This window comes from Chryseobacterium jejuense (assembly GCF_017877355.1).
Lineage (GTDB): Bacteria > Bacteroidota > Bacteroidia > Flavobacteriales > Weeksellaceae > Chryseobacterium > Chryseobacterium jejuense_A.
This window is the reverse complement of sequence record NZ_JAGIPR010000009.1, coordinates 115,343-203,293: the sequence shown is the minus strand read 5'-3', so window position 1 is coordinate 203,293 and position 87,951 is coordinate 115,343. Positions and strand designations below refer to the sequence as shown.

The window sequence follows — 87,951 nt, the reverse complement described above, 5'->3', positions numbered from 1 at the left end:
ACTCCTGCGCTCCCTTAATTGGGACTGCAAAGATAAGAACTTTATTCTAACTCACAAATTTTATCTGATAAAATTAAAAGCTTTTTTTTTCGTCCTTTTCTTTAGTAGAATAAATCTTTATGCTTATCTAAAAGCTCTTCTGCGCTTACCGAATCTCTTTCGTTTTTCAGTGGGGCAAAGATAGAGACTTATACCATATCACACAAATCTATTTAACATAAAATTTACAGCAGCATAGAAATTGTGGGTAAGTTTTATATTTAACTTACTGATAGTTTTATATTTATGTAGTTATTAACACTTATCAACAATAGTGGAATTGTTTTTTAAAAGGTATGGAATGTCGTTTTGAGGGGGATATAAAGGGGTTTTATACATATAATAAGATGGGCTACTTTTTATATACTACTATTATATGTAGAATATGCGAGCTTGGGCTTTTGTAAATTTTAGCCAAAGCCAATAGAAGAAGATATATTTTTATTTGAGCGGACTCCCTTCGACTAGGCTCAGGATTATAGCCCACTCCTAGTGATGGACTTCTTTGGATGATATGATGGATTTTCTTTCGAGTTGATAAAAGATGAATATCTAAAGTATACATATATATTATATTACTAAACATAGATTGGATTCTCTTGGGTATTGAATTGATGAAGGGAATAACATTCTTTACATTCTTACTGGATAACAAAGATTGCGCAAAACAGAATGGGAAATAAAGAGACCAAATGATATAATGCTTATTACAAAGGGGCTGTTATAAGAAATGGTTAGAGATCAGTGTTTCTTATCTTCCCACTGATCGCACGGATTTGCACGGATTTTCATAGAGAACCGGAGATAACTGGATAACCACCCCGTCAAAAATTCTTTGAATTTTTGACACCCCTCCAAAGGATGGGAATGATAGAGGACATTCCTTATGGATAATGGTTAATATTACTAATTAATGACACCTATTCTCTATTCCCCACCACTCATTACTCATTACTCATTACTCATTACTCATTACTCATTACTCATTACTCATTACTCATTACTCTGGTCCCCTACCCTAGCCCCGATAGCAACGGTTACCCCGCAGCACGCGTAAGCCTTAGCTTTGGCGCGAGGAGTATGAGTGGATAGCGGGATCAAGCTCCTGATAAATTTCGAGAGTTTGAGAGCCTGGGTGCTGGAAAGTAAGAAAAAGTAAAAGAAGGTAAGGAAAGGGGAAGAGAGGAGAGAAAAGGAGAAGAGTAGAAAATGCATACACAGATCACAGAATACCTATTTGAATTAGGCTTTTCTCAAAGGTGGACAAAAAAAATTCCGTAAGAAATCCTAATTGATGGGACTCTTACGGAATGATTGTAAAACCGAAGTTTATATTTTTAGTTCAGAACGTAGGATGTTCCGTCTCTTCCGTCTTTTAACTCAATGCCTTCAGCAAGCAGTTTATCTCTGATCTGGTCTGAAAGTTCAAAGTTTTTGGATTTTCTTGCCTGATTTCTCAGTTCGATTAAGACTTTAAGGGTCTGATCTAGTTTTTCATTATTGTTCTCCTCTATGGTCTGCAATCCTAAAACATCGAAGATAAAGGCATTCAATGTTGACTTTAAATCTTCAAGATCTGCTGTTGAGATTGTTTCTTTACCATCATTTAAAGCGAAAATGTATTTTACGGCTTCAAATAAATGAGCAATCAGGATTGGAGAGTTGAAATCATCTGTTAATGCATCATAACATTTGTTCTTCCATTCTGTAAGGCTGAATTCTGACTGTTTGTTATCATCAGGTGTAATGGAATTCAATACTTTCACAGCTTCCATCAATCTGATAAATCCTTTTTCGCTGGCAATCATGGCGTCATTGGAAATGTCTAACACACTTCTGTAATGTGCCTGCAGGAAGCAGAAACGTACAATTGACGGGTGGAAAGATTTTTCAAAGAAATCATTATCTCCTGTTACCAACTGCATTGGAAGGATATAGTTCCCTGTAGACTTACTCATACGCTGAGAATTCATCGTCAACATATTGGCGTGCATCCAGTAGTGTACCGGAGCGGCTCCATTGCAAGCTTTTCCCTGAGCAATTTCACATTCGTGGTGAGGGAATTTCAAATCCATTCCTCCTCCGTGGATGTCAAAAGTTTCACCCAGATATTTTGTGCTCATTGCAGTACATTCAAGGTGCCATCCCGGGAAACCTTCTCCCCAAGGAGAGTTCCATCTCATGATGTGAGCCGGAGATGCTTTTTTCCAAAGCGCGAAATCCTGTGGATTCTTCTTCTCCCCTTGTCCGTCAAGATCACGGGTATTCGCAAAAAGCTCTTCTATATTACGTTTTGAAAGTTCACCGTAGTTCAGTCCTCTTTTGTTGTATTCCAAGACATCGAAGTATACGGAACCGTTGCTTTCGTACGCAAAGCCTGTATCTATTAATTTCTGAGTAAGTTCAATCTGTTCTACAATATGCCCTGTAGCTGTGGGTTCGATATTGGGAGGAAGCAGATTAAACATCTCAAGAACTTTGTGGAAATCAACTGTGTACTTTTGTACGATCTCCATTGGTTCCAGCTTTTCTAATCTGGTTTGTTTTACGAATCTGTCGTTATCTACATTTCCGTCATCAGTAAGGTGTCCGGCATCCGTGATGTTTCTTACATATCTCACTTTATATCCTAAATGCATTAGGGTACGGTAGATAAAATCGAAAGAAAGGAAAGTTCTTACATTTCCCAGATGCACATTGCTGTACACTGTAGGTCCGCAGACATACATTCCTACATTTCCTTCTAAGATGGGTTTGAATATTTCTTTTTCCGCTGTAAGCGAGTTATATATTTTTAGTTGCATTTATTTTTTATTAAAAGATTCAATAGTTTTAAGATTCAAAAATTAGTTAAAATAAAAATCTGTCACAACAAATAATTGTTGTGATAAAAATTTTATGTGAAACTTTTTTAAATTTTATCATAATTAAATCGCTTTTAAATGATGCTGCAAATGATCTACGTAATCCTTAATGATAAACTCCAGTGTAAACCTTTGGAGTTCGGTTTTAGTAGTATCGCAAGTTCTTTGCAGTGCTTCATCGGGAATATTTTCTACAACATGAACAATCTGCTCATTCAATGCTTTCCAAAGATTAATTAATTCGGAAACTGGAACATTCTGATAGTTTTGGGCTTTCACCCAAATATTTTGATCGTATACGATATTCTCGTTCTCTTTATATTGAGTAACTACAAATCTACGGATATTTGTAAAAGCACTGTCACAAAGATGACCAATTATTTCTTTTTTGGACCATTTTTCCGGTACAGCCTTGTGATTCCATTCTTCATCAGAAATTGCCTGGAATCTCTGAAGTTCTGCATCTATAATATTCTTAAGTATCTGGTAGTTCATTGATATTAGTCTAATTTTGCATGGCTTCCCACATAATGTAAGAATTCCTGTCTTGTAATTGGATTTGTTCTGAAGATTCCGCTCAATTCTGCTGTAATGGTAGAACTTGCTGTGTCTTTAATTCCTCTACAGTTTACACAAAGGTGTTTTGCATCTATGATACAGGCAACATTTTTTGTTCCTAAAGCTTCTTTCAGAGCTTCTACAATCTGCATTGTCAGTCTTTCCTGAACCTGTGGTCTTTTTGCATAGTAATCCACAATTCTGTTAATTTTTGAAAGACCGATTACTTCTCCATTTGAAATATAAGCAACGTGTGCTCTTCCTATAATCGGTAAAAAGTGGTGTTCACAAAAAGAATATACGGTGATATCTTTTTCCACCAGCATCTGACGGTATTTATATTTGTTGGAAAATGTAGAGATACCCGGTTTATTTTCCGGAAGAAGTCCACCGAAAATTTCGTTCACATACATTTTGGCAACACGCTTTGGTGAGTCTTTCAGGGAATCATCAGTCATATCCAGACCTAATGTTTCCATAATCTCTCCAAAAAGCTCAGTGATTTTTTCAATTTTTTCCTGTGGCGATTTATCAAAAGCATCTTCCCTTATAGGCGTATGTTCTTTTCCAGTGAAAATATCATCGTCGTTATCAGTAAAATCAACCATTTTTATTTAATTTGCAGCAAAAATACGGATAATATTGTTTCATCTATTTTTTCCGAAAAGTTTTTATTCATTTTTTGGATTAACAGAACCTCTATGATTTCTATGGTTATTGAATACTTTTAAATCACAGAGATTTCAGCTAGATGAAATCATTATCTTTTATAACCTACTCTGATTAAAAACTATATGATTATTGTTGAAGAAGTACAAAACAAATACCACAAAAGGGAATTTCTGGAATTTCCCGCGCAACTTTATCAACACGACAAAAATTATATCCGCCCTTTAGATAAACATATTGAGGAGATCTTTAATCCTGAAAAGAATAAGTTCTTCAGAAATGGAGAATGTAAAAGATTTCTATTTAAAAAAGACAATAAGACGGTTGGAAAAGTAGCTGTTTTTATCAATAATTATTATGAACAGAAACAACCTACCGGAGGTTTTGGTTTTTTTGACTGTATTAATCATCAGGGGACAGCAAATTTTATTTTTGATCATTGTAAAAACTGGCTTCAGGAAAGAGGTATGGAAGCAATGGATGGGCCTATCAATTTCGGAGAGAGAGATAAGTTCTGGGGGCTTTTGATTGAAGGATTCATTGAACCATTGTATGGAATGAACTATAATTTCCCTTACTATAAAAATCTTTTTGAAAATTATGGGTTGAAGATCTATTTTGAACAGCTTTGTTTTACCAGACCTGTGTTTGCCGAAGTTTCGCGCATTTTCACCATTGCTCATGAGAAAAACAGAAGGAATCCTGCTATTTCTGCTCAACCTATGAAAAAGAATAACCTGCCTAAGTTTGCGAAGGATTTTACAGAGGTTTATAATAAGGCATGGGCTGCTCACGGAGAAGGAAAGCAACTGGAAGAAGGTAAAGTGCTGAAAATGTTCAAGACCATGAAACCTATTATGAATGAACATATCTCATGGTTTGTGTATGAAAATGATAAACCTATCGCCATGTGGATCAATCTTCCGGATCTCAACCAATGGTTTAAATACCTCAACGGAAAGTTTGGAGTTTTTGAAAAGCTTAAGTTCTTGTTTTTAAAACGATTTAAAAAGAATGAAAAGATGGTTGGGCTTGTTTTCGGTGTAGTTCCGGAATGGCAGAGGAAAGGGATTGATGGGTATATGATCTGGGAAGGTACACAGCATTTGAGAAAGCATACGGATTTTACGATTACGGAGCTTCAATGGATTGGTGATTTTAATCCAAAGATGATTAAGATTGCCGAGACTCTTGATACTACTGTAACCCGAAAACTGGCTACTTACCGTTATTTATTTGATAGAAATAAAGAGTTTGAGAGACATCCAATTCTTTAGTTAGGAAGATAGAGGCTGGAAGATGGAAGTTATTGATATTTTTTCATTAACTAAAGATTCAGTTTGCTTTTTTCTGGAGGCTGTATATTATTTGACGCAAAGTTTTTATTAGCTTGCTGTTGTATCTTTGAGGGAGCAAAGGCGGAATCAATTTCATTGATTCTTTCTAAGCGAATGTATGGCCTACGGCTTTTTTATCCTTGTTTTATCTTTAATAAAAATTCTGTACAGATTATTAAAATAAAAACCCTGCCGATTAAGACAGGATTCCTTCATTTTTGGTACTTTTATTAGAATAGCTCACCGGCTACTTTTTTAATATTATCACTTTTACCCATTGAGTAGAAGTGTAAAACAGGAACTCCAAAATCGAGAAGCTCTTTACACTGGGCAATGGCCCATTCTACTCCGATTTGCTTTACGGCTTCATTATTTTTTGCGTTCTCCACTTCATTGATAAGCTCTTCCGGAAGATCTATTTTGAATACCTGAGGCAGGATTTTCAAATGTTTCTTGGTCGCAATTGGTTTAATTCCCGGAATGATTGGAACGGTAATTCCCATTTCTCTTGCTTTCTGAACGAATTCAATATACTTTTTATTGTCAAAAAACATTTGGGTTACAATATAATCTGCTCCGGCATCTACTTTTTGCTTCAGCCATTTCAGGTCATAATTCATGGAAGGGGCTTCCATATGTTTTTCAGGATAGCCTGCTACTCCGATGCAGAATTTATTAAGTTCATCACAAGCCTGTTCTTCATTGTGAAGGTATTTCCCTCTTCCCAGGTTGTTAATCTGATTCACAAGATCCATCGCGCTGGCATGTCCGCCCTGAGTGGGTTCAAAATACTGATGCCCTTTCATGGCATCTCCTCTTAAAGCCATCACATTATCGATACCAAGGTACATACAGTCTACCAGAAGATATTCTGTTTCTTCTTTGGTAAACCCTCCGCACAATAGGTGTGGAACGGTATCTACATTATATTTATGCTGAATGGCTGCACAAATTCCCAATGTTCCGGGGCGCATTCTTGTGATACGACGCTCCATCAATCCATTTCCTTTATCTAAATAAATATATTCTTCTCTTGAAGTAGTAACATCAATGAATGGAGGTTTGAATTCCATCAACGGATCGATATTCGTATATAAGTCTTCAATACCGATTCCCTTTTGTGGTGGAACCACTTCTAAGGAGAATAAAGTTTTTCCGTTTGCGTTTTTTATATGTTCTGTTATCTTCATATCAATTTTAATCTGCTAAATTTGGTGACAACCATTTTCTAGCTTCCTGGATGCTACAACTTCTTCTGTCAGCATAATCCTTAAGCTGGTCTTCTGTAATTTTTCCTAATCCGAAATACTTGGCATGCGGGCTTCCGAAATAATATCCTGAAACGGCTGCAGTCGGGAACATGGCTAAGCTTTCTGTAAGGTATACTCCTATATTTTCTTTTACTTTTAAAAGATCCCAAATGGTACTCTTTTCCAAGTGGTCTGGGCAAGCGGGATATCCCGGTGCCGGACGGATTCCTTTATATTTTTCTGCAATTAATTCTTCATTGCTTAATTCTTCCTGAACGGCATAGCCCCAATATTCTGTTCTTACTTTTTTATGTAAAAATTCGGCGTAAGCTTCTGCAAAACGGTCTGCCAGAGCTTTTACCATGATGGCATTGTAATCATCATTGGCTTTTTCATACTCTTCTGCTAATTCATCAGTTCCGAAACCTGTAGTTACACAGAAAGCCCCCATATAATCAGTTTTTTCTGAACTTTGTGGAGCGATAAAGTCGCTTAATGCCAGATAATCTTTTCCTTTTGATCTTTGAGCTTGCTGTCTTAGGGTTAAAAACTTAACCTGTTCGTTATTGTTTTCATCAAAAATTAAGATATCATCCGTTTCGTTGGAATTGGCTTTGAAGATTCCAAAGATCGCTTTTGCAGTTAATAGCTTTTCATCCAGAATTCTATTTAAAATAACCTGAGCATCTTTGAACAGTTCCTTCGCCTGTGCACCTACAACCTCATCTTCTAAGATATCCGGGTATTTCCCATGAAGATCCCAGCTCCTGAAGAAAGGAGACCAATCGACGAATGGTAATAATTCTCTTAAATCCTGATTTTCGACTACGGTTATCCCTAAATTGTTCGGTGTGAAAATATCTTCGTTTTCCCAATCTATTTTGAAACGGTTTTTTCTTGCTTCTTCAATGGAAACATAATCTTTATCAACTTGTCTGTTCAGGAATTTCTCTCTGAAGTCTGAATAGTCGTTCTTCAAATCTGAAACATATTCTTTATTTCTGTCTCCCAATAATGAACTTACCACGTTTACGGCTCTTGAGGCATCATTAACGTGAACAACAGCATTTTTATATTTTAAATCGATTTTCACTGCTGTATGTGCTTTCGAAGTAGTTGCACCACCAATTAATAAAGGAAAATCAAGATTTTGTCTTTCTAATTCTGAAGCGATATACACCATTTCGTCCAAACTTGGGGTAATCAATCCGCTTAATCCGATCACATCTACTTTCTCTGCAATAGCTGTCTGGATAATTTTTTCGGCAGGAACCATTACTCCAAGATCTACAATCTCATAGTTGTTACAGCCCAGTACAACGCTTACAATATTTTTTCCAATATCATGAACGTCTCCTTTTACGGTTGCCATTAAAATTTTTCCATTAGCAGGTCTCGATCCATCTTTTTCAGCTTCAATATACGGTTGTAGGTAAGCAACAGCTTTTTTCATTACTCTTGCCGATTTTACTACTTGTGGCAGGAACATTTTTCCGCTTCCGAATAAATCTCCTACGACTCCCATTCCGGTCATCAGATTAATTTCTATGACATGAAGTGGTCTTTCTGCCAATTGTCTGGCTTCTTCTACATCTTCTTCGATAAAACGGTCAATTCCTTTTACTAAAGCATAGGTAATTCTTTCCTGTAATGGATTGTTTCTCCATTCCAGATCTTCAGTCTTTTCTTTTTTGACTGATTTATGTTTTTCGGAATAATCAAGAAGTCTTTCTGTAGCATCTTCTCTCTTATCAAGGATTACATCTTCTACAAGCTCCAGCAATTCTTTATTAATCTCATCATAAACCTCCAGCATGGCAGGGTTTACAATACCGATATTCATTCCGGCCTGAATGGCATGGTAAAGAAATACGGAGTGCATGGCTTCTCTTACCGTGTCATTTCCACGAAATGAAAAGGAAACATTGCTCACTCCTCCACTTACAGATGCATAAGGCAGATTTTGTCTTACCCAACGTGTAGCTTCAATAAAATCGATGGCATTTTTTCTGTGCTCATCCATTCCTGTAGCTACCGGGAAGATATTTAAATCGAAAATGATATCTTCTGCCGGAAATCCGATCTGATTCACCAAAATGTCATAAGATCGTTTCGAAATTTCAATTCTTCGTTCAAGATTGTCAGCCTGCCCTACCTCATCAAATGCCATTACAATAACTGCAGCTCCATATCTTTTGATCGCTTTGGCGTGTTTGATAAATTCTTCTTCTCCTTCTTTTAAACTGATGGAGTTTACCACACATTTCCCTTGGGCAACCTGAAGACCTGCTTCCAGAATTTCCCATTTGGAAGAATCTACCATGATAGGGATTCTTGCAATATCCGGTTCTGATGCAATAAGGTTGAGAAATTTAATCATTGATGCTTTTCCATCAATCAAACCATCATCAAAGTTAACATCCAGAATCTGGGCACCTCCTTCTACCTGATGGCGGGCAATGTCTAATGCTTCAGAGAATTTCTCCTCTTTGATCAGTCTTAAAAATTTTTTGGAACCGGCAACATTAGTCCTTTCACCAACGTTGATGAAATTACTTTCCGGCGTTATGATAAGAGGCTCAAGGCCTGATAATCTTAAATATTTCATCTATTTTATTCTTCTAAAATATAGTAGGCATTATTTGCATTCTGCCTTAATAAATCCCTGTGCTTGCCTAAAGCGGTGAACAGTGGAAATCTTTTATATGCCAAGCCATGTTCTTTAGCAAATTCTTCTATCTCTTCCGTGATCTCATTGTAATACATATAACTGTAATTGGGGAAAAGATGATGAGCTACATGAAAATTAAAATTCCCTAATACATTTCTTACCAACCAGTTATTTTCTTTCAAATCATTGGTCACTTCCAATTGATGACGAAGCCAGCTAAACGGAAGTCCGTTATCTTTATTCAATCTTGGAAAAGCATTATCAGGAAGCGGATGCAGAGGCAACAAAACAAACAGTGCAAAAATGCTTGCTGCAATTACCTGTAGAAACCAAGCTCCTAAAGCCAAACCGATTGATACTTTAAAGAACACGACAGGAACTACAATCTGATAAAAAAAGTAAAACAGCTTATAACTCACCATTTTTACTTTTTCTACAACAGGTATTCTTCCCTGGGTTTTCAAAATCACTCTTTCTTTATCAAAGAAGTCTCTGAAATCTCTTATGAACATCCAATTGAACAAATACAACGGATATACTAAAAAGAAAAACCTATGCTGATACTTCTGTAATCCTTTAGCCTTAATCCAAGGCACTATTAACAGCAAACCACTCTGCTCAATATCGGTATCCCATCCATCCACATTCGGATAGGCATGGTGACTTGCGATATGTCTTTTCTTCCAGATATAGGAATTGGCTCCTATAAAATCAAAAATGTGAAGTACCACTCCATTCAGTCTTTTACTTTTAAATATGTTGTTATGGGCGGCTTCATGGATCAGATTTAAATAAATTAAAACCAAAGAAATTCCCATTAAAACAAAACTCAATATATAAACCCAATGTTTTTCGGCATTCAATACGGCGAAAAAATATAAACCTACATAGATCAATGGTAGTACCACCGCTTTAATCTTAATATAAACATCCCTGTTTTCAGAAATAGTTTCTACCCGTTGGTTCACTTTCTTTCTCAGCTCATTAAACAATTTGGTATCATCTGAATCTTTTAAGTAACTCGGCTTTTCCATTATAATTAAATTTTGCAACCTACTTAAAGATAATATTTATAACCGAGTCTTTATTCTTGATTTTAATTAAAAAAATCTATCAAATCATACAAATTCCTTCAATTTTCTTGGTTGATATTTTTCTACCAGCTCAGCAATGGCCTTAATATGTTCGGGAGTAGTACCGCAGCATCCTCCGATAATATTAATCAATCCTTTTTCTACGTATTCCTTGATCTGCCTCGCCATATCTTCCGGTGTCTCATCATATTTTCCAAAGGCATTTGGTAACCCTGCATTCGGATACGCTGAAATATAAAATTCTGAATTATGGGCCAGTGTTTCCAGATAAGGTGTCAACTGATCTGCTCCTAATGCGCAGTTAAAGCCAACACTTAATAAATTCAGATGAGAAACAGAGATCAAAAAGGCTTCAGCTGTCTGCCCGCTCAGTGTTCTTCCTGATGCATCGGTAATGGTTCCTGAAACCATGATCGGAATTTTTATTCCTCTTTCGTCCTGAAGTTCATCAATAGCAAAAAGAGCTGCTTTGGCATTCAGTGTATCAAAGATGGTTTCTACCAATAGAATATCCGAACCTCCATCTAATAAAGCTTCACATTGCTGCTTGTAAGCGACTCTCAGTTCTTCAAAAGTAATGGCTCTGTATCCCGGATCATTTACATCTGGGCTTAAACTTGCCGTTCTGTTGGTTGGTCCGATAGATCCGGCTACAAATCTCGGTTTATCCGGATTTTTCACGGTGTATTCATCACATGCTTTTCTGGCAATTTTTGCAGACTCATAGTTCAGCTCGTACACCAATTCTTCCATATGATAATCTGCCATTGCAATGGTAGTTCCAGAGAATGTATTGGTTTCAATAATATCAGCTCCTGCTTCCAGATATTTCTTATGCACTTCTTCAATGGCCTGAGGCTGCGTAAGGGAAAGCAGGTCATTATTTCCTTTTACAGGATGTTCCCAGTCTTTGAAACGCTCGCCACGGTAATCTTCTTCTTCGAATTTGTAACGTTGAAGCATAGTTCCCATCGCACCGTCCAGTACTAGGATACGTTCTTTGAGGGCTTTGTTTAGTGATTCTATATTTGTCATGTCTCTTATGTTGATAGGATGACAGGACCTCGTCCTATCTTGGGGTTAAATCGCCCCGTTGGGGCTCATTGTGATTAATCTAAGGCTTGTTTTAAGTCTGCGATGATGTCGTCTACGTTTTCTAAACCTACTGAACAACGAACTAATCCTGCTGTGATTCCTACTTCGTTTCTTTCTTCATCAGAAAGCTTAGAGTGTGTGGTAGATGCCGGATGGGTAACAATAGTTCTTGTATCGCCTAAGTTGGCAGAGAGTGAACACATTTGGATCTTATCTAAAAAGCTTCTTCCTCCTTCTATTCCACCTTTTATTTCAAAAGCAACAATGTTTCCACCAAGTTTCATCTGTTTTTTGGCTACTTCATAGCTTGGATGGGATTTCAGGAATGGATATTTTACCAGTTCTACATTAGGATGACTTTCTAAAAACTCTGCTACCTTCAATGCATTTTCACAGTGCTTTTCTACACGGATTGCCAATGTCTCAAGGCTTTTTGACAATACCCATGCATTAAAAGGAGACAAAGCAGGTCCTGTATTTCTTGCAAAAAGATAGATTTCTCTGATCAAGTCTGCTTTACCTACTGCGATTCCGCCTAATACTCTTCCTTGTCCGTCAATCAACTTCGTTGCAGAATGTACAACAACATCTGCTCCATATTTAATTGGCTGCTGAAGATAAGGCGTTGCAAAACAGTTATCTACAATAAAGATCAGGTTGTGCTTTTTAGCAATCTGTCCGAAAAACTCCAAATCCAGTATTTCAATTGCAGGATTGGTAGGCGTTTCCAGGTATAATATCTTTGTATTGGGTTGAATGTATTGTTCAACATTCTCTGCATCTTCTGCTTTGAAATAAGTAGTTTCAATATTCCATTTCGGAAAATACTTTGTGAATAAAGTGTGAGTAGATCCGAAAACCGACTGACAGCTTACAATATGATCTCCTGCACTTAACAAAGCTGCAAATGTAGAATAGATGGCTGCCATTCCTGTTGCAAAGGCATATCCTGCTTCTGCACCTTCCATTTTAGCAATCTTTTCAGTAAACTCAGACACATTCGGGTTGGAGAAACGGCTGTACAGGTTTTTAGGTTTTTCTTCAGCAAAGCTTGCTCTCATATCTTCAGCATCCTGAAAAATAAAGCTGGAGGTAAGATATAATGGTGTGGAGTGTTCATCAAACTGAGATCTTTCAGTTTGGGTTCTTATTGCTGATGTTTCGAAATTTTCCATATAGTTTTAATTTGTCAATTTACCAATGTATCAATCTAACAGTTTAACAACGAGACTCTTCTATTTGCTCAGAATGACAATAACCATCATCGGTAAACTGTTACATTGTTAGATTGCTACATTAATTTTATTTTGTTTCGCTTAGTCTTAAGATATCTCCGAACACGCCTCTTGCTGTTACCTGTGCTCCGGCTCCGGCTCCCATAATTACAATTGGATTTTCACCATAACTTTCTGTATAAATCTCAAAGATTGAATCTGAACCTTTCAGTTGTCCTAATGCTGAACTTCCCGGTACTGAAACCAGTTTTACATCAAGCTGTCCTTTTTCTTCCTGTAAATTTCCATGCAGATCTCCTACATAACGCAATACATGACCAGGCTCCTGATTCTCCTTGATCTTCTGATATTCTTCATCCAATTCTTCTAATCTTGAAAGAAACTCTGATTTTGAAACTGATAATAGGTTTTCCGGAACCAGATTTTGAATATTGATATCTTCAAATTCATTGATTAGGTCTAATTCTCTTGCCAGAATCAAGAGTTTTCTTGCTACATCATTTCCGGATAGGTCTTCTCTTGGATCCGGTTCTGTATATCCTTTTTCCAAAGCTTCATTCACAATTGTTGAGAATTTATCATCTCTCAAAGAAAAATTGTTGAAAACATAACTTAATGTCCCGGAGAAAACTCCTTTAATTCTTGTGATATTTTCTCCCGAAAGGTGTAATAATTTGATCGTATCAATTAACGGAAGACCTGCTCCCACATTAGTTTCATACAGATAACGCCTGTTGTTTTTATTCAACGTATATCTTAGTTTACGGTATTCTTCAATGGGAAGGGTGTTGAAAATTTTATTGGAAGAAACCAGATCGAATCCGTTTTCTGCTAATGCATGATAGTTCTTAACAAAATCCTTGCTTGCGGTGTTGTCTACCACAATCAGATTCTCCAACTGATTTTCATTGGAGAAGTTAATTAGCTCCTCAACGTTGGATGGCTGCTCTGCTGTTAAAACCTCATCAGTCCAGTTGGTATCGAAGCCTTTTTTATTGAACGCTATTTTCTTTGAATTGGCTACAGCAACAACTTTAAGGTCTATTTTTTTACGTCTTTTAATCTCTTCTGAAGATTCCAGAACCTGCTCAATTAATGTTTTTCCAACATTTCCATGGCCAATGATGGCCAGATGAACAGTCTTTGGCTTTTTGAAGATCTCAGATTCTATAATGTTTCTTGTTTTCTCATCCTGCGAAGACGTTACTACGATGTTTACTCTGTTTTCACCGGCAACCTTATTTAAAAGCAATGGGAAAACATTGTTTCTCGCTAATTCAGCAAAGACTTTATTGGAATCTTCTGCTACAAAACCGATCACAGAAACATTGTTGATACTATATATTTGGGATACTTTCCCTGATTTTCTTTCTGCTTCAAATTCATCAATAAGACAAGCTACGGCTTTCTCAGCATCATTTTCGTGAACTAAAATAGAAATTCCATTTTCTATGGCTTGCTGAGAGATTACTCCTACACTGATACGCGCTAAAGTAAGCGCTTTGAAAATTCGTCCGTCAATCCCGATTTCTCCTAAGAAATCTTCTCCTTCAAATTTGACAATTGATCTGTTCTTTAAAAATTTTATTTCGTTAGCATTTTTCATGACTCTATAAAATGTTTTTTATGATATTATTTAATTGTTGATATTCCATTAGGAAGGCATCATGCCCGTGTATAGATTGGATCTCGTGATAAGAAACATTCTCCTTTTTCTTTTTCAGACTCTCAAAACACATTCGGATTTCAGAAGCTGGGAAGAATAAATCTGTATCTACGGAGATCATATGCATTCGTGCTTCTATGTGCTCCAGATATGTTTCATCAGTATTTATATTCATCAGCAGATGATTCATCAGTTTGTACGCTTGTAAACTAAACCTTTCGTTTAATGCATTACCATGATAAATCAGCCAATCTTCTGATTCCAGGCGTTGTTTTTCCTGATTGTATTTATTTTGAAATCTGTCGTTAAGTGATTCCGGAGTTCTATAGCACAACATGGCATGAATTCTTGCTTTTTGTAATGGCTCATCTTTATCATTCAATAAAAATTTCTGAACCAGACATTGTGCATGCAGCCAATCATGAGTTCTATAATCACAGGCAATGGGAATAAAAATTTCTGCCAGCTTGGGTTGCTTAGCTAACATTTCCCAAGCAATTCCTCCTCCAAGGGAGCCTCCAATAATGGCGTATAGGTTTGTAATATGTAAAGCTTCCAACCCTTTCAGAAATATATTGGCTATATCTGAAGGGGTGAAGTCTTCATAATCTTCAATTAAAAAATGATCGTATCCGTTTCCGGGAATGTTGAAACACAGAACAGTGTACTTATTGGTATCAACCACCTGATTTTCGCCAATCAATTGCTTCCACCAGCCTTTTTCTCCGGATACGTTTGAATTCCCGGTAAGGGCATGATTGATTAAAATGATAGGGGCTGTAAACAGGTCCTTCCCGAAAAGCTCATAGCTTAACGAGATAGGGTATTCCTTTTGGGAATTGGTTTGATACGAAAGATTAATATAGTTTAGTTCTGTTTTCAATTCTATTATATATTTTAATACAATTGAAAATGCCACAGGAAATGGCTGAAAAGAACTTCAGTGAGTTATCTGTCCAAAATTATTTTGGTAGAACGTAGCACCTTCTTTGCTTGCGCAAAGGGTTGCTAAGGTTTCATAGGGTCTAATCCCTCAACCTTTCTTGATAACATTTTCAATATTTGAATGAACGAATGGTGCAAAGGTAGTTCTTTTCTTTTAAAATCAAAAAAAAATTAATTTAATATTAAAAAAAGCCCTTAAACACTAGTCTTCCAAACCTATATTAATTATTCTTCAGATAAAAGGAATTGGAATTATTTTACAAAAAAACTAACTTCGTATTGAAAAATGATGAAATATGATCGCCGAAAAAGAAAGATTACAAGATACCAAATGGAAAAACTGGGGACCTTATGTAAGCAACCGGCAATGGGGAAATGTACGGGAAGATTATAGCCCGAACGGAAATGCATGGAACTACACCAATCATAATAATGCGGAAAGCTATACCTACCGTTGGGGTGAAGAAGGTATCGCAGGAATTTCTGATGTAAAGCAATTGTTCTGCTTTGCTCTTTCATTCTGGAATAAAAGGGATAAAATCGTTAAGGAGCGTTTCTTTGGATTGAGTAATCCACAGGGAAACCACGGTGAAGACATCAAGGAAATTTTCTATTATTTGGATAATACACCTACTCATAGCTATATGAAGATGGTTTATAAATATCCGATCAATGAATTCCCTTATGATGAACTTGTTGCTGAAAACGGCAGACGCAGCAAACAGGAACCGGAGTATGAGATCTTTGATACAGGAATTTTTGATAATGATGCCTATTTTGATATTTTTATTGAATACTGTAAAGCCGATCATAATGATATTCTGGTAAGGGTAACCGTTTGTAACCGAAGCCAGCAGGATGCACCGATCGTAGTAGCACCCACAGCATGGTTTCGAAATAACTGGAAATGGGGCTACAATAGCTATAAAGGAGAAATGAATGCTTCACATGACGGAAGTATCAATATTGGGCACGACAGTATTTCCATCAAAAAGTTTTATTCAAGAAATAGAAATGCTCAAAGTGTATTTTGCGAGAATGAGACCAATACTCCAAAGCTTTATGGAGCTCCACAGGCAGAAAACACTTATTTTAAAGATGGAATCAATGATTTTATCATCCATCACAGCAATACGGTAAATCCTGAGAACAAGGGAACCAAAGCCTCTTTCTTAATTGATGAACTCATTGGAGCCGGGCAATCCCATATTTTTGAATTCAGGTTATGTCCTGATGAAAGCGATGAGCCTTTTGAACGTTTTGATGAGATTTTTATAACAAGACAGGCTGAAGCAGAAGAGTTTTATAATGAAGTCCAAAACGATACCACCAATGAAGATGAAAGGAATGTTCAAAGGCAGGCTTTTGCCGGACTTTTGTGGAATAAGCAGTTCTATCACTACAATATTGGAAAATGGCTGAAAGGTGATCCCAACTTTGAGGCTCCAAGAAACTTTAATGATTATGTAAGAAATACAGAATGGAACCATCTTCACAATAAGGATATTATTTCAATGCCTGATAAATGGGAATACCCGTGGTATGCGACCTGGGATCTTGCTTTTCATTGTGTTCCTTTATCCATCATTGATGCGGAGTTTGCTAAAGGACAACTTTTACTCCTCACCAAGGAATGGTATATGCATCCTAACGGACAGCTGCCAGCCTATGAGTGGAATATGAGTGATGTGAATCCGCCTGTACATGCCTGGTCTTGCTTCAGAGTTTTTAAGATTGATGAAAAAAATAATGGTAAACCCGACTTATTATTCCTTGAGAAAGTCTTCCAAAAACTTCTTTTGAATTTCACCTGGTGGGTCAACCGAAAGGATAAAAACGGAAAGAATATTTTCGGAGGCGGGTTCCTTGGATTGGATAATATCGGAGCCTTTGACCGAAATATGGTTTTAGAGGATGGACAGCATCTGGAACAGGCAGACGGAACAAGCTGGATGGCTATGTATGCGCTGAACATGATGCGAATTGCCATGGAACTTGCCCAATATTACCAGGTATATGAAGATATGACCATCAAATTCTTTGAACATTATCTTTATATCGCGGAAGCCATGGAAAATCTGGGTGAAGGAACAAAAGGTTTATGGAATGAAGAAGATGGATTTTTCTATGATGTTCTCCAACTAGGAAACGGAAATAGTGTTTCTTTACGATTGAGAAGTATTGTTGGATTAATTCCTTTGTTTGCCGTGGAAATCGTAGATCACAGACTCCTGGAAAAAATGCCGAATTTCAAAACCAGAATGGAATGGATCTTAAAGAATAAACCGGAACTCACCAAACTGGTTTCTCACTGGGATGAGGAAGGACAAGGCAGAAAACACTTAATGAGCATTCTCCGTAAAAACCGACTAACCAAAGTATTAACAAGAATGCTTGATGAGAAGGAATTTTTAAGTTCTTACGGAATCCGGGCTATGTCTAAGGTATATGAAGAGAATCCTTTTGTGTTCTCTGTTCATGGTCATGAAAATGTTGTGTATTATACTCCTGCAGAAAGTGACAGCAGAATGTTTGGTGGAAACAGTAACTGGCGCGGGCCTATCTGGTTTCCTATTAATTTTCTGATTGTAGAAAGTTTACAACGCTTCCATTATTATTACGGAAACAGCCTGAAAGTAGAGTTCCCTACCGGAAGTGGTGATAAGAAAAATCTGGATGAAGTGGCTCAAAATATCAGTAAAAGACTTTGCTCTATCTTCTTAAAAGATGAACATGGACAACGCGCCTTCAATGGTGGAAATCCAAAGTTCAACTATGATGAGCATTTTAGAGATTATATCACATTCTTTGAATACTTCCATGGAGATAATGGACGTGGTGTAGGTGCTTCTCATCAAACAGGATGGACAGCTACTGTGGCGAAATTGATAAAACCAAGACTTACCTTCTAATGAGCAATCAGTAATAGGTAGTGAGTCATAAAAAAGAGGCTGTCTCAAAAGTGAGACAGCCTCATCTATAGATTTAAATTTTTTCTCCGTTCACAAATACTTCGTAACCAATTTCTACGTTGGGTTCCAATGTCTTTGATACGGAACAGTATTTTTCGAAAGATAATTCTGCTGCCTTTAAAGCTTTCTTAGGATCAATTTCTCCTTCTAAAAGGAATTTCACCTTAATGGATTTGAAAGGTTTTGCATCATCTACCTGAACTCTCTCCCCTTCTACTTCTGCCTGAAAACTTTTAATTTCCTGGCGCTGCTTCTTTAAAATAGAAACTACGTCTATTCCACTGCATCCTGCTACTGCCATCAGTACACTTTCCATTGGAGAAACTCCTTTAGCTCCCGGCTGTGAAGTATTGTCTAAAAGGATAGAATTTCCCTGTCCATTTGTACATTCAAATAAAAAGTCGTCGTTGATTCTATTAAGTGTTATTTTCATTGTTTCTTATTATTCTTACAAAATTATAAAATTCCTCTGGCTTTTATCTCCAAATATTTATTGATAACGTCGATGTTCAAATTCTCAGGAAGTGTATATACTGTATAAATTCCGTATTTGCGGAGTTCCTGAATAATCAGCTTCTTTTCAAATTCGAATTTTTCAGCAACAATTTCATCATAGATCTCCTGCATACTTTCAGGATTCTTATTAATGAGCGTCTGTAGTTCCGAGTTTTTGAAGAAAACTACTACTAACAGGTGGTTTTTAGCAATTCCGCGAAGATATTTTAACTGACGGTTTAGCCCATCCAGCGTTTCAAAATTAGTAAATAACAGAATCAGGCTTCTTTGATTAATGGAATATTTTACATCCTGATACAATCGGTTGAAATCACTTTCATAGAAATCTGTTTTAATATTATAAAGCGACTCTGATATTTTCTTAAGCTGTCCGGATTTATTCTCAGCAGCAATTTTATTTTCCGCTTTTTTGGAGAAAGTCATCATCCCTGCCCGGTCTCCTTTCCTCAGAATAATATGAGACAAAGCCATAGTTGCATTGATGGAATAATCCAAAAGACTCAATCCTTTGAAAGGCATCTTCATCGTTCTTCCTTTATCAATCAGCATAAAAATACGCTGTGATTTCTCATCCTGAAATTGGTTTACCATCAGACGATTCGCTTTGGAAGTCGCTTTCCAGTTAATCGTTCTGATGTCATCCCCCGGAACGTATTCCTTGATCTGTTCAAATTCCATGGTATGTCCCAGCTTTCTTACCTTTTTGATACCTCCCAACAGGAATTCACTCTGCAAAGCCATCAGCTCATATTTTCTGAGGTGGATAAAAGACGGATAAGCCGGCAGCATCGCATCTTTCTGGAAACTGAATCTTTTCGAAACAAATCCTAAAGGTGATGAAACATAAATATTCAGACTTCCGAAATGATATTCTCCTCTTTCCTTTGGTTCTAAACTATACTGAAAGAAAGTATTTGCTCCGGAATTAATCGTCTTTTCAATCAAAAAGTTTCTTTTCTGAAACTGAAACGGAATCTCATCAATAACTCTGGTGGTGATCTTAAAGTTGTAATTATTTTTGATATCAATCTTTACAAAGTTTTCGTCACCATTGGAAAGCTTTTCTGGTAATATTCTTTGTGCCTGTACAGCATTTTTTTGATTAAAAATCAGCAAATAATCCACCATGGCAGCAAGAAAACTTATCAACAGTGCAATATGGCTCACCCACATCAACACCGGAAAGAAAAATGCCAGAACATACAGTATCCCCACTCCAATGAGCGTGAAGAAGAAACGGGTATTGATGTATAAGTTTTTCATTGTTTAGGTTGCAGGTCGCTGATTATAGGTTTTAGGTAGGTGCTCATTCACTTTATGTAAATCATTATTATTGTGGTGAGCTAATTAAGCCATTCAACATTTTCATTATTTCAATAATTTCTTGATTTAATTTTAAATAATCTTCTTCATTTAAAAATTTGAGATTTTTTGAAATTATTAATTGTGTTTCCACTTCTGCGCAGCTCCCTCTTGATATTTTTAAAAACTGTAGATAATCCAGTTTACTTCTTCTTGAATTTCCCTCAGCAATATTGGAGGGTATAGAAACTGCAGTCCTTCTGATCTGTGATATTAATCCATAGACTTCATTCTTAGGAAAGACTTCTGTAATTCTATAAATTTCAGTAACAAAATCAATAGACTTCTGCCAAACTAAAAGATCTTTAAAATTTGCCATATGTAATATTTTGTACTTTAATTAAACTATATACTTTATCTACTGCCACCTTCTACCTATTATCTACTACCTATCTCGGAATTTCTATTCCCTCTAAGATTTGACGGATAATTTCATCTGCAGTAAGCCCTTCCATCTCTCTTTCCGGAGAAACAATCACTCTGTGTCTTAAAACAGCATAACTTGCCTCCTTGATATCTTCAGGAGTCACAAAATCTCTGCCCCTTAATGCTGCAAAAGCTTTGGAAGCAGTAAGAAGTGCCAGCGAGGCTCTAGGTGAAGCCCCCAGATACAAGAATTGGTTTTCCCTTGTGTTAATGATAATCTTAGCGATATACTCCATCAGTTGAGACTCTACAATGATTTCCTTTACCAAATGCTGGTAGCCCTTCAGCTGTTCAGCTGTTATAACATGGTTTATGCCTTCTGTTTTATCTTCTTTTTTGCTTTCGTGCTGATTTTTAATGATCGCGATTTCCTGCTCAAGGTTCGGATAGCCAACATTAATTTTGAACAAAAATCGGTCTAGCTGTGCTTCAGGAAGTCTGTATGTTCCTTCATGTTCTATTGGGTTTTGGGTAGCTACCACCAGGAATGGTTCCTCCATAATGTAACGGGTTCCATCCATTGTGATCTGTCTTTCCTCCATGACTTCAAATAATGCAGCCTGAGTTTTTGCAGGCGACCTGTTGATCTCATCAATCAATATAAAGTTGGAAAAAATAGGTCCTTTTTTGAATTCAAATTCAGAGTTCTTTACACTGAAAACTGAAGTTCCCAGAATATCTGAAGGCATCAGATCCGGTGTAAACTGAATTCTGCTGAAACCTACATCAATGGTTTTGGCCAATAGTTTTGCTGTAATTGTTTTTGCTACTCCCGGAACACCTTCAATCAGAACATGTCCGTTTGAAAGTAATGCTGCCAGAAGGTGTTCTATCATGTTCTCCTGTCCTACAATTACTTTTCCAATTTCTGCTTTTACCTTATCCAGGCTTGCACGAAGTTCTATCATATCAATTCTCGACTGAAATTGATCTTCGTTTTTATTTAGATTGATAGAAGATTGATTTTCTATGTTTGGGTTATCAAGATTTTCCATAATAAAATTTAATTTACCAATCTAACAATATAGCAATGTAACAATTATCTCTATTCATTAGGAGTAGCCTTTATTATCATTGGTAAACTGTTATATTGTTATATTGTTACATTATTTAAGTATTTCGTCTAGTAATTTATTGATTCTTGCCAGATCTTCTTTCATGACACTGGCATATGGATCCTGTGCTCTTTTGATAAGACTGATTGCCTCATTAATCATCTCCATTGGTTTTCCTGTTTTCAACTGTAGCTTCTTGGCAAATTCTTCATCTATGTTCTGAGTATCAATCAGAAGATCCATTCTTACTTTATTCAGAAAATATTGGGCTTTTTTCGCCATCATATCATGAAAATCGCCTTCCTGAAGATAGAGATTTCCAATGCTTTTCACAAAATCCAGTGATGTATTTCTTAATGGCTCTATAACAGGTACAATTCTCTGTTTTCTTTTCGCATTAAAGAAAATAAAGAGGACCAGTCCCCCCAGGAATACCCACCATGCATATTTCAGCGCCGGATTTCCCAGTACGAATCTCATGAAGAAACGTGAAGCCTTCGTATTACTCTCCACAAACCAAACCGTTTCCCGATCCTGAAGATAAGAGAATACATCTTGAGCATATTTTACATTTCCTGGTTTCAACAGATAATAATTGGTAAGGAAAAGCGGCTCGCTATGAACATAGAAGTTACCTTTTCCGAATTTTACTTTGATAAAGTTAGCCTGATCTGTATTTTTCTTCTCTACCGTTTTTCCAAGTACTTCCACTCCAGGTTTAATAAATGAAAAGCCTCTTCCTGATGGAAATTTATCCAACTGAATGAAATCATTCTTGTATTTTTTATCCGTAAGCTTAAGAACATTCTCTTCTTCAAAAGAAATCTCCGAATCATAAAATCCTATACTGTCTGAAACTTCTTTAGGCATCTGACTTATCACCAGCATGGCATCCGATCCTTTTGAAACCTGATCCATCACTTTTTTCCAGGATTCTGTGTCAATATCAGTTTCAATAATGACAATATTATGAGCTCCTTTTTTATGTTGATTATAATATTCGTAGGGTGCCTGATTGATCTTCTTCAGGTTATTTTTAAAAAGATCTTTAGCTTCGTTATCAAAAACAAAAAGGCCAAATGGTGATTTCTCGTTGACGTCAAAATTTTTACGCCAGTCTGTGGTCTCTTTTTTATTCACTTCAAGCAATGCCAAAATAACCATCACAACGATGAAGATCACAGCATATATTCTGAAAGTCTTATTCATGGTTAATGGAGTTATGGTTTGAATGCCTGATATTGATTTTTAAATTTCTGATAACTTTGCTCATCTATATTGAATTCACCATACCATACATAATCGAAGATATAAGACAGGTCGAAGAATTCATTTTTAAGATGGGGCGCTTTTAGTTCTGCCACATAATCTTTATTGGTCTTTTCAGGATTCCAGTTAATCAGTTTTTTATCATTTAGTTTTTTAAGAATGAATAAGAACTGATAACGTACTGCAGAACGATAATCTCCTGTAAGCTCAAATTTTGCAATACTTTCAGGGAAATTAATTTCATGGATATTTTCATGGAGTTCCTCTACATTCAGATTTAGCTTTTTATTCTTTTTACCGAAAATAAAGTTCCCATCTTTTCCAAGGATATATTTAATGATAAAATATAAAAGAAATCCTACCAGAATAATCGCAAAAAGACGCACAAGTGCTACCGTTACTTTGGATGATTTTTCGAAAACCGTTTCTCCGAAAATACTCCTGAAAATACGGTCAACTTTTCTCAGCAGTTTCTGCCAGAAAGATTCTCTGGGTTTTGATACGGTATAATCAAATTCATTTCCTTTATATCTTGATGGAACATTCTTCTTAAATTCTTTAGGATACAGCTGATTTTCTGAAACCGGATTCTTCATCAGTACAGAATCTGCCCGCAGCATATTATGATAATGCCCCGTTGTATACAATGAATCTGCCATATAATCATCATCCTGAGCTTTAACTAAGCTTAGGGGGAAGACTAATAATATGAAAAAAAGAATCTTATTCATTAATTCCAATAGTGTCTATTTCTTCCAATTCCACTTTCTGATGAAGATCTGTTCTGCTGTCATAATACATCAATCCCGCATTCACATACAACAGATTGGAAAGGAAGAATGAAAGCAGCATCGAAATCCCATAAAACACAAAAAATGCTATTCCAAAAGCACCTGTGAAAGGGTTTTGTTCAAAATTTCCATCGGGTGTATTTGTGAGTACCGAACCATAGAAAAAGATCATCGGAATATAGGTAAATACAGAACTGACTAGTGACATTATAATAAACATCACAAATGATGCTCCCCAATATTTCCAAAAAGGTGATTTTTCACTTCCGTTAGGATAAGAAAACTGTGAACGGATAGAACGGCTCAGGCTTTCCATAAAACCTCTGTCTGAATTAAAATAATCATACATCAGAAATGTAATCACATTAAATAATGTAGGATACACAATCATAACAAGAAAAAATCCGATAAGTACAAAGATCAGAAGATAAGAGAATCCTACCACAAATAATGATAAAGGAATTACAATAAATGTCATCCCAAGGCATAACTTGGCAATTCTACCTATATTCTCTTTAAAGTCACCTAAAATCTCATCCGTCTTTATACTCTTTGCTCCGTTAGCAACCCTTTTCAGATAAAAAACCGGATAAAGATAATTGATAATCGCCAGGATCATAAAAAGCAAAAATGTAAGAACCCCTACCCCAATTAACATTCCGGCATTCTCTGAGAAATACCGTTCAAAATAATAGGTATCTCCACCCAGATTGGAGCCGAAAATTTGAGAAAAAAGTTCTTTATATCCGAAAATAAAAACAGTTACCATTAAAATCAACAGCAGGCCATTGATAAGAATGTAGTTTTTAAAATAATTTTTTCCGTATAATTTGAAAAAGTTGATACTGTCACTGATGAAAGTTCCAAAATCTCTTTTTTTATAAAATTGTATCATTGATGTGTTTATTAGTTTTTTTATTGACAATAGCTGGATATACAAAATAGTAGAATCCTATCACTGCCAGAGATCCCAGAATAATAATCAGATTCAGGATGATAGGCATTTTTAAGGCATGCCTTGTAACATACCCTTCGATAATTCCTGCACAAATAGTGAAAGGAACAGTGCTTAAAAATATTTTAAAAGAGTCTTTAAATCCTTTTTTAAAAGAATTAAATCTTGAAAAAGTTCTTGGAAACAAAATGGATGCTCCTAAAATCAATCCACACATAGCTTCCACAACCATGGCGAATATTTCAAAGACCCCGTGAAGCCAGATTCCTCTTGCACTATCTTTTAATGCTCCATAATCATAGAAAAAGTACTGGAAAGATCCTAACATTACACTGTTGGAAAGCAAAGCAAATAGAGTTCCCACTCCGCCAGCAATCCCATAAATATATAATTTAGCACCTACCTGGATATTGTTGAAAATAATTCCAATGGTTGTTCCCCAGGTTGTTCCACTCTGATAAACTCCAACTGCATTATTCTTTTTAATATTTTCGATGGTTTCATTTACATAACTTTCCCCAAGAATGATATTCACAAAATCTTTATCATACATCGCAGAAAGCACTCCTATGGAAGTAAAAAGAACAAAAAACAGAAAAGCATACAGTAAATATCTCCGATACTGATACACCAGCAACGGCACCTCTGTTTTAAAGAAATACACCAGTCTGTTTTCCTCTACTCTCTTGGTTTTATAAATCTTTTGAAAGATTTGGGAAGATAGGTGATTCAGATAAACAGTAGTATTACTTTTAGGATAGTAAGTCTGAGCAAAAGAAAGATCATTGATCAGGTTTATATACAATGAAGACAGGTCATCAGGATTTTTTTTTATTTTCCCATCAATAACCTGTTCTATTCCCAACCATTTTTCTTTATTTTGTTTAATGAAATAAACTTCTCTCATAATTGTAAGGCTAAAATAATAAAAAATATGTCTCAGATCGCGATAAATACCTCACAAAATGTAAATATTAACTTCAATACAGCAAGTGTTGGAGAAAGAATGCTTGCATTTATCATTGATCTTCTGATTAGGGTTGCCTATATTGTTATCGTCCTGTATTTATTTTTCAACATTCTGGACCTGGGCTATTTACTTAATGGCCTTGATAGTTGGTCTGTAATGGCCGTTTATATTATCCTTACTTTTCCTACTTACATTTATCCTCTTGTTTTGGAGAGCTTAATGGAAGGACAGACTCCTGGAAAAAAACTTATGAAAATCAGAGTGGTAAAGATTGATGGATACCAGGCCAGTTTTGGAGATTATATGATTCGTTGGGTATTCAGGCTGGTTGATGTATCTTTTGCCGGAGTGGTAGGTTTAATTTCAATGATTGTTTCCAAAAACAATCAGCGTTTGGGAGATATCGCTTCCGGAACCGCTGTGATTTCTTTAAAAAATAACATCAATATTTCTCATACTATTCTTGAGAACATCAACGAAGATTATGTCCCTTCATTTCCTCAGGTGATTGCTTTGAGTGATAATGATATGAGAATCATCAAGGATAATTATACTAAAGCTGTGAAAGCAGATGACCGTCAGATCATCAGCAAACTTTCCGATAAGATTAAAAGCATTCTGAAACTGGAAATAGATCCTACTAAAATGACGGAAAGGCAGTTTATCAATGTTATTATTAAAGACTATAACTATTATACTGGAAAGGATAATTAATGCACTTGTCAATAGTCAATTTTGCTTCGCAAATGAAATGGTGAATAAGAAACTCTTGAAACGAATACATTTTATCAGTCCTCATAATTTTTGTATCTTTAATAACAATAAAGCCCTTTATCATGAAATTTGAAAACAACAGATCCGGAAACGGCGGAGTTCTTACCCTGAATAACGAAATAAAAGAAGTAGGAAGATTAACCTATACCATCTTCCCGGAAGATCAAAAACTGATTATTTCTTTTGTTTTGGTACATCCTGAATTTGAAGGAAGAGGAATGGGAAAATATTTAGTGGAAGAAGCCATCAAATTTGCCAGGGAAAATAATTGGAATGTTTACCCTCACTGCTCCTATGCCAGAGCCGTCATGATGAGAATGAATGGTGTGGAGGATATTTTCTTAAAGAGCTAAGACATCCTTTACAAGGATCTCTTCAATATTATCCGGATAATCTACTGTCAGATGGTAATCTGATGCAACCCACTCCATAATCTCCTGCAGATTTAAAACCTTAGAATTAGGAATGCCCATCTTATCAAGAGCACAGGCGTTACATTCCTGTTCATACTGGTTATGAATAGGTATCACAAATAATTTTTTATCCATGAAAAGTGCTTCGGCAGGAGTTTCGAAGCCGGCATTGCACAGAATACCTTCACAGCCTTCAAAATATTTCAGGTATTGAGTTTCATCAATAGGAAATACTTCAACATTTTTCACTTTAACCTGTACTTTACTGTATTTTGAAAACACTTTCCACTCTACCGGAATTTTCCGCAGAACTTTAATTATATTTTCATCTGCAAAACTTGGAAGATAGACAAGATAATAGCCTTGCTTGTAAGGGTTAAGATTTCTGATCTTTCTTCGAATGACCGGTTTTTTAATCTGTGGATGATAATTTTCAAAATGAAATCCAATCTTTCTTTCGCTGGGAACATAATATTTTAAAATCATTTCACCCAGAAAATCCTTTTTTTCAGGTTTAGGGGTTTCCGGAAAACTCATGGATGCCTGATGACTCAATTCGATCATTGGCAGTTTCTTCAATTTTGAGGCCCAGCCTGTCAAAGGTTCGTAATCATTGATGATAAGGTCATATTGGAAAAGTTCTAAATTTCTTATTGTTTTTGCTGCATCAATGAATTTATTATCGGTAAACGTTTTTCGGTATGATAAACCGCCCGTTTTGTTATAAAGAAGGGAAATACCCCTATATTGAAAATCAATGGAAAAATCAGCCTTTAATTGCGATTGATGCCCACTGATGAGTGTATCCACCGAAGCGTACTTTTTGAGTATCGGAATAATCTCCTGTGCTCTGGCCACATGACCGTTTCCGGTACCCTGAAATGCATACAAAATTTTCATTAAGTAAAATTGGTTACGATTTTTAAAAGCTCAGAATTATCCATCTCCTGTATTTCTTCTGCTTCATCATCTTTTAGTAAATGTTTATGATCGTCATAGTAAAAGATCTTCCATTCTTTATCATGATATTCCAATGCAGACAGATTTTCAATCCAATCCCCGGAATTCAGATAAGTACAGGATCCTTTTTTATTAACAACCTCCCGAATCTGCGGCTGATGAATGTGTCCGCAAACCACATAGTCATATTGATTATCAATGGCCAGTTCAGAAGCTGTAAGTTCAAAGTCTCCAATGTACTTTACCGCTTTCTTTACATTATTTTTAATTTTCTTCGAAAATGAATATTTTTCTTTACCCATTTTCTCTAAAAACCAATTCACTACATTATTGATGATAATTAAAAGGTCATATCCCTTTCCACCGAGTTTGGCGATCCATTTGGAATGCTGGACTGATGCATCGAAAACATCACCATGAAAGATCCAGGTTTTCTTCTGGTCAATAGTCAGACAGATTTTATTACAGACTTTAAGTTTTCCCAGTTCAAAGTCGGTAAACTTACGGAACATTTCATCATGATTGCCTGTGATATAATAAACATCCGTATTCTTGGTCGCAAATGAAAGGATCTTTCTGATCACTTTCAAATGAGGTTTAGGGAAGTAAGACTTTTTGAATTGCCAGATATCAATGATATCACCATTCAAAACCAAAGTTTTAGGCTGTATAGAATTGAGGTATCTCAGCAATTCTTTAGCCTTACATCCATAAGTTCCCAAATGAACATCCGATATGACAACTAACTCAACGTTTCTTTTCATCCGTATATTTTTCAGCTTTTAAATTTGCTGGACGGAACGCCTGTTATTTTCATTATCGAAAACATGGTAAGGCGTTTCATAGTTTTTTACAAAGAAACTAATTGAAAGTTAACTGTATATGAATGCTATATTATTTTTTATAAAGAGTTCATTAGCTCTTCAGTAATTTCCATATTATGGTAAACGTTTTGTACATCATCATCATCCTCGAAACGCTCAAGCATTTTCATATTTGCTTTAAATTGTTCTTCGTTTACTTCTTTGGTATTGTTTGGAATTCTTTGTAATTCTGCACTCTTCGCTTCAATTCCAAGCTCATCTAATTTGTGAGATAAAGACCCGAAATCTTCAAAAGCAGTTGTAATCATTACTTCTTCTTCATCTTTTTCTACATCTTCAGCTCCACCATCAATCATTTCCATTTCGAAGTCATCCCACTCCATTTTCACTTGAGCTAAATCGATTGTAAAAATTCCTTTTCTGTCGAAGATAAATGCAAGCTCACCATTTTTACCAAGATTTCCGTCAAACTTATTGAAAATAGCTCTTACGTTAGCTACCGTTCTTGTAGTGTTGTTTGTAGTACACTCTACAAAGAAAGCAACACCTCCCTGTCCGTATCCTTCATAAGTAATTTCTTCATAGTTTTCAGCATCTGCACCACTTGCTTTTTTAATTGCTCTTTCTACGTTATCCTTAGGCATGTTTGCCCCTTTAGCGTTTTGGATACATCTTCTCAATGCCGGGTTAGCTTCTGGATCCGTTCCCCCTGCTTTTACTGCCAATGCAATATCCTTACCTATTTTAGAGAATGTTTTGGCCATTTTATCCCATCTGGCCATTTTAGAAGCTTTTCTATATTCAAATGCTCTTCCCATTTTTAAATTTTAAATTTTCAACAAAATTACTTAAAAGTCAACAAAAAAAAAATACCTCCAAAAAAATTGGAGGTATTCATTATTTAGAAAAATTAATTATTTTTTCTTTTTAGCAGCAGCTTTTTTCTTAGCTGGAGCTTTTCCTTTTTTCACTACAGTCTTCTTCACTACTACGTCTAGATCAGATTTCTTAAGTGCATCCCAAGCAGCACCGTTGATAGCCTCAACAACTACTTTTCTGTCAATCATTCTGTCAGCGTCAGAAGCTTTTGCAGAAACTTGAGCATCTCTAGAACCAACACCAGTAGATTTCAACTGATTACCGTTAACACCTCTAGCTTCAAGAGCACCTACTACAGCAGCAGCTCTTTCTCTTGAAAGTTTCAAGTTGTAAGCAGCAGCACCTTTAGCATCTGTGTGACCAGTTACTAGGAATGTTCCGTCGTTAGATTCTTTAATAATCTTAGCAGCCTCATCTAATTTACCGTTAGATTCTGGTCTAATTGTAGCTTTGTTAAAGTTAAACAAGATACCTTTAAGAGCACCTGTAGCATCTTTAGCAATTACATCTTTTGGTTTAGGACATCCGTTGTATTCTGGAAGACCTGGAACAGTAGGACAAGCATCATCTTTATCTAAGATACCGTCACCGTCTGTATCTGGCCAAGGACAACCTTTGTTTTCAGCAGGACCTGCAACTGTAGGACAAGCATCATCTTTGTCGATAACACCATCACCGTCTGTATCTGGCCAAGGACAACCGTTGTTTTCAACTGGACCAGCTACATCTGGACATTGATCGTCTTTATCTGGAACTCCGTCACCGTCAGTATCAGGACATCCCTGGAATTCTGGTAAACCTGGAGTATCTGGACAAAGATCGTCTTTATCTAGGATACCATCCTTATCTCTATCTCTGTTTCCGAATCTGAATAAGATAGATGCAGAAGCTTGCCAGAAGTTAGCAACAGTAGACTTATCACCTGGAGTTGATACATAATCTCCTTGGATACCAAGACCAAAGTTTTTAGTTACCCAGAAGTTAGCACCAGCACCTGTAGCTACTGTAAAGTGGTTAGCTTTACCGTTTTCGTTACCATCCTTACCATTTGCAACAGATTCTCCTTTGTAGTCATTTCTTGGGAAAGAAAGAGCAGTGTAATCATGTCTTAAATAGTTAGCACCAACTCTTAAGTAAGGGTCAAACCAAGATTCTTCGTTCCATAAAAGACCCGCACCGTGAGCCTGGAAACCAAGACCTGTCATTAGGAAAAATTCTTTCCCCATGTTAAATCTTTTGTTTTCAACATTCCCTACAGAAGTTTGCCAGTCAATAACTAAACCTTTTCCAACGTTTCTAGCAACTGTTAACTTAGATAATGGAGGTGTAATAGAGAAGTTGTTCAAGTTGAACATTCTCTTCGTTAGATTATTAGCAGAGAACGTATTACTGAAACTTGACTGTACTGCTTTGTGGTTTTCCGCATGAGCACCAACTCCGATTAACCACGGATTGTTGGTAGTCTGGGCAAAGACAGTAGAGGCAACAGTAAGCGCCAATGCTGAAATTCCTAATTTTAGATTTTTCATAGAATTAAATGATTAAATAATTGATAATGCAAAATAAATATAATTTTTCTTTATAAACAAAGTTTTTCAAATGATTTTTAACTTTTCTTTAATATTCTGTCCAGGTTCCGCTTATTTTCTCTATCTTTTATGGCCTCTCTTTTATCGAAAAGCTTTTTCCCTCTACCCAGCGCTATCAGCACTTTTGCTTTCCCTCGATCAGTGATATATAATTTCAAAGGTATAATCGTATTTCCTGCATCCTTTAACTTTTTTTCAAGTTTCTGCAATTCTTTTTTGTGCAAGAGCAATTTCCGTTCCCTTTTTGTTTTATGATTGTAAAAAGTTCCCAATTTATACTCATCAATCATCATGTTGATGATGTATAACTCCCCATCAATAAACTGACAGAACGATTCTGTGATAGATGCTTTAGAAGAACGCAAAGATTTTATTTCTGTACCTGTCAAAACCATTCCGGCCTCGTATTCTTCAAGAATTTCATATTCAAAGCGGGCTCTTCTATTTAATATACTAACTGTTTTTTCAATCTTCATCATTTTAAAATTTCGTTAATGAAATATATAAAAAATATCATACATTTAAAAACTTGACTATTATATTATTACAAAATACCCAAATTCTTTTTGTATTTTTGCGCCAAATTTACAAAACTATATGTTAACAGTATCTAACTTATCTTTACAATTCGGGAAAAGAGTTCTTTTTGACGAGGTAAATATTATGTTTACCAAAGGAAACTGCTACGGGATCATCGGAGCAAACGGGGCGGGAAAGTCTACATTCCTTAAAATATTAACAGGAAAGCAGGATCCTACGACAGGTAACGTATCTCTGGAACCAGGGAAGAGAATGTCAGTTTTGGAGCAGGATCACTTTGCTTTTGATCAGTATACTGTTCTTGAAGCTGTATTAAGAGGTAATAAAAAATTATTTGAGATAAAGGAGGAAATGGATGCGTTATACGCAAAAGAAGATTTCTCTGACGCAGATGGAATTAAAGCTGGGGAGCTAGGTGTAATCTATGATGAAATGGGTGGATGGACTGCAGAATCTGATGCACAGACCATGCTTTCCAATGTAGGAATCAAAGATGATATGCACTGGCAAATGATGAGTGAACTTGAGAACAAGGACAAAGTAAAGGTTCTTTTGGCTCAGGCACTTTTCGGAAATCCTGATGTACTAATCCTGGATGAGCCTACCAATGACCTTGATATTGATACAATATCTTGGCTTGAAGATTTCCTTGCTGATTATGAAAACACTGTAATCGTAGTATCTCACGACCGTCACTTCTTGGATACGGTTTGTACACATATCGGAGATTTAGATTATGCTAAGCTTAACCTTTATACAGGTAACTACTCTTTCTGGTACCAAGCATCTCAGTTAGCAACAAGACAAAGAGCTCAGGCTAACAAGAAAGCTGAAGAGAAGAAAAAAGAACTTCAGGACTTCATCGCTAGATTCAGTTCTAACGTTGCTAAGGCTAAACAGGCTACTGCAAGAAAGAAAATGATCGACAAATTAAATATTGACGACATTAAGCCTTCTTCAAGAAGATATCCTGCCATCATTTTTGAAATGGAAAGAGAAGCTGGGGATCAGATCCTTGATGTAAAAGGTCTTGAAAAAACAAAAGACGGAGAATTATTATTCTCTAATATTGACTTAAACCTTAAAAAAGGCGATAAAGTAGCAGTACTTTCTAAAAACTCTCTAGCAATCACTGAATTTTTCGAAATTCTTGCTGGAAATGTTGAGTCAGACAAAGGAACTGTTGCTTGGGGAGTTACTACGAACCAATCTCACATGCCTTTAGATAACACCAATTTCTTCCAGGAAGATTTAAGCTTGGTTGATTGGTTAAGACAATTCACTAAAAACGATGAGGAGCGTCATGAAGAGTTCGTAAGAGGATTCTTAGGAAGAATGCTTTTCTCTGGTGATGAAGCATTGAAATCTTGTAAAGTACTTTCCGGAGGTGAAAAAATGAGATGTATGTTCAGCAGAATGATGCTTCAGAAAGCTAACGTTCTTTTATTAGATGAACCTACCAACCACTTAGACCTTGAAAGTATCACGACTTTGAACAACTCATTGTCTAACTTTAAAGGAAATCTTTTATTGGCGTCTCATGACCACGAAATGTTGTCAACTGTCTGTAACAGAATCATTGAACTGACTCCAAACGGAATTATTGACAGAGAAATGACTTATGACGAATACCTTGCTGATAAAAAAGTAAAGGAATTAAGAGAAAAAATGTATTCTTAGTCTGATACATTCAACAAATATAAAAATACCTCAAAGCAATGCTTTGAGGTATTTTTGTTTAAACAATAAATAAAATAATTATTTTGTAAGTTTCGTTGTTGGAATAGCTACCGTTCCCGGATCTTTCCATAACCCGTCTTTTTCTGCTCTCTTTTTAATCGCCTGAGCTCTTTTTTCACTGTCAGGGTGGGAGTTAAACATTTTTTCAAAACCGGATTGTGTACTTCCTTCTGATAATAAAGCTAATTTCTTGAAAGCGGTATAAGCACCTACTACATCATATTTGTTAGTTTTCATAAAATCATAAGAATAAGTATCTGCTTCAGATTCCTGCTTTTTGCTGTGAGAAGCATCTAAAAATGCATTGGCCATTTTCCCTATCTGACTGTCATTAAGAGTAGCTACCGCACCAGATGCTGATGAAGCTGCATCTAATGCTGCTGCTTTTAGATAAGCAGATTTCATGGCATCTTTTGTATCCTGATTTTTAACGTGACCAATTTCATGACCAATTACAGCCAATAATTCGTTATCCGTCATAATATCCATCAGAGAAGAGAATACACGTACACTACCGTCTGCACAAGCAAAAGCATTGATATCTTTTACTTTATAAACTTTATAGTTCAGGTTCAGACCGTCTTGTGTTTTGTGTTTTCCAAACAGTTTATTCAATCTTACAGTATAAGGATCTTTCGGTCCTGCTACAGCATTGTTTTTATCCATCCAATCTACGGATTCTTTGGATAATTTGATAGCATCTTCGTTCGTAAACGTTAAAGCTTTTGCACCATTTGAAACGATCCCGGCAGCTTTTCCGAGATTAATTTTCTGGGCATTTATCGAATTCATTGCCCCTAAAATTGTAAGGCATACGATAATTTTTTTCATAGTCATTTAAATTTGGAGGACGAAGGTAATCAATTTTTAACAATTATTAAGTCAAAACTTCGTTCCCTATCAATCAAAATGCTATTTTTTTTCCTTATTTTTGTGAGCATGAGTCAAAAATGGATTTATAAGCCCGAACCCGATGAGGAAGTTGTGGACGGACTAAGTTCGTCACTTGGTTTTGGTACTTTTGAATCTAAACTTCTCGTTCTAAGAGGAATTGACAATTATCAGAAGGCGAGAGAATTTTTCAAACCAAACCTTAACGATATACACAGCCCGTTTTTAATGGCAGACATGCAAAAAGCTGTAGAGCGTATTGCCACTGCAATTGAAAATGGCGAAAAAATATTGGTATATGGCGATTATGATGTGGATGGAACCACAGCAGTTGCTTTAATGTATCTTTACCTCAGCAAAATTGTTGAGAAAAAATATCTGGATTACTATATTCCGGACAGGAATTCTGAAGGATACGGAATTTCTACAGAGGGGATTGATTTTGCTAAAGAGAATGGTTTTTCATTAATCATTGCTCTAGACTGTGGAATTAAGGCTCTCGATATGATTAGTTATGCTTCCAGCCTGGAAATAGATTTTATTATCTGCGATCACCACCTTCCCGGTGAAGAGATTCCTAATGCTGCCGCTGTACTGGATCCTAAAAGAAGTGACTGCCGATATCCATTCAAGGAGCTTTCCGGATGTGGTGTAGGCTTTAAACTTTGTCAGGGACTGAATACCATCTATAAACTTCCGGATGCTGAGTTATTTGAACTCACAGATCTTTTGGCTATCTCCATCGCCGCTGATATTGTTTCAATGACAGGAGAAAACAGGGTTCTTGCAAAAATGGGATTGAAAACCCTTAGAAAAACAAGAAATCTTGGACTAAGATTATTAATTCCTGAGGATAAACTGTCGCATTTTGAAATTTCAAATATTGTTTTTGAAATTGCTCCTAAAATAAATGCTGCCGGAAGAATTTCCCATGGAAAAGCGGCTGTAGAGCTTATGGTTTCTGAAAATCTGAAACATGCGAACCAGATCGTTAGTGACATTATGGACCTCAACGATGAAAGACGCGAACTGGATATGAACTCTACTCTTTCTGCTTTGAACCAGATTATAGAATCTCAGCAGGAAATGAAACATACCACGATTGTTTATCACCCTGAGTGGAACAAAGGGGTAATTGGAATTGTAGCTTCAAGACTTATTGAAACATATTATAAACCTACACTGGTATTTACAGACGGAAATAACGGTGAAATGGTAGCTTCTGCAAGATCTGTTTCAGATTTTGACGTTCATGAAGCGCTGGATTTGTGTTCTGAATATTTCCTTAAATTCGGAGGACATCATGCTGCAGCCGGACTTTCTATGGAGAAGGAAAAATTTGAAGCGTTCAAAATAAAGTTTGAAAAAATTGTTTCTGAAAAAATTCAGAACCATCAAAAGGAGCCTTCCATTACGATTGATTCAGAAATTGAGGTTGATGATATCAACAGAGAGTTTATCAACTTCCACAGAAAACTGGCTCCTTTCGGACCTCAGAATATGAAGCCTATCTTCACTCTAACTGACCAGAAACTTTCGGGTTATGTAAAAACCATGGGGAAAGATAATAATCATCTGAAGTTTTATATTAAACAGGAATCTACAGGAAGAAATATTGAATGTGTTGGCTTCAAACTAGGACAATTTGTAGAGGATTTTAAAAATAAACGTTTTGACCTTGCTTTTACTCTGGAAGAAAATCACTGGAAAGGCAATGTGACTCATTATCTCAATATAAAAGATGTAAAGTTTAGAGATTAGATAATCATCATTAATACGATTACTTATTTCCTGCTACCTAACTAATATGAAAAAAATCGGTCTATTCTTCGGATCTTTTAATCCGATCCATATCGGACATCTTATTTTAGCTAATTATATTCTGGAAAATACGGATATGGATGAACTATGGTTTGTAGTGAGCCCGCAAAATCCGTTCAAGGACAAGAAATCTTTGTTAAAAGACCACAACAGATTGGATATGGTACAGCTCGCTGTGAAAAACTATCCGAATATGCGTGCTTCCAATGTAGAGTTTTCTCTTCCGAAGCCAAGTTATACCATTGATACCCTTACTTATCTTCATGAAAAGTATCCGGACTATTCTTTTAGCCTGATTATGGGAGAAGACAATCTGGATAGCCTTAACAAATGGAAAAATTCTGAAGCTCTGATCAAAAATCATCATATTATTGTTTACCCAAGAGTATTTGAAGGAGAAAAGAAAGATTCTGAATACCTTCAGCATGAAAATATCTCTATGATAAAAGCGCCTGTAATAGAACTTTCTGCTACTGAAATCCGTAATATGCTCAAAGACGGTAAGAATGTAAGACCTATGTTACCGCCTGAAGTTTTTGAATATTTGGATGGTAGTAATTTTTATAAGTAATTTTGCAAAACCAGAAATCAGAGGTTAGAAATTAGAAACTAAAGTCTCTTAGCTTTTAACGCTCTACTTATCATACAAGAAATGGACTTCATCGAAAAATTTTTCTCAAAATATTCCCAGGAAAAGCTTATCAAATGGTTTAAACAGATTTGCCTTGCAGAGGCCATTTCGTGTATTTTACTGTATTGTGTTGCTATGATCTGGATTCGGTATGATGAAAATCTGTATTCTATTATTTTTATCAGCGTTGTGGGTAGTTTACACGGATTATTTTTTACGCTTTATCTTTTACTCTGCATTCCTGCAAGAAAAATTTACAACTGGGATGATGAAGATTTTGTGTTTGCCCTATTAGCTGCATTTTTCCCCTTTGCTACGGTATGGGTAGATAAAAAACTGGCTAAATTCGACAGAGAATAAAATTATTTTTCATAAAATTTCATGTTTTGCTGTAACAAATTTATTGTTACAGTTGTCTTATTATACAGAAAGTTCAAGCAAATATTTTTTTAAACATAAAATTTAACAACTGAAAACCAATAAGTTAAAATTGTTTTATATTATTTTTAAGTACTTTGTATTGCATGATACTAAATTTATTACATATCTTTGCAATGTAAAATAACAAACCATACAAGCTATTAATTAAAAAATAATAATCATGAAAACTCAAATTCTCATTGCAGCTCTATTCTTCAGCGGACTTGTTACGGCTCAGCAGAAAAAAGACAGTTTGAAAGTAAATGCTATTGAGTCCGTCAATATAAAAAAACAGGTTTTCAAAAAACAGGGAGACCGTCTTGTTTACGATGTAGCAGCCTCTCCTATTGCTAAAGGCACGAATACTTTTAACCTTTTGAAGCAAACTCCTATGATTTCAAGCATTGATGGTAAGACACTGAAGATTCTTGGAAAATCTGATGCTGTTATTTACATCAATAATAAAAAAAGCAATATGGATGCTGAGGCATTGATTGAAATGCTAAAGTCTACTCCATCGGAAGATATTCAGAAAATTGAAGTAATTACAGTTCCCGGAAGTGAGTTTCAGGTGGAATCTAAGGAAGGGGTTATCAATATTGTAATGAAGAAGAACAAAAGTAATGGCTACAATGGGACTTTGAAAATGCAGAACGAGCAGGCATATTACAACAACCCTAATGCAGGAGGATCTTTTAACTTCAGACAGGGAAAATGGTCAGGAAATTCTAATTTCAGAATGGGAAGCTGGACAGAAAGACAAAATTATACCCTTTCCAATGGAGACCCTACCTTCAGAAATGAGTCTCATGGTACTAACGATGATCCTAATAAAAACTTCGGTGGTGGGTTTAATGTTGATTATGAGATCAACAAAAAACAGAGTTTGGGACTTTCTTATAACATGAGATATAATAAAAGTTTCAATTCTATTCTGGATATGACGAACTGGCAAAATGGACAACTTGCCGACAGAACAGTGAATCATGAGGATGCGCAGACCAGGAATCACTCTTTCAATTTAAATTATGAAATAAAAACAGATTCTATAGGCAGTAAACTTACTTCTAATGTTTCTTATTTATGGTTTAACAGAGACAAAGTAAGCTTTAATGAAAGTATTCCATTAGGCCTTGATCCTTCAAGTGAAAAGTATAAAAAAAATTACTCTGCTTTACAACAATCTGTACCACAAATCATCAACAATTATGCAGCTAACATAGACTTTCTGAAAAAAACAACAAAAGGAGCAACATGGTTAATGGGAGTAAGCTATAATTACACCAATACGGATAATGATACCCGACAGGATAAATTAATAGGTGGTGAATTTGTAATGGATACTAAACAAACAAATCATTTCATTTATAAAGAAAATATTTTAGGAATCTATCTCAACTATGAAAGAAAACTGACTGAAGAGTTATCCGGAAAAATTGGAGCCCGCTATGAAATGACAAGAAGTACCGGAGATATTCTTGGAAAAACAGGATTTGAAAGAAATTATAATAACCTGCTTCCTTATCTGAATTTAAATTATGCCATCAATTCGGATCACAATTTAAGTTATACTTTCTCCAGCAGAATCAGAAGACCGAGATTCTGGGAACTGAATCCATCCAGAACATATTTCACTCCAACCAATTATACTCAGAATAATCCGTTTGTACTGGCTGCTAAATTCTATAATCAGGAGTTGAACTATATGTACAAAAATGCATTCTATGCCAATCTTAGTTATACAATGGTAGACGATGCCGCAGCTTCTGACCTGCTTCCTTTACAAGGAATTTTAACGACTCCTCAAAAGGATGAAAATGGTAATTATCTATACGATTCAGCTGGCAATATGCTTATGGACAAAATAAGATTCCTGAGATATATCAGAACCAATTATGGAAAGAACAGAGAAATCAGTTTAACGCTTGGGATGAACAAATCCTGGTTTAAAGATATCTGGACAACCAACTATTCTGTGAACCTTGGATATATTACTTACACAGGTGGCGTATGGCAAGATCCAACGTCTCAACTAGGGCCGTACGAAAGTGAAGAATTAGAACCTTATATCGTTGATGTTAAAAACTACAATATGTCTGCAACCATCAATAATATTATTCGCCTTTCTTCTAAAAAAGACTGGTTTTTAGGAGTTAATTATTATTTCGGAAGCAAAGTAGCCATGGAAGGCGGAACAATAGGGGTAAGACAAAGCTTTGACATCAGTGTAAAGAAGATTATTGGTGACTGGACCATTGTTGCAGAAGGTAACGACATATTTAATCAGAGTTTTTACAGAGTTAATGGTGTACAGCCTAATGGAAAATATAATAATATAACCAATTTCAACTATCCACGATTAATAAGCATTGGAGTAACCTACAATTTCGGAAATCAGAAACTTAAAAAAGCAAGGGAAATGAAATCAGCAAATGATGCTGTAAAATCAAGAACCTAATCTATAAAAACTTATCTCTCTTAACCACTCTTAATAAAAACAAACATGAAACGTATACTTTTGTCAATAGCAGTCATATTCGGAACCTGTGCTTTTGCTCAGGAAAAGAAATCTGACTCGACAAAGACTAAAAATATAGAAGGTGTTACCATCACAAAACAGGTTTTCAAAAAACAAAGTGACCGTCTGGTATATGATGTTGCCGCATCTCCTATTGCGAAAGGAAATACCACTTTCGATATTCTGAAACAGACTCCCTTATTGTCTTCAACGGATGATAAAACATTAAAGATTGCAGGAAAGAATAATGTATTAATCTATATCAACGGGAGAAAATCCAATATGGATGCTGAATCATTGGCCCAGTTCCTGAAAAATACTCCGGCAGAAAATATTCAGAAAATTGAAGTAATTACAGTTCCCGGAAGTGAATACCAGGTTGAATCTTCGGATGGGATTATCAACATCGTTTTAAAGAAAAAAATGAGTGATGGTCTTAACGGAAACATGAGATTCTCTAATACGCAAGCTAAATACAACGGCAGCCAGGCAAGCTTTTCAGCCAATTACAGAAAAGATAAACTGGGAATAAGTGCCAGTCTTAGTGGTGGGGAAAATATTGAAGCTCAGACCTATACTCTGAGAAACAGTAGTGACGGGGCATCCAACGAATCAACCGGTGATATTAATGATCCCAACAAAAATATTGGTGGCTATCTGAACATTGACTACCAATTAAATGATAACAGCAACTTAGCATTATCCTGGAATACGTGGGCCAATAAAAGTTATAATTCAACGGTAAGTCTTTTCAATACTATTATTAATAAAGACGGAACCAACTACACATGGTCTAAAAATAAAGAAGATGCAAGAAGTTATAATAACTCGCTCAACTTAAATTATGAATTAAAAACTGATTCATTAGGAAGTAAGTTGAATGTAAATGCAGCTTATCTGAATTATAAAAGGTTCCAGTTTACTGATAATATGACGTACAAATCCAATATCAACAAAGATGTATTGGGAGAGAGTACACAATTGTTACAGGATCTGCCTCAGATTATCAATAATTTCTCCGGGATGGCAGATTACATCCAGAAATTTAAAAATGATCTAACCATTTCCATTGGGGGAAATTATAATAAGACCAAAACAGATAACGATACCAAAAGCGACACTTATTTTATAGATCCGGCAGAACCAACAAAATCAGCTCCCAACCATTTTATCTATGATGAAAATATCTATGGTTTCTACCTGACTGCAGAAAAGAAATTTTCAGAAAAATTCTCTGGAAAAATCGGAGCAAGATATGAGATCACCAACAGTTTGGGAACTTCGGATAATCCACCTGCAGGAGCAGAAGTTCTTAAAAGGATTGAAAGAAACTACAATAACATTCTGCCTTATCTAAGCTTTAACTATGCGATTAATGATAAAAACAATCTCTCCTATTCATTTTCAAGCAGAATGAGAAGACCTAGTTTCTGGGAAATTAATCCGGTAGTGAATAAGCTGACAGATGACAATTACACTCAGAACAACCCGTTTGTAAAGGCTTCTTCTACCTATAACCAGGAGTTGATGTATATGTATAAAAATTCTTATTTTGTAGTTTTAAATCATTCTTATATTAAAGACGCGATCACTCAGGTTCCTTTACAGGGCTATCCTAAACACCCTGATGGGTCAACAGGTGAAAATCTGGCCTTACGATATATCAGAACAAATTTTGGGGATAAACAGGAAATGTCTGCCATGGTAGGAATTCAGAAATCATTCTTCAAACAGTATTGGACAACCAATTTCAGCGTAGGAGTTCAGCATAACAGAAATAATGGAAGCTTGGATATGGATCCTACTACAGGAGACCGTTTCATAGATCAGAAAGGTGATCCTTTCATCTACATCAATAATACCAATTCTACCAGCCTTTTGATCCAGACCAATAATACTATTCGTCTTGATAAAGCTAAAACATGGTTTTTTGGGGTTAACTTTTTCTACATAGACAAACAACAGATAGAGCTGGGTATGTTACGAGGTTTAGCAAGTTTAGATCTTAGTATAAAGAAAAACTGGAACGACTGGACCTTCGCTCTTAATGTAAATGATGTTTTAAGAACCAATATTGTAGAAATTGATGATTATCAAAGCAATGGAAACTACAATTATATCCATCAGAATCAATACAAAAGAAACTTCACAGTAAGCCTTACTTATAATTTCGGAAATAAAAAACTGAAAAAGGTAAGAGACATTGAAGGAGCTTCCGATTCTATCAAGAGCAGAACAAGATAAAACTATCTTTCTTCATATTCAATCAAATTATTTTGTACAGAAACCTGTTGATTCTTCAGCAGGTTTTTTATCTTTAATTATATGAAAAAGAGATTAGTATTTATCATCTGTTTTATCTTTCTGCTATTGACAGCCTGTAAGGAAAACAAGATTAGTCTTGGAAATAATATCAGCTTTAATAAAGAAGAAAACATCCATTATGGAAATAATGCGGAACAGGTTATGGATCTTTATATTCCCAATAAAAAATCATCCCCAAAAAAAGAAGTATTTATTATTATTCACGGTGGTGGCTGGCGTGGCGGGAATAAATCCCAGCTTACCTTTTTTACGCTTTCTATGATGCAAAGATTTCCGGATCACATTTTTGTCAATATGAATTACAGGCTGGCTTCTGCTACACAATATGCTATTCCCAATCAGACAGATGATATTAAAAATGTCATTACCTATCTGAAGAAGAGGTTAAACGATCAGCCTAGGCTTATCCTTATGGGAAACAGTGCCGGAGGGCACCTATCAATGCTTTATGCTTATCATTTTGATGCTGATAAAGACGTAAAAGCAGTTATCAATATTGTGGGCCCTGCAGATCTTTCAGATGAAGGTTTTAAGAGCTATGAAGAATATTCTTTTGTAGAAAAGCATCTGGTTGATCCTAAAACCTTACCTGTAAAAACCTCAGCAGTTAATTTTGCAAGTCCTGCACATTGGATTAACACAACCTCTTCTCCTACTCTTTCTTACTATGGAAAAACAGACCGTGTGGTTCCTTTAAGCCAAAACAAAATTCTGGATTCTGTTCTGATTAAAAACAATGTTGCTCATGAATCTTATGAATTTAACGGCGGTCATCTGGATTGGGATAAACAACCTAACAATACTTTTCTTATGGATAAGATTGAAGCTTTTCTTAAAAAAACAGACAAAAATAACACGTTCTGATCATTCAAAACGTGTTATTCTTTTATGTTTTTTAATTTGATTTACTCAGATTTTGCAACAGCTGTTCTTTCTGAAACCCCATTGGAATTGAAGGCTTCAATCTGAAAATAGTAAGCATCTGTTCTGTCTGCCCCAGTAAAGAAATATTCATTCTTTCCGTATACCATAATGCTTCCGTACATTTTATCAGGAGATTTTCCCCAATAGATTACGTAGCCATCAGCTTCAGGGTTTTGTTGCCATTTCATCCAAATACTTCTTCTTTCACCATATTTTTTAGGATCAGATCTTAAAGGTACAAAGCCTTCTACTTTCGCAGGCTGTTTTCCAGCACCTTTTCCAAACACTCTGAAACCGCTTAATGCAAATTTTCCCGTAGGCATTTTAAGGTTTTCCATTTTCAGGAAACGGGCTTTTGCGGGCTGCTCAAGTTCAATATAATCATGAGGAACATCTTTTGTGTTTTTGCTTTTATCCACAATTACATCCCATTTCTTCCCATCATTGGAACCATAGATCTTATATTGGTGCATTTTCCCTAGGGTTTTCCCCATGAACTCGGCATCCTGATCAGCATAATTGATCTGAATGGCGTTGATGGTAGAAACTTCACCAAGATCGGTTTGAAACCACTCTCCGGAATTTCCTGTTTTAGCACTCCAATAGGTCTTAATGTCTTCATCTACAGCATAATTGGGCTGATAACTTCCTAAAGTAGATGAAACCTGAACCGGTTTATTATAATTCAGCAACATCCACCCGGCAAAAAGACCCTTTGTAAAATCCTTACCCTGTGCATACTGCGGAAGGTAAGTAGGATAATCACCATAAGCAGTGTTACAATACATCACATCATCCTTATCAAAACCTGCCGGCCAGATTCCCAGCCTTCTTTCAAAATTATTTTTGGTAGAAATAAAGATAGTGGAAACGTGCCACCAGTTTTTATAATTGTCTTCAAAAGTTGCTCCGTGGCCGGCTCCTCTTGCAAATCCTCCCGGTTTATAAGAGAATGGATTATGCTGCTGATATTCGAAGCCTTCCAAAGGGCTCTTGCTTACATAGACTCCATCAGAATATCCACTGAATTCTGTTGCCGGAGCACCATACTGCATATAATATTTCCCGTTATGTTTTGTCATCCACGCTCCTTCTACAAAAGGCTGAAGAAAAACATTGTCATTATATTCTCCGAAACGTTCCCATCCATGGTCTTCAGGTTTTAGTCTTAGAATGGGTTTTACGAAACCTTCAGACTGAAGATTTTTCACTTTTACTTCTGTTCCCAGCAATGGCCATTCATTACTTGAACCCCAATACAGATATAGTTTATTCTTATCTTCATCATAGTGGAATGCAGGATCCCATGCTCCTACTTTTAAAGTATCCACAGCTATTTTCCAGTCGTCTTTGGTTGGGTTTGTACTTTTCCAGATTGGAAAATCCTGTTCCCATGTAGAACCATAAACATACAGAGTATCTTTCATAGCCCAGACAGCCGGAGCATTAAGATCATGGATGTATTTATTATCTCTGAGAAATTTCCTTTTTACAAACTTCCAGTCCAGCATATCATCACTGTACCAATAGCCTTCCTGATTGGTAGAAAAGAGAAACAGCTTATTCTTAAAATTAACAATCACAGGATCTGCAGTGGCGCGATGTTTTCCCTGTTTTGAAAAAACTTCAAAAGGAGTATAGCCATAATCTATGTTGATAGGATTACAAAAAGTTTTCTGCTGGGCACCTACCATTAATCCAAGAAAAATGGCTAACAAGAGAATATATTGTCTCATTTTTAGATTTTAAAGATAATGGCAAAGTTAACCAACTTTTTTTGGTTTTCTCCAGATAAACCCATCCAGAAGATAGAGAGGAAGCTATGGAATAACTATTAGGCATAAAAAAACCGTTGTAAAATGGATATACAACGGCTTATCTGGTTATGATTTAACTTATATACAAGCTATTCGGGAGCATCTTCCAAAGCTATTCATACATTCAGGCCATTTGCAGCCACCTCCGTCAATTGGAACACTACCTCCTTCAATTTTTTTTAATACTTCTCTGTTCAGCTTTTTTGCATTAGATTTAATTTGATTTTTCATAATAAGATTTTTAGTTGATTTGATACTGTACCCAACTGTAAAACAATTACTTCAGTTGGCTTTTTATAAAACTAGTAATAATTAATGAAACCTCCAAGCATTATTCTCTCTTCAATGAAAAAAATAATTAGGATTTTTTTTGTTTCTTCCAGATAAACCCATCCAGAAGATAATGAGTAAGCTGTGGAACAACTAATAAAGGAACCAAAAACGGAAGTAGATTTTCAGAAACAGAAAGATCCAGTGAAAAGTGTTCATTCCACACCAGAGTTTCCCACAGAAACTCTTCCAGTAAAGCTAGGCTTAAAATGATTCCTACAAATAAAAAGATTCCGGAAAAAGGTTTAAAAATCTTCATCCAGCTCAACTGCTGCTGATCTTTCTGTTTAATCTCACGGATATAGATCAGGGCAATATAGGGAATACCATGAGACACTACATTCAGAAAAGTAAAAAGAAGATCATTATTAAAGTATATGATTCCAAAATACCAGGAAAGGAAAGTTCCGGTGATAAGTGCTACTTTAGGAATATTGATGGTTTTAGTCTTTATAGCTCCTACTATTGTTTTGATGATCCAAACTGTTACAGTCAGAAGATATAAAACCGAAATAAGGCCAATATAATCGGGTAAGTTTTTAAGCCAGTCAAATTCATTATCCACAAACCAGGTAAAAGCACGTGGAGTTTGAAACCAATACAGCATTGGAAAAATAGTAGCAGCATACACTGCAACCTCATCTATTTTCTTGCTCCAGTTATCCGGTTCAAAACGAGCATAGATTCTCATAAAGCCGTACTGTTGGCGGATAAAGTGAAAAACAGCAATCAGCGCCAGCACAGACCAGAATGTCAAACTTCCAAACTGAAACAAAGCAATACCCAAACACCAGCTTATGAATGGTACCCCAAAATAAAGCCGTTTTCTCTTCTGCAATTCAGCTTTTACGAAATACGTTTTGAATAATGTGGAGTAGACATGTGCTACATCTACAAAAACAATCAGAAAAAGCCATGTATAAAAGGAATAATGATTTTCCAATCCTTGAATCTGTTTCTGAAAGAGAAAAATAATCAGCAATACCAGAAAAGGTGGGGATAAAATAAACCACCAGTCAGTTTTCGCATTATGTATCCAAGGTTGTTTCATCTGTAGATAGCTATTTATTTTTTAAGCTTTGTTAGTTTAAATCAATCAGCCTTGTCAAGGCTTTTTCTTGAGATCATATGCCAATCCTGAGGACTTCAAAACATTTGTGCTGCTGTTCTTATTCCCTGATAAAAAGCTTCCTCAAAAATAGAAATTCCTGAAAGATCCGAATGGGCAAAGAATACTTTTCCATTAATAGGTTCTTTCGCTGCTTTTGCATTTTTACCAAAAATCTGATCCGGAACGGGAGCAATCATTGCATGTCCTATTTTATGAAACTGCATTTCAAGGATAAAGTCTTCAATCAACGGATGTGCTTTCTTCAGATCTTCTAAAACTAAACTTTTAAGTTCAGTTTCTTTCATTGCATACAGCTTCTTCCTTGCTTTTTTACAGTCATTTGTGGAGAAGCTTTTATAGTAAGTAATCACTTTTTCACCCATGATCTGGTTGATATTCTGATGCTGATCAAAAATATATCCTAATCCGGAGGATCCGTAAATGACATTATCCCATGCTAGTTCTTCCTCTCCCCCGAATTCATTTTTTAGAGTAATGGTTGTTAATAACCAGGGAACATAATGAAATGATGATACTTTTCTGTTATTAAAAATTCTTTCATTGACGAATTGTGGTGTAGCCAGTAAAACTTTATCAGCAATAATCTTTCTGGTCTTCTTGTGAGCATTGTCAAAACTTAAAACTTCAACCTTATTATCACCAACCTCAATATTAAAAACTAAATTACTAGTTAAGTTTTTTTCTTTCGTATACTTTGAAAGATACTGAGTTAGCTTTGCATTTCCTTCCGGCCATGTGAATACCTGATCCTTATATTTTTTACTCCAGTTGTTTTTTCTTCCTGAAAAATAATGAATTCCAGCCCAGGCGGAAACATAATCGATTCCTAAACCGTAATCGTCTCTGCAGGAATAATCCAATAACCAAAGAAGTTCTTCAGACTTGAAGTGATGTTGTTGTAACCAATCTTTAAAAATAATTTTCTCAAGGTTTAGAACCTCATCTTCCCTGCTGGAATCATGAACAGGAATAGCAAACCAATAATTTCCCTGAGCATCTTTCTTTTGACGAAAACCATCCATCATTTTAAAGAAACGATCAAGCTCTCTCTGTACTTCTGAAGAAATTCCTTTTTGGGGAACAATATCATTCTGCCAAGAGTTTTTATAGAACAGTCTTTCCTGTTGTGGAAAAGTCATCTGATACTCATCCAAAATAGGTTCTCCGCTCTCTTCTATTCCCTGGCAAATACCACATTCCATAAGAAATTCGATGATCTCGGTATTTTCTTTATTAGGTAAAGGAAGATAATGCGCTCCCAGAGGGAATTTTGAAAATTGATTCTGCCCGTTGGAGGAGTTTCCACCCAAATGATTTTCCATTTCCAACAAAAGGTAATCATCCTCGTGATGCTGGCTGAAAAACCTGCAGGCAGAAAGCCCGGAGATTCCGCCACCTACCACAAGATACTTAGTGTGGATAACTTCAGAAAATTGTGGAAAATCCTTTGCCCACAACCGATGGCCAAGAACATGATTGGTTCCTGTTATTTTCAACAGCAAAGATTTAACCTTTTTTCCGCAATACTGCAGAAAAGGAAGCATCAATCCGCCCAACACTATTGTTTTCAGGAAATCTTTTCTACTGAACTTTCCCCCACTCTTCATCGAAATAACGGACTAATATCTGGTTATCCAGACGGTTAACTTCTACCTCATTAGCTTTCATATCTTTACTGAAATATGATATTTTTGAGAAATCATAATCATAGTATTTCAGGTTCGGAAGCCTTCTGTAAATCTTATTATTCACAGGCTCAAAGGAAGCCATTGAAAAACCCCATTCCCCAAATGACGGAACGTAAGTATGATATGCCGAAGTAAAAGGAAAAATCTGATTAAGCGTTTTCTCTATGCACCAAAATGATTTCGGAGCAAAATAAGGAGAGGTGGTCTGTACTACAATTTTAGTATCCGGGGTAGTGAGTCTTTCAAGCTCTTTATAAAACTGCAGGGAATATAGCTTTCCTAAGCTGTAATTGGACGGATCCGGAAAGTCTATAATGATGACATCAAACTTCTTTTTGTTTTCTTTTACCCAGATATAAGCATCTTTGTTGATAACTTCCACCTTCGGATTAGACAAAGCACTTTGATTCAGTCTTCGCATGGTTTCATTGGTTTTGAAGAAATCTGTCATTTCTCCATCCAAATCAACAAGCTGAACCTTTTTTACCTCTTTATATTTCAGTACTTCACGTGCGGCAAAACCATCTCCTCCGCCTAAGATCAGTACATTATCAATATTTTTAGCCATGGACATTGCCGGATGAACCAATGCTTCGTGATAGCGATACTCATCCGTTGAGGAAAACTGCAGATTATTATTCAGATACAACCTGAATTCACGATTATTTCTTGTTAAAACAATCCTTTGATAAGGAGAACTCTTTGTATAGACAACATTTTCCCCGTAAAGTTTCTCTTCAGAATATGACAAGATCTTATCAGAAAAAATGAAAAGTCCAATCAGCAGAATAAATGCAGCAATTGATTTTATTTTTAATGAGAAAGGTTTTGATAATTCTTTCTTAAGATAAAAGCACAAGAATATGGCAATGGAGATATTGATAAGCCCGAAGAACAAAGGGGTCTTCACAATTCCCAGTTGCGGAATTAAAACCAAAGGAAAAAGAATAGAGGCCAGCAGAGCCCCGATATAATCAAAGGCGAATACATTTGAAACTAAATCTTTAAACTGAACCCTATCCTTCAAAATATTCATTAGAAGCGGAATTTCCACGCCTACCAGACATCCCGTAAAAAAAACAAAAAGGTAAAGTACACTTTCAAAATGTGCGAGCGTATTGAATAAAACAAACAGTACCACTGAGCTTACTCCCCCAACAATTCCGACCAGAATTTCAATCTCTACGAATTTATCAATAAGGTTTCCCTTAATGAATTTGGCCAGATAGGAACCTACTCCCATAGAAAACAGGTAAACCCCAATGATAAAAGAAAACTGCTTTACAGAGTCTCCTAAAAGATAACTTGCCAATGCTCCCGCCACCAGTTCATAGATCAATCCACATGTCGCAATGACAAATACAGAAAATAATAAAAGCAGCTCAAGAGGGATCCTCTTCTTATCCATGAATTGCCGCGCTTATAATCATTGAAATTCCGATGATAAATGCTCCGAAAACGATAGCTAACGCTATATTTTTATTTTGAGCAATCTCATGCCATGTTTTTTCCGGAGTAAGTTTTTCAATGATGAAATAACATATGAGTAGAATAGCGATTCCTAAAAATGAGTAAAGAACCGAGTTTAATATTGGTAAGAAATTGATATTGTCCATAGTTTTTATATTTTATTTGTGATAGTATCTGTAAAACCCTGCTCTGGAATGGCTTTTTGTAGTTCCATCGCGATATTTTTCTGTTTTTACACAGTCACAGAATTGGTTTCCTGTAAATGTAAGATAAACAAACAATCCCATAAAAAAACTACCAATCGCCAATAACAGCCAGTTGCTTCTGATATAATTAATTATTCTTTCCATGGTTTAATTGCTAGCATAAGGTGAGTTGGAACTGTTACTCCATTTTCCTGATTCGAAAGTACGTTTCATCCAGTAGCTCAATACTGTAAATAGGATGAGACAAACCAGAACAATCCCAAAATTCCAGAAGGAAACCGGCAGCCAGGTGGCTGTAATATTTACGGCTGGGTTTTTCTCAAAATTGACAGGATCACCATACTCCTGAGTCATATTGAGAAGTATAGAATCTAATTTCCCAGTCTCTTTTATAGTATTCTGAAGGCCGGTCCTCAGTATGATTTCACTTGTCAAAACTTCCAGATCATTATAGGTCCTGATTGTTTGATCTTTATCATTTTTGAGAGAGAAACCTCCTTCATTATTTTTAAGAATTGAAAAATCTGCATTCTGAGGTCTATAGCCGGATTTAAACGGATCTTTAGTTCCTCCTTCTTTTTCTGCCGAGATCAGAAAATGGTAAGTTCCTGCAGGAATACCACACAAATTGAAATCTTCTGTCTGGCTTCCTTCACTCCAGCTTTCCCCGCCTTCATATCCTGAATATTTTTCAATATCCTTGGAAGCATAAATGATTTCGTTCGTTTTCTCATTCACAAGGCTGAGCCCGATACTTGCCCAGGAGTTATCCACATCAGAAAATGCATGTACTTTTAATGGGGCAGAGCCACCTGAAAGGGTAAAACTTTTACTCATCACTTCCTTATCCGTAACATCTGCAAAATTGATGTTCTGTTCAAATACCGTCTGATTGCTTCTAGAAGTGACTACATACAGCTGCAATACACATATCAATAAGGCTGTAATTGCCATAATATTGATACACTGCTTAACATTAAAGAGAAACGGCTGAACAATTCCAGTTCCGGAGCGGTAAGGCAAACCTTGTATTCCGAATGCTTTTTTAATTTCAGTTCTTGAAATATGATTGCCTTTAAAAAACTGCACTGATTTTCCATATTCCTCACGGGAGATCATTTCAGTGCCATTTACATATTCTTTGTAAGTAGCCAGTCCAAACTGCAGCTTATCTTCAAAAAAACCTGCAGCTGCATACACTGTGCAGGGAGTGGTTTCATACCATCTGTAATTCTTGCCATTTGCTTCAGCATAATATTTGAATTCTTTAAAAGCAAAATCTACAGGGCGAAGAAAAACCCAGTGTCCGTCACTTTCACTGAGATAGACATTGTTTCCGGCACGGTCTTTTAATGAATATTCTCTCCAAAAGATATCTGAACCATATTTTTTAATAACAATATTAATCACCCAGTACTCCGTTCCATAGAGTATTCCTTTACGTCCAACTTCCAAAACAACATTTTCCACAGGTTTTTTAACAATCTTTTTCTGGGTAGAGTGTCCTACAGGAATAAGATTGTTACAATGGCTGCAGATAAATTCTTCAATGGCAAAATCTATGGCCATTTCGTTGTTGTTAGTCCGGCAAAGGGGACAAATGTGATCCATTTTCTATCTGTAAATTTTGTGTTTCTGAATGGTATTAGCTTTAAAATACTGAACAACCTCATCTGCAATCTGCTCTACTTTTACGGTATTATCCTGAGTATAATTACAAAGGAAAACATCGAAGGTAAGCTGTTTAAATTCCGGCCAAGTATGAATACAGAGATGCGATTCTTTAAGGCAAACTGCCGATGTGAAACTCTGATTTTCAAAGACATGATTGGTAATCCCTACAATCTCTACTTCTTTAGCTTTCAGGATACTTTCTGTAAAAGCAAGAAAACCTTTGCTGTCCAATAACAAATCTTCTGACTCTGTTTCCAAAGTCAGAAGAATATGTAAACCTTTATTTGATAATGGGTTCAATTAATTTTTTCGTAAATATATTATTTTTTTGGAAGAAAAACTTCTGCGAGCATACATCTTGCACTTCCACCTCCGTTTACTTCAATGGTATTTAAATCAGAATAAATAATTTCACAATACTTTTCAATAGCAGCTACCTGTTCTTGATTTAAAGATTGGTAGGCAGTCTGGCTCATCACAAGGAATTTTTCTCCCTCCTTATTCTGAACCTGAAGCATATTTCCAGCAAACTGCTGCATTTGCTCTTCTGAAATTTCAACGATTTCTTTTCCTGAATTCTTGATGGTTTCAATTACTTTTTCTCTTTCCAACTCATCGTCAATACAATCAAGGCAGATCACTACAAATTTATCTGCTACACACATCATGACATTGGTGTGATAAATAGGAAGTCTTTCTGTACCTACGGTCTGATAAGAATGGAAAACTACTGGTGTGAAACCATATTTTACACAGAATTCTCTGAATAAATTTTCATCTAATCTCAAAGATACCGAGCCGTAAGCAATCTTATTATCGTGATCGAAAATCATACTTCCTGTTCCTTCCAGAAAATGTCCCTGGGTTTCAGGAAATGACCAATCATCAATTTCAGTAATATCAAATCCTTGGTCCTTGATGCTTTCAAGAATATCATCTCTTCTTTCCACTCTTCTGTTGGAAGCGAACATAGGATATAAAACCACTTTTCCGTCTTTATGGAAACTTACCCAGTTATTAGGGAAAATAGAATCTGGTGTATGAGGGTCTAATGTATCTTTTATAGTAATAACATTGATTCCTTTTTCTCTCAGTTTCCCAACGAAGGTATTGAACTCAGCCAAAGCTTTTGACTGAATATCGGAACCTGTCTGTTCTACCTGAAAGTAATTATTTTTCGCAGTTTCTGCGTTGTAACCGAATGCAATCGGTTCTATCATTAATACTGTATCTGTTGTTTGCATTTCTTTTAAGTTTGAGGGTGCTAGTGCATGAGAGTTTGAGAGTCGTCAGTATGTTGTATCAATTCTTTTACTCGGTATCGAATGAAGAAAATGAACACCATTATTTTTCTGACTGATTAATCATATTCACTAACATCCCTATTATTTGATTATACTGATTATGCAAATTGTTAAATTGCTTTTCATTGATATAGTTGCAGGCATAGGCAAACTGACACCATGTCTGTGTTTCCCTTGCCTCCCCTTCAGAGTCTATAGGTTTAGCGATAAAAGATTTTTCATACCGTCTTTTTCCCCAAGCTTCACTTACATTAGCTGTTACAGATCTTGATGATCTTCATATCTGGTCTGTAAGAGAATAAAGCTCTTCTTTTGGGAACGTCTTCGAAAGTTCATAAATCTGCTGTGCAACCTCAAAAGGTTTTGGATAGACTTTTAGGTCCTGATGAAATTTAATCGTTGACATAATTATTTATTTAAGATTTAAAAATTATATTCAAACTCTCTTACCCTAAAACTCTTCTACTCTATAACTCAACTACTCTCTTATAAGGGGCATTGTAGAACATCTCAGTAGACCACCCATTTTAGAGATTTCTCTGTAAGGAATTTCTTCTACAGTCATTCCCCATTCGTTTCTTAAATGATTGTTCATTCTTGTAAATGTTTTGTCGGAAACTACAACATCGGGAGAGATAGAGAAAATGTTCGGGAACATTTCAAACATTTCTTCATCATTGATGTGGAAACAGTTTTCTTCTCCGAAAATATCGATGATTAGACGGTAGTCGCTTTCGTCTACAAATCCGTTTTTATAGATAATACATTTATCTTCACCCACCGGGTTGAAAGTACAATCCAGATGTAAGATTCCCTCAAAAGGAACTTTATCGTTTTTCTTCAGTTCAAGATCAATGATTCTTTTCTTTGGGAAGTATTCTTTTAAAATTTCAATGGCATACTCGTTGGTTCTTGCCGTTTTATAGTTTCTGTAATCTTCGCTGAAGCAGGTTCCGATGAAAATAAAATCATTCCATACGATAACATCTCCGCCTTCGATATGGGCAGTTTCCGGAAGATTAATGATCTTTCTCCAGGCAACTTTCTCGAAAACACTTTTATATGCTTCCTGTTCGTCCGCTCTGTCTGCAATTACGTTGGAAATAATCATTTTATCATCAATCACAAAAGCAACATCTCTTGAAAAGACCTGATTATAATCTTGAATGATGCTTGGACGAAGTACTTCAACGTCATACTTTTTTAACACCGCTTCAAAAGCGTTCATTTCATTAATGATATCCTCTTCTTTAGGATAAATGTTGTGTTCGATTGAGTAATATGACTTGGCGTCATAACTTTCATCTAGTGTGGGAACCGGTCCCAATGAATTAGGCTGGCCTAGAACTACTGATCTCAGCCTACCCGTTTCGTTTTTAATGTTTAGTCTCATAAAGATTTATGCAATACTACAAATATAAGTAAAGGTCTCTATCTAGAAAACTTTTGGATTATTTTATGCCTGAAATTTGGTCTCCGTAAACACCCCCTTTTAGCAAAATTCTCCCCCTATTCAATAAACTGTAGTATAAAGCACACAAAAACATCTACAACCTACTATATTTCATCTACATAAGGATGAAAAAAAAGATTTTTTTATAATTTAATTTCCTACATTCGTGATATAATTTTCGCGAAATTATATGTATTAAAACTGAACTATTAACATCAAAAAACAAAGTCATGAACAAGAACAATCCAGTGCTGAAAAATGCACAAAAATTAGGAAGAGAGCAACAAAAATCCGTTATGGGAGGAGCAATCGCTGGCAGAAGATGCTGCGAATGGGATGACGTAACAGGAAAATGTTTCATCTGGACATGCGACAGATGTATGTGCCCATAAAACCTTCAAGGCCGTTTCTACGATTTGTGGGGCGGCTTTTTTATTATATTCTCTTCACCATAAAAATTTTCTTTTTCATATTCCATGAGCTATAATAAATCTCATTTTTTATTTAATAAAATTATGAAGGGACTATTTACTTTAATACAATTTATTATATTTCATACATATAATGATAAAATTTTATTTTTAAAACAAATAAATTCATATATTAGTGATATAATTTTATGAAAAATTATATTGTTTAAAACTTAACTATTAACATCAAAAAATCAAAATCATGAACAAAAACAATCCAGTGCTTAAAAACGCACAAAAATTAGGAAGAGAGCAACAAAAATCAGTAACCGGAGGAATTGGTATCAACAGACCAAGATACTGCTGTGAGTGGAATGACGATGGAAGCTGTAGAATTTGGACATGTGGTAACTGTGTTTGCCCATAAAAATAATAAACCTGCTTTTCCAAGCAGGTTTTCTTTTATCTTGCTCTGTTTTCTTCTTCTGTTCTCTGAATTTCTTTTGCCTGATATTTTGACCCTCCAAAAACATAGCTCAGCGAGAAGAAAAAACGGCTGCTATCCCACCAATGCCTCAAACGGTTGTCCATAATCTGTTTATGTCTGAACTCCAGACTCTGGTCATTGGAATCAAAAATATTATTATACCCCAACTTTGTATTCAATTTATTATCCAACCATGATTTCTGAAATGATAGGTCGATACTATAGCGTGGTTTAATAATGTAAAGACTATTTCCAGTTTTGGATTCATAATTTGCAAATAGATTAACTGTGTATCCTTTGGGTAAAGTAAAGACCTGGTTCAGTCTTATTTCATAATTATAGATATCCAGTGCAAAAACTTCATCAAGATAAGGTCTGAATTCATCATTATAATAGCCTGTAATCTGCCCCGTCATATTCCACCATTTTGTAATTTTCACAGGGAAACTTGTTTCAAGAATGGCAAAATTCCTGTAGGGAAGATTGGTTCCAAGATATTCCAATACATTCGTCTCCGGGTTGTATAGCGGATATCGGGTCATTACATCCTTTTCTTTTCCGACAGTAAAGCTTGTCACCCAGTTTTTATAACGATAGACTGCTTTAATCTGGCTGGTAAAGGAAGGCTGCAAATATGGATTTCCTATCCAATAATTTAAAGGGCTGAAATAGTACCGAAAAGGGTTAAGCTGGGAAAAAGCCGGTCTTGTTATCTTTCTGCTATAAGACAAGGAAAGTTCGCTGGACTTATTGAATGTGTAATTGAGACTTAAAGAAGGTAACCACTCAAGATAGTTCCTTTTGACAATAGAATCAATACTCACTGCATTTGATATACTGCGGGTATTTTCAAACCTTAGCCCTGCATTGATTTTAAGATCTCCAATTTCCTGACCGTAAGTAAGATATCCAGCCCATATTTTTTCTTTATACAAAAAGATATTACTTCTTGTTGGATCAGGAACAAATTTATTTCCGGAAGACAAAGTATCATATCTGATATTATTATGGGTATCTGAACTGTTGTATTTAATTCCTACTCCTAGATCTGCATTCCCTAATTTTTGTGAAGCATCAGCCTGTGCGAGGTAGATATTAATTTTATTTAAAAGGTCTGACTTCCAATAAGACAAAAGATTAGTTGTAGATTGATCTCTATTGATAAAATCATCATCCTGTCTGTTTTTAACAGAGAGATAATTTGTTGAAATATTAAGTTTAAATCCTTTATTGAGAAAGGAATAATCAGCTGTTATTCCATAATTATCCTGATTGTAATGTATAGGGTTTTCATTAATTGTGTTAAAGATTGTTTGAGTCTCAGTTTTATCAACAGCATAGAGTGATCCATTTCGGATACGGTCATTCTTCCTGAAATTACCTCTTAGATTGAAACCTAATCTGTTTTTATCATTTAATCTAAAATCTGCCCCAGCCTGAAGACTGTAAACTTTTCCCTGATCTTTCTGATAGGTATTAGTTCTCATGATATTGGTATTGGCCAAATGTTGCAAAGCATGATACCGGTACGTTGAAATCCCGTCATTAAATCCTGCCTGCACGTTGTAAGTTGCTTCTCCTGTATGGTAAGAAATATTAAATGTATTTTCCCTGTAATTGAATTTATTAACATATACATTTCCATTGTAACTGGCTTTCAAGCCTAGATTTACATTTTTTTTAAGCCTTATCTCAATGATTCCTTTAAATTCTGCATCATATTTTGAAGAAGGATTTGTATTCACTTCTATAGATTCTACCATTTCAGGGGATAACGATCTTAAGTATGCCTGCAACTCTTGATTGCTCATAACAATTTGTTTTCCGTCAATGAAAATAGCTGGAGAGATTCTTCCACCAATAAAAATTCCGTCTTCCTGATCCACAGAAACACCTGGAGTTTTTCTCAGAACATCCAAAAGATGGGTTGAAGTTTTAAAGTCTTTATTTCCGGAAACGGTCATTACCAAATTTCCATCATTGAGCTTTATCTTTCGTGAAGTGGACTGGATAACCACTTCAGAAATAGTTGTTGTAGACGTTTTAGTCTCAGTGAGAGAATCTGCACTTTTTCTTTTTGCAATATCCTGTGCCTTTCCAAAAAAAGATAAGAATAACAGCAACAATAAGAGCCATAATTTGATGATCATAATTTTTAATTTTATGAAGTCAAATGTATTAGCTTACCAAAAAAATCAGGTTTTGGAATTTAAATTCCGCAGTACGAAATTATAAATTCGAACTCTGAAACCTTGGTTCAGTAAAGGTTTGTGACTGTTTGTATAAAAGAGGTGTTGTATTTTTTATTTTTTTGAATGTTGAAAAGAAAGTAGATTTAGAATTAAATCCTACTTCATAACCAATCTCTTCAATCTTCAAATAGGAGCCATTTTCTATTTTTTCACAGGCTTCATTGATTCTGTACTCATTGATATAAATGGAAAAGCTTTTTTCTAAATTATCATTCAACAGTTGGGAAAGCTGATGAGCAGACATGTTCATTCTGGATGCCAGGTCGTTCAATTTAAGATTTGGATTTTTATAGAGTTCTTCAGCCTCCATAAGTTTTTCTAATCTGGAAACAAAACTATCTGCCTGTTCTTCTGAAATCTTTTTATTGGAATATCTATTATTGATTTCTTTTATCGGGACCTGTTGATATTTTTTATTAAATAAAATTAAAAAATTAGCATACAGAACAAATGAGAAAACCAAACTTCCCCCGGCACAATAAATCTGCACCCAACCCGTAGAGATCAGTTGATAGGTTAAAAATATGATAATATTGCTCACAAGAACCGGAAGAACAAATTTATTGGAACTTACCATATTCTGTTTTGAAAAAATATAGTATTGATAAGCGGTAAGAAATACAAATACCGACCAAGCAGTATAAATAAAAGTTCCAAAATAATGATCCCAAGTAACCGGAAAAAATAAATACAGCAATCCGACAGCACCTAAAATAAGGGTTAGTATTCCGAATGTTTTTTGGCAGTTTTTCCAATCAAACCGATCATTTTGAAAGGAAGATCTTATGTAATAATATAAAGCAGGCCCTGTAAAAAATAATGCGGACAGCCCCAGATGCGGAATAATCCTTGGTAGGTCAGGATAGAAATACATACATACTGAAATTCCTACTCTTGAACTTAGCATCAATAGAAGAAGTCCTAAGAAAAAATCCGGGAGATATTTCAACTTTTTGATAAACAACAGGTAAATTCCAAGCAAAAGCCCATTGAAAGCTCCTACAGCACTAAAGAAGAATAATATCTGTTGTCCGAAGGTCATTGGGTATTATTTTTTACAGTAGTAAATTTAATCAAATTATTATATTCGATTTTGTAAATATCTGTAAAATATTAAAAATTGGTGACTAAGTATGTTCTGTATCATCTTTTGATCCCTTTTCCAACCTTTTCAATATCAATGTCCGTAAACGTTCTTCATGATCATCACCCCATTTCCCTAATGTGGCAATTACTGGAATCAATGTCTGCCCAAATTCCGTAAGTCTGTATTCTACTTTTGGAGGTACTACAGGATAAACTTTCTTAATGACAAGATCATGTTCTTCCAGTTCTTTCAGCTGAACATTCAATACTCTGCGGGAAGCATCAGGAATTTTCCGCTGCAATTCACTGGGTCTTTGAAATCCTTCATTAATAAACCATAGCAAACGAATTTTCCATTTGCCATAGAGCACCTCAGCAATCAGATCAAGCCCGCAGTTCAGATTGGGTGGGATTTTTCTTTCATACATAAAACAAATGTAAGACAATGAAATGAGATCACAATAGGGGATTAATTTATCCCTATGCAATTCGTAAGACCGTACTTGTATGAGCTTGCCATACTCCTGAAATTTGTACAAAAAAGAAATAATGACAGAACCATTTAATTTCAACAATGAATTATCAGGTAAAATTGCTTTGGTAACAGGTGGAACAAAAGGAACAGGAAAAGCTATTGCTGAAAGATTATTGGCAGCTGGTGCCACTGTAATTGTCACTGCAAGAAATCAACCTGAAAATATGGATGACCAAATTCATTTTATTGCAAGTGATCTGAACCAGGTAAAAGGAACTGAAAACCTGGTAAAAGAAATTCTTTCATCCTTTGACAGACTGGATATTCTGATCAACAATCTCGGTGGCTCAGATACACCTGGTGGAGGTTTTGCTGTTCTTCGTGATGAAGATTGGGAAAATACGATTCAAACGAACCTTCTTGCTCCAGTTCGTTTAGATAGAGGATTTCTTCCTCAGATGCTGGAGCGAAAGGCAGGAGTGATCCTTCATATTGCTTCAATTCAGGGAAGGCTGCCTTTATTTGATTCTACATTACCCTATGCTGCTGCCAAAGCAGGACTGATCAATTACAGCAAAGGTTTATCAAAAGAAGTTTCTCCGAAAGGAGTTCGTGTGCTTGCCGTCTCTCCAGGCTGGATCATGACTTTATCTTCAATCCGAATGATGGAACGCATTGCTAAGAGTTCAGAAACTTCAATTGAAGAGGCTACTCAAAGTGTCATGGATGCATTGGGTGGAATTCCCATCGGTAAACCTGCCCAACCTGAAGATATTGCCGAGTTTGTTGGCTTTTTAGTTTCCCCGCGGGCACAATATTTAACTGGAACCGAATATGTAATAGACGGCGGTACTATTCCTACTGTTTAATCATTTAAAAATAACAATATGAACTTACCTCACATTTTACAGGAATTTTTAAAGTCACAGGAACTTTTTGACAGTATTTCTTTTTCTAATTGTTTTTCTGAACAGGCAGTCGTATTTGATGAAGGAAAAATATACACAGGAAAAGAAGAAATAAGACAATGGAACGAAAAATCTAATAATGAATACAAAACCTTGTTTGAGGTAAAAAGTTTTTCTGTGAAGGATAATACAACCATTTTAAAAATTAAGATTTCCGGTTTTTTTGATGGCAGTCCGATAGTGTTGAATTTTCATTTCCAGATTAAGGACAATCTTATTACAGCTTTAGCTATTACTGAATAAGTTATAAAAATAAAGAATCCCAAAGCAAGCTTTGGGATTCTTTTATGGTATAAGCAGATATTATCTGCTTGCAATGTCGATATAGTTTCTTTCCTGAGCACCTTGGTAAACCTGTCTTGGTCTTCCGATTGGGTCTCCTTTCAATCTCATTTCTTTCCACTGAGAAATCCATCCCGGAAGTCTTCCTAACGCAAACATTACGGTGAACATTTCTGTAGGAATACCTAACGCTCTGTAAATGATACCTGAATAGAAGTCTACGTTTGGATATAGTTTTCTTTCTACGAAGTAATCATCTTCAAGGGCTACTCTTTCTAACTGCATTGCAATATCTAGAGCTTTATCCTGGATACCTAATGCTTTAAGGATATCATCAGCAGCTTTCTTGATAATTTTTGCTCTTGGGTCGAAGTTTTTGTAAACTCTGTGTCCGAATCCCATTAGACGGAAGTTATCAGCTTTGTCTTTAGCTTTAGCAACATATTTAGATACATCACCACCATCTTTCTCGATAAGCTCAAGCATTTCGATTACAGCCTGGTTAGCTCCACCGTGAAGTGGTCCCCAAAGTGCAGATACCCCAGCAGAGATAGAAGCGAAAAGGCCTGTGTGAGCAGAACCTACCATTCTTACTGTAGAAGTAGAACAGTTTTGCTCGTGGTCAGCGTGAAGGATTAATAATTTATCTAATGCATTGACAACTACCGGATCGATTTCGAAATCTGCGTTTGGTAATCTGAATGCCATTTTGTAGAAGTTCTCTACATAGTTTAGGTTGTTATCACCGTGGTTTAATGGTAAACCTTGAGTTTTTCTGTAAGTCCAGGCACAAAGGTGAGAGAACTTAGCGATCATAAGCTCAGCAGCGTGATCCATTTCTTCTTTAGAGTTTACGTTAACTGCCTTCGGGTTGAAAGCTGTTAAAGCAGAAGTCATAGAAGATAAAACTCCCATAGGGTGAGCAGAACGAGGAAAAACATCAATGATCTTTTTCATCTCATCTGCGATGAAGTTATATTTTTTAATGTTGTTGTCGAAAGAAGTAAATTGATCCTGAGTAGGTAATTCTCCATGTAATAAAAGATACATTACCTCAGTGAAGTTAGATTTCTCAGCAATTTGCTCGATTGGATAACCTCTGTAGAATAATTCTCCTTTATCTCCGTCTAAGTAAGTGATGTCGCTAATAGTAGCTCCCGTATTTTTGTAACCTAAATCCAGAGTGATTAAACCTGTCTGGTCTCTTAATTTTGAAATATCAATCCCTCTGTCTCCGATAGTACTATCCACAATTGGATATTCATATGAATTACCGTCGTAATTCAATATTACTTTGTTGTCTGACATTATTTATTTATTTTTTTTAAATATACCACTTTCCATAAAATACGGCAAACAAAAATTATCGCTTGCCGTTATTTATAAATTCAATTATCTTTTAATTTTGAATGCTTCTAAACCTGGGAAAATTGCAGTTTCACCAAGAGCTTCTTCAATTCTCAACAACTGGTTGTATTTTGCCATTCTGTCTGATCTTGAAGCAGAACCTGTTTTAATTTGACCACAGTTCATTGCTACTGCTAAATCAGCGATAGTAGAATCTTCAGTTTCTCCTGATCTGTGAGACATTACTGAAGTGAACTTATTGTTCTGAGCCATCTGTACTGCTGCCATTGTTTCAGAAAGAGAACCAATCTGGTTTACTTTTACAAGGATGGAATTAGCAATACCTTCTTTTACTCCTCTTGATAATCTGTCAACATTAGTTACAAATAAGTCATCACCTACTAACTGTACTCTGTCACCGATTTTATCAGTTAACATTTTCCATCCTTCCCAGTCATCTTCCTGCATACCGTCTTCGATAGAGATGATCGGATATTTAGCAGCTAATTCAGCAAGGTAAGAAACCTGCTCTTCTCTTGATCTGTGAGCTCCTTTATCTCCTTCAAATTTTCTGTAATCGTAAGTTCCGTCTTTGTAGAATTCCGAAGCAGCACAGTCTAATGCCAACATAATGTCGTCACCAGGCTTATATCCTGCTTTTTCAATTGCCTGAAGCAAAGTATCCAAAGCATCTTCAGTTCCGTTGAAAGTTGGAGCAAAACCTCCTTCGTCTCCTACAGCAGTAGAAAGACCTCTTCCTTTAAGAATTGATTTAAGGCTGTGGAAAATTTCTGTTCCTTTTCTTAATGCATGAGAGAAAGAATCAGCTTTTACAGGCATAATCATAAATTCCTGGAATGCGATAGGGGCATCAGAGTGAGAACCCCCGTTGATTACATTCATCATTGGAACAGGAAGCGTATTTGCATTTACACCACCTACATATTTGTATAGAGGCATTCCCAGTTCTGCAGCTGCAGCTCTTGCTACGGCTAAAGAAACTCCAAGGATTGCATTAGCACCAAGATTTCCTTTGTTAGGTGTTCCATCAAGATCAATCATGATCTGATCAATATAGTTTTGTTCAAAAACCGGCTGCCCAACTAAATTCTCTGCAATTACTTCTTTTACATTTTCAACAGCTTTCAAAACTCCCTTTCCTTGGTATTCTGAACCTCCGTCACGTAATTCTACGGCTTCATGTTCTCCTGTAGATGCTCCTGAAGGAACAGCTGCACGGCCCATTGCACCATTTTCTGTAAATACATCCACTTCAATGGTAGGATTACCTCTGGAATCTAAAATCTGTCTTGCTTCTATGTAAGAAATTGCACTCATTTTTTATTTTTTTAGTTTAGACAAATTTAATCAAAATTTAACTTTCAGGGGTATTTCAGGGGATTTTTTTGAGATAAATCCAAGTTAAATTTTAGTTAATTTATATTATGATAAACTCTTAGTTTAAAACCATTAAAAACCTTTTTTGAAATCAAATCAAAAAAGGCTTTTTTTCTTTAAAATATAATATTGTTATTCAATCTTTTTTTCTTCAGGAGTATTTATAAAAACACTCTTCCTTTCCGAATCTAATCCCCAATTAAGGCCTAAAAAGGAAATAAGATTATCTTTCTCACCATAATTTTTACCAAATGCAGCATTAATATATATTTTATCCGAAACTTTATAGGCAATCAGTCCATTGGAGCGAAATGTGTTCTCAATGTCATTGATACGATAAATATATTCCCATGAAATAGAAAATCTTTTATAGGTAAACTCTGCTTTACCACCGAAATCATAGTTTTTAGTTCTAAAAAACTGTTGATTTGTATCCAGAGTTGTTCCATCATCAAGGTATCGAATTATGCCATAAAAATTAAGCTTCTTTTCTATCTCTGGCTTCTTTTTATTTGTAAAATCAAATCCAGTATTCAGCGTTAACCAAAATCCTAACTTTCCAAAATGGTTGCTTGAAAATTTATTATCAGAAAAAAAAGTACTATAACCACCTGCAAAATCAACAGAAAGCAATGGTGATGCCTCTAAGAGACTTTTGTAATAATCTACATTTTTGAACCCTTTACCATTATCTTCATACTTTTTTAATAAATTATTTAAACCATTTTCTAATAGTTCTTCACAATCTGAATCATTCAAATCGTTATCAATACACTTTTGTTCAAGCTCCAGCTCTCTATCACTTAAATATTTACTAATCAATTTCAGCTGAGCTTTTTTCGCAGCGTCTTCTTCTATTATTTTTTTGACATTATCCTTTGTACGAATCTTAATTAAAGTTCCTCTTACACTTACAGAAAATGCAGGGTTCTTGATATTATCATCTGTATTTAAAATTAAATCTCTCACAAACCCTAACGAGAATGAAGCCCTGTTAATCTCATTAAAAATATTTTGTTTATATATTTTTCCGTCACCTTCTTTTAATCCTGCGTATTTAAGTGAATTCATTTCATTGGAACGTAATATCCAATACGGAGTAATTTCAAAGGCATAAGTATCCGGGATTCCCTCATTTTTTTTAAATGAGTTTACCAAGCTTAAAGCAATCCCTTTTTTTGATCTCGGAGTTTCCAATTCGGAGGGAGAAATTCCCAACAGAATAATAGACGGTGGATTTGAAATGGCAAGTTCTTTAAGTTCAACATCAATTTCCTTTATTTCAGTTTTTTTGTCTTGTGATCTATATTGATGTATAACTATAAAAGTCAGCATCATTAAAACTATCTTTTTCATGATCTTTATTTTATGGTTATTACTTTTACACTGATAATTCTTTTCATAGAGTCCAGATCAGCCTTTGTGTTTTTTTCAAAAGGAAATATCCTATTTTCCTGTCCAAACAAAGTATATGTAATGGTCGCATGCTTCATAGCATCGTCCAAGACATTTGCATTAATACCACTAAAATCAAAGATGTGACGAATTCGTAGTCGTTTACCTTTTATAACATTTACATGGATTACATATTCAGATCCATCATACAAATCATTGCTTGTCGCTAAGTATCTTACATTTGTATTTAGCTGAGCTTCGGTAGAGATAGTGATTTCCAAAACATAATCTGTATCGTCTTCTGTTAGTTTAAAAGTTTTTGTAGACTTTTTTATTAAGGTTTTCATGATTATTTTTTTAAGTTTTATTTATTTTCTGGGTGAAGGAGACAAAAGACCTGCTAAGGCCCCTATTGCCCCTGAAGAAATGGTAGCAAAGATCGTTACCAACTGACTGTCTGGTTCTCCTTCACTCCAAAAGGAAAGAAGAATGAGCCCTGCTATGATGGCTATAATAGATAACCCTAGCATAATCACTATAATCCTGTAGATCCAATAATCTGTTTCTTTGGGGTTTATTATTTCCAAGTTTCTGATTGCCTCTACAGGATTAATTTTAAATTTCTCCTGAAGATCACTGTCATTTTTCAAAGCAGCTTTTAAATCTTCAATGCTGTTGTTAACTAAAGTTTTCATGGCTATCAAGTTTTATTACCTCAAAGGTCTCTCTAAAAAACACACCTGTCAATTACACAAAAGGGTGATTGTAAAAACAAAAAGCAGGATTAGAAATGGTGCTGTTAATAAAAAATCAGAGAAAAATTATAATTTTACTTCAAAGGTCAGGCTAGTTCCTGAGTTTGTAGAAAGGATATTACACTCTCCTTCTTCTTCACTCATTCTTCTTTTCATATTTCGAAGTCCGTTTCCTTGTGATTGATTATCAGGAATACCTATCCCATTATCTTGAATAGTTATTAAGAGTTTATTTTCGTTTTGGGAGAATGAAAGTTTTAAAGCATTTGCCTGACTGTGTTTATATACATTATTAACCGCTTCTTTTAAGCATAAAAAAAGGTTACGTCTCAGCTCTGTAGAAATTGGAGTATCAGAAATAATACCTTCACATTCTGAATGAAGAATCACTTTTGTTTTCTTTAAAAAGCTTCCAGTGTACAATATAGCATAATCAACAAAGCTTCCCAATGTATCATTTCCTGAATTTAGGCTCCAAAGCATTTCACGCATAGAAGTATTCATTTCTTCAGAGGTTTTCAGAAGTTCATCTATATCGCACTGTAAATCGTCATCAGTAGCTTTTTGTTTCAGGAATTCTGCCTGTAGTTTAAGAGCTGAAATACCTGCCCCTAGATCATCATGCATATCATGAGAAATACGTTCACGTTCCTGTTCTATCACTTTTTGTTTTTCGAGTTCTTTCTGGAGAAGCTGATTTTGGTGCTCTGATTCTTTAAGTTTTTGTTCTTGTAAAAAAAGTAGTCTCTTTTTGTTAAACAGATAGGTTATAAAAGCCAGACTTATCACTATAAAAACAATGATTATACTTATTAAAAGTATGGTAAGTTTAATCTTATCCGGCATAATTATTTTTTTTCCATTTAAAATAGGCACACGTGTATAATATAATACAGATATAATTTCCTGCTATAAACAATATCTTACTAAAGTTTAAAATACTTTTATTTGAATCATTAAAATAATACATAGGAACTGTTCTTAGAATAAAAAAACTAGCCCAAACAATTTGTGACAGACTGATCCAGTATAACGGGTTGTTGATAATCTTTTCACCATCAAAATAATAATTCTTTTTTAGCAGCCATGACAATGAAATAGTGATATAAAAGAATGAAATAATGAAACCTAATCTTATATCAAAAATATTATTTAGAAGATTTATTTTCAATGTATAAATAAAGGAAAAACAAAATATTGAAAATATAATTAAAAGGATATTCCAACGTCTTTGATCCCAATATAAATACATAAAATATAGCATAGAAAATATGATATAAAAATTAAATCGAATGGCATTCGGCTCATCTATCTTTAAAAATTTTTCTGCAAAACCCATTACCACATCCACTAATAAAGTTGCTAACAGATATATAAAGAAGAAACTTTGGGAATAAAATTTCTTCTTTATTCCCAAAGTAAAAAATAATAATGTAAGAGTTAATAAACTGCAACAATATAAATAATAAAATATGGTTAAGGCCATAAACTGGTTATATCAGAAGGATTGCTAAGAGAAATTACCTTGTTTCCACCATCTTCAGTTTCAAAACAATATTGCATCGCGATGGAAAGCCTGCCAAGCCGTTTTTTATATTCAGCATCAAGAACCGAATCTTTTATTCTTTTAAAAATAATAAAACTTATTTTTATATATTTAAAATGATCCCATATAGCAGAATAATATTTAGAGGAATTAAAATTAAATAGAGCTATATCATCTTTTTCATAAGATACAATTCGGGTATTAACCATATTAGTCTTTCCATTAATATAATCTCCAAGTCCCAATTCATAATTTTTCTTTTCATTAAGATAGTCAATCGGGTTTGTTGATTTAACCAGATTATATACTTTCATTCCTCCACTCTGAATTCCATCCAGACTATACACTTCATCCCCTGAATCAAGAGATGCAATAATGTCTGATAAATGGAGCATTAAAGAAATATTGTTTTCTCTTTCTATAAAGCAAAAATTGACATTTCTTTTTGAAGACTTTAAAATAATATCGATAAGTGTCTTGTCAACTATAATAGAATCAATAAAAGAAGTTTCATCTTTATTTTTTAAAAGTTTAAATTCATCTGTTAATTTGATAAAATCACCTTCAGGAATAGGAGTTACAGCAAAAGCCTGAAGAAGAATTTTTGGCATTTCTTCTATCGCCGGTTCAAAAAAAAGTTCTGATAGTTTGGTTTTCATAATGTCTCAGTTTTTAAAATTGTTAAATTTATTAATAGCCTCCACTTTATTACTGACGTGGAGTTTTCTGTACATATTTCCAACATGTTTTTTCACGGTATCTATGCTGATACACTTTTTATCAGCAATTTCTTTGTAAAGAAGTCCCTGTGAGAGCAATTCAAGAATTTCCTTTTCCCGTTCCGTAAGTTCATCTCAACCTTTAATTTCAGGAAGTTTTTTTTCAAAATGCTGCAACACTTTTCGGGCAATAGAAAAGCTCATGGGAGCACCGCCATTATAAACATCCCGGATTGAGGAAAGTATTTTATCCATGCTTTCTCCCTTAACAAGATATCCCATGGCACCAGCTTTTAAAGAATTAAAAATCTTTTCATCATCTTCAAAACTAGTACACATGATGAACTGGGTTTCCGGCATTTCTTTTTTGAGTTTTTCAATGATTTCAATGCCTAGCATATCCTGAAGCTGGATATCCATCATTACAACATTGGGAGAAAGATCGGGAAGGTTTTTCAGGGCATCATTACCATCGAAGAATTGGGCAACAACTTTCATATCCTGTTGATAATTGATCACCTTCTTCAACGCATTGTTGTAGTTTTTTTCGTCTTCTACTATGGCGATGGAAATGCTCATGTCTTTTTTATTTGAAGCAAATTTCAACAGAAAACAGATAAGAGTCAATTACACTTTTGGGTAATCTTAGGATTTGAGTTTAGAATTATAGATAGTTTTTAATCTTATTAAAATTAATTATTTTTCCCTTTCAAAACCATATTTTTTTTAATAAATTTTAACAAATCAATCTATCATTATACTGATAATGATTTCGTTACTAAAACCCGGGGATGATTTTCGTATTATTAAAAGAAAAAGGAAAATTATTTGCGTAAAAACCAGCAAAAATTGATCATATTGTAAGGCATGATTTTTGTAAAATTAAAGGGTAAAAATCATATTGAATATCAAATAATATAATCATGAAAAAAAGTCTTTTAGCACTGGGCGCTGTCCTTACATTAACTGTAATCAGCTGCAAAAAAAGTGAAAGTGGAAATAAGAGTATCATTAAAACAGACAGCTCAGAAACGGTAGTTACTGATAACAACGGAAAAGTTGATTCTGTAACCCAGAGTTCATCAACAATTGACGTTAACGGGCAGAAAACTGAAAAAACGGATTTTGTATATAAAGCCACTGATGGAACCTTGGTAAAAGTAATATTCAAAAATGATCCGAAAGAAAGTACAGTTGCCATTACCAGCAACAAAAAAACATTCACGCTTACTAAAGCAGAGACCAAAGGGGATGAAACCATCTATAAGAAAGATGATATGACAGTAAGAGTAAAAGGTGACAGTCTTCACCTTGAGCAAGGTAACAATATTATTGAATTAAAAAGAACCAAAATATAAAATCAAGCCGTTCCTCCCATTGGGACGGCTTTTTTATTTAAAATTGTTCAGATGGAGCAAACCAATCTGTATAATACAAAAAACCATCCGGAATCCGGATGGTTTTCTATTTATATCTGAATGAATATTATTCTTCAGTTTTTTCTTCAGTAGTGTCAGCTTTAGCTTCTTCTACTTTTTCTTCTACTACTGGAGCATCAGCAACAACTGCTGCTTTAGCTGGTGTAGATCTTCTGCTTCTTCTTGTAGCTTTTTTCTCTTCAGCATTAGGGTTGTAAAGCTCGTTGAAATCTACTAATTCGATAAGAGCCATATCAGCAGCATCACCTGGTCTGAAACCTGTCTTAATGATTCTTGTATAACCACCGTTTCTTTCAGCGATTTTAGGAGCTACAGTTCTGAATAATTCAGCAACCGCAAATTTATTTTGAAGGTAAGAGAATACTACTCTTCTGTTATGTGTAGTATCTTCTTTTGCTTTTGTTAATAGAGGCTCAACATATACTCTTAAAGCTTTAGCTTTAGCTACAGTAGTGTTGATTCTTTTATGCTCAATTAGAGAACAAGCCATATTAGAAAGTAAAGCACTTCTGTGAGAAGCTGTTCTTCCTAAGTGATTGAATTTTTTACCGTGTCTCATTATTAATTATTTATCAGCGTCTAACTTATATTTTGCAACGTCGAAACCGAAGTTAAGACCTTTTGAATGCACTAATTCTTCTAGTTCTGTCAAAGATTTTTTACCAAAATTTCTGAATTTCATCAAATCAGACTTACTGTAAGAAACTAATTCTCCAAGAGTTTCTACTTCAGCTGCTTTTAGACAGTTAAGGGCTCTTACAGAAAGATCCATATCTGCTAATTTAGACTTAAGTAATTGTCTTGTGTGAAGAGTTTCCTCATCATATTGGATAGATGCTTTTACAGCTTCAGTCTCCAGAGTGATTCTCTCATCAGAGAATAACATGAAGTGATAAATTAATATCTTAGAAGCTTCTGTTAAAGCATTCTGAGGGCTAATAGACCCATCAGTTTCAATATCTAATACAAGTTTTTCGTAGTCTGTTTTTTGCTCTACACGATAATTTTCAATGCTGTACTGCACTTTCTTGATTGGCGTGAAAATAGAGTCAATTGCAATAGTACCTACAGGTGCATTGTTTGACTTATTTTGTTCTGAAGGAACATATCCTCTACCTTTTTCAATATTGAAAGTAATTTCGAAAGTTACATCAGTATTTAGGTTACAAATCACTAAATCCGGGTTTAAAACCTCGAATCCGTTGATCGATTTTCCTAAATCTCCAGCAGTAATAATCGTTTGACCTGAAACTTTAGCAACAACCTGCTCGTTAGCCTGGCCTTCTGCTGAAGCTTTTAATCTAACCTGCTTTAGGTTAAGAATAATTTCGGTAACGTCTTCGATTACTCCTGGAATAGTTGAAAATTCGTGCTCTACACCTTCTATTTTGATAGATGAAATAGCGTATCCTTCCAGAGAAGAAAGCAACACTCTTCTCAAAGCATTACCGATTGTAAGCCCGAAACCTGGTTCTAAAGGTCTGAATTCAAATTGACCTTTAAATTCATCAGAGTTAAGTAAAATTACTTTATCGGGTTTTATGAATTGTAAAATTGCCATATTATTGGGTTGAGCAAAAATTTGATTAAAAAATTATTTAGAGTAAAGTTCGACGATAAGGTTCTCCTTGATGTCTTCCGGAATTTGGATTCTTTCAGGAGCAGAAATGAAGGTACCTTCTTTCTTCTCATCGTTGAATTGTAACCACTCATAGTTTGACTTAGAAGCCAATGCATTGGTAACAACTTCAAGAGACTTAGACTTTTCTCTTACAGCGATTACATCACCAGCTTTTACCAAGTAAGAAGGGATATTAAGAATCTCTCCGTTTACAGTGATGTGTCTGTGAGAAACTAATTGTCTTGCACCAGATCTAGTTTTAGCAAACCCTAATCTGTATACAACATTATCCAATCTTGATTCACAAAGTTGTAATAGAACTTCCCCTGTTACTCCTTTGCTTCTGTGTGCTTTTTCAAATAAGTTAGCAAACTGTCTTTCTAAAATACCGTAAGTATATTTAGCTTTTTGTTTTTCAGCTAACTGAACTGCATATTCTGATTTTTTAGCACCTCTTCTTTTGTTAGGACCGTGTTGTCCTGGCGGTTGGTTTTTTCTCTTTTCGAAGTTTTTGTCATCTCCGTAGATTGCAGCACCAAACTTTCTAGCAATCTTAGTTTTAGGTCCAATATATCTTGCCATAATGGGTAAATTCTAAAAATTAAACTCTTCTTCTTTTTGGTGGTCTACATCCGTTGTGTGGCATTGGAGTCACATCAACGATCTCGCTAACTTCAATTCCTGAATTGTGGATAGATCTGATAGCAGATTCTCTACCTGCACCTGGACCTTTCACAAACACCTTTACTCTTCTTAAACCAGCTTCGTGAGCTACAGCAGAGCAATTTTCAGCTGCCATCTGAGCAGCAAATGGAGTATTCTTTTTAGAACCTCTGAATCCCATTTTACCGGCAGAAGCCCAAGAGATAACCTCTCCGTTTTTATTTGTTAAAGAAATGATGATGTTATTGAAAGAAGCCTGAATATGCGCTTCACCAATAGCTTCAACTTTTACTTTTCTCTTCTTAACTACTTTAGTTTGTTTTGCCATAATTCCTAACGATTATTTACTAGCTTTTTTCTTGTTAGCAACAGTTTTTCTCTTTCCTTTACGGGTTCTAGAGTTGTTTTTCGTTCTCTGGCCTCTTAAAGGTAATCCAAGTCTGTGACGTATTCCTCGTTGGCATCCTATGTCCATTAATCTCTTAATGTTCAATTGCACTTCAGATCTTAATTCTCCTTCTACTTTTACGTTTTCTGAGATATAAGTTCTGATGGCAGCCAATTCATCGTCATTCCATTCGTTGACTTTTTTGTCTTCGCTGATACCGGCAGCTTTAAGGATTTCAGAAGAAGTATTTCTTCCAACTCCGTAGATGTAAGTTAAACCGATAACTCCTCTTTTGTTTTTTGGTAAATCAATACCTGCAATTCTCGCCATAATTTAATTAACCTTGTCTTTGTTTAAATTTTGGGTTCTTCTTGTTGATTACGAACAGTACACCTTTTCTGCGTACGATCTTGCAATCAGCGCTTCTTTTTTTAATTGATGCTCTTACTTTCATTTTGATAGTATTTATTTTTTACAAATGCCAAATGGAATGAGAATTCCATTTGGCTACTTGTTTTAATATCTAAATGTGATCCTCCCTTTTGTTAAATCATAGGGAGACATTTCTAGTTTTACCTTATCACCAGGTAAAAGTTTAATATAGTGCATTCGCATTTTACCAGAAATATGAGCGATAAGTATATGCCCATTCTCTAGTTCTACACGGAACTGAGCGTTCGAAAGTGCTTCCGTTATAACGCCGTCTTGTTCAATATGTTTTTGTTTTGCCATAAATTAATATCCAGTCGTTCTAGACAGTTTAGACTGCATTAAGCCATCATAATGATGATTCAGCAGATAAGTATTAATCTGTTGAACAGTATCTAAAATTACACCTACCATAATTAATAGTGACGTTCCCCCGAAAAATAGGGCAAACGCATCTGTCTGAACAAAGCTTCCATGCACAATTGCTGGAAGGACTGCAAAGATAGATAAAAAAATTGCACCTGGCAAGGTAATTTTTGATAAAATATCATCTAAGTAATCTGCTGTCTCTTTTCCGGGTCTTACTTTCGGTACTAAACCTCCATTTCTCTTCAAATCATCAGCCATTTGGTTCACCGGAATTGTAATTGCAGTATAGAAAAACGAGAAGATAATAATTAATAGCGCAAACAATACATTGTACTGCCAGCTAAAAACATTCTTGAAACCTGCAAGAAAAGTGTTAGACTCATCGAATTTTGTTAATAGTCCTGGTACGAACATCAATGCCTGAGCAAAGATAATCGGCATTACACCAGCAGCATTTACTTTCAATGGAATCCATTGTCTTGCGCCCTGCATAAGATTCTTGTTTACACCTCCTCTTGCTTGAGCCCTGCTTACATACTGAATTGGAATTTTTCTAACAGCCACCGATAAAATCACTGCTAAAAGAACAACCAACATCCAGAATAATACTTCAATAAGGATCATGATAGATCCCATTCCTCCTTTTCCGTTCTGCACGGCCATCTCCTGAACGAATGCCTCAGGTAATCTTGAAAGAATCCCCACCATAATAAGGATAGAGATACCATTTCCGATTCCCTTATCGGTAATCTTTTCACCTAACCACATTGCAAACACTGAACCACCTACCAGGATAACAATACTTGGTAACCAGAACATGATTGAATTTGGTTCTACAAAATATGCAGATTGGAACTGAGCATATGGTAAGAATAATTGAGTAATAGAAGTTAAGTAAGAAGGTGCCTGTACCAGACAAACCCCAATCGTTAACCATCTTGTAATTTGGTTCAATGTATTTCTACCTGACTCTCCATCTTTCTGAAGCTTCTGAAGATAAGGAATAGCCATCCCCATCAACTGAACAATAATAGAAGCAGAAATATAAGGCATGATTCCTAACGCCATTACAGAAGCGTGGCTGAAAGCCCCCCCCGTAAACGACGAAAGCAAGCCAAGGAGACCTGCTCCTTGCTTGTTACCGCCTTGATTTTTATAATGCTCTAAGAGATCTCCCACCTCTGCAAGGTTAATTGCGGGAAGTGAGATATAAGATGCGAATCTATACACAAGGATAATACCTAAAGTGAAGAGAATTTTATCTCTCAATTCTTTAAGACTCCAAATATTTTTAAGTGTTTGTATAAATTCTTTCATTAGTAAGTATTATAAGGTAATTGCTTTTCCACCTGCCTTAGCAATAAGCTCTTCAGCAGATTTAGTGAATTTGTCAGCAGAGATTGAAACCGCAGATTTCAATTCTCCTCTACCCATAATTTTCACTAATTCGTTTTTAGAAACTATCCCGTTTGCTACTAAAACTTCTTTCGTGATATCTCCAGTGATGGATTTGTTCTCGATTAAAATTTGGATAGTATCAAGGTTAACTCCTCTAAACTCTTTTCTGTTTACGTTTTTGAATCCGAATTTAGGTAATCTTCTTTGTAAAGGCATCTGTCCACCTTCGAAACCGATCTTCTGAGAATAACCAGCTCTAGCTTTCTGACCTTTGTGTCCTTTTGTTGAAGTACCTCCTTTTCCAGTACCTTGTCCTCTACCAATTCTTTTTGAATTGAATGTAGAACCTGCTGCTGGTTGTATATTGTTTAAATTCATTTTAAATTCTCTTTTATAAAATTATTTTTGAACTTCAAGTAAGTGACCCACTGCAGCGATCATTCCTAAGATAGAAGGAGTCGCTTCATGTTCTACAACTTGGTGAAGTTTTTTTAATCCTAATGCTTCAAGCGTTCTCTTTTGGGTTTTTGTTCTACCAATAGCGCTTCTTACTTGCTTTACTTTAATTGTTGCCATTGTTTATATATTAACCGTTAAACACTTTACTTAGAGAAACTCCTCTCATTCTTGCGATCTCTTCAGGTCTTCTGATATCTAATAACGCTTTGAAAGTAGCTTTCACTACGTTGTGAGGGTTAGAAGATCCTTTAGATTTTGAAAGGATATCGTGAATACCAGCTGATTCCAATACCGCTCTTACCGCACCACCTGCGATAAGTCCTGTACCGTGAGAAGCAGGTCTTAAGAAGATATCTGCACCACCGTATCTAGCAGTAGTTTGGTGAGGAATAGTGTGGTTCATTACTGGAACTTTAACAAGGTTTTTCTTAGCGTCTTCAACTGCTTTAGCAATTGCAGAAGCAACCTCTTTAGATTTTCCTAAACCAAAACCGATAATACCTTCTTCGTTTCCTACTACAACAATAGCAGAAAATCCGAAAGCTCTACCTCCTTTAGTTACTTTTGTTACTCTGTTAACAGCTACGAGACGATCTTTTAATTCTAATCCTCCCGGTTTTACTCTTTCTATATTATCTAGTCCTAACATATTTTCCGAAATTTAATGATTAGAATTTAAGTCCACCTTCTCTCGCACCATCAGCTAGAGCTTTTACTCTACCGTGGTATACGAAACCGTTTCTGTCAAATACAATACTTTCGATTCCTGCAGCAACCGCTTTAGCAGCGATAGCTTTACCTACAGCAGCAGAAATTTCAGTCTTAGTACCTTTAGCGTCTACACCTTTTTCTCTAGAAGAAGCTGATGCTAAAGTTTTACCATTTTTATCGTCGATTAACTGAGCGTAAATTTCCTTATTACTTTTGTATACAGATAATCTTGGCAATTCAGAAGATCCAGAGATTTTCCCTCTTACTCTTCTTTTGATTCTTATTCTTTTTTCTAATTTACTTAATGCCATAATACTTATAATTTATTAAGCAGATTTACCAGCTTTACGTCTAACAATTTCTCCTACGAATCTTACACCTTTTCCTTTGTATGGCTCAGGCTTTCTGAAAGAACGGATCTTTGCAGCTACCATTCCTAGAAGTTGGTTGTCGTGAGACGTTAAAGTAATAATTGGGTTTTTACCTTTTTCAGTCAATGTATCAACTTTTACTTCGCTAGGAAGTTCTAATACGATACCGTGAGAGAATCCTAAAGCTAACTCAAGTTTTTGACCTGCGTGTGAAGCTCTATATCCTACCCCTACTAGTTCTAGTTTCTTTTCGAAACCTGTATTTACACCAACAATCATGTTGTTGATTAACGCTCTGTATAAACCGTGAAGCGCTTTGTGTTGTTTAGAATCAGATGGTCTGTTAACATTAAGTTCACCATCTTTTTGTTCTAAAGTAATTCCTGCTGTAAGCTCTTGAGAAAGTTCTCCTTTTGCTCCTTTTACAGTTACTACACCGTTGTTTTCAGTGACTGTAACTCCAGCTGGAATTGTTATAATTGCTTTACCAATTCTTGACATTTTCCTCTGATTAAAAATTAATAAACATAGCAGATTACTTCACCGCCTACTTTCTCTTCTCTAGCTTTCTTGTCAGTCATTACTCCTTTAGAAGTAGAGATGATAGAAATACCCAAACCGTTTAGTACTCTTGGAAGTTCAGTAGAACCTTTGTACTGTCTTAAACCTGGTCTTGAAGCTCTTTGGATAGACTTAATAGCAGGTTTGTTAGTTTGCTTATCGTACTTTAAAGCGATTTTGATCACTCCTTGAACAGCGTTATCTTCAAACTTATAGTTTAAGATATACCCTTGATCAAATAGGATCTTAGTAATCTCCTTTTTGATTTTCGATGCAGGAATTTCCACCACTTTGTGGCCTGCGCTTTGTGCGTTCCTTACTCTTGTTAGGAAATCTGAAATTGGATCTGTTACCATTTTTCTTTTATAAATTATTGGTTAAAGAACAATCAGTTTTGAAAAGACTTGAAGAGAAAAATATCAGACTTCAGAAAACTTCGGTCTGATATTATTATTCTTTAGTATCTCGACAACTTAATTGTCCCGATTTTTAATTAGTAATTATTACCAACTAGCTTTTCTTACACCTGGGATAAGACCGTTGTTAGCCATTTCTCTGAAAGTTACTCTGGAAATACCAAACGTTCTCATGTATCCTCTTGGTCTACCTGTTAGTTTACATCTGTTGTGTAATCTTACAGGAGAAGCATTTTTCGGCAATTTTTGAAGTCCTTCGTAATCACCAGCTTCTTTAAGAGCTTGTCTTTTAGCAGCGTATTTAGCAACTAGTGCTTCTCTTTTGCGCTCACGCGCTTTCATTGATTCTTTAGCCATTTCTTAGTTCTTTTTAAATGGTAAACCGAAGTGAGTTAATAATGCTTTAGCTTCTTTATCTGTTTTCGCAGTAGTTACGAAAGTGATGTCCATCCCTTGGATTTTTTTCACTTTGTCAATTACGATTTCAGGGAAGATAATTTGCTCAGTAATACCTAAGTTGTAGTTACCTCTACCATCGAAACCATCTGCTTTGATACCAGAGAAATCTCTGATACGTGGTAAAGCAGAAGAAGTAAGTCTGTCTAAGAACTCATACATTCTGTGAGCTCTCAAAGTTACTTTAGCACCTACAGGCATTCCTTTTCTAAGTTTGAATGCAGCTTCGTCTTTCTTAGAGATCGTACCTACTGCTTTCTGACCTGTGATGTTTGTAAGTTCTTCTACAGCATAATCGATAATTTTCTTATCTGCAGTAGCGTCTCCTAAACCTTGTGATACAACGATTTTCTCTAATCTAGGTACTTGCATGATTGACTTGTACCCGAATTCTTCCATCATTGCAGGAACAATTGTCTCTTTGTATATTTTCTTGGGTCTTGCTATAAATTCCATGTTAATTCAAATTATAAAGTTTCACCCGTTTTTTTGTTGATTCTTACTTTCTTATCTCCTTCGATTTTGTAACCGATTTTGATAGCTTTTCCGTCTTTACCAACTAAAGCTATGTTTGAGATATGGATAGAAGCTTCTTTTTCAACGATTCCTCCTTGAGGGTTAGAAGCTGAAGGCTTAACGTGCTTTTTGATGATGTTAAGGCCTGCAACAATTACTCTAGGGTCTCTTCCTTCTTTCTTGATCACTTCAATAACTTCACCAGTCTTACCTTTGATATCTTTCTTACCAGTAGTAATGATTACGTTATCTCCTCTTTTTATTTTTAACTTTGACATTTCTTTAAAAAATTTTAAAAATTAAAGTACTTCAGGAGCTAATGAAATGATTTTCATATATTCTTTGTCTCTCAACTCACGAGCAACCGGTCCGAAAACACGTGTTCCTCTCATTTCTCCTGCTGCGTTTAGTAATACACAAGCATTGTCGTCAAATTTGATGTATGAACCATCTTTTCTTCTTACTGCTTTTTTAGTTCTTACTACTACAGCTTTAGATACCTGACCTTTTTTTGCATTTCCTGATGGTGTAGAATCTTTGATCGTAACAACGATTTTATCACCAACTGAAGCATATCTTCTTCTGGTTCCTCCCAGAACTCTAATAACTAGTACTTCTTTAGCACCTGTGTTATCAGCAACTTTTAATCTTGATTCTGTTTGTAACATTATTACTTAGCTTTTTCAATGATTCTTACTAATCTCCATCTCTTGCTCTTGCTCAAAGGTCTAGTTTCTTGGATAAGAACTGTATCACCTTCTGTGCATTCGTTGTTCTCGTCGTGTGCAGTATATTTTTTCGTTTTCAAAACGAATTTACCGTACATCGGGTGCTTTACTCTTGTAGTTTCACTAACAACAATAGTTTTTTCCATTTTATTGCTGGAAACCACTCCGATTCTTTCTTTTCTTAAATTTCTATCCATTGTAAAATGAAATTATTGTTTGTTAGTTAACTCAGTGTTTAGTCTTGCGATTGCTTTTCTCAAATCTCTGATTTGAATCGGGTTTTCAATTGGGCTGATTGCATGAGCCAATTTCAATTTAGAATATTGAGCTTTTGCTTCAGTTAATTGAGTTTGAATATCACCCGCGCTTAAATTTTTAATATCAGCTTTTTTCATTGTATTCAAAGATTATAGAGGTTTAACAAAATCGTTAGCAACGATGAATTTAGTAACTACTGGTAATTTTTGTGCAGCAAGTCTTAAAGCTTCCTTAGCGATTTCGTAAGGTACACCTCCGATTTCGAACATAATTTTACCTGGTTTTACTACAGCTACCCAGTATTCAACAGCACCTTTACCTTTACCCATACGTACTTCCGCTGGTTTCTTTGTAATTGGCTTATCTGGGAAGATTTTGATCCATAGTTGACCTTCTCTCTTCATATATCTTGTCGCAGCAATACGAGCAGCTTCAATTTGTCTTGCAGTGATCCAAGCTCCCTCAGTTGCTTTGATCCCAAAAGTTCCGTAAGCAAGTTGACTACCTCTTTGGGCATTCCCCTTCATCTTCATCTTGTGAACTCTACGGAATTTGGTTCTTTTTGGTTGTAACATAATTTCTAAATTTTAGATTTTAGATTTTAGATTTTAGATTTTTTTTAATTTTAAAAAAGTAACGGTAATTTAAAATTCAAAATTTCTAATCTAAAATTTTAATTATTATTGTTATTGTTGTTGTTTTTTCTAGGTCTTCTGTTGTCTCTGTCTCCTCCTCTGTTTCCTCTGTCTGACTGACCTCCTTTTTTCTGTTGTCCCACTAGTGGAGAAAGTTCTCTTTTACCGTAAACTTCACCTTTCATGATCCAAACTTTAACCCCTAGTCTACCGTAAGTAGTGTGAGCTTCTGCCCAGTGATAATCGATATCAGCTCTGAAAGTTGACAATGGAATTCTTCCTTCTTTGAAAGATTCTGATCTTGCCATTTCAGCTCCGTTCAATCTACCAGAGATTTGAACTTTGATACCTTCAGCACCCATTCTCATAGTACTTGCCATTGCCATTTTAACAGCTCTTCTGTAAGAAATTCTGTTTTCAATTTGCTTAGAAATACTATCAGCAACTAGTACAGCATCTAATTCAGGTCTTTTGATTTCGAAGATGTTGATTTGAATATCCTTACCTGTAAGTTTCTTCAATTCTTCCTTCAATTTATCAACTTCCTGACCTCCTTTACCGATGATAAGTCCCGGTCTAGCAGTAGTAATTGTAACTGTTACTAATTTTAGTGTTCTTTCAATATAGATTTTTGAAATACCACCTTTAGATAATCTAGCCTCAAGGTATCTTCTGATTTTGTAGTCTTCAGCGATTCTGTCTCCATAATCGTTTCCACCAAACCAGTTAGAATCCCATCCTCTGATGATACCTAATCTATTACCAATTGGATTTGTCTTCTGTCCCATACCTTGATTAATTTTCTTTATTACCTAAGATTAATGTAACGTGGTTAGATCTTTTTCTGATTCTATACCCTCTACCTTGTGGAGCTGGTCTTAGTCTCTTCAATTGTCTTGCACTATCCACGAAGATTTCTTTAACGATAAGGTTAGCTTCCTCAATATCAGCACCTTCGTTTTTTGCCTGCCAGTTTGCCATAGCAGAAAGAAGTAATTTCTCTAACTTGTTAGATGCATCCTTCTTTGAATATTTTAGGATATAAAGAGCTTTATCTACCTGTTCTCCTCTAATGATATCAACTACTAATCTCATTTTTCTTGGAGAAGATGGGCAATTATTTAATGAAGCTTTTACAACGTCTTTGTTAGCTTCTTTTCTTGCGATTGAACTATCTTGTTTTCTTGATCCCATGATTATCTGCTTCCTTTGTTTTTGTTACCACCATGACCTCTGAAAGATCTTGTTGGAGAAAATTCGCCTAACTTGTGACCAACCATGTTTTCTGTAACATAAACTGGGATAAAAGATTTCCCGTTGTGTACAGCAATAGTTTGTCCTACGAAGTCCGGAGAGATCATCGATGCTCTAGACCAAGTTTTGATAACTGTCTTCTTACCAGACTCTATATTTGCCTGAACCTTCTTATCTAAAGTATGATGAATGAACGGTCCTTTCTTAAGTGATCTTGCCATAATTATTTTCTTTTAGATACGATGTAACGGTTAGACACTTTGTTTTTCTTTCTAGTTTTGTAACCTTTAGACGGCATACCGTTTCTAGATCTTGGGTGACCTCCTGAAGAACGTCCTTCACCACCTCCCATTGGGTGATCTACTGGGTTCATTACAACCGCTCTTGTTCTAGGTCTTCTACCTAACCATCTGCTTCTACCAGCCTTACCTGATACAGTCAATTGGTGATCTGAGTTGGAAACTGATCCAATCATTGCATAACATTCAGTAAGGATCATTCTTGATTCTCCTGAAGGCAATTTGATGATTGCATATTTACCATCTCTAGAAGTCAATTGAGCTGAAGAACCAGCACTTCTTGCTAAAATTGCACCTTGACCAGGCTTCATTTCAACACAAGAAATTACAGTACCTAATGGAATGTTTTTCAACTTCATTGCGTTCCCTACATTTGGCTCTACGCTGTCACCAGAAATTACTTTCTGATCAACTTTGATACCGTTTGGAGCGATGATATATCTCTTCTCTCCATCAGCATATTCTAATAAAGCGATAAATGCAGTTCTGTTTGGATCGTATTCTACAGATTTTACAGTTGCTTCAACGTTTGGTTTGTTTCTTTTGAAGTCAATAATTCTGTATTTCTTTTTGTGTCCACCTCCGGTGTAACGCATGGTCATTTTACCAGTTTGGTTACGTCCACCTGACTTACTAATACCAACTGTTAGAGATTTCTCTGGTTTGTTGGTAGTAATTTCTTCAAAATTGTTTACAATTCTGAATCTCTGTCCCGGGGTGATAGGTTTTAATTTTCTAACAGACATTACTATTATTTATAATTAATAATTAATTTACAGCAAAAATATCGATAACCTCACCTTCAGCAAGTTTGATTACCGCTTTTTTCAATTTATTTGTCTTTCCTACTTGAAGACCTTTTTTAGTGTACTTTGAAGAAACCTTCGGAGCATAAATCATTGTGTTAACGTCTGCTACTTTTACACCGTAAGCTGCTTCAACAGCTTTTTTGATCTGGATTTTATTCGCCTTAGGTTCAACTAAGAAAGAATAAGTACCTCTTAAATCTGTAAGGTAGTTAGCCTTTTCTGAAATAACTGGTTTAATAATAATAGACATGACTTATTTCTTTAAATTTTCCTGGAATTTTTCAACTGCACCTTCGAAGAAAATGATCTCACCTGCATTTACTAAATCGTAAGAACTGATTTCGTTGAAGTTCATTACTTTAGTTTTAGGTAAGTTTCTTGAAGATAAATACACATTCTTGTTAGCTTCAGGAAGAACGAATAAAGATTTTTTACCGTTAAGTTCCAATGCGTTTAATACATTGATGAAATCTTTAGTCTTAGGAGCACCAAAGCTCAAATCTTCTAAAACTTTAATGCTGTTGTCTCTCATTTTCTGAGATAAAACAGATTTCTTAGCTAATCTCTTAAGAGCTTTGTTCAATTTGAATCTGTAGTCTCTTGGTTTTGGTCCGAATACTCTACCTCCACCTCTGAAAGTTGGAGATTTAATATCACCATATCTAGCAGATCCTGATCCTTTTTGCTTCTTAAGCTTTTTAGTAGAAGCCGTAATTTCGCTTCTTTCTTTTGCTTTATGAGTCCCTTGTCTTTGTGCAGCAAGGTACTGTTTAACTTCTAAGTAAACCGCGTGCTGATTTGGCTCAATTCCGAATACTGTTTCGTCTAGAGTTACTTTTCTTCCGGTCTCTTTTCCTGATGTATTTAATACTACTAGTTCCATTTTCTGATAATTACATAAGAATTTTTAGCTCCCGGAACAGCACCTTTTACTACTAAAAGATTTTGTTCTTGATCAACTTTTAACACTTGAAGGTTTTGAACAGTTACCTGCTCACCTCCCATTCTTCCAGCCATTCTCATCCCTTTGAATACTCTTGAAGGGTCTGAACCAGCACCGATAGAACCTGGAGCTCTAAGTCTGTTGTGCTGACCATGAGTTGCCTGCATTACACCTCCAAATCCGTGTCTTTTAACAACACCTTGGAAACCTTTACCTTTTGAAGTTCCTGTTACATCTACATATTCACCTTCGATGAATAGATCAACTTTCACTTCCTCTCCTACTTTAGCATCTGTGAATCCATCGTGGAATTCTACTAATTTAGCTTTAGGAGCAGAACCAGCCTTTTTAAAATGACCAGCTAACGCTTTACCAACGTTCTTCTCACTCTTGCCATCGAAACCTAATTGAACAGCTGAATAACCGTCAACTTCTAAGGTTCTGACCTGTAAAATCGAGCATGGACCAGCTTGAATAACTGTACAAGGAATGTTTTTCCCTTCTTCGTTAAACAAAGATGTCATACCGATTTTTTTACCAATAATACCTGACATTGTTTATATTATAATAAAATTTATCCTTTATTTTTTCCATTTTTCGGAAGTCTGAAGTGATTTCTACTTTTGATATAGGCACACTACGCTCCTAAAATGAGTGTGCAAATTTATGAATAATTTTGTAACCGACAAATATTTTGAGTAAAATATTTTGATTTTTAATCAATTAGCAATTTCAGACAGAAAACTATCCGAAATTTTGAAAATACTCTTTGAAGTTCAAAAGAAAATCATTAATATATTTTTTTCTCATATCGGATTTCCTTACGACGAGATAATGCTTTCTTTTCAAACCGTTACTTCCAATCTTTTTAAACTTCAGTTCATCAGATAGCCTGAAGGACTTTAATGCCCATTTCGGCATACAGGTAATCCCCATATTAGCCAACACCATTTCCAAAGCAACTTCCGTTAAAGGGACTGCAGAGATCTTTTCCGGCAATATTCCGTTTGGGTTCAGAAATTCCTCATAAACAGAGACTGTTTTTAACGGAAAAGAGTGGATAATCAGATGAGCATCCTTAAAATCATCAGCCAACAGATATTCTGAATTATTCAGAGGATTTTCCTGATGAATAAAAGCAAAAATTTCGTCTTCAAAGATTTCAATGCTTACCAAATCTTCATTTCCGGAAGGTTTTGAAGTAACAACCGCAATGTCTATTTCATTAGACATCACTTTCACTACAGGTTTATGAGTAGCTTCCAAAACTAAATCTACCTCAATTTCAGGGTACAGCACTTTCATTTTCTGAATAAATAACGGCAACCCCTGGTAAAATGAATAGCATTCTGTACTTATTTTTATAGTACCCGCTGCTCCTGCCCTTATCTGCTGAATAGCATTCAGACCACTTCCAATACTATCGATCACTGTACATGCCGTTTTATAAAGCACACTCCCCTCTTCAGTTAACTCCCATTTATTCCGTGCTCTGTAAAACACCTTAAAACCAAGCTGGATTTCAAGATCCTTAAGCTGATGACTTAATGCCGACTGTGTCAAAAATAGTTTTTCAGAAGAACCGGCAATACTTCCTTCTTCCGCAATTGTTTTAATAAGTTTTAAAAACTTGATTTCCATAGTGCAAAGTTAACAATATAACAAAAAACAGTGCCTGAAAATATTTCAATTACAATTGCAGAGCATTCAATTACAATCTTAACAGAAAAAGATACCAGAGCATAGTTTTGCATTATTAAACAATTTAAAATTATGCAAGAACAAATTGAATTCTACCAGAAAAAATTAAAGTATGAGATGGATCCTTCAGATCTATATGACGCTTTTCAAAACAGCACAGACTATATAGCAGTGGACACACGAAGACCAAACGGCTATAGCAAAGAGCATATCCCATCCGCTATTAATCTTCCTCACCGCGAAATGACAGAAGAGAGCACCCTGCATCTTGACAAATCAAAAATATACGTTTGCTATTGTGACGGAATAGGTTGTAATGCATCTACAAAAGGAGCTTTAAAGATGACCAAACTGGGATTTAAGGTTATTGAATTAATGGGCGGTATTGAATGGTGGAAGTTTGACGGCTATGCTACAGAGGGAGCTGAGCCTACCCATGGTTCCGCATTCGTATGTGCCTGCTAATCCAAATGAGAAATATGAGAATAAGATTTGCTGAAGAAAAAGACCTGAACTCTATTGTTAATCTTTGTAAGGCTCATGCACAGTATGAAAAGAGCTATTTCAATGAAGAAAACAAAAAGGAACTTCTTTCTAAATATATTCCTGATCCGGATTCCTATATAAACTGCCTGGTTGCCGAATCCGGTACTGAAATAATAGGATATGCAACATTTTTCAAACAGTTCTCAACCTGGGATGCCGCCTATTATATGTATGTTGACTGTTTATTCCTAAAAGAAAATGCAAGAGGAAACGGAATAGGAAAGCAAATAATGGAAGCCATAAGAACTGCTTCAAAAGAAGAAGGCTGCACTATAATCCAATGGCAAACCCCGGATTTTAATACAAAAGCCATTAAATTCTATTCAAAACTTGGAGCAGAAAGGAAAAACAAAGAAAGGTTTTTCTGGAAAGCATAAACCAACTCATTTCTAATTTAAAATAGGGACTTTCTAAAACCAGACAGTCTCTATTTTAATTTAAAACAGCCGAATAAGGTAAATACAGTCTATTTTACAATAACCGTAACTCCTCTTTCTTCCAAAGCTGACTTATCTTCCCTACCAATGCCATCATCTGTAATCAGGTAATCTACTTCATCCAGCGGAGCTATTTTACCAAAACCTTTCTTATTCAATTTTGAGGAATCTGCAAGGACCACTGTTTTATCTGCACAATCAATCATGACCTGATTAAGGTGAGCTTCGGCAGCATTGGAAGTACTGATTCCAAACTCCAGATCAATTCCATCTACCCCAAGAAAGAGTTTATTACAAGAAAACTGCTTAAGAATACCTTCCGAAATAGATCCTACAATTGAAGTTGAGCTTTTCCTAACCTCACCTCCTAATTGAATCACATTAATATTAGGATTGTTACATAGCTCAATAGCCACTCTCAATGAAGAGGTTAAAACAGTAAGCGGACCGAAGTTCATCAACATCCTTGCAAGATAGTGCATGGTAGTTCCTGATGCTAATATGATACAGTCATTCTCCTGAATCAGCGGCAGCGCCGCTCTCGCAATAGCCTGTTTAGCTTCTACATTAATATTCTCCTTCTCTCCTACATTTTTTTCGTAAGCATACCTTACCTGCTTACTTGCTCCTCCATGATTTCTAAAAAGAAGCCCCAGACTTTCGAGATAGTTCAGATCCTTTCGTATCGTAACCGAAGAAACATTTAGTTTTTCGCACAGATCCTGAACAAGAACATGTCCTTTTTCATCCAGCTCTTTTAATATTTCATCATGCCTTGGTATCAGTTTCTCCATTTTATTCATTTCATCAAAATTACCGTTTTTTTTTCAAATGTAGATTTTTATTGTTTTTAAAAGTCACATGCAACCATATCATCCTCAGTGACAAAGGGTGTTTTTAAATCATAGTGATTTCATATTTTAAAATTTCATTTATTTTCTTTTTGCTTTCATTTTTAATTTATATATTTGAAAACGAAACATAAACGAAACATTTATGAAACGAAACGAAGAATTTAGTAAATTAACCGATGTAAAAGAATGGGACTTTATTGTCATAGGAGGAGGAGCCAGTGGTTTAGGTTCAGCATTAGACGCAGTAAGCAGAGGATTCAAAACTTTATTGCTTGAATCTCATGACTTCGCGAAAGCAACTTCCAGCAGAAGTACCAAACTGGTACACGGTGGAGTAAGATATTTAGCACAGGGAGACATAGGTTTGGTGAAAGAGGCTTTAAAAGAAAGAGGTCTTTTAGCCAAAAATGCAGCACATATTGTAAAGAATCAATCTTTCATTATTCCTAATTATACATGGTGGGGTGGAATCTATTATAAAATAGGTTTGTCTGTATACGATTTCCTTGCAGGAAAATTAAGTTTGGGTAAAACGAAATACATCAGCAAATCAAAAACCATTGAAAAGCTGCCTACTATTGAACAAAATCACTTAGCAAGTGGTGTTGTTTACCAGGATGGACAGTTTGATGATGCAAGACTTGCAGTCAACTTAGCTCAAACCATTATTGAAAAAGGAGGAAGTGCAGTAAACTACGTGAAGGTTGTTAATCTTCTGAAAGATGATAAAGATAAAGTAATTGGAGTGGTAGCTGAAGATCAGCTTTCCAAACAGCAATATCAGATTCACGCAAAAGTAGTTATTAATGCTACCGGTGTTTTCACCAACGACATCCTTAATATGAATAATCCTAAACATGGTAAACTTGTAGTACCAAGTCAGGGGATTCATTTGGTATTGGATAAGTCATTCCTGAAAAGTGATGATGCCATCATGATCCCCAAGACTTCAGACGGAAGAGTTTTATTTGTTGTGCCTTGGCATGACAGAGCTTTGGTAGGAACTACGGATACTCTTTTGGAAAACGAAAGTTTTGAGCCTCGTGCGTTGGAAGAAGAAATCAGCTTCGTTTTAAATACAGCAAGACAATATCTCTCTAAAAAACCAACCCGCGATGATGTAAAATCTGTTTTTGCCGGACTTCGTCCTCTTGCGGCTCCCAAAGATGGTAGTAAGAGCACAAAAGAAGTTTCCCGAAGCCATAAGGTCATTGCATCTGACACTGGATTAATTTCAATCATTGGCGGAAAGTGGACAACTTACCGTAAAATGGCTGAAGACACGATTGATAAAGCCATGCAGGTACATTATCTGGGCAATAGCACTTCTAAAACAGAAAACATGTCTATTCATGGAAATGTAAAACCTGAGCAAGTAGACAGAACGAACCATCTATATGTATACGGATCTGACATTCCTGCAATAAAAGCTTTACAGGAAAGCAATCCACGCTTTACACAAAAAATACATCCTGACCATCCATTCACCGTAGCAGAAGTAGTTTGGGCTGCAAGAAATGAAATGGCAGAAACCATTGAGGATGTATTGGCAAGAAGAGCTCGTCTGTTGTTCCTGGATGCAAGAGCAGCTATAGACAGCGCGCACAATGTTGCGAGAATCATTGCTGAAGAAAAAGGATATTCTGAAGAATGGGCTCAGCAACAGGAAAATGAATTCATTGAATTGGCAAAAGGATATCTATTAACTCCTTATTCACCTAAAGTTATCAACCTTAATTAATCACCATATGAATGAAAAGTTAATCCTCGCTTTAGATCAGGGAACTACTTCCTCCAGAGCGATTCTATTCAACCACAGTGGAGAGATAAAATATGTATCTCAGAAAGACTTCAGACAAATATACCCTACCCCAGGTTGGGTAGAGCATGATCCTAATGAAATCTGGTCATCACAAATCTCCGTTGCAGCCGAAAGTATCGCCAAAGCTGGCATTTCCGGACTGGAAGTAGCCGCTATTGGGATTACCAACCAACGTGAAACAACAATAGTTTGGGATAAAGAAACCGGGGAACCTATTTATAACGCCATTGTATGGCAGGACCGAAGAACCTCCAAATATTGTGATGAACTGAAAGATCAGGGGCACGCAGAAATTATCAAGGAGAAAACAGGTCTTGTTTTGGATGCTTATTTTTCTGCTACCAAATTAAAATGGATCCTTGACAATGTAGACGGAGCAAGGGAAAAGGCTGAAGCCGGAGAACTATGCTTCGGAACTGTTGACACCTGGCTAGTATGGAAATTAACCCGTGGAAAAATGTTTATCACGGATGTTTCAAATGCCAGCAGAACCATGCTTCTGAATATCCATACGCTGGAATGGGATAATGATCTATTGGAACTATTCAATATTCCAAAAGCTATTCTTCCCGAAGTAAAACAAAGCAGTGAAATATATGGAGAGACAGCCACTACCCTGTTCTCAACCAAAATTCCGATTGCTGGAATTGCAGGAGACCAGCAGGCTGCCTTATTTGGACAAATGT

General features: G+C 35.6%; 96 protein-coding genes, 2 pseudogenes and 1 riboswitch (1 of these 99 running past the window's edge). Of the genes and pseudogenes, 20 read left to right on the top strand and 78 right to left on the bottom strand.

Annotated elements, in window-relative coordinates; genetic code table 11:
• Window positions 1–1,376 precede the first annotated feature (1,376 nt).
• The 3 genes from cysS to folE form a co-directional block, all read right to left on the bottom strand.
• Complete coding sequence (cysS, locus tag J2772_RS18225) at window positions 1,377–2,843, bottom strand: cysteine--tRNA ligase (protein WP_209919206.1); 1,467 nt, start codon at window positions 2,841–2,843, stop codon at window positions 1,377–1,379.
• A 123-nt stretch (window positions 2,844–2,966) separates the two neighbouring features.
• The gene (locus J2772_RS18220) at window positions 2,967–3,398 is read right to left on the bottom strand and encodes a DinB family protein (protein WP_209919204.1); all 432 of its coding nucleotides are present in this window, start codon (window positions 3,396–3,398) and stop codon (window positions 2,967–2,969) included.
• Between the two features lie 5 nt (window positions 3,399–3,403).
• Entirely contained in the window at window positions 3,404–4,069 is a 666-nt protein-coding gene (gene folE / locus J2772_RS18215; protein ID WP_045490962.1) for a GTP cyclohydrolase I FolE, read from the bottom strand.
• Between the two features lie 186 nt (window positions 4,070–4,255).
• Between folE and J2772_RS18210 the strand changes: the two genes are divergently transcribed.
• Window positions 4,256–5,407, top strand: a complete 1,152-nt coding sequence (locus J2772_RS18210; protein WP_209919201.1) for a hypothetical protein — start codon at window positions 4,256–4,258, stop codon at window positions 5,405–5,407.
• Between the two features lie 290 nt (window positions 5,408–5,697).
• Here J2772_RS18210 and metF read toward each other — a convergent pair whose 3' ends face one another.
• The 7 genes from metF to J2772_RS18175 all read right to left on the bottom strand — a co-directional run bounded on the left by metF (window position 5,698) and on the right by J2772_RS18175 (window position 15,361).
• On the bottom strand, window positions 5,698–6,657 hold the full coding sequence (gene metF, locus J2772_RS18205) for a methylenetetrahydrofolate reductase [NAD(P)H] (RefSeq protein ID WP_209919199.1): 960 nt from the start codon (window positions 6,655–6,657) through the stop codon (window positions 5,698–5,700).
• A gap of 7 nt (window positions 6,658–6,664) precedes the next feature.
• Complete coding sequence (metH, locus tag J2772_RS18200; RefSeq protein ID WP_209919197.1) at window positions 6,665–9,325, bottom strand: methionine synthase; 2,661 nt, start codon at window positions 9,323–9,325, stop codon at window positions 6,665–6,667.
• A gap of 5 nt (window positions 9,326–9,330) precedes the next feature.
• Window positions 9,331–10,422, bottom strand: a complete 1,092-nt coding sequence (locus tag J2772_RS18195; protein WP_209919195.1) for a fatty acid desaturase family protein — start codon at window positions 10,420–10,422, stop codon at window positions 9,331–9,333.
• An 84-nt stretch (window positions 10,423–10,506) separates the two neighbouring features.
• On the bottom strand, window positions 10,507–11,517 hold the full coding sequence (locus tag J2772_RS18190; RefSeq protein WP_209919193.1) for a homocysteine S-methyltransferase family protein: 1,011 nt from the start codon (window positions 11,515–11,517) through the stop codon (window positions 10,507–10,509).
• A 74-nt stretch (window positions 11,518–11,591) separates the two neighbouring features.
• Complete coding sequence (locus J2772_RS18185; protein WP_209919191.1) at window positions 11,592–12,752, bottom strand: O-succinylhomoserine sulfhydrylase; 1,161 nt, start codon at window positions 12,750–12,752, stop codon at window positions 11,592–11,594.
• 127 nt (window positions 12,753–12,879) lie between these two features.
• Complete coding sequence (locus J2772_RS18180) at window positions 12,880–14,418, bottom strand: ACT domain-containing protein (RefSeq protein WP_209919189.1); 1,539 nt, start codon at window positions 14,416–14,418, stop codon at window positions 12,880–12,882.
• Between the two features lie 4 nt (window positions 14,419–14,422).
• Window positions 14,423–15,361 (bottom strand): alpha/beta fold hydrolase, encoded by a 939-nt coding sequence (locus J2772_RS18175; RefSeq protein ID WP_209919187.1) that lies wholly within the window; start codon window positions 15,359–15,361, stop codon window positions 14,423–14,425.
• A gap of 62 nt (window positions 15,362–15,423) precedes the next feature.
• A riboswitch (SAM riboswitch) is annotated at window positions 15,424–15,531 on the bottom strand.
• Window positions 15,532–15,719: 188 nt separating this feature from the next.
• Between J2772_RS18175 and J2772_RS18170 the strand changes: the two genes are divergently transcribed.
• Window positions 15,720–18,335 (top strand): MGH1-like glycoside hydrolase domain-containing protein, encoded by a 2,616-nt coding sequence (locus tag J2772_RS18170; RefSeq protein ID WP_209919183.1) that lies wholly within the window; start codon window positions 15,720–15,722, stop codon window positions 18,333–18,335.
• 73 nt (window positions 18,336–18,408) lie between these two features.
• Here J2772_RS18170 and J2772_RS18165 read toward each other — a convergent pair whose 3' ends face one another.
• The 8 genes from J2772_RS18165 to J2772_RS18130 all read right to left on the bottom strand — a co-directional run bounded on the left by J2772_RS18165 (window position 18,409) and on the right by J2772_RS18130 (window position 25,676).
• Window positions 18,409–18,828, bottom strand: a complete 420-nt coding sequence (locus tag J2772_RS18165; RefSeq protein ID WP_047096771.1) for an OsmC family protein — start codon at window positions 18,826–18,828, stop codon at window positions 18,409–18,411.
• A 23-nt stretch (window positions 18,829–18,851) separates the two neighbouring features.
• On the bottom strand, window positions 18,852–20,174 hold the full coding sequence (locus J2772_RS18160; RefSeq protein WP_209919182.1) for a DUF58 domain-containing protein: 1,323 nt from the start codon (window positions 20,172–20,174) through the stop codon (window positions 18,852–18,854).
• Between the two features lie 67 nt (window positions 20,175–20,241).
• Entirely contained in the window at window positions 20,242–20,592 is a 351-nt protein-coding gene (locus tag J2772_RS18155) for a four helix bundle protein (RefSeq protein WP_209919180.1), read from the bottom strand.
• 70 nt (window positions 20,593–20,662) lie between these two features.
• Window positions 20,663–21,694 carry an AAA family ATPase gene (locus J2772_RS18150; protein ID WP_209919177.1) on the bottom strand — a complete coding sequence of 344 codons (1,032 nt, stop codon included), beginning with the start codon at window positions 21,692–21,694 and terminating at the stop codon, window positions 20,663–20,665.
• 111 nt (window positions 21,695–21,805) lie between these two features.
• Window positions 21,806–22,963 carry a hypothetical protein gene (locus tag J2772_RS18145; RefSeq protein ID WP_209919175.1) on the bottom strand — a complete coding sequence of 386 codons (1,158 nt, stop codon included), beginning with the start codon at window positions 22,961–22,963 and terminating at the stop codon, window positions 21,806–21,808.
• A gap of 11 nt (window positions 22,964–22,974) precedes the next feature.
• Window positions 22,975–23,754, bottom strand: a complete 780-nt coding sequence (locus tag J2772_RS18140) for a DUF4129 domain-containing protein (RefSeq protein ID WP_209919173.1) — start codon at window positions 23,752–23,754, stop codon at window positions 22,975–22,977.
• Window positions 23,747–24,709 (bottom strand): DUF4013 domain-containing protein, encoded by a 963-nt coding sequence (locus J2772_RS18135; RefSeq protein ID WP_209919171.1) that lies wholly within the window; start codon window positions 24,707–24,709, stop codon window positions 23,747–23,749. Before J2772_RS18135 ends, J2772_RS18140 begins: the two co-directional genes overlap by 8 nt.
• The gene (locus J2772_RS18130; RefSeq protein WP_209919168.1) at window positions 24,693–25,676 is read right to left on the bottom strand and encodes a stage II sporulation protein M; all 984 of its coding nucleotides are present in this window, start codon (window positions 25,674–25,676) and stop codon (window positions 24,693–24,695) included. The genes J2772_RS18135 and J2772_RS18130 overlap by 17 nt, the downstream gene beginning before the upstream one ends.
• A gap of 27 nt (window positions 25,677–25,703) precedes the next feature.
• Between J2772_RS18130 and J2772_RS18125 the strand changes: the two genes are divergently transcribed.
• Window positions 25,704–26,453: an RDD family protein gene (locus tag J2772_RS18125; protein WP_209919166.1), complete on the top strand. Its 750-nt coding sequence runs from the start codon at window positions 25,704–25,706 to the stop codon at window positions 26,451–26,453.
• 122 nt (window positions 26,454–26,575) lie between these two features.
• The gene (locus J2772_RS18120; protein WP_209919164.1) at window positions 26,576–26,866 is read left to right on the top strand and encodes a GNAT family N-acetyltransferase; all 291 of its coding nucleotides are present in this window, start codon (window positions 26,576–26,578) and stop codon (window positions 26,864–26,866) included.
• On the opposite strand, the gene J2772_RS18115 is transcribed toward J2772_RS18120, so the two are convergent.
• The 5 genes from J2772_RS18115 to smpB form a co-directional block, all read right to left on the bottom strand.
• Window positions 26,855–27,826 (bottom strand): glycosyltransferase family protein, encoded by a 972-nt coding sequence (locus tag J2772_RS18115; protein WP_209919161.1) that lies wholly within the window; start codon window positions 27,824–27,826, stop codon window positions 26,855–26,857. The two genes, J2772_RS18120 and J2772_RS18115, sit on opposite strands and share 12 nt — an antisense overlap.
• Window positions 27,826–28,650, bottom strand: a complete 825-nt coding sequence (locus tag J2772_RS18110; RefSeq protein ID WP_068940214.1) for a UDP-2,3-diacylglucosamine diphosphatase — start codon at window positions 28,648–28,650, stop codon at window positions 27,826–27,828. Before J2772_RS18110 ends, J2772_RS18115 begins: the two co-directional genes overlap by 1 nt.
• A 137-nt stretch (window positions 28,651–28,787) precedes the next feature.
• Window positions 28,788–29,528, bottom strand: a complete 741-nt coding sequence (locus J2772_RS18105) for a YebC/PmpR family DNA-binding transcriptional regulator (RefSeq protein WP_089734538.1) — start codon at window positions 29,526–29,528, stop codon at window positions 28,788–28,790.
• Window positions 29,529–29,624: 96 nt separating this feature from the next.
• Window positions 29,625–31,118, bottom strand: a complete 1,494-nt coding sequence (locus tag J2772_RS18100; protein WP_209919159.1) for an OmpA family protein — start codon at window positions 31,116–31,118, stop codon at window positions 29,625–29,627.
• A 77-nt stretch (window positions 31,119–31,195) separates the two neighbouring features.
• Complete coding sequence (smpB, locus tag J2772_RS18095; protein WP_045501613.1) at window positions 31,196–31,654, bottom strand: SsrA-binding protein SmpB; 459 nt, start codon at window positions 31,652–31,654, stop codon at window positions 31,196–31,198.
• A gap of 121 nt (window positions 31,655–31,775) precedes the next feature.
• Here smpB and J2772_RS18090 point away from each other — a divergent pair, with 121 nt between their 5' ends.
• The gene (locus tag J2772_RS18090) at window positions 31,776–33,398 is read left to right on the top strand and encodes an ABC-F family ATP-binding cassette domain-containing protein (protein WP_209919157.1); all 1,623 of its coding nucleotides are present in this window, start codon (window positions 31,776–31,778) and stop codon (window positions 33,396–33,398) included.
• A gap of 78 nt (window positions 33,399–33,476) precedes the next feature.
• Here J2772_RS18090 and J2772_RS18085 read toward each other — a convergent pair whose 3' ends face one another.
• Window positions 33,477–34,289, bottom strand: a complete 813-nt coding sequence (locus J2772_RS18085) for a M48 family metallopeptidase (RefSeq protein ID WP_209919155.1) — start codon at window positions 34,287–34,289, stop codon at window positions 33,477–33,479.
• Window positions 34,290–34,397: 108 nt separating this feature from the next.
• Between J2772_RS18085 and recJ the strand changes: the two genes are divergently transcribed.
• The 6 genes from recJ to J2772_RS18055 all read left to right on the top strand — a co-directional run bounded on the left by recJ (window position 34,398) and on the right by J2772_RS18055 (window position 42,928).
• On the top strand, window positions 34,398–36,110 hold the full coding sequence (recJ, locus tag J2772_RS18080; protein ID WP_209919153.1) for a single-stranded-DNA-specific exonuclease RecJ: 1,713 nt from the start codon (window positions 34,398–34,400) through the stop codon (window positions 36,108–36,110).
• A 46-nt stretch (window positions 36,111–36,156) separates the two neighbouring features.
• Window positions 36,157–36,741, top strand: a complete 585-nt coding sequence (gene nadD / locus J2772_RS18075) for a nicotinate (nicotinamide) nucleotide adenylyltransferase (RefSeq protein ID WP_209919151.1) — start codon at window positions 36,157–36,159, stop codon at window positions 36,739–36,741.
• 81 nt (window positions 36,742–36,822) lie between these two features.
• A complete protein-coding gene (locus J2772_RS18070; RefSeq protein ID WP_209919149.1) occupies window positions 36,823–37,161 on the top strand; it encodes a DUF3817 domain-containing protein in 339 nt (112 codons plus the stop codon).
• Window positions 37,162–37,402: 241 nt separating this feature from the next.
• Window positions 37,403–39,679, top strand: coding sequence for an outer membrane beta-barrel family protein (locus tag J2772_RS18065; RefSeq protein WP_209919147.1), 2,277 nt, complete (start codon window positions 37,403–37,405; stop codon window positions 39,677–39,679).
• A gap of 45 nt (window positions 39,680–39,724) precedes the next feature.
• Window positions 39,725–41,983: a TonB-dependent receptor domain-containing protein gene (locus J2772_RS18060; RefSeq protein ID WP_209919144.1), complete on the top strand. Its 2,259-nt coding sequence runs from the start codon at window positions 39,725–39,727 to the stop codon at window positions 41,981–41,983.
• 81 nt (window positions 41,984–42,064) lie between these two features.
• The gene (locus J2772_RS18055; RefSeq protein ID WP_209919142.1) at window positions 42,065–42,928 is read left to right on the top strand and encodes an alpha/beta hydrolase; all 864 of its coding nucleotides are present in this window, start codon (window positions 42,065–42,067) and stop codon (window positions 42,926–42,928) included.
• Between the two features lie 41 nt (window positions 42,929–42,969).
• Here the strand turns inward: J2772_RS18055 and J2772_RS18050 are convergent, their stop codons facing one another.
• From J2772_RS18050 to J2772_RS17995, 12 genes and pseudogenes are all read right to left on the bottom strand, one after another.
• The gene (locus tag J2772_RS18050; RefSeq protein ID WP_209919140.1) at window positions 42,970–44,724 is read right to left on the bottom strand and encodes a discoidin domain-containing protein; all 1,755 of its coding nucleotides are present in this window, start codon (window positions 44,722–44,724) and stop codon (window positions 42,970–42,972) included.
• Window positions 44,725–44,883: 159 nt separating this feature from the next.
• Entirely contained in the window at window positions 44,884–45,036 is a 153-nt protein-coding gene (locus J2772_RS18045; RefSeq protein ID WP_209919138.1) for a hypothetical protein, read from the bottom strand.
• 127 nt (window positions 45,037–45,163) lie between these two features.
• Window positions 45,164–46,186: a hypothetical protein gene (locus tag J2772_RS18040; RefSeq protein ID WP_209919136.1), complete on the bottom strand. Its 1,023-nt coding sequence runs from the start codon at window positions 46,184–46,186 to the stop codon at window positions 45,164–45,166.
• 95 nt (window positions 46,187–46,281) lie between these two features.
• A complete protein-coding gene (locus tag J2772_RS18035) occupies window positions 46,282–47,874 on the bottom strand; it encodes an NAD(P)/FAD-dependent oxidoreductase (RefSeq protein WP_209919135.1) in 1,593 nt (530 codons plus the stop codon).
• Window positions 47,849–49,363 (bottom strand): polyamine aminopropyltransferase, encoded by a 1,515-nt coding sequence (locus J2772_RS18030; protein WP_209919133.1) that lies wholly within the window; start codon window positions 49,361–49,363, stop codon window positions 47,849–47,851. The genes J2772_RS18035 and J2772_RS18030 overlap by 26 nt, the downstream gene beginning before the upstream one ends.
• Window positions 49,356–49,571: a DUF350 domain-containing protein gene (locus J2772_RS18025; protein ID WP_209919131.1), complete on the bottom strand. Its 216-nt coding sequence runs from the start codon at window positions 49,569–49,571 to the stop codon at window positions 49,356–49,358. The genes J2772_RS18030 and J2772_RS18025 overlap by 8 nt, the downstream gene beginning before the upstream one ends.
• Window positions 49,572–49,583: 12 nt before the next feature.
• Window positions 49,584–49,775 (bottom strand): hypothetical protein, encoded by a 192-nt coding sequence (locus J2772_RS18020; protein ID WP_245365261.1) that lies wholly within the window; start codon window positions 49,773–49,775, stop codon window positions 49,584–49,586.
• Between the two features lie 3 nt (window positions 49,776–49,778).
• Window positions 49,779–51,242 carry a DUF4178 domain-containing protein gene (locus tag J2772_RS18015; RefSeq protein WP_209919129.1) on the bottom strand — a complete coding sequence of 488 codons (1,464 nt, stop codon included), beginning with the start codon at window positions 51,240–51,242 and terminating at the stop codon, window positions 49,779–49,781.
• A 3-nt stretch (window positions 51,243–51,245) separates the two neighbouring features.
• Complete coding sequence (locus J2772_RS18010) at window positions 51,246–51,605, bottom strand: S-adenosylmethionine decarboxylase family protein (RefSeq protein WP_209919127.1); 360 nt, start codon at window positions 51,603–51,605, stop codon at window positions 51,246–51,248.
• Window positions 51,606–51,625: 20 nt separating this feature from the next.
• The gene (ctlX, locus tag J2772_RS18005) at window positions 51,626–52,549 is read right to left on the bottom strand and encodes a citrulline utilization hydrolase CtlX (RefSeq protein ID WP_209919125.1); all 924 of its coding nucleotides are present in this window, start codon (window positions 52,547–52,549) and stop codon (window positions 51,626–51,628) included.
• A 100-nt stretch (window positions 52,550–52,649) separates the two neighbouring features.
• Window positions 52,650–53,015, bottom strand: a pseudogene (locus J2772_RS18000) (four helix bundle protein).
• A 72-nt stretch (window positions 53,016–53,087) separates the two neighbouring features.
• Window positions 53,088–54,002, bottom strand: coding sequence for a dimethylarginine dimethylaminohydrolase family protein (locus tag J2772_RS17995; RefSeq protein WP_209919123.1), 915 nt, complete (start codon window positions 54,000–54,002; stop codon window positions 53,088–53,090).
• Window positions 54,003–54,292: 290 nt separating this feature from the next.
• Between J2772_RS17995 and J2772_RS17990 the strand changes: the two genes are divergently transcribed.
• Window positions 54,293–54,454: a hypothetical protein gene (locus tag J2772_RS17990; protein WP_209919121.1), complete on the top strand. Its 162-nt coding sequence runs from the start codon at window positions 54,293–54,295 to the stop codon at window positions 54,452–54,454.
• 280 nt (window positions 54,455–54,734) lie between these two features.
• A complete protein-coding gene (locus J2772_RS17985) occupies window positions 54,735–54,899 on the top strand; it encodes a hypothetical protein (RefSeq protein WP_171817581.1) in 165 nt (54 codons plus the stop codon).
• Between the two features lie 35 nt (window positions 54,900–54,934).
• On the opposite strand, the gene J2772_RS17980 is transcribed toward J2772_RS17985, so the two are convergent.
• The 3 genes from J2772_RS17980 to J2772_RS17970 form a co-directional block, all read right to left on the bottom strand.
• A complete protein-coding gene (locus tag J2772_RS17980) occupies window positions 54,935–57,109 on the bottom strand; it encodes a TonB-dependent receptor domain-containing protein (protein WP_209919119.1) in 2,175 nt (724 codons plus the stop codon).
• A gap of 79 nt (window positions 57,110–57,188) precedes the next feature.
• Window positions 57,189–58,253, bottom strand: a complete 1,065-nt coding sequence (locus J2772_RS17975; RefSeq protein WP_209919117.1) for a helix-turn-helix domain-containing protein — start codon at window positions 58,251–58,253, stop codon at window positions 57,189–57,191.
• An 85-nt stretch (window positions 58,254–58,338) separates the two neighbouring features.
• Entirely contained in the window at window positions 58,339–58,725 is a 387-nt protein-coding gene (locus tag J2772_RS17970; RefSeq protein WP_209919115.1) for a winged helix-turn-helix transcriptional regulator, read from the bottom strand.
• A 121-nt stretch (window positions 58,726–58,846) separates the two neighbouring features.
• Here J2772_RS17970 and J2772_RS17965 point away from each other — a divergent pair, with 121 nt between their 5' ends.
• On the top strand, window positions 58,847–59,641 hold the full coding sequence (locus J2772_RS17965) for an SDR family oxidoreductase (RefSeq protein ID WP_209919113.1): 795 nt from the start codon (window positions 58,847–58,849) through the stop codon (window positions 59,639–59,641).
• Window positions 59,642–59,659: 18 nt separating this feature from the next.
• Complete coding sequence (locus J2772_RS17960; RefSeq protein WP_209919111.1) at window positions 59,660–59,983, top strand: nuclear transport factor 2 family protein; 324 nt, start codon at window positions 59,660–59,662, stop codon at window positions 59,981–59,983.
• Between the two features lie 60 nt (window positions 59,984–60,043).
• Here the strand turns inward: J2772_RS17960 and J2772_RS17955 are convergent, their stop codons facing one another.
• From J2772_RS17955 to J2772_RS17920, 9 genes and pseudogenes are all read right to left on the bottom strand, one after another.
• Complete coding sequence (locus tag J2772_RS17955) at window positions 60,044–61,330, bottom strand: citrate synthase (protein WP_209919109.1); 1,287 nt, start codon at window positions 61,328–61,330, stop codon at window positions 60,044–60,046.
• Between the two features lie 84 nt (window positions 61,331–61,414).
• Window positions 61,415–62,707 carry a phosphopyruvate hydratase gene (eno, locus tag J2772_RS17950; protein WP_209919107.1) on the bottom strand — a complete coding sequence of 431 codons (1,293 nt, stop codon included), beginning with the start codon at window positions 62,705–62,707 and terminating at the stop codon, window positions 61,415–61,417.
• A 192-nt stretch (window positions 62,708–62,899) separates the two neighbouring features.
• A complete protein-coding gene (locus J2772_RS17945) occupies window positions 62,900–64,123 on the bottom strand; it encodes a hypothetical protein (RefSeq protein ID WP_209919106.1) in 1,224 nt (407 codons plus the stop codon).
• A gap of 5 nt (window positions 64,124–64,128) precedes the next feature.
• Window positions 64,129–64,509 carry a hypothetical protein gene (locus J2772_RS17940; protein WP_209919104.1) on the bottom strand — a complete coding sequence of 127 codons (381 nt, stop codon included), beginning with the start codon at window positions 64,507–64,509 and terminating at the stop codon, window positions 64,129–64,131.
• A gap of 21 nt (window positions 64,510–64,530) precedes the next feature.
• The gene (locus tag J2772_RS17935; protein WP_209919102.1) at window positions 64,531–64,857 is read right to left on the bottom strand and encodes a hypothetical protein; all 327 of its coding nucleotides are present in this window, start codon (window positions 64,855–64,857) and stop codon (window positions 64,531–64,533) included.
• Between the two features lie 126 nt (window positions 64,858–64,983).
• Window positions 64,984–65,763: a sensor histidine kinase gene (locus J2772_RS17930; RefSeq protein ID WP_209919101.1), complete on the bottom strand. Its 780-nt coding sequence runs from the start codon at window positions 65,761–65,763 to the stop codon at window positions 64,984–64,986.
• Window positions 65,764–66,393: 630 nt separating this feature from the next.
• Window positions 66,394–67,122 (bottom strand): hypothetical protein, encoded by a 729-nt coding sequence (locus J2772_RS17925; RefSeq protein WP_209919099.1) that lies wholly within the window; start codon window positions 67,120–67,122, stop codon window positions 66,394–66,396.
• Window positions 67,123–67,128: 6 nt separating this feature from the next.
• A pseudogene (locus tag J2772_RS24210) lies at window positions 67,129–67,302 on the bottom strand (response regulator transcription factor); the annotation flags it as partial.
• A gap of 15 nt (window positions 67,303–67,317) precedes the next feature.
• Complete coding sequence (locus J2772_RS17920; protein WP_245365259.1) at window positions 67,318–67,761, bottom strand: response regulator transcription factor; 444 nt, start codon at window positions 67,759–67,761, stop codon at window positions 67,318–67,320.
• Window positions 67,762–68,105: 344 nt separating this feature from the next.
• Here J2772_RS17920 and J2772_RS17915 point away from each other — a divergent pair, with 344 nt between their 5' ends.
• Window positions 68,106–68,540 (top strand): hypothetical protein, encoded by a 435-nt coding sequence (locus J2772_RS17915; protein ID WP_209919097.1) that lies wholly within the window; start codon window positions 68,106–68,108, stop codon window positions 68,538–68,540.
• 127 nt (window positions 68,541–68,667) lie between these two features.
• Here J2772_RS17915 and rplQ read toward each other — a convergent pair whose 3' ends face one another.
• From rplQ to J2772_RS17770, 29 genes are all read right to left on the bottom strand, one after another.
• Window positions 68,668–69,180 carry a 50S ribosomal protein L17 gene (gene rplQ, locus J2772_RS17910; protein WP_105702140.1) on the bottom strand — a complete coding sequence of 171 codons (513 nt, stop codon included), beginning with the start codon at window positions 69,178–69,180 and terminating at the stop codon, window positions 68,668–68,670.
• Between the two features lie 6 nt (window positions 69,181–69,186).
• The gene (locus J2772_RS17905) at window positions 69,187–70,182 is read right to left on the bottom strand and encodes a DNA-directed RNA polymerase subunit alpha (protein ID WP_066695982.1); all 996 of its coding nucleotides are present in this window, start codon (window positions 70,180–70,182) and stop codon (window positions 69,187–69,189) included.
• A gap of 33 nt (window positions 70,183–70,215) precedes the next feature.
• Complete coding sequence (gene rpsD / locus J2772_RS17900; RefSeq protein ID WP_045491111.1) at window positions 70,216–70,824, bottom strand: 30S ribosomal protein S4; 609 nt, start codon at window positions 70,822–70,824, stop codon at window positions 70,216–70,218.
• Between the two features lie 19 nt (window positions 70,825–70,843).
• Window positions 70,844–71,233, bottom strand: coding sequence for a 30S ribosomal protein S11 (gene rpsK, locus J2772_RS17895; protein WP_034694697.1), 390 nt, complete (start codon window positions 71,231–71,233; stop codon window positions 70,844–70,846).
• 12 nt (window positions 71,234–71,245) lie between these two features.
• Window positions 71,246–71,623, bottom strand: coding sequence for a 30S ribosomal protein S13 (rpsM, locus tag J2772_RS17890; protein ID WP_034738759.1), 378 nt, complete (start codon window positions 71,621–71,623; stop codon window positions 71,246–71,248).
• Between the two features lie 7 nt (window positions 71,624–71,630).
• A complete protein-coding gene (gene rpmJ / locus J2772_RS17885; RefSeq protein ID WP_007839480.1) occupies window positions 71,631–71,747 on the bottom strand; it encodes a 50S ribosomal protein L36 in 117 nt (38 codons plus the stop codon).
• Between the two features lie 62 nt (window positions 71,748–71,809).
• Complete coding sequence (infA, locus tag J2772_RS17880) at window positions 71,810–72,025, bottom strand: translation initiation factor IF-1 (protein ID WP_034684855.1); 216 nt, start codon at window positions 72,023–72,025, stop codon at window positions 71,810–71,812.
• A gap of 3 nt (window positions 72,026–72,028) precedes the next feature.
• Window positions 72,029–73,408 carry a preprotein translocase subunit SecY gene (gene secY / locus J2772_RS17875; protein WP_045491124.1) on the bottom strand — a complete coding sequence of 460 codons (1,380 nt, stop codon included), beginning with the start codon at window positions 73,406–73,408 and terminating at the stop codon, window positions 72,029–72,031.
• Between the two features lie 9 nt (window positions 73,409–73,417).
• Window positions 73,418–73,867, bottom strand: coding sequence for a 50S ribosomal protein L15 (rplO, locus tag J2772_RS17870; protein ID WP_209919096.1), 450 nt, complete (start codon window positions 73,865–73,867; stop codon window positions 73,418–73,420).
• Window positions 73,868–73,888: 21 nt separating this feature from the next.
• The gene (rpmD, locus tag J2772_RS17865; RefSeq protein ID WP_027371710.1) at window positions 73,889–74,065 is read right to left on the bottom strand and encodes a 50S ribosomal protein L30; all 177 of its coding nucleotides are present in this window, start codon (window positions 74,063–74,065) and stop codon (window positions 73,889–73,891) included.
• Between the two features lie 10 nt (window positions 74,066–74,075).
• The gene (gene rpsE, locus J2772_RS17860) at window positions 74,076–74,597 is read right to left on the bottom strand and encodes a 30S ribosomal protein S5 (RefSeq protein WP_045491132.1); all 522 of its coding nucleotides are present in this window, start codon (window positions 74,595–74,597) and stop codon (window positions 74,076–74,078) included.
• Between the two features lie 19 nt (window positions 74,598–74,616).
• Window positions 74,617–74,970, bottom strand: a complete 354-nt coding sequence (gene rplR, locus J2772_RS17855; RefSeq protein WP_047491441.1) for a 50S ribosomal protein L18 — start codon at window positions 74,968–74,970, stop codon at window positions 74,617–74,619.
• A gap of 15 nt (window positions 74,971–74,985) precedes the next feature.
• Complete coding sequence (rplF, locus tag J2772_RS17850) at window positions 74,986–75,531, bottom strand: 50S ribosomal protein L6 (protein WP_045491138.1); 546 nt, start codon at window positions 75,529–75,531, stop codon at window positions 74,986–74,988.
• Between the two features lie 17 nt (window positions 75,532–75,548).
• On the bottom strand, window positions 75,549–75,947 hold the full coding sequence (rpsH, locus tag J2772_RS17845) for a 30S ribosomal protein S8 (protein WP_034694686.1): 399 nt from the start codon (window positions 75,945–75,947) through the stop codon (window positions 75,549–75,551).
• A gap of 147 nt (window positions 75,948–76,094) precedes the next feature.
• Window positions 76,095–76,364, bottom strand: coding sequence for a 30S ribosomal protein S14 (gene rpsN / locus J2772_RS17840; RefSeq protein WP_002983233.1), 270 nt, complete (start codon window positions 76,362–76,364; stop codon window positions 76,095–76,097).
• Window positions 76,365–76,367: 3 nt separating this feature from the next.
• On the bottom strand, window positions 76,368–76,919 hold the full coding sequence (rplE, locus tag J2772_RS17835; RefSeq protein ID WP_045491142.1) for a 50S ribosomal protein L5: 552 nt from the start codon (window positions 76,917–76,919) through the stop codon (window positions 76,368–76,370).
• An 11-nt stretch (window positions 76,920–76,930) separates the two neighbouring features.
• A complete protein-coding gene (gene rplX, locus J2772_RS17830) occupies window positions 76,931–77,257 on the bottom strand; it encodes a 50S ribosomal protein L24 (RefSeq protein WP_045491145.1) in 327 nt (108 codons plus the stop codon).
• Between the two features lie 21 nt (window positions 77,258–77,278).
• Entirely contained in the window at window positions 77,279–77,647 is a 369-nt protein-coding gene (gene rplN / locus J2772_RS17825; protein ID WP_002983226.1) for a 50S ribosomal protein L14, read from the bottom strand.
• 2 nt (window positions 77,648–77,649) lie between these two features.
• Window positions 77,650–77,904, bottom strand: a complete 255-nt coding sequence (gene rpsQ / locus J2772_RS17820) for a 30S ribosomal protein S17 (RefSeq protein ID WP_027371715.1) — start codon at window positions 77,902–77,904, stop codon at window positions 77,650–77,652.
• Window positions 77,905–77,916: 12 nt separating this feature from the next.
• Window positions 77,917–78,102, bottom strand: a complete 186-nt coding sequence (gene rpmC, locus J2772_RS17815) for a 50S ribosomal protein L29 (RefSeq protein ID WP_045491147.1) — start codon at window positions 78,100–78,102, stop codon at window positions 77,917–77,919.
• A gap of 12 nt (window positions 78,103–78,114) precedes the next feature.
• Entirely contained in the window at window positions 78,115–78,540 is a 426-nt protein-coding gene (gene rplP, locus J2772_RS17810) for a 50S ribosomal protein L16 (protein WP_042720939.1), read from the bottom strand.
• 98 nt (window positions 78,541–78,638) lie between these two features.
• On the bottom strand, window positions 78,639–79,388 hold the full coding sequence (gene rpsC, locus J2772_RS17805; RefSeq protein WP_034694675.1) for a 30S ribosomal protein S3: 750 nt from the start codon (window positions 79,386–79,388) through the stop codon (window positions 78,639–78,641).
• Between the two features lie 7 nt (window positions 79,389–79,395).
• Entirely contained in the window at window positions 79,396–79,794 is a 399-nt protein-coding gene (gene rplV, locus J2772_RS17800) for a 50S ribosomal protein L22 (protein WP_045491150.1), read from the bottom strand.
• Between the two features lie 2 nt (window positions 79,795–79,796).
• A complete protein-coding gene (rpsS, locus tag J2772_RS17795; RefSeq protein WP_002983209.1) occupies window positions 79,797–80,075 on the bottom strand; it encodes a 30S ribosomal protein S19 in 279 nt (92 codons plus the stop codon).
• 2 nt (window positions 80,076–80,077) lie between these two features.
• Window positions 80,078–80,899, bottom strand: a complete 822-nt coding sequence (gene rplB / locus J2772_RS17790) for a 50S ribosomal protein L2 (RefSeq protein WP_089734602.1) — start codon at window positions 80,897–80,899, stop codon at window positions 80,078–80,080.
• Between the two features lie 22 nt (window positions 80,900–80,921).
• Window positions 80,922–81,212 carry a 50S ribosomal protein L23 gene (gene rplW, locus J2772_RS17785; RefSeq protein WP_209919094.1) on the bottom strand — a complete coding sequence of 97 codons (291 nt, stop codon included), beginning with the start codon at window positions 81,210–81,212 and terminating at the stop codon, window positions 80,922–80,924.
• Between the two features lie 3 nt (window positions 81,213–81,215).
• Window positions 81,216–81,845: a 50S ribosomal protein L4 gene (gene rplD, locus J2772_RS17780; RefSeq protein WP_045491156.1), complete on the bottom strand. Its 630-nt coding sequence runs from the start codon at window positions 81,843–81,845 to the stop codon at window positions 81,216–81,218.
• Window positions 81,836–82,459: a 50S ribosomal protein L3 gene (rplC, locus tag J2772_RS17775; RefSeq protein WP_209919093.1), complete on the bottom strand. Its 624-nt coding sequence runs from the start codon at window positions 82,457–82,459 to the stop codon at window positions 81,836–81,838. The genes rplD and rplC overlap by 10 nt, the downstream gene beginning before the upstream one ends.
• Window positions 82,460–82,649: 190 nt before the next feature.
• Window positions 82,650–83,546, bottom strand: coding sequence for a LysR family transcriptional regulator (locus tag J2772_RS17770; RefSeq protein WP_209919090.1), 897 nt, complete (start codon window positions 83,544–83,546; stop codon window positions 82,650–82,652).
• A gap of 132 nt (window positions 83,547–83,678) precedes the next feature.
• Here J2772_RS17770 and J2772_RS17765 point away from each other — a divergent pair, with 132 nt between their 5' ends.
• The gene (locus tag J2772_RS17765) at window positions 83,679–84,071 is read left to right on the top strand and encodes a rhodanese-like domain-containing protein (RefSeq protein ID WP_209919088.1); all 393 of its coding nucleotides are present in this window, start codon (window positions 83,679–83,681) and stop codon (window positions 84,069–84,071) included.
• A 14-nt stretch (window positions 84,072–84,085) separates the two neighbouring features.
• The gene (locus J2772_RS17760; RefSeq protein WP_209919086.1) at window positions 84,086–84,529 is read left to right on the top strand and encodes a GNAT family N-acetyltransferase; all 444 of its coding nucleotides are present in this window, start codon (window positions 84,086–84,088) and stop codon (window positions 84,527–84,529) included.
• 89 nt (window positions 84,530–84,618) lie between these two features.
• Here J2772_RS17760 and J2772_RS17755 read toward each other — a convergent pair whose 3' ends face one another.
• Window positions 84,619–85,383 (bottom strand): DeoR/GlpR family DNA-binding transcription regulator, encoded by a 765-nt coding sequence (locus J2772_RS17755; RefSeq protein WP_209919084.1) that lies wholly within the window; start codon window positions 85,381–85,383, stop codon window positions 84,619–84,621.
• Between the two features lie 202 nt (window positions 85,384–85,585).
• Between J2772_RS17755 and J2772_RS17750 the strand changes: the two genes are divergently transcribed.
• Window positions 85,586–87,184 (top strand): glycerol-3-phosphate dehydrogenase/oxidase, encoded by a 1,599-nt coding sequence (locus J2772_RS17750; protein WP_209919082.1) that lies wholly within the window; start codon window positions 85,586–85,588, stop codon window positions 87,182–87,184.
• 7 nt (window positions 87,185–87,191) lie between these two features.
• Window positions 87,192–87,951: the 5' portion of a glycerol kinase GlpK gene (gene glpK, locus J2772_RS17745; RefSeq protein ID WP_209919080.1), read on the top strand. Its footprint extends 737 nt past the window's final position; only the first 760 of its 1,497 coding nucleotides appear in the window; its start codon is at window positions 87,192–87,194; its stop codon lies beyond the right edge, outside the window.

What these genes read in the sequence shown, in the direction of transcription:
- rplE (WP_045491142.1), bottom strand. Translation starts at nt 76,919, where the DNA reads ATGGAATTTATAGCAAGACCCAAGAAAATATACAAAGAGACAATTGTT.
- rpsS (WP_002983209.1), bottom strand. Translation starts at nt 80,075, where the DNA reads ATGGCAAGATCACTTAAGAAAGGACCGTTCATTCATCATACTTTAGAT.
- rpsC (WP_034694675.1), bottom strand. Translation starts at nt 79,388, where the DNA reads ATGGGACAGAAGACAAATCCAATTGGTAATAGATTAGGTATCATCAGA.
- J2772_RS18050 (WP_209919140.1), bottom strand. Translation starts at nt 44,724, where the DNA reads ATGAGACAATATATTCTCTTGTTAGCCATTTTTCTTGGATTAATGGTA.
- rplW (WP_209919094.1), bottom strand. Translation starts at nt 81,212, where the DNA reads ATGTCTATTATTATTAAACCAGTTATTTCAGAAAAGGCTAACTACCTT.
- J2772_RS17920 (WP_245365259.1), bottom strand. Translation starts at nt 67,761, where the DNA reads ATGAGCATTTCCATCGCCATAGTAGAAGACGAAAAAAACTACAACAAT.
- rpsK (WP_034694697.1), bottom strand. Translation starts at nt 71,233, where the DNA reads ATGGCAAAACAAACTAAAGTAGTTAAGAAGAGAAAAGTAAAAGTTGAA.
- J2772_RS18150 (WP_209919177.1), bottom strand. Translation starts at nt 21,694, where the DNA reads ATGGAAAATCTTGATAACCCAAACATAGAAAATCAATCTTCTATCAAT.
- infA (WP_034684855.1), bottom strand. Translation starts at nt 72,025, where the DNA reads ATGGCAAAACAAAAACATATTGAACAAGACGGCGTTATAACGGAAGCA.
- J2772_RS17930 (WP_209919101.1), bottom strand. Translation starts at nt 65,763, where the DNA reads ATGCCGGATAAGATTAAACTTACCATACTTTTAATAAGTATAATCATT.
- J2772_RS18060 (WP_209919144.1), top strand. Translation starts at nt 39,725, where the DNA reads ATGAAACGTATACTTTTGTCAATAGCAGTCATATTCGGAACCTGTGCT.
- rplQ (WP_105702140.1), bottom strand. Translation starts at nt 69,180, where the DNA reads ATGAGACACGGTAAAAAATTCAATCACTTAGGAAGAACAGCTTCTCAC.
- J2772_RS18130 (WP_209919168.1), bottom strand. Translation starts at nt 25,676, where the DNA reads ATGAGAGAAGTTTATTTCATTAAACAAAATAAAGAAAAATGGTTGGGA.
- nadD (WP_209919151.1), top strand. Translation starts at nt 36,157, where the DNA reads ATGAAAAAAATCGGTCTATTCTTCGGATCTTTTAATCCGATCCATATC.
- J2772_RS18025 (WP_209919131.1), bottom strand. Translation starts at nt 49,571, where the DNA reads ATGGACAATATCAATTTCTTACCAATATTAAACTCGGTTCTTTACTCA.
- J2772_RS17970 (WP_209919115.1), bottom strand. Translation starts at nt 58,725, where the DNA reads ATGTATGAAAGAAAAATCCCACCCAATCTGAACTGCGGGCTTGATCTG.
- rplD (WP_045491156.1), bottom strand. Translation starts at nt 81,845, where the DNA reads ATGGAACTAGTAGTATTAAATACATCAGGAAAAGAGACCGGAAGAAAA.
- J2772_RS18100 (WP_209919159.1), bottom strand. Translation starts at nt 31,118, where the DNA reads ATGAAAAATCTAAAATTAGGAATTTCAGCATTGGCGCTTACTGTTGCC.
- J2772_RS18115 (WP_209919161.1), bottom strand. Translation starts at nt 27,826, where the DNA reads ATGAAAATTTTGTATGCATTTCAGGGTACCGGAAACGGTCATGTGGCC.
- J2772_RS17955 (WP_209919109.1), bottom strand. Translation starts at nt 61,330, where the DNA reads ATGTCAGACAACAAAGTAATATTGAATTACGACGGTAATTCATATGAA.
- J2772_RS17995 (WP_209919123.1), bottom strand. Translation starts at nt 54,002, where the DNA reads ATGAGACTAAACATTAAAAACGAAACGGGTAGGCTGAGATCAGTAGTT.
- J2772_RS17905 (WP_066695982.1), bottom strand. Translation starts at nt 70,182, where the DNA reads ATGGCAATTTTACAATTCATAAAACCCGATAAAGTAATTTTACTTAAC.
- rplO (WP_209919096.1), bottom strand. Translation starts at nt 73,867, where the DNA reads ATGAATTTAAACAATATACAACCAGCAGCAGGTTCTACATTCAATTCA.
- J2772_RS17960 (WP_209919111.1), top strand. Translation starts at nt 59,660, where the DNA reads ATGAACTTACCTCACATTTTACAGGAATTTTTAAAGTCACAGGAACTT.
- J2772_RS18055 (WP_209919142.1), top strand. Translation starts at nt 42,065, where the DNA reads ATGAAAAAGAGATTAGTATTTATCATCTGTTTTATCTTTCTGCTATTG.
- J2772_RS18160 (WP_209919182.1), bottom strand. Translation starts at nt 20,174, where the DNA reads ATGAAAAACTTATACATCAATACCCGTTTCTTCTTCACGCTCATTGGA.
- J2772_RS18170 (WP_209919183.1), top strand. Translation starts at nt 15,720, where the DNA reads ATGATCGCCGAAAAAGAAAGATTACAAGATACCAAATGGAAAAACTGG.
- J2772_RS18140 (WP_209919173.1), bottom strand. Translation starts at nt 23,754, where the DNA reads ATGAATAAGATTCTTTTTTTCATATTATTAGTCTTCCCCCTAAGCTTA.
- J2772_RS17975 (WP_209919117.1), bottom strand. Translation starts at nt 58,253, where the DNA reads ATGACCTTCGGACAACAGATATTATTCTTCTTTAGTGCTGTAGGAGCT.
- J2772_RS18145 (WP_209919175.1), bottom strand. Translation starts at nt 22,963, where the DNA reads ATGAATAAGACTTTCAGAATATATGCTGTGATCTTCATCGTTGTGATG.
- J2772_RS18120 (WP_209919164.1), top strand. Translation starts at nt 26,576, where the DNA reads ATGAAATTTGAAAACAACAGATCCGGAAACGGCGGAGTTCTTACCCTG.
- J2772_RS18155 (WP_209919180.1), bottom strand. Translation starts at nt 20,592, where the DNA reads ATGGCAAATTTTAAAGATCTTTTAGTTTGGCAGAAGTCTATTGATTTT.
- rplB (WP_089734602.1), bottom strand. Translation starts at nt 80,899, where the DNA reads ATGTCTGTTAGAAAATTAAAACCTATCACCCCGGGACAGAGATTCAGA.
- J2772_RS17750 (WP_209919082.1), top strand. Translation starts at nt 85,586, where the DNA reads ATGAAACGAAACGAAGAATTTAGTAAATTAACCGATGTAAAAGAATGG.
- J2772_RS18065 (WP_209919147.1), top strand. Translation starts at nt 37,403, where the DNA reads ATGAAAACTCAAATTCTCATTGCAGCTCTATTCTTCAGCGGACTTGTT.
- rpmC (WP_045491147.1), bottom strand. Translation starts at nt 78,102, where the DNA reads ATGAAAAAAGCTGATATTAAAAATTTAAGCGCGGGTGATATTCAAACT.
- J2772_RS17935 (WP_209919102.1), bottom strand. Translation starts at nt 64,857, where the DNA reads ATGAAAACTTTAGTTAACAACAGCATTGAAGATTTAAAAGCTGCTTTG.
- rplP (WP_042720939.1), bottom strand. Translation starts at nt 78,540, where the DNA reads ATGTTACAACCAAAAAGAACCAAATTCCGTAGAGTTCACAAGATGAAG.
- rplR (WP_047491441.1), bottom strand. Translation starts at nt 74,970, where the DNA reads ATGGCATTAAGTAAATTAGAAAAAAGAATAAGAATCAAAAGAAGAGTA.
- J2772_RS17985 (WP_171817581.1), top strand. Translation starts at nt 54,735, where the DNA reads ATGAACAAAAACAATCCAGTGCTTAAAAACGCACAAAAATTAGGAAGA.
- J2772_RS18110 (WP_068940214.1), bottom strand. Translation starts at nt 28,650, where the DNA reads ATGAAAAGAAACGTTGAGTTAGTTGTCATATCGGATGTTCATTTGGGA.
- J2772_RS18180 (WP_209919189.1), bottom strand. Translation starts at nt 14,418, where the DNA reads ATGAAAAATGCTAACGAAATAAAATTTTTAAAGAACAGATCAATTGTC.
- J2772_RS17760 (WP_209919086.1), top strand. Translation starts at nt 84,086, where the DNA reads ATGAGAATAAGATTTGCTGAAGAAAAAGACCTGAACTCTATTGTTAAT.
- J2772_RS18105 (WP_089734538.1), bottom strand. Translation starts at nt 29,528, where the DNA reads ATGGGAAGAGCATTTGAATATAGAAAAGCTTCTAAAATGGCCAGATGG.
- rplC (WP_209919093.1), bottom strand. Translation starts at nt 82,459, where the DNA reads ATGTCAGGTATTATTGGTAAAAAAATCGGTATGACATCTTTGTTTAAC.
- J2772_RS17940 (WP_209919104.1), bottom strand. Translation starts at nt 64,509, where the DNA reads ATGAAAACCTTAATAAAAAAGTCTACAAAAACTTTTAAACTAACAGAA.
- rpsQ (WP_027371715.1), bottom strand. Translation starts at nt 77,904, where the DNA reads ATGGATAGAAATTTAAGAAAAGAAAGAATCGGAGTGGTTTCCAGCAAT.
- J2772_RS18030 (WP_209919133.1), bottom strand. Translation starts at nt 49,363, where the DNA reads ATGGATAAGAAGAGGATCCCTCTTGAGCTGCTTTTATTATTTTCTGTA.
- rplN (WP_002983226.1), bottom strand. Translation starts at nt 77,647, where the DNA reads ATGTTACAAACAGAATCAAGATTAAAAGTTGCTGATAACACAGGTGCT.
- J2772_RS18195 (WP_209919195.1), bottom strand. Translation starts at nt 10,422, where the DNA reads ATGGAAAAGCCGAGTTACTTAAAAGATTCAGATGATACCAAATTGTTT.
- cysS (WP_209919206.1), bottom strand. Translation starts at nt 2,843, where the DNA reads ATGCAACTAAAAATATATAACTCGCTTACAGCGGAAAAAGAAATATTC.
- rpmD (WP_027371710.1), bottom strand. Translation starts at nt 74,065, where the DNA reads ATGGCAACAATTAAAGTAAAGCAAGTAAGAAGCGCTATTGGTAGAACA.
- J2772_RS17925 (WP_209919099.1), bottom strand. Translation starts at nt 67,122, where the DNA reads ATGAAAACCAAACTATCAGAACTTTTTTTTGAACCGGCGATAGAAGAA.
- rpmJ (WP_007839480.1), bottom strand. Translation starts at nt 71,747, where the DNA reads ATGAAAGTAAGAGCATCAATTAAAAAAAGAAGCGCTGATTGCAAGATC.
- J2772_RS17980 (WP_209919119.1), bottom strand. Translation starts at nt 57,109, where the DNA reads ATGATCATCAAATTATGGCTCTTATTGTTGCTGTTATTCTTATCTTTT.
- rpsM (WP_034738759.1), bottom strand. Translation starts at nt 71,623, where the DNA reads ATGGCGAGAATTGCAGGTATTGATTTACCAAAAAACAAAAGAGGAGTT.
- rpsN (WP_002983233.1), bottom strand. Translation starts at nt 76,364, where the DNA reads ATGGCTAAAGAATCAATGAAAGCGCGTGAGCGCAAAAGAGAAGCACTA.
- J2772_RS18085 (WP_209919155.1), bottom strand. Translation starts at nt 34,289, where the DNA reads ATGAAAAAAATTATCGTATGCCTTACAATTTTAGGGGCAATGAATTCG.
- rplX (WP_045491145.1), bottom strand. Translation starts at nt 77,257, where the DNA reads ATGTCAAAGTTAAAAATAAAAAGAGGAGATAACGTAATCATTACTACT.
- J2772_RS17965 (WP_209919113.1), top strand. Translation starts at nt 58,847, where the DNA reads ATGACAGAACCATTTAATTTCAACAATGAATTATCAGGTAAAATTGCT.
- recJ (WP_209919153.1), top strand. Translation starts at nt 34,398, where the DNA reads ATGAGTCAAAAATGGATTTATAAGCCCGAACCCGATGAGGAAGTTGTG.
- J2772_RS17945 (WP_209919106.1), bottom strand. Translation starts at nt 64,123, where the DNA reads ATGAAAAAGATAGTTTTAATGATGCTGACTTTTATAGTTATACATCAA.
- J2772_RS18035 (WP_209919135.1), bottom strand. Translation starts at nt 47,874, where the DNA reads ATGAAGAGTGGGGGAAAGTTCAGTAGAAAAGATTTCCTGAAAACAATA.
- rplV (WP_045491150.1), bottom strand. Translation starts at nt 79,794, where the DNA reads ATGGGATCAAGAAAACAAGATAGTTCAATCGCAAGAAAAGAAGCTAAC.
- metH (WP_209919197.1), bottom strand. Translation starts at nt 9,325, where the DNA reads ATGAAATATTTAAGATTATCAGGCCTTGAGCCTCTTATCATAACGCCG.
- rpsD (WP_045491111.1), bottom strand. Translation starts at nt 70,824, where the DNA reads ATGGCAAGATATATTGGACCTAAAACTAAGATTGCTAGAAAGTTTGGT.
- J2772_RS17765 (WP_209919088.1), top strand. Translation starts at nt 83,679, where the DNA reads ATGCAAGAACAAATTGAATTCTACCAGAAAAAATTAAAGTATGAGATG.
- J2772_RS17915 (WP_209919097.1), top strand. Translation starts at nt 68,106, where the DNA reads ATGAAAAAAAGTCTTTTAGCACTGGGCGCTGTCCTTACATTAACTGTA.
- J2772_RS18045 (WP_209919138.1), bottom strand. Translation starts at nt 45,036, where the DNA reads ATGAAAAATCAAATTAAATCTAATGCAAAAAAGCTGAACAGAGAAGTA.
- J2772_RS18220 (WP_209919204.1), bottom strand. Translation starts at nt 3,398, where the DNA reads ATGAACTACCAGATACTTAAGAATATTATAGATGCAGAACTTCAGAGA.
- J2772_RS18185 (WP_209919191.1), bottom strand. Translation starts at nt 12,752, where the DNA reads ATGGAAAATTTCGAAACATCAGCAATAAGAACCCAAACTGAAAGATCT.
- J2772_RS18015 (WP_209919129.1), bottom strand. Translation starts at nt 51,242, where the DNA reads ATGGATCACATTTGTCCCCTTTGCCGGACTAACAACAACGAAATGGCC.
- ctlX (WP_209919125.1), bottom strand. Translation starts at nt 52,549, where the DNA reads ATGCAAACAACAGATACAGTATTAATGATAGAACCGATTGCATTCGGT.
- J2772_RS17990 (WP_209919121.1), top strand. Translation starts at nt 54,293, where the DNA reads ATGAACAAGAACAATCCAGTGCTGAAAAATGCACAAAAATTAGGAAGA.
- eno (WP_209919107.1), bottom strand. Translation starts at nt 62,707, where the DNA reads ATGAGTGCAATTTCTTACATAGAAGCAAGACAGATTTTAGATTCCAGA.
- rpsE (WP_045491132.1), bottom strand. Translation starts at nt 74,597, where the DNA reads ATGTTAGGACTAGATAATATAGAAAGAGTAAAACCGGGAGGATTAGAA.
- J2772_RS18070 (WP_209919149.1), top strand. Translation starts at nt 36,823, where the DNA reads ATGGACTTCATCGAAAAATTTTTCTCAAAATATTCCCAGGAAAAGCTT.
- metF (WP_209919199.1), bottom strand. Translation starts at nt 6,657, where the DNA reads ATGAAGATAACAGAACATATAAAAAACGCAAACGGAAAAACTTTATTC.
- rplF (WP_045491138.1), bottom strand. Translation starts at nt 75,531, where the DNA reads ATGTCAAGAATTGGTAAAGCAATTATAACAATTCCAGCTGGAGTTACA.
- smpB (WP_045501613.1), bottom strand. Translation starts at nt 31,654, where the DNA reads ATGAAGATTGAAAAAACAGTTAGTATATTAAATAGAAGAGCCCGCTTT.
- folE (WP_045490962.1), bottom strand. Translation starts at nt 4,069, where the DNA reads ATGGTTGATTTTACTGATAACGACGATGATATTTTCACTGGAAAAGAA.
- J2772_RS17755 (WP_209919084.1), bottom strand. Translation starts at nt 85,383, where the DNA reads ATGGAGAAACTGATACCAAGGCATGATGAAATATTAAAAGAGCTGGAT.
- J2772_RS17770 (WP_209919090.1), bottom strand. Translation starts at nt 83,546, where the DNA reads ATGGAAATCAAGTTTTTAAAACTTATTAAAACAATTGCGGAAGAAGGA.
- J2772_RS18040 (WP_209919136.1), bottom strand. Translation starts at nt 46,186, where the DNA reads ATGAAACAACCTTGGATACATAATGCGAAAACTGACTGGTGGTTTATT.
- J2772_RS18135 (WP_209919171.1), bottom strand. Translation starts at nt 24,709, where the DNA reads ATGATACAATTTTATAAAAAAAGAGATTTTGGAACTTTCATCAGTGAC.
- J2772_RS18020 (WP_245365261.1), bottom strand. Translation starts at nt 49,775, where the DNA reads ATGGAAAGAATAATTAATTATATCAGAAGCAACTGGCTGTTATTGGCG.
- J2772_RS18090 (WP_209919157.1), top strand. Translation starts at nt 31,776, where the DNA reads ATGTTAACAGTATCTAACTTATCTTTACAATTCGGGAAAAGAGTTCTT.
- rpsH (WP_034694686.1), bottom strand. Translation starts at nt 75,947, where the DNA reads ATGGTAACAGATCCAATTTCAGATTTCCTAACAAGAGTAAGGAACGCA.
- J2772_RS18190 (WP_209919193.1), bottom strand. Translation starts at nt 11,517, where the DNA reads ATGACAAATATAGAATCACTAAACAAAGCCCTCAAAGAACGTATCCTA.
- J2772_RS18210 (WP_209919201.1), top strand. Translation starts at nt 4,256, where the DNA reads ATGATTATTGTTGAAGAAGTACAAAACAAATACCACAAAAGGGAATTT.
- J2772_RS18125 (WP_209919166.1), top strand. Translation starts at nt 25,704, where the DNA reads ATGTCTCAGATCGCGATAAATACCTCACAAAATGTAAATATTAACTTC.
- J2772_RS18165 (WP_047096771.1), bottom strand. Translation starts at nt 18,828, where the DNA reads ATGAAAATAACACTTAATAGAATCAACGACGACTTTTTATTTGAATGT.
- secY (WP_045491124.1), bottom strand. Translation starts at nt 73,408, where the DNA reads ATGAAAGAATTTATACAAACACTTAAAAATATTTGGAGTCTTAAAGAA.